The following is a 112,282-nucleotide window of genomic DNA, read 5'->3' as shown; positions in this document are numbered from 1 at the left end:
CTTCACGCAGATGGTGCAAACGGATTTACGAACGAAGGCAGGCTTGCCGGAAATCCTATCCTTCCTCGAAGCGGCGCGGATCCCTTCGGCCATCGTCACCTCATCGGATCGGACGGCCGTCGAGGCGCATCTTTCGGCCGCCGGGCTGCAAGGCCGCCGGTTCCAAACCATTATTGCCTATGGCGATTACACGGTGGGAAAACCGGATCCCGCTCCATACCTGCTGGCCGCCGAGCGGCTCAACCTGCCCATATCGGAATGCGTTGCCCTGGAAGACTCCCGAAATGGAGTTCTCTCCGCATCAGGCGCCGGAGCGATGACCATCATGGTGCCTGATCTGGTTCAGCCGGCTCCGGATATTCCTGGCCGCTGCGCTTACATCTTGGCGGATCTTCACGCCGTTCGGGATTTGATCGCCATCTCGATGGCGGGAGCCGCCGTGGAGCCGTGAGGGAACAAAACTGCAAGCCTACACAGATGCACTCCGCACGTCATGCAGTTGACAGGTCGGGACGGTTCTTTCATCTGGAGCGCCAGATCAGGAGCCTCTCACATGACCCTTAACATACGCCCCGCGACGCCTTCAGATGCGGCAACGATCCTGCGATTCGTCCGCGAATTGGCCGACTATGAAAAGGCGATCCACGAGGTCGAGGCGACCGAGGAGAGCACGCGTGCGGCGATCTTCGGCGACGGTTCGGTCACGCATGCGCTGATCTGCGAACGCGAAGGCCAAGCGATCGGCATGGCGGTCTATTTCTTCAGCTATTCGACTTGGCAGGCGAAGAACGGCCTTTATCTGGAAGATCTCTACGTAACACCGGACGCGCGCGGCTCGGGAGCCGGCAAGGCGCTGTTGCGGCGCCTGGCACAGATCGCGCTGGAAAAGAACTGCGGCCGCTTTGAATGGAGTGTGCTCGACTGGAACGAACCTTCGATCCGCGTCTATGAGGCGATCGGCGCGGAGCCGCAGAAGGAATGGATCCGCTATCGGATGGCGGGAGAGACGCTGGCGGCGTTTGCCCGCGGCTAGAATTCTCTATTTTTTCTTGGCCTCGGCGCTTGCGTCTTGACGGACTTGCACGCCGTTCGGGATTTGATCGCCATCAGCCTGGCTGACCGCGACGCGGCCCGAACGGGACATTGCCGATAATCGACATTGTCCCATCGCGGTCGGGCGGGCGCATCATCCCGCGCAGCCGATAGTCAGCGGCACCCAGCTTTCCCCCTTCAATCTCCACCCTTCCGATCCTCACCGCAATTCTGCAGTAACCCGGAAAATCCCGCCGGCCGAAGCATCCGAGCAGACGACGAAGGTGGAGCCCTCCTGCGCCATGAAGGCGACGTTGCCGCCGGCTTCGCAGGGGGTGGCGCTCCATTGCAGGATGATGTCGCCGTTATCGGGCAGTTTTTCCGGCGGGATCTTCGCCGCACTTGCCATCCATTCGGTTGCCGACGGCAGGTGGACGGGGGCGTTCAGCTGTTTCGACAGCCAGGCGGTATAGTTCTGCGCCACGGCAAGCGGCACGTCGTCGGCCGGCTGCTGCGGATTGTCGGCATAGGCCTGGGCGGCGGTCTGATCTGAGATGGCGGTGTAATATTCCGCCATTTCGGCGCGGCTGACGGCCTTCGTCTGCATGCAGAAAGACTTGTCGATCTTCACTGCGCCATTGGCAACGCCGAGCATGCCGCCGAGTTCCTTCATCGAGGAGGTCATCAGCCGGACATTCTCCAGCGAATAACTTCCGGCCGGCACGGTTTCGAAGGCAAGGGTCGGCGAAACCGGGCAGAAGCCGCGCGCCGACAGCGCCTCGAGATCGGCGAGGATCGGCTGGTAGGCAATGATCGCGAGCTTGTAGGCCTCGGCGGTGTAGCGGTCGTCGGCCTCGCCGATCTTCGGCGCGAGGGCTGCTAGCGTCGGATCGGCCGCACCGGCGCGAGTGGCGATCGAGGCGTTGAGATCGGTGACCTTCTGCTTCAGCGCGGTGGCCTCGTCCTTCGCCGCCATGACATCGGCGATGACGGCGTCGAACAGTTTGGCGGCGTCGCCATAGCCTGAGGTCGCCGCCGGCGTCTGCCATTGCTCGGCCTTGGCCTTGGCTTCGGTCATCAGCCCGCTCGCCTTGGCGACGTCGGGGCTATCGCCGGCGCCGATGCGGTTGACGGTTTCGCGTTTGGCCGCCGCGTCCTTTTCGGCTGCGGTGAGCGCGGTGAGCGCCTTGGCGACATCGTCAAACGTCGTTTTCGACTCGTCATAGGCGCCGACGGCAGCGTGCATCTGTTTGGCGGCGGCGGCCTCGGCGGCAGTCTTCATCTTGGTATCGGCCTCGGCAAAACCCGGCGCCTTGTCGCCGCCTGCGGCAGAGGCGGCAGCTTTTGCCTTCTCGGCATTCTCCTTGGAGATGGCGATCAGCGCATTGCCGAGATTGATGGCAGCCGTCTGATAGCCCGGAAGGGCCTTGTCGTAGTCTTCGTCCTTGAGCAGCGCATCGGCCGAGGTCAGCGCCGCAGAACCGGTGTCATAGGCGAGTTTCGCCTGGTCACCGGAAGGGCGCTCCGGCGCCTTGGCGGCGATCGCCTTCTGTTTGCGGCTTTCGGCCTCCTTCTTCCAGGTGTCGACATCGGCGACGAGCTTCGGATCCGGGCGCAGCAGTTTGGGGATGGTGACGACACCGACGCCGATGCAGATCAAGAGCAGCGCTCCGATCATCGAGAGCTTGGCCAGCGTCCATTTTTTCGGCTTCGGCGGTTCCGGCTGCTGCATGCCGCCGCGCGGATCCCATGACATTGGCTGGATGCCTGTGGTCACCCGGGCATATTCGCCCAGCGCATCGGCGCCTGTGCGCGGTCGCCCGGCCGGGTCGCGGCTCAGCATCCTTTCCACAAGGTTTGCCAGACCCTCGGGAAAACCGGGGGTCAGCACATCAAGGCGGGGAAAGACGTTGGACGGATCGAGATGGATGTTCTTCCAGCTCTGCTCGCGCTGGTGCTCGTCTTCCCAGACCATGACGCTGTCGAAGACGCTGGCATAGGTCTGCCGCGGCAGGAAGAGCTTGTAGGCGATCATGCCCATGGCGTAGATATCGAGCGCCGGCGAGGCGGAGAAGGTGCCGCTGGCATAGATCTCCGGCGCCCCGAATTCCGGCACATAGGGCGGTATGATATGCTCGCCGATCTTCGAGATCAGGTGCAGGTTGCCGATCCGCACCGACAGGCCGGAATAATCCTCGGAGACATAGATGCACTGGTCGGTCAGTGCATTGTGGGCGTAACCGGCGCCGTGCAGCGTCGCCAGGCCCTCGAGGATGTGGCGGCCGATCTCGACGGCGCGCTCGTAGGCCACCATCTCCGTTTCGTCGAGGTACTGGTGCAGCGTCTTCGACGGCCGCTTCTCGACGATATAGAAATTGTCGTCTTCCGGCGACGGCGGAATAAGGTCCTCGATTTCGACGAAGCGCCGCGCCGTCAGCGATTTGGCCTCGTTGATCGAGGTCCAGACGCGCTCGAAACGCGCCTTGTCCAATTTTAGCGCTATATCGGGCGTGACGATGAAGACCGCATGGTCCATCCGCTTGTCCTGGGCGGGATAGACGATGAACTCGTTTTCATAGATCGGCTCGCCGATCGTGTAGCGGGCGATCAGATCACTTCTCATGCACGTGTCCCCCTGCATTCATTCATGAAACCGAATTCTATTCACCCGCCAGAAGCGGGTCACCGATCAGGCCTGCGGCGAGCAGCAGGCCGGTCTTCGTATCGCGAAGCGCGAAGGCAAAACGGGCATCGGCGATGACGCGAACAAGTGTCGGCTCGATGCTGCGTTCCGTGATGACAGCCGTGGCTGCCGCCGCCTCCGTGCCGTTTTCGTCAACCTTGATCATGGTCTTCTGCAGGACATGGGACAAGCGGATGTTTTCCTTGGTGAAACCCGGAAAACCCGCATCCTTGGCCTTCTCGGGCGCCACGCCCATCGCATTCAGTACCGGCATCAAATCACGCCCGTCGTTCAGGGAAAAGCGGGGCAGGAAGATTTCGCCCTTGGCGGCCTCGAATTTCTCGCCCTGAAGCCAGGAAGCGAGCGCCTTCAGATCCGTGCCGCCGACACCCTTGCCGGAGCGCGCCGCCACCACGACCATGCTGTAGCTCTCGCCGGCATAGGCAAGATCGACGGCGGTGAATTTTTCATCGGAGCGAAACCTCTGCCCGTCGCTGGCAAGATGCATCATCGGCACCGAAATCGTCGAGCCATCCGGGCGCTGAAATGGGCTTGCCGGGCTCTCCTTCTCGAAGGAGGTCTTCCAGCGCGCCTTGAAGGAGAGTGCGCCGAGGCTGACGAAGCCGCCGCCGGGCGGTGCGTCGAGGATCGACGGAATGGCGCCCCGCGTGGCGTTCTTCACCCAGCCGTTGATGTTCTCGACCGATTTCGGCCCGTCGAGATCCTCGATCGAAGGTTTGACCCGGTGACCGGCGAGCATGGGAAGCGCATCGGCAACGAGCACCAGTCTGTCGTCGAAGACGATCGCAACCGCCGTCGCCAAAGGCGCATCGGCCGCGGCCGGCTTTTCCCCCGTCATGGCGGCAAGCACCTTTTCCGGTCCCTTCACTTCGCCGGCGAAGCCGAGGCTCTTGGCGATTGCCGCCTTGCCCTCATCGGAGGCGCCGAGGCTTGCGAGACCGAGGGCGGCCGCAAGGCTTGCCGGCGACACCATGATATTGGCCGCCCCTTCCTTTGCCAGGGTGCGGTCGATGAGCTCGGCGGCAAGCCCCGCCTGGGCGGCAAGCACCGCCTTGCTGTCGCCGGTCTCGCCGGCATGGACTGGGGCAAACGCCATCAGGGAAGCGGCAAGACCGGCCAGCAGAGTGGATTTCGGCATGGTTCGCTCCTCTTCAGCGGATGCGATAGAATTTGGAATCGAACGACCATTTGCCCTGGGCGCCGGTCTCGTCGTCGCCGACGATCCTGAGGCTTCGGGCGAGATCGTAGACATAGTTGAAGGCGGCGCGCTGGCCGACCAGCGGTGTCGGCACATCCGGCAGGTCGAGCACTTCGATCGGCTTGTCGCTGAGGATGGCGACGACCATACCGACGCCGGCCGGACCCTCGACCTGATATTCGAAGCCGATATAGGGATTGCGCGCATCGGGCACGACGACCGGCCGGGCCGGATCGAGCCGGTTGTCGCCGCTCTTGGCCGTCGGCTTCAGGCCCATCGAGCGCTTGTTCGGGTAGAGCTGCGTCAGCTTGCCAGCGGCGTCGATATCGACCAGGATCAGGTAACCGGACTTCTTGGTAGAGACGCGCATCGCCACCTTGTCGCCGATGCTGACGGCGGTGCCGGGCAGCATGTCGACGGCAACACCGGCCTCATTGTCGCTCTTCAGCGTATTTTCGACGGCGGCGACCGGCGTCTTCGCCTCCTCGCCGGTGATCACGTCGCGGCCTAGCGCATCCGGCAGGCCGTAGAATTGCGGGACCGGCGTGAAGCGGCAATCCTCGGCATGCGTCCGGCAATATTCGTCGGATTTGCGCCGGACATAATCGAGAAGGGCGGCATTGCTGACATTCGGCTTGTCGGCGGCGCGTGCCACGCCATCCTGCACGCCTTCGATGAAGTGGCGGGTGAAAACACCGAGCGCCGGCTTGGCCTCGCGATCGACGAGCGCCCACTGCCCTGCATTGACGGCCGACCAGACCATGGCGCTTTCGCCACCGAAGGAGAATTTCGCTTCCTTGCCTGACTTGTTCGGCGGTTCGATGGCTGCCAGTGCCGGGCCGAGGCAGCGCACGGTGCCGGAGGGTGCTGCGACCGCGCTGCGGCTGCCGGGGCCGACATGGCAGGCGTCGATCAGCAGGGTGACGCGGCGGTCCTTGAGGCTGTTCAGCCGTGCGGCGATCTCGGTTTCGCGGATCTGGTTGGTGACCGTCACCTTGCCACCCTCGCGCACCAGTTTCGCATCGGCTGCCACCAGCGTCGGGCTCGTCGTTTCCTCGGCGCCCATTTCCTCCGAGCCCTGGCCGCTGAAATAGAGGAAGACACGGCTTCCCGGCGTCGACTGGCGCACCAGCCAGTCGTCGATCTCGGCCAGGATCGCCTCGCGGGTCGCCTTGCGGTTGGTCAATGTGTGGATCTGTTCCGGGCGGTAGGCGAGCGTCTTGGCGAGGAAGACCTGCATCGCCTTCACGTCGCTGGCGGAGCCGGTCAATTTGGCCTCGCGCATCTCGTAATCGTCGATGCCTATCAGCAGCGCGCGATCGCCGGGGGAGCCTTGGATCACTGGCGTCTGGACGGTCGGGGATTGGACGTCGGGTTCGGCGTCTGCAGGCCCGGTGACGGGTTTGTCCGCGGGCATGTCGGGGCTTGGCGTTTCAGTCGTGCCGGCAGGCGCGCTATTGCCGGCGGGCGGGGTATCGCCGGCGGGCGGGGCGTCGCCGCTGGGCGGCGAGGTGATGGTGAGGTTGGCCTCTTCCTGCCCGGATTTTTGCTGCTTCGTTCCGGCGCCGGTGGTGGTTGACGCGACCTGATCGCCTTTCGCCGATCCTTCGACATCAGGCACATCGCCATCGGTCTTTGCGGCGATCCAGCCGCGGAAGGCAGCGACGCGGGTATAGACGCCGTAATGTTCGGCCTCGGCGCAGCCGGCGCCCCAGCTGACGATGCCGAGCTGGATCCAGCTTTTGTCGGGACGCTGGGCGACGAGCGGTCCGCCGCTGTCGCCCTGGCAGGCATCCTTGCCGCCTTCGGCATAACCGGCGCAGACATTGCGCTCGTCGATCGGGTTCATCCGCATCGAGCTGTCACGATAGGCGGCGCGGCAGTCCTCGCGCGGCACGATCGGCAGTTCGACTTCCTGCAGTTCGGTCGGCAGATATTTGTCATCCCACCCGTGGTCTGCCTTGGTGTAACCCCAGCCGGTGACGACGGCGGGGTGGCCCGCGGCCTCCACCGCCTCATCCGAGGCCGAGGCAAGGATCGCCGGCTTCGATTTGGCGGGCTCGGCGAGCTTGATGAGGGCAATGTCGTTGGCGAAGACCTTGCGGTCGAAATCCTCGTGGATAACAACGTCATCAACGGCAAGGCCGGGCTTGTCGGGCCCGTCGACCGCGATCACCTTGTCGATCTTCGACTTGCCCTCGACGATCAGCAGATCCCGGGCGAAGAGATCCTGCTTGCCGGAGCGGCCGCTGGTGACGCAATGGGCGGCCGTCAAGATCCAGCGCGGCGCGATCAGCGAGCCGCCGCAATGGCCGCCGAAGCGGCCGCGCTGTTCGGGGTCGGGCGCCAGGATCTTCACCTGCCAGGGCCATTCGCCTTTTCTCGCCGCCTGGCCGCCGATGACGCGCCCGCCATCCTCGCCGGCAAAATCGGTATCCTGCTGCGCAAGAGCTGGAGAGGTCAGAAGCAGCATGGCGGAGGCAATCGTGAGGACCCTGCTGATCGACGTGCTCATAGCTTGGCTCCGGCGGAGGTATAGAGGACCGTAAATCCGACGCGGGCGCCCTCGGGGAGGAATTCGCCGAGGCGCCTGGCGATATTGCCGGCGGTGCGGCGCCTGTCGTTTTGCTTCAGGAACTCCACAAGCTGCGGCATCGGGGTTTCAGAGGTGACGGCGACGAGCAGGTCGGTGCCAAACGGCGCGACGACCGAAAGATCGAGGTCGAAGGTCTGAGACATCTCGGCATCGGCCTCCTTCTCGTTGGGATAGAGGAACTGCACGGTGCCATCGCCGGTGACGTCGAAGAGCACGAGCTTGCGGCCCGATAGATCCGAAACCGTGACGCCGACGCGCTCGCCTTCGCCATGGACGGTGTCGGACGGCGTCACGCGCACGGTTTGCGGGTTTGTCTCCGACAGCCGCTTCAGCGTTTCGAGCGCGGCCATCCGGTCGACGACAAAAGGCATGTCGCCGGCGCCGACGCCGGAGGCGACGACATCGCCGCCGGCAATCGCCTCGCGATTTTCCGGATCGAAGACGAGTTCGGCATCGGCACCCTCGGTCACCTTGAATGGCGTGACAGCTGCGTCGATCCCCTGCAGAACCGGCTCGGACCCCAGGGCGGCGACGCTGATCGGCGTAGGCTCGGTGGGCAGCGGAGTGTTTGATTTCTCCGCCGCCGCCTGCGCCCCCGCCCCTTCGTAGGCATAGACGACCGCACGGTCGAGATCGGTTCCGGGCGGGCTTTCGGTAAAGATGTTCTGCCGCTGGTCGGTGAACTGATAGACCGCCTGGCGCACATATTCGAAGAGTTCGCGGCGGCTGACGGCGCCGTCGCCGTTGCGGTCCGCAGCCCCCTCGAAGGCGCGGGCGGTGGCATAACTCAGCGCGCCGCGCTTCTGCGGAATGCCGGGGATCGTGATCTCGGGCGACTTGGTGTTCTCGTCGACGGCGGCAAGGAAGGTCAGCCGTTTGAAATCGAAGCCGGTGGACAACGCATCCGCCGTCGTCGAGATCGGCGCGAGGTCATCCTCCTCGATCGTATAGGACGGCGCCTGACGCCAGGTGATCTCGGCGCCGCGCGGATCGACGTCGCGGGTCATGCCGCCGGCATGGCAGGTATCGGCGATGAAGACGACATCGGCGCCCTTGGCCTCGAGGTTGCGGATCAGCACCTTGAACTCGTCGCCGAAGATGCGCTCGCGCGATCCGGGCAGCCGGGTGTCGAAGCCGGCCAGCACATAGACCTCGTCGCGGCCGCTCGGTTTCGAGCCCTTGACGCGTTCCGGCTCGCTCGACCCGTGACCGGCAATGCCGAGCACGACGAGGTCGCCAGGCCCTGCCCGCTCCGTCACGGCCCCGATCGCTTGAAAAATGCCCTCGCGATCGGCTGCGCCATTCTTCAGGAGCGTCATGTCTTCGACGCCGACCGAGCGCAGCGACAGGGAAAGGTCCTCGGCATCGGCGACGGCGCCATGCAGCGGCGGGACATTGCGATAGAGATCGATGCCGACCAGCACCGCCCGGACCGCGCCGCGCTCGGGCGCCTCGATCGTCCTTGCCAGGCTGTCGGTGGCCGCCAGCGTGAGGAGGGCTAATGCGGCGGCCATGGAAACGGATGCGGACATGGCCAAACTCCCCTCGCCCCCGCTATTCGCGGCGCCATTCGACGCGCCGGTTCAACGCATCGACATCGTCTTCGGTGAGGTTTGCGGTTGCGGTCACGTCGACCGGCTCGGAGGCGCCGCGGCCCTCGGCATCGATCGTCGCGTCGATGCCGTGGCTCTTCAGGAAATCGGCGACGGCCTGGGCGCGGCGCTCGGACAGCTTCTGATTATAATCGTCAGCGCCGCGCCGGTCGGTATGGCCGACGAGGATGATGCGACCGGGCTTCTGCTCCTTCAGCGCTTCCAGCAGTTCCTCGGCGGCCTCGGTGCCGATCGAGGTGAAGCTCGACTTGTCGAAATCGAAGGTGATCGGCACCGGAATGGAGACCGGCACGATGCCGCGCACATTCTCGGAATAGATGCCGCCGAGCACGCCGCTGCGGTGATCCTTCTCGGCCGGCACGAAGCTGCCTTGCGGATTGTCGCTCGAAGGATTCGCGGCAAGGATGCGGGCCTGGGCGGCGCGCTGGATGAGATCGGAAATCGTTTCGGCCGGCGGCGCCTTCGGCGTGCGGGTCTCGTTCTTGATGATCTCGATCGCCTGCTGGTAATCGGCGGCGGCATCGGCGAAGCGGCGAGCGGAGAAATAGATCTCGCCGAGCGTGGCGGAAGCCTGCCACAGCACCTGCGGACTGTCGGCAGCGACAAGCAGCGGTTCGTAATCGGCGACCGGTCTGTCGGCGGCCATCATCTCCTGCGCGGCGGAAAGCCTGAGGGCTGCGACGCGGCGCTGGGCATTCACCTGGAACTGGCCGCAATCAGCGCTGACGGCGATCGCATCGGCCTCGGAAGCGGCAGCGGTGATATCCTTGGCGGCGACGGCGGTGTTCAGTTTGTCGAGAAGGGCGGTGCAAACAGGCGTATCGGCGTTGCCGACCTCGATCTCCTCGCCGGCTTGATCCGGTTCGGCCGAACGGCCAAGGTTCAGCTGCGGCATCTTGATGCTGAAGCCACCGGGCAGCTTGAATTGCGGCATCTTGATCTGCGGCATCGGCAGTTTCGGCATCTTGGTCTGAGAAGACTGGGCCGGCTGCTTGTACTGCGTCGGCTGCTTATATTGGGTCGGCCGGGTGGATGAGGTTGTGTCGGCAGGGCCGATCAGCTCCAGTTCGTCGGCGGCAAGTTCCTGGCCGGGCGCCAGATTGGTGACGATCTTGTATTTCTTCGGCGGCTGTGTGGTGGCCTGCTCGACGGGTTTCGGCGCGACTTTTTTCGGGGCAACGGGCTTCGGTTTTTCCACCACCGTTTCCGGCTTCTTGGCAACTTCCTGTTTCGTCACCGGCTTCGGAGCGGCTGCCGGTTTCGGCGCAACGGGCAGCTTTGCAGCCTGCTCGACCGGTGCGGGTTTTGCGGCAGGGGCGGCTGCGACGGGAGGAGCCGCGGGCAGACTATCGACCGTCGTCAGCATCAGCGTCTTGCTGCTGATCTTGGTGCCGAGGCTGCGGGCTTCCTCAAGGCTGCGGGACACGGCATCCATGCCGCCGTCGATCGAGCGGAACATGCCGCTGCCGCTGCCGCCGAGATCGGCGAAGATGGTCAGCGGCTTGGAGGAATAGAAGACCTTGATCTGCTCCTGGCCGACCGGACCTGAAACCTGCAGCCGGGCGCCGCTGGCCGGATCCGGCACCTGCACACGCTTGCCGGCGCCGATGAGTGCATCGGTCTGATACTTGTTCGGGAAAAGCTTCACCACCGCGCCGTTCGGCGAAACGTTCAGCACCGTGACATAGGCGTTTTCGCTCGACTGGATGAAGAGGCCGACCACTTCGCCGATGGCGTATTTGGCTTCTGCGCGATCGAAGGTGATGCTGACGGGGCCGGTCTGGGCCGGGGCTTCGGTCAGTGTGCGTTCGTTCTGCGCCTCGACGGCGGGAACCACCGAAAAGAGTGAAAGAAAGGTGGCTGCTGCTAGGATGGCTTTGCGGTTCAGCATTGGAAAACCTCCTCTTCGAACAATCTCACACTGTGTTGAAGATGAGAATAGCACTGACCGGCGAAATTGGGATGGTTTCGGCCGTCTTGCTTGAGGGAGGGTTACAAATTATTTGGAGCCTGAAAGTCTCCGGCAGGAAAAAGACGTGAGCAAGACTCGAGCTCGGCAATATCCGCCGCTTGTTATAGTCCGGTTCGACTGGCGGGAGGGCCGTTAGTTCTTGGGTTTTTGCCCGGCTGATTTCAAAATCGAGATCAGGTCGCTCATGCCCTCGGGCGAGGAATTGTAGAGCCAGAGAATATCCGGATTGTCGATCGCGAATTCCTTGCCGGGGCCGGAGCCCATGTCGCGGCCGGGCGAGGTCGCATCGGGCAGCTTGGCCTCGCCGGGCGCCAGCCCCTCGGCGCGCTCATGTTCGGCGATGATGGCGGTCGCCGCAGCAAAGGCCTTTTCGTCCTGTTGGCGCAACGCTGCCAGCGCGGGGTTGCGCGCCGCCAGCGCATCCTCGACCGGGCCGGCCTGACTAAGCTTGGGCATTTGCAGCGCCAGCAGCAGGCCGATCGACAGGGTTATGAGCCAGGATTTCGTCATCGTCGTCACATCCGTCTTATGGGCGCCATTACGCGACAAGCGCCCCGACAATAGGGAGAGGCTGGGAGGATGGCAACGGCGCTTGGCACCAATCGATTGGGAGGGTTGAAATCGACTGGCAGAGGCGCTTTCGCTCTTTGTTTTATGCATGTCGTTGCCCCGGAACCGCTGCACACTTCCGGGCGACATGCATTAGAGGATCTTCAATTGCTGCAGGCTGAGGCGCAGGTCGCGCAGCATCTCGCCGAAGATCTCCTCGATCATTCCCGTCGACCAGACGACCATGGTGCCGTAGGGCGAGCGCTTGCGCTGCATGAAGCCCGCCGTCTCGAAATCGATCAGCGTCTTGCGGCAGGTCTCGCTCGACATCACCGCGACCAGGAAACGGGCGAGATTGGACTGGTCGATCGCGCCTGATTTTTCCGCCCAGTTCTGGATCAGCCGCGGCTTGGTGTCGGCGGTGAACATCGAGGCGAGCGCCCGATCCTGCGACAGCCCCAGGCGCTGCAGCTTGGCCGGATCGCGGGTCAGCGAAACCACGTAATCATTGTGCAGATCGGCGAAGCGTTCGATATCCTCGGCCGTGTTGATGCCGAAAACCTTCATCGAATAGAGGAACTCGGCCATCAGATAGGTCGGCTCGGAGCGCAGTTGCGCCAGATGTTTGTCGTCCTTGCTGGCAGACGCCGCGCAGACGCGATCGGAAAAACCGATCCGTGCGGCGCGAACCTGCTCCAGCAGGCTGATATCAAGCGCCAGTTCGTCACCGTTCCATTCCAGCATAAGCATTTCCTGCCAGCAAATCTTCGAGACGATGATCTTGTACTATTCCAGGCGCAGATCTCCAAATCGTTTGGAAAGCAACAGCTTGCTGATGGGGCGCATCTATCTTACCATTTTGAATGGCTTGGCAGTCTTTTCGAGGGTCGAGGCAATGCGTGGTTTGGGGTCGCATATTCTGTTTGCCGCGGCACTTGCAGTCGCCTCGCCAGGTCTTGCCAAAGACACGACAATCATAGAGCTTCGCAGCGGCGACGGCGCGCGTTCGGTCGGCATCATCTCGTCCAACGAGGAAGTGGAGGCATCCGGGCCTGCGGCGATCACCGTCGGTGACAACGGCACCATCTACATTCTCGACCAGAACAACGGCCGCGTGCTCGCCGTCGACGCCGAACGTTCGCAGGCCGATCCGGAGATCCTGCCGCTGCCGGAGAATGCCACGCCGGAGGATCTCGCCGTCGTCCACAACGAACTCTACCTCTGGTCCGATGGCGTCGTGCCGCTCGAGCGCGCCACCGATGCCGACGGTCGGTCGCAGACGCTGCGCGCCGTCGATGGCGACGGCGATGCCGACGACTACACCCGCTCGGTCTTCGCCTCGATGGGCTCGGTATCGCCCGGGCCGCTGAACAGCATCATCGACGAGATCGGCCGCAGCGTGAGCCGGTCCGAGGTCCGACCACCGGTCAAGCAATATGTGCCGAGCCGCGGGCTCGGCGATATCGTCGCCGAAGTCTCGGCCGCCAACGACAAGGCTGAGATCCTGCTGCGGCGCAGCAGCTCGGAGGAGAATTTCCTGTCGCTGCAGCTGACCTCCGAAGGGCGGATCGGCACCGTCGAACTGCTCGACATCGACACAACAGGCCGGCCCTATGCGCTGGTCGAGCTAGTGCCGGCCGACCGACCCGAACGCACCGGCATGCTGGTGGTGCGGTTCACGCCGAACGGGACAATCGACCGGGTCTACGACCTGCCGATCGAACCGGGCACGGTCTTCTCCAGGCGCTTCGTGGCGATCGGCCCGCGTGGCGACGTGCTCTATTTAAGATCGCTGGAGAGCCGGGCGCAGGTGCTGCGGCTCGACGGCAGGGAGCCCGGCCGCAAGCTTGCCGTCGCCAGCCCCGCCAAGCAGCCGAATGCCGGCAAACCGGGCAAGACGCCGAAGGTGGCGATCGTGCCGAAATCGCGCAGCGACGTCATCGAGCGGGCGATCGGCTTCGAGACGCTGAATTGGCTGGTGACGCCGACGGCCTATGGCAAGGATCCCGGGCCTGGCTGCGACAACATGAACCGGCTGCGCCGCCCGACCTACCTGATCGGCAAGCGCGGCCAGACGGTCAAGGGCGTTCCCTATTGCTGGGGTTGCAAGACGCCGCTCGAGAATTTCATCGGCGGGGTGGAAAAGGGCCAGGCCGCCGGCAATGTCTGCACCAAGAGCGCGCCGCAATCCAACATCCTCGGCGTCGACTGCTCCGGCTTCGTCAGCGACGCCTGGGGCCTGAAGATGCATGTGACGACGCGCGCCATCCCCGGCATCACCAAGCGCCTCTCCGACCCCTGGTCGATGCGGCCGGGCGACGCGCTGAACAAGCCCGGCTCGCATGTGCTCTTGTTCATGCGCTTTACCGACGACCGCAAGGTGGAGGTGATGGAGGCCTCACCGAATGCCTGCAAGGGCCGCGTCTGCCGCAACACCTATTCGCTCGGCAGCCTGCTGATGCGCGGTTACCAGCCGGTGCGCTTCAGGGGGCTGGATGGCTGACGGCGGAAGCGTCATGTCACCGGTCTGCTGCATAATTCAAAGTATGACAGCGGCTGTCGGCTGTCCGGTTCGTACCCGCAAGTTGCCCCTCACCCTAACCCTCTCCCCGCTCGCGGGGAGAGGGGACGTGCCCCGCGAGAGGTTAGTGGGGAACGGAGAGGTTGCGGCATATCCCCTTCGCCCCGCGAGCGGGGAGAAGGTGCCGGCAGGCGGATGAAGGGGCCGACCTCGCCGATCTCCCTCTGGTTTAAGTCCTTTGCGGGTCTTTTCAGACGCGCGGCGCTGTCGGCGCCAGCCGCCGTTTCGCCATCGCCAAGAGCCCATGGGTGGCGACGCTCTCAGTATAGTCCCGATAGGCGGGATCCCGGCTCAGCATGCGCTCTTCGGCACGGGCGCGCATGACGTAGATAAGACTGACGATTGCCAGCATGCCGGCCCGGGCAAGCCCCTCCGTCAGGCCGCCGGCAATGAAGCTTGGAAATGCAAACAGCCACCAGGAGATGTTCTTCGAGACATAGGCCGGGTGTTTGATGAAGCGATAGGGGCCTGTTGTGATGATGCCGCGATGGGTCAGGTTGGAAAATCGCGGCCCGAAGGCGACGGTCGCCCAGACGTAGATCAGGGTGCAGAACAGCGTCGCGACGCTCCAGAGGATGAAGATGGCCGAGCCCTCCTGGATCACCGTTTCCCAGCCCGGCCCGTCGCCATAGGGCACGAAGGCATGCGAGATCGCCGGGAAGAGCGGCTCATAACAGATGAGGCAGACCAGCCAGCCGAGCGCCGTCGTCTCCGTTGCTCTGACATGCCAGCCAAAAAGCTTGAAGGTGGCAATATAGCCGCCGGCGGCAAGCACGACGTCGAGGAGAAAGACGAGCCGCATGAGACCTTCGAACCAGGCCGCGGAGAGCGGCGGATACGCCCATGCCGGCTTGTCGGCAAGATCGGTAAGAGCCGCCATGCCCCCTGAAAACATCAGCACGAGAAAGAAGCATTTGATTGCGAGCAGGCGCAACGCGAACAGCACGTCCTCGTCGCGAAAATCCTGCATCAGCACCGCGCGCCCGACCTGATGGAGATAATCGTCGGGCTCTTCGGCGATCTGATCGGTGGCTACGATGTAGAGGATGGTGGCCGCAGCAAGCGCGATGGAAATGACGATGGTCGTGTGGCCGGCCTCGATGAACCATTGGACCGCCGACGACTGTGTGAAAAACGGAAAGACCGAACAGGCGATGACGACCACGCCCAAAAGTGCAGCGAGGCCGACGAGCTTCGTTCCGATGCGCCGCCAGAAGATGGCGGGAGCCTCGTCCCGCCTCTCTCGCGATGTCCAGGCCCGACGCGCAGCCGGGGTGCCCTCGACGACGATCCAGGCCAGGAGAAGGCAGAACACGGCGAGCGCCATCGCCTTGCCGGGCTCAAGCTGCAGATAGGCCGAGAGCGCAATGCCGATGAGAACGCCGACAAGGGTCCCAGCCTGGCTGACGAGAGAGTTCCCGGTAACGGTATCCCTGTCCCGCGATATCGGCACGCGCTCGGCTTTCTCGATTACATTGCCGGCTGGACGGAAGCCGGAGAGCTTAGCCGCGCTTGCATGGCAAGCGCCATTGCGGCTTCATCCGTCGGCGGAGACGCATCCTCCGGCAGCGAAATCATCGCAATATCGAGCTTGTCATAATCGACCATATAGTAGCCCGTTCCGGTATCGATGACCGCCTCAGGTCTGATCTCCAGCAGATCCTGCGCCATGGTGCCGACGAATATCGGGCCGCCCCAGACATAGCGGAACGCGTAGACCGGTATGCCCTCAGCCGAGATGCCGAGCCGGCGGATATCGGTCTTCAGACGGCGATCGGACCACGAACCGCCGCTGGAACTCGATGAGCCGCCGCCACCAGAGCCGGAATTCCCGCTGGAACTATTCTCAGAACGGGTGAAAGCCGGTTGAGTGTTCTGCACGGCCACTTTTTTAATGGTGGGTGTGGTTTTTCTGGCCGGCGTAACGTTCCGGGCCGGAGTAACGTTCCTGGCCGGCTCTTCGCTGGTGAACAGCGTTTTCGCGCCAGGATCGAAAATGCAACTCTGCAAGATTGCGCCTGAACCTGCAAGGAAGGTCGAGCAAAGCAGAACACGGATGATGAGCTTTCTTGTCATGAAGGGCGCCCCCAGATCGCCGTCTTAGAAGAGATCGTACCTCGGATTTCGCTTGACCCATGTCGCCTTGGCGAGCTGAACGAGCCTGTCGTCGAGCGACTTGGTCTTCGGAAGCGCCTTTTGCTCTTGAGCGGTCAACTCGGCAGTGAAGGTTTTTTCCGCTTTCTTCTTTGCAGCATTCGGCAAGGCCTTGAGTGCCGCCTTCGCCTGGTTCTTCGGGTCGCCGCTGCCCGGCATGTTGACGGCGGTGGCCAGCGCGAAATAACGCGCCGCCGTTGCCAGGCTGTCAGCGTCCGCACCGTCTTCCTTCGCCAGGATCGCGCGGTCCAGCGCCCCCCAATAGTCGCCGCGTTCTGCGCCCATCTCCAGCCATTTCACCGCTTCCGCCTTGTCGGCGGCAACGCCGATGCCGTCCCGATACATGCGTCCAAGATTGGTCGGGGCATAGGGCTGACCGCCCTCCGCTGCCCGCGTGAAAAGGTCGAGCGCTTTCGGGAGATCCTCCGGAGCGCCTTTTCCGAAACGGTAGACGAGGGCAAGATTGTTCAGCGAATAGATGTCGTTGCGCTGGACGCCGGCCTCGTAGAAACGGATGCCGCGCTCCGGATCGGCCGGCACGTTGACGCCGTTCAGGAAGATATAGCCAAGTTCGTTCATCGCGTAGGTATGGCCGAGATCGGCGGCCTGCAGCATCAGGCGCAACCCCAGCTGCTGATCGGCCTTGGTGCCACGGCCGTAGTAAAGGGCCTTGCCGTAGCTGTGTAGGGCGAATGGATCGCCCTTGGCCGCACCGCCCTTGGCGATCTCGCTTGCCTTGGCTGCGTCGCGCGGGACGGAGGCACCGAATTCATAAAGGCTCGACAGCTCATAGATCGCCCGGACATGCCCGGCATCCATCGCCTTCGTGATCGTGGCAAAAGCCGTCTTCGTATCGCGATTGGCAAGCTGGGCGCGGCCGAGCTGGTAGACGAAACGCGCCACCTCAGGATAGGCCTTGACCGCCTCCGTGCAGGCCGGCAGTGCGGAGGAGGGGTCGATCTCGTTCGGCAGTTTTCCGGCGGTCACGCCCTGCAGGTCGAGGGGTGCCGCGGCCGCGGTATCGCAGGCGTCGAGCGCCGGTTTGAAGGTGATGGTGGCCGGCGCCAGGTCGTCATTGGCGGCCTGCAGCGTCAGGGCGAAAGGCTGGTTTTCGGTGCCGATCTGCGGCTCGTAGGAAAGGGTCGGAATATCGGCGGCCTCCAGCACGTGGCCAAGCCCGATCACCCGGTCACCGGCGCGCAGTGTGCCCTTGTCGGGCAGGGCCGCGACCTTGAAGGTCATTTCGGTGGCCGATGCCGGGACGGCAGGCAGGCCGGCTTCGACGGGGCCGACGCCGATCGTTGCGCTGACGTCGCGCGGCAAGGTCTTCAAATAGGCATCGGCATCGGCAAGCCGCACCTGTTTTTGCTGTTCCAGCTGGGCGAGCTTGGCGCCGGCATCCGCCGAGACGGTAATTGCCACCACGCCCTGGGTCGCCTGGCCATAGGGGTCGCTGACGGTATAGCCGATCAGGCCGACGGTTCCGGCGGCAACGCCGGATGAATCAAAGGTCAGCGCCGTCAGGGCTGCCACAGGGATCTTCGCGCCCTGCTCGACGGGTTTGCCGTCGAAGCTGAGCTTGCCGGTCTTTGGAAGCTGGTTGAGGGTGACGAGCAGTGCTGCGCCGGTCTCGTCATGCGGCGGGGCGATCGGCAGTTTGGTGGCGGTGGCACCCTCCGGCACGCTCACCTGCTGCATCGGTTCGACGCTCGGCGGCGGCGGCGCCGGAATGAAATAGAAGCTGTCGGTCAGCGACGAGTTTTCCCAGGGAACCTGCTTGCCGCCGGTCATGGCGATCACATCGCGGCGCACATCGGTCAGGACCTGGCGGATTTCCTTGTTGGGTTCGCTGGCGCGCTTGATGAAGGATTCGGAATAGGGGCTAAGCGCGCCCGTGCCATCGAGCGCCACCTGGCCCGGTTCGGTGGAGAAAGCGATCAGGCTGCCGAGATCGCTGTCGATGCGCGCCAGTCCGCGTGTGGCGCCGACCGGTTCCAGCTTTTCGGCCATCCAGAATTTCTGGGCGTTGAAGGGATTGTTGCGGCAGGCGTCGAGGAAGATCAGCTGCACCCGCGAATTCTGCTTGAGATGGTTCAGGATGAGGTCGAGCGGCATGGTCTGCGTCTCGACGTCATAGGGCGTCTCCAGTGTCGCATCGACCGGCACGATGAAATTCTGCCCGCCGACCTGGATGCCATGGCCCGAATAATAGATCAGGCCCGCCTCGGCATTGCTGGTCGAACGCAGGAAACGGCGCACCGTATCCTCAAGCCCGATACGGTCGACATTGACGCCGATCGTCACGTCGAAACCGGCAGCCCGCAGCGTGGTCGCGACCTCTTCGACGTCATTGGCGGGATTGGGCAGCGAGGGCAGCGTCTTATAGACCGAGTTGCCGATGACGAGCGCGACGCGGCGCCCGCTCTCCTCGGTAATGGCGGCATATGCCGTGCCGATCGACAGCAGCATTGCCGCGACGATCAGCAAATAAGCGCACAGTCTCCTGACGTGGTGAAACTTGGGCATGGCTCGATCGCAAACATCTATTGTCCAGGGTTCAATAAAATTTGCTGGCCTGCTGGTGCTGGCCCCCCTCCGCATTCACACGACGAAAATATTCCTCGGCGCCTCAAAAGGCAAGCTTCGCCGCCTGCAAGTGAATTGGAGCGGTTCCGTCAGATTGGAAGCCCATCATCGACAAGAAAGACTGTCGAAATCAGGAATTTAACATGCGGCCGGCGAGGTTTCCTTAACCTCGAAACGTATAGTTGCTGATCGAGGCCGGTTTCATCTCGATGGAGAAGCCCGGCAGGCTGGGCGGCATATAGGCGGCGTTCTCGATCCGGCAGGGGTCGAGGAAGTGTTCGTGCAGATGATCGACATATTCGATGACGCGGCCGTCCTTGGTGCCTGAGACCGCGACGTAATCGATCATCGACAGATGCTGTACATATTCGCAGAGGCCGACGCCGCCGGCATGCGGCCAGACCGGCAGGCCGAACTTGGCGGCGATCAGCAGCACCGAGAGAACCTCGTTCAGCCCGCCCATGCGGCAGGAATCGATCTGGACGATATCGATCGCGCCTTCGGCGATGAACTGCTTGAACATGATGCGGTTCTGGCACATTTCTCCGGTCGCGACCTTCACCGGGCCGATCGCCTGGCGGATCTTGCGGTGGCCGGCAACATCATCGGGGCTGGTGGGTTCCTCGATGAAGAAGGGCTTGGCGAAGGAGAGCGCCTTGACCCAGTCGATCGCCTGGCCGACATCCCAGACCTGGTTGGCGTCGATCATCAGGTAACGATCGGGGCCGATCACCTCGCGGGCGATCCTCAGACGCCGGATATCGTCTTCCAGGTCGCGGCCGACCTTCATCTTGATATGGTCGAAGCCGGCGTCGATCGCCTCCTGGCACAGGCGGCGCAGCTTTTCGTCGCCATAGCCGAGCCAGCCGGCCGAGGTCGTGTAGCAGGCATAGCCGTCTTTTTCGAGGATGGCGATGCGTTCGGCCTTGCCCGCTTCGGCGCGCTTCAGGATCTCGATCGCCTCGTCACGGGTGAGAACATCGGTGAGATAGCGGTAATCGACGATATCGGCGATCTCTTCCGGCGACATATCGGCAACGAGCCGCCAGACCGGCTTGCCGGCCTGTTTGGCCAGCAAATCCCAGACGGCATTGACCACCGCGCCGGTCGCCAGATGAATGGCGCCCTTGTCCGGGCCGATCCAGCGCAGCTGGCTGTCGCTGGTCAGATGCCGCCAGAACCGGCCGGGATGGGCGAGAATCTCGGCAAGATCGGCGCCGACGACGAGGTGGCGCATCACCTCGATCGCCATGCAGCAGATGTCGTTGCCACGGCCGATGGTGAAGGTCAGCCCATGGCCGGCAAGATCAGGCGCGTCCGTATCGAGAATGACATAGGCGGCCGAATAATCCGGATCGGGGTTCATCGCATCGGATCCGTCCAGGCTTTGCGACGTGGGAAAGCGGAGATCGAAGACGCGAAGATCGGTGATGCGGGTCATGGGTGTTCCTCCCGATTATCATTGTATGGGCCGATTGCGGTGGCTGGATCAGCCGGCAGGACTACCGGCTGAAATCAGATCGTCCAGCCGCCGTCGATGGCGATCGCCTGGCCCGACGTGTAGGTCGCGCCGGCGAGATAGACGGCGAGATCGGCGATCTCCTCCGGCGAGCCCAGCCGGCCCATCGGCTGGCGGGCGATGAAGGCGGCGCGCGCCGCATCGTAATCGCCCTGGGCGCGCATGCGGTCCTGCAGCGACGGGCTTTCCACCGTGCCGGGGCAGATGGCGTTGCAGCGAATGCCCTGGCCGACGTAATCGGCGGCGACGGATTTGGTCAGCCCGATCACCGCCGCCTTGGTGACGCCATAAGCGAAGCGGTTCGGCACGCCCTTGATGCTGGAGGCGACGGAGGCCATGTTGACGATGGACCCGTCCTTGCTTTCGATCATGCCCGGCAGCACGGCCCGGATGGTGCGGATCATCGCCTTGACGTTGAGGTCGAAGGCGAATTCGAGATCGGAATCCTTCATCTCGAGGATAGAGCCGGCATGAACGAAGCCGGCGCAGTTGAACAGCACGTCGACAGCGCCGATCTCGGCGACGAGGGCCGTGACCGCATCGTCTTCGAGCACGTTCAGTCTGTGGGTGGAAACGCCGGTTTCGGCGGCCAGCGTCGCCAGCGCCTCGGTGTTGATGTCGGTCGCGTGGACCTTGGCGCCGACCGCGGCAAAGGCTGTCGCCGTCGCCCGGCCGATGCCCTGGCCGGCGGCGGTGATGAGAACGGTCTTGCCGGAAAGTCTGTTTGTCATATCACGGGCCTTTTCTGGAATTGTCTATGCTGGACGACGGAATGCGGTTTGTCTTGATGAGGCTCGGGGGCGAGGCTCGGGCCTTTTCTCATTTTGCGCGCTTCGACGGTCGTCCGGCAAGATATTGTTGGTGGCTTGCCGCCCAGTCCTGGTGCCAGGAAGGCCACGCGGTTTCACCTGATATCGGGCGACGTCTTCAGTCATGATTTGTCTGTTTATAGACAAACAGACGATTGGCCAAGGGTCAAGCGTGAAGTTTTCCTTTTCCGGCTGCAGTTCTGCGTATATGCAGAATGGTATTCACAGGAGGAAGGAATGGAGACCGACGAGTCAGACCGCTACCGCGCTCCTGCCCTCGACAAGGGCCTCGATATCCTGGAACTGCTCGCCGGTGTCGATACCGGCCTCACCCAGGCCGATATCGCCAAGCGGCTCGACCGCAGCCCCAATGAATTCTACCGCATGCTCGATCGCCTGGTGCGCCGCGGTTACGTCACCCGGCTGGACGGCGATCGCTATTCGCTGACATTGAAGCTCTTCGGTCTTGCCCAGTTGCACGCGCCGGTGCGCCGGCTCGCCTCCTATGCCACGCCGCTGATGCGCGATCTCGCCCAGCGGACGCGCCAGGCCAATCACCTTGCCGTCTTCGATCGCGGTGCGGCGGTTGTCATCGCTCAACAGGAGGCGCCTGACTATTGGGGGTTCTCGATCCGCATCGGCGCCCATATCAGCCTCTTCGACACCGGTTCGGGGCATGTGCTGCTCGCCTTCCGCAGCGAGGAGGAGCGGGAGATGATGATCTCGGAACATGTGCGCAGCCGCGCCGACATCGAACTCGGGCCCGATTTCTACGACCGCCTCGAGCAGATCCGCGAGCGCGGCTACGAGATGATGGCAAGCGCCCAGACGGCGGGCGTCTACAACCTTTCCGCCCCGGTGCTCGGGCCGGACCGACGCTGCATCGCCGCCCTCACCTGCCCCTTCATCGCGCTCGTTAATGCGCCGTCCGCGCCCGATATCACCCAGACGATCATGCTGGTGCAGAAGACCGCCGCGCAGCTTTCGCTGCTCGCCGGCGCCGATGTCGGCCATTCCGGCTGACGGGTCCCCTCGGAAAAGGCCGTCGCGAAGCAGACTTGCGAATCGCATAAGTTCGTGCTTATGTGTCGACATGATCGAGAACGACATTTTCCGAGCCTTGGCCGACCCAACCCGCCGCGCGATCTTCGAGAAGCTGGCGGCGGGCGGCATGAACGCCAGCGCCTTGCGCGCGGGCATGGAGATCAGTCAACCGGCAATGTCGCAACATCTCTCGGTTTTGCGGAACGCAAAGCTCGTGAGGGAAGAACGGCAGGGGCGTTTCGTGAATTACGAAGTCGATCCGGAGGGACTGGCTCTCATCGCGCAATGGTTGGCGAAATATCGTGCCTACTGGCCTGCCCGCATCGAAGCTCTCAAGGTCTTGCTGAAGGATATGGACCAATGAACGACGGAAAGGCCACCGAGCATAAAGACGGCATCGAACTGGAATTCGATCTGGATGAACCGCCGCACAAAGTCTGGCGTGCAATCAGCATCCCCGAATTTCGGGAAAACTGGTTGCCAAAAGACGCTTTGGCCGATCCCGAACCGGCCACTGTCACACCTGGCGAGGAAGTCCGTTATAGCCTGCGCGACAACGCTCCACCTTTCCTTGAAAGCTCGGTGACGTTCACGATCGTCCCGAACGCGACCGGCGGCACCCGCCTGCGCATTATCCACGAACTGACCGACGCGAGGCTCGACCGGATGGCGAAAGCGGCCGCGAACAGCAACAGTCCGCCCGTCATGCTCGCCGCCTGACGCGGCAAGCCCCGTTAAATTCTGGAAGATTGGAGTTCGCCGATGCGCGAAGCGATGCAACTCGTCCCTATGGTCATAGAACAATCCAGCAGAGGAGAGAGATCTTTTGACATTTACTCCCGTCTTCTGCGCGAACGCATCATTTTCCTCAACGGCGAGGTTAACGACACCGTTTCCGCTCTGGTCTGCGCGCAATTGCTGTTTCTTGAGGCCGAGAATCCAAAGAAGCCGATCAATCTTTACATCAATTCGCCGGGCGGTGCCGTGACCAGCGGCCTCGCCATGTATGACACCATGCGCTTTATCCGCGCGCCGGTTCATACGCTTTGCATGGGGACAGCCCGGTCAATGGGATCGTTCCTGCTGATGGCAGGCGAGGCCGGCGAAAGAGCTGCATTGCCCAACGCCAGTATCCTCATTCACCAGCCCTCCGGTGGCTTCCAAGGGCAGGCTTCGGACATGCTGATTCACGCCGAAGAAATCCTCAAGACCAAGCAGCGCATGACGCGGCTCTATGCGGAGCATTGCGGACGCTCCTATGAAGACTTCGAGCGCGGGATGGATCGCGACCGCTTCATGACGGCGGAAGAAGCATTGGAATGGGGTCTTATCGACCGTATTCTATCGGTTCGGGAAGACACGGCCAGCCTATAAGCTGTCGCGGAAATCCAACAAAAGTTGGAATTTTTAACCGCCGGGAATTTCTATTTGAACAATCCATTCACCAGGGATAGGTTGCCGCAAAACCACTCTTGGAGGAGAGAGCGTGTTCATCGACACCCATCTGCACATCATCGATCGGTCGGCGCTGCCCTATCCCTGGCTTGCCCAGGCGCCCGCTCTCGATCGTGATTTCCTCTACGAGACCTATGCGACTGAGGCCCGGCGCTGCGGCATCACCACGGCGCTGCATATGGAGGTCGACGTCGATCCCGCCGCCATGCAGGCCGAGACCGATCACGTTGCCGACATCGCCAAAAAGGAAGGCAGTCTGCTTGCCGGCGCCATCGTCTCCTGCCGACCGGAGGAGCAAGGTTTTGCCGCCTATCTCGAGCGACAGAAGGCCGATCCTTTCGTCAAGGGGTTCCGCCGCGTGCTGCATGTCGTGCCCGACGATGTCTCCGAAGGCGCCCTGTTCCGCGAAAACATCCGGCGCATCGGCGGCAGCGGCCTGACCTTCGACCTCTGCACCTTGCCGCATCAGGCAGGCCGGGTGGCGGCCCTCGTCGATCTCGCGCCCGATGTGCAGTTCGTGCTCGACCATTGCGGCGTGCCCGATATCCGCTCGGATGCCTTTGAGCCCTGGAAGGCCGGCATATCCGAAATTGCCCGGCGGCCGAACGTCGTCTGCAAGGTCTCGGGCGTCGTTGCCTATGCGGATGCCGAGACCTGGACGGCGCAAACGCTGCGGCCCTATATCGAACATGTGATCGCAAGTTTCGGCTGGGATCGTGTCGTCTGGGGCAGCGACTGGCCGGTCTGCACGCTCGGCGGCGGCCTCTCCACCTGGGTCGCGGCGACCCATGCTATGCTTTCCGGCGTTGATGAGGCCGAGCGCTCGAAGCTGCTTTTCGCCAATGCGCAGCGTCTCTGGGCGTTCTAAAAAGCACCACCCCAAAAGAGCGCAGTGGTTATCAAAGACTTAAAGCGCATTTGCATGGACCGGGTGAGGCAACGCTCTTCGCTCATTGTTTTTATGCATATCACCCCCGGATTCGCTGCACACGCCCCGCCGACAGGCGTCAACATCACGAAAACAATGACGTGCCCGGCAAAAGTGCTACTTTGGCATGTTTTTTGCTGGTGATGTGTGGTGAGATAATGACGCAGACGCGTTGTATCGGTTTGGGACGACTTACAACCGAGCAATTGCTAGCTTTATTCATCTCGGGTAAAAGTTGTCAGGCGGAGATATGGCAAATGGCCTGATCTCCGCTGTATCAGGAGGGAAATAAATGAAAGAAGAACCGCACTCAGTAGATGTTCACGTCGGAAAGACGATCCGCATCCAGCGTCTGTTGAGGAAAGTTTCTCAGACGGAACTGGGAGATCGTGTCGGCGTAACGTTCCAGCAGATCCAGAAATACGAAAAGGGTTCCAACCGCGTTTCCGCCAGCATGCTGGTCGAAATCGCCGGCGCGCTGAAGGTCGATGTCAGGACGTTTTTCGACGACCTGTCGACCCCTGCTACGGCCAACGACAACCCTGCTCCAAGCGAGGAATTCGTTATTTCGCGCGAAGGCGTCCTTCTCAATGCGGCGTTCTTTTCGATCAAGAACGAAGCTCTTCGCAAGAAGATTCTGAAGCTCGTCCAGGCGATCGCCAACACCGAACAGTTGGACGCTGACGCGGCCGAATAAACCGGTCCTTCACGCAATCCAACGGGCCGCATGAGGGTCAATGGCGATCGATCAGAATTAGATTCTCGCTGGCATCCTTCATTGCGATCTTGGCTTTGCTGCCGAGCAGCTTCTCGAGATTGACGTCAAGCTCCCTGTCGGGATCTATGCCGTCCCAATCGATAACGACCTGCAGCAGCGCCATGTTCGTCAGGTGCATCAGATTACGCAGCTGAAGCTTTTCAGCCTCCTCCTTGGCTACCGACAGCAGCCGGAAGATCCTTGCGTATTCGCTGCCTGTACCTTCGTTGTGTTGTTCAAACATCGTTCCCGCCTTCGTTGGCCGTGAAACCCTACGATTCCATCCACTACTGCATCTTTGTGCCGCGACCGTTATTCAAGCGTTACAGCAACCGCATTGCGCGTGACTTCGGCGTGCAGGAGGTCCCAGTGCGAGGTTGCGGCAAAATGCCAGTCACGGTTGACGGGAAGGAATTTGTCCCTGCGCAGCCATTCCAATACCAGCCGCGCGTCGTTGCGCTTGCGCTCGACGCGGTTGCCGCGAATGGTGGCGAGGATGTGGTCGCGGCGCGGTTTACGGAAATGGCACTCGTCGGCCACCTTCGCATAGGTGCGCTCGGAAAAATGCAGGAAACGGCCGGCAAGCAGAAGCTTCTTGCGCTCGCCGGGTGAAATCTCGCCGCTGGCGTAAAGCGCATCGATCGTCGGCTCGAAATCGACCCAGGGCACGGAAAGCGGCAGCCAGCCAAGTTCCTGCGGCGCATGCACCAGCGCGACGGCCTCGTCGTCGAGCAGCCGCCCTGACTCATAATCCTCGAAGATCGAGCCGAGCCCGACCATGCCGAAGGGGGCGCATTCGGCTGCCCGCAACGCGCCCATGCTGGCGCCGCCGGCAACGGCGACATCGTGTTCGAGCGCGTACAGAATTTCCTTGTGCCAGACCGAAGGCAGATCGCCGAAATAGCCATCGACGAGGCCGATCGCGGTGGCGCCGTCCTCAACGGCTTTCAGAATGTCGCCGGCGGCGGCCGGCGGCCGGAAGTCGATGCAGGAAGACATCGCCCTTGCCGCGGCAAGATCGCTGCCCAGGCTCGGGCCGACGAACAGCACCTTCATGATTCGGCTCCTCTTATGGTGTTGACGGCGCGCATGCCGAGCTGGATGTACTGGCCTGAGATATCGACCTCCAGGCCGGGCACGATCACTCTGACGACGGAGACCGGCAGGGCCGGGTGCGGAAACGGCACGACCACGATCTGCTCGATGCCGGTGGCCACCAGCCGGTCGGCAATATGGCCGATGGTCTCCTGGATCGTCGCTTTGCGGTGATGACGGGGCTGGAATGGGCGCATCCGGCCGTCGCCCTCGCACAGTTCGACCACCTGCTGCATCGCCGCACTCCTGTCGAGCCGCTGATAGATGCGCGGCGAGAAATCGTCGCGGCTGCCGGCAATCGCAGTCAGCCGGCTCTGCGCCGCTTCGGTAATGGCGCGCAGCGCGGCGCGCACGGGATCGGGGTGGCAACCGCAGCCGCCGCAGACATGCGACCAGCGCGCGTCGACACGGTCGGAAAGATTGCCGGGCATGATGACGGCCAAAAAGGCGGGAATACCGATATCCGTCGTCATGTCGAGCAGCAGCAGTTTCATGCCGGCGCGGGTGATCCGGTCGGTCATGACGTCGATCACCGCATCGCCGAAGGAGGCCGGGTCGATGCGGCTTTCCTTCAGGCGCTCCGGCGATTTCAGCTGGGTCAGAGCCCAGGCGTCACGCTCCACCAGCTCGCAAAGCCCATGCAGGACCGCCTCGGACGGCGTGTTGCCGGAGGCCAGCCCATCGCTCGACTGCTCGAAGCCCGGCGGCCTCTCGCCGCGATGGTCGAGACCGACAAGCCACCAGGGTACGAAGACGCTGCTGCCGGACAGGATGTCGAGCCCGGAGCACCAGGGAATGGGACGGCTGCCGATCTCGTCGGGCGCGCAGCGTGCGACATTGTCGAGGTCGATCATGGCGGCACGCTCCGCCCGCATGCTCTCGACGGTCGCCTGCGTCAGGTCGGCGGGGGCAATTTCGGCGATCCGCGTCTCGACCGCCTCCATCGCCGCCGAGGTCATGGCGGCCTCGTTGTCGATACCCTTGCCCTGAAAGACCGAGAGCGTATGGCTGTTCGGCCTCGTTGCGAAGGCGACGGGGATGTTCAGGACGTCGAGCGCCGTCAAGAGACCGACGCGGGTGATGCCGAATTCGCGCAGATGCGGCCTGATGGCCGCGAAGGTCTGCGCCGGCGTGACGGCGCGGTCATGATAATCGCTGACGCCTGCCGATGATCGTTTGAGGTCACCGGCAAGCGTTTCAAGGTCGGTGAAAGCGGACATACCGATTTGTTCCTTAGCGGAACCTCAGCGCATGCGTCAGGCTCTCGAGCGCATTGGCGGAAACGTTGAGTTCATCCTGCTTCATGGCTGCTCTGGCAGCTGCAGAGAAGCGCAGCGACGGTGTCTGAACTGCAGTGCTTTCAGCATTCGTCTTCATGTTCCATCTCCGATTGGTTGGGCAGCGCCTTGCTGCCGTTAACCATCAGAGGGAAACATTACCTGCGTCATTTAAGCGTTACAGGCTTCGTTAAAAGGCCGCGCAATCAGGGAAGACCGGCAAGATGCAGGCCCTGTATCAGCGGTTCGGTATAGGCGGGATCGCGATCGGGGACGAAATGGCGGATGTCCTCGCTGCGGAAATCGGGGAAGTTTTCCAGCACCACCCTGGCATAATTCCTGGCCTTGGCCGTATCGCCCGCCATAGCATGCGAGGCGGCGAGCAGGCGGGCGGTTGCCTGCTTGGCCTTCACCGGTTCCAGCGCCTCGATCGCCATTTCATACTCTTCGCGCATGAAATGGATGCCGCCGAGGTTCCAGTAATAATAGTCCGGCGGCAGCGGATTGAGTTTGAAGGCCGCGCGGCTGAGCTCCAGCGCCCGATCGAAATCGCCATCATGGGAAAGCGCGTCGGCGAAATCGGCGAGGATGTCGGCATCATTGGGATTGAGATCCTGGGCCTGCTGGAAATATTCCAGGCTTTCGTCGAAGCGGCGGCGATAGAGCGCCACGAATCCGAGCTCGCGGTAGGCCCGGCCGCTGTTCGGGTCGGACTGCTGCGCCTGCCGGGCAGCGCCGTTCGCCTCATCGAGCAGTTCCTTGTCGCGCATGCCGCGGATCAGCCATTCCATACCGAGCGCGCGCGACACGCCGGCATGCGCAGCCGAGAAATGCTCATAACGATTGAGCGAGGATTTGAACCATTTGCGCGCCTGGCGCAGATGCTGCAGATCGGTCTGGGCGATCAGCCGCTTGCCTTCCAGATAGAGACGATAGGCGGATGGCGGCGCCTCGCCGATCGGCATCGCCAGTTCGTGGCGCTCGATCGTGTCGGCGAGCGAGGAAACGATCCGCCGCGTCAGATGCGCGAAGGATTCGCTGATCTTCTGCATGACCAGTGGCAACTCGATGGCCCAGATCACCTCCGATGTCGTCGTCCGCGTCAGGCGGCAGGTCGCAAAGACATCCTCGTCGCGGCCCTGGATGGTGACGTAGACCGCATAGTCGAAGCTGAGGTCGAGCGGACCGGGCACGGCGCGCGACGGATCGATCGAACGGCTGAGGATTTCCAGACTCGTATGCGCCGCGATCACCTTGAAGCCGCGCTGCTGACTGAGGCCGATGGTGACGTCTTCGAGAAGCGCCCTGCCGACGCGCTCCATCAGCGGATCGGTAAAAATGCTTTCCGGCGGCAGGATGATGATGCGCGGCTGGCCAAGCAGAGTGATCGCGAGGTTCGGCCCCGGCTGGGAATGGCCTGAAGCCGCTTGTGCCGCCGGCACCAGGTTCAGTTCGCGGGCAAGAGCGGTGGTGCTTTCCTCCGGCTCGGTGTCGAAGTCGTCCTTCAGTTGGCTTTTGCACTTCAGATAGGCCTGACGCGCCGCTGCCGGATCGTTCATCCTGACATAGGTGCGCATCAGGGCACGATAAGCGGTCTCACTGGCAGGATCGAGTTCCAGCAGGCGCCTGGCAAGCGTGACCTGCTCTTCATCAGATCTGTCGTCTGATGTTTCGACCAGCCGGGCGAGATGGGTGGAGCGCAATTCGTCGATGCGCTGGCGCTCGAAGGTCAGCCAGTCCTCGGCGCCCTGCGTCGGCGATTTGACGCCTTCGAGCAATTCGCCGTTCAGGAGGCCGCCGTCTTCGGGTGCGAGCGGCCCTTTCTGTTTCAGGATATGAACATCGACCTCCCAGCCGGCGGCAAGGCCGATATGGGTTCGGGTCGCGGTCAGCAGCGGCGGAAGGTCGGCGGGAATGCTCTGTTCGATGCGCGCCAGGAGCTGGCGCAGACTACCTGCCCGCTTTTCCGGCAGCTCCGATTGCCAGAGTTGCCGCCTGACGGTTTCGCGGTCGAGTTCGAGATCGGCTTCGGCAGCGAGCATGGCGAGAAGAAAATAAGACTTCTCCGGCAAGGGGAGTTCCTTCCCCGCCGCCAGCAATCGCGGTCTTCCGAGCAGGCACAGCCTGTTCGTCGACATTTGCCCGGATGTCCGTTGCATCTCGGTTCTCACCCCCGAAAGCCAAGGCGCGCAAACGCACCGGCGGTCAAGACATTATGTTAAAGCTATAAAGCCGCCGCGCATAGCGGCTTTGCTATAAAAAAGAAGAAATTTCATCGATTATTTGCATTTTCGCATGTCGCTCGCCGAGAAGATGCTTTGCCAACACTTCCGTCAGGATGCGGTTTGCGTACCCTGGCGGCAGGTTATTGAGCAAACGACGGCCCGGTATCACAGGCTGTCCCCGACAAAATCGCCGCCGCGCTACAGGCCAAGCGCCTTGATGCGCGCGATCGAACGCCGGGCGAAGCGGCGCCAGTCGGCCGGATTGTCATGCTCGGTGACGATATGCTCAGTCTTTGTCTGACGGAAGAGTGGTACGAGCTTTTCATAGTCGATGATGCCGTCGCCGGTCGCCACCCAACCGTCTTCCGCCGCAGTGCCTCCGGGCGCCATGTCCTTCATCTGGATGGCGATGATGCGGTCGGCGAATCTCTTGAGTTCGGCCGCCGGATCGGCGCCGGCCCGGGTGATCCAGCCGCAATCGATCTCGAACCAGGCATTGTCGCCGCCGCCGTCGAAGATATGGTCGATCGGCCGTGACCCGTCGGCCAGCGGAAAGAATTCGAAATCGTGGTTGTGCCAGGCAAGCTTGAGCCCGTGCTCTGCCGCCTGCTGCGCCCCTTCGGCCAACTGCGCGCCGAGGTTCCTCCAATAATCTGCCGCGGTGCCGCGCTCTTCCGGCGCCACATAGGGCGGGATCATGATAGTGGCGCCGATCGTCAGCGCGATGTCGATGAAACGCTGCGGCTCTTCGACCAGCCCTTTCAGCGGCATATGAAAGCAGTGGCACTTCAGCCCGGCGTCGTCGAGCGCCGTGCGGAAAGCTTTGGCATCGGCCTCATAGGCCGGAAGCCAGGGTTCGATCGCATCGTAGCCGAAAGCCTTCAGCTCGGGAAACTGGGCAAAAAGCGGCGGAAAATTGCGCGAGGAATAAAGCTGGTAGGAGATCGGATAGCGCATGTCTTTGCTCCCTTCGCGCCGGCCCGGTTCTCAGCTTCGGCCGGTGGTACTTTCCCGGATGACGAGATCCGGCTCGATCATGGTAACGCGCGGGTCGGGCAGCGCATCCTTGGCGGCGACGAGCCGCATCAGGCGCTCGACGGCAAGCTCGGTGACGATGTCGACGGCGTAGTTGACGCTCGAAATCGGCGTGGCTGCATGTTCGGCGAATTCGATATTGTCGAAGCCGATGATGGCGACATCCCTAGGCACATTGACGCCGTTCTTCTGGCACCAGCGCAAGGCGCCGATCGCCAGGGAATCATTGGCGGCAAAGACGCCGGTCGGCCGGTCGGCCACGCTCATCAGCTGGTCCATCGCCCAATAGCCCTTGATCACGGAATGGCCCTGCGGGTCGGCCGTCAGCGCCGGCTCGAAGGCAATGCCGGCTTCCGAAAGCGCCTGCAGGTAGCCTTCGCTCTTTTCCAGATTGCCGAGCGGATTGGCGCTGTCGATGATGCCGATCCTGCGATGGCCGGTGTCGATCAGATGCCGCGTCGCCTTGTAGGCGCCGCGCCTCTCATCGACGCAGACCGCGTCGATGCCGGAATCCGGATCGCCGACCAGCAGCACGATCGGATAATTCGACTGGCGGATCTTGCGGATATGATCGAGCTTGCGGTGGCTGCGGGGATAGATGAGCATGCCGTCGACCTGGCGCGAGCGGAACATTTCCAACGCCCTGATCTCTTCCTCCGCATCGTTGTTGGAGGTGGCAAAAAGCGTGCCGTAGCCCTTGTCGGCGAGCTCCAGTTCGATCGCCTGCGCCGTGCGCATCAACGTCGGATTGGTGATGTCGGTGAGGATGAGGCCGATCGTCTTCGTTTCACGGCTGACCAGCGACTTGGCGATATGGTTCGGCAGGTAGTTGAGCGCCTCGGCGATGCCGCGGATCAGCTGGCGCGTCTCCTCCGGAATGCGCGGACTGCCGCGAAGCGCCAGCGAGACCGTGTTCACGGAGAATCCGGTCTTGTCGGCAATGTCTTTGAGGCGGACGCTCGATCTGGTCATCGTGAGGGCGGCTATATGTCCTGATGCTTAATCTTCCTTCCATAACCTCCTCCGGTGGAAAGCGAAAGCTTCCACCGGGAAAGCGAAAGCTTCCACGGGGGAGAGTGGAAGGAACAGCCGCGGGACCTAGTCCGGCGGCTCTCCTTTCCAGCGCCGCGCTTCTTTTCGGACGCGCAACGGACGCTGTAACACTTTGAATTACTGCATAATTTTATCCTGAAATCGAATCCGATCTGAGGAATTATGCAGTGGCGTCATTTTCCTTCGGCCTGCAGCCGCTTGATACCCTGGTACTGCAGGCAGTCGGGATGCATCTCCATCAGCTCGATGCGGTTGCCGTCGGGATCCTCGATCCATGCCTGGCGATTGCCGTCGAGCCCCGCCTTGATCTCGGCGGTGAGCTTGATGCCGGCCGCCCGGATCCTTGTCGCCGTCGCATCCAGATCGTCGATCGTAAAGCACATGTGGTTGACGCCGTTGGCGTTCCAGCCGGGCGCCCGGTCGTTTTCGGCGCCGGGGAAGATTTCGAGATAGTGGTCGTCGGTGATGCGGAGATAGACGAGCCAGGTCGAGCCGTCGTCGTTCTTCAGGCGCAGCATCTCGGGAAAGCCAAGGCGTTCGCGGTAGAAATCGAGCGAGGCGTCGAGGTCCTTGACCTTGATGGCGACATGGCCGTAGCCGGTTATTCCAAGCATGTTTCCTCCTCACCGGCAGCGCCGGGCGCCGCCGTCAACTGTGTTTCGATCAACAGAAGCCAATTTTGAATTAACGATAATACAAAATCACAATTGAACGTCACGATCGGAATTGTCAACCGCCGGCGGATTCAATCCCAATCGGGACCCCAGTCGGGATCGATGGTACGCTGGTTGCGATCGAGCGCCTCGATGAGGGCGATCTCCTCCTGTTTCAGCCGCAGTTTGCCGGCGGCGAAATTTGAACGGATGCGTTCGGCCCGGCCCGACGTCGGAATGGCGCAATAGCCCTTGGCGAGTTCAAAGGCGATGATCACCTGCTCGACCGTCGCGCCATGATTGCCGGCGATCGCGCCGAGCACCGTATCCCCGGAAAGCGTGCCGCGGGCGATCGGCAGATAGCAGGTGACGATGATGTCGTTCCGCTGACAGTATTCAGCTAGTTTGTTGTTCTGTATCAGCGGGTTGAGCTCGAATTGATTGTTGACGATCCGCCCTTTTCCGACGATTTCTTCTGCCTGTTGCAGCAGCGCGATGGTGAAGTTGGAGACGCCGATCAGCCGCGTCAGTCCCCTCTCCTGCGCCTCGGCGATCTGCGAGAGATAGACCTTCAAGGGAATGGCGCCGTTCGGCGCCGGCCAATGGATGAGCGTCAGGTCGACTTGGTCGATGCGCATCGCTTCCAGGCTCTTTTCGAGTGACGGGATGAGCTTGCCCTCGCCGAAATTGTCGGTCGAGATCTTCGTCGTCATGAAAACCTCGCCCCGCGCAATGGCGGACCGGCGCAAGGCTTCGCCGGTTTCGAATTCGGTATCATAGGTCTGTGCGGTATCGAGATGCCGGTAGCCCGTCTCCAGTGCGCAGAGGATGGCGTCGATGCCCTCATTGCCGTTGCGGCCATAGGTGCCGAAACCCAGTTGCGGTATAAGTCGCTGATTTTCCATATGTCTTCTCCCTCGTTCCGGTCGCGTTTGGCTTGTTTGGCTGAGCTTTCTGTTCTTTCGGAGCGAAATCGGCCGAAAATCCTCGGTTGACGCATGGGCATTTTTGATCATAGTTTAACGATAATACAAGCCTGTTTATCGGGCTTGGTCCGATGTGGGAGCGTTGGGTCTGGGAGGAAGAGATGCAACTACGCTGGAGCCGGATGATGCCCCAGCTGGCTCTCGCGCCGGCTGTCGCCGTCACCTTCGTCGCATTCATCGGCGCGATCGGCTGGACGGCATGGCTTTCGCTGACCCGCAGCCGCCGCGTTCCGGAATATGAAATCGACTGGAGCGAGTGGACGCGCCAGTATGAGCGGCTCTTCAACGATGCCGGCTGGGCGATCTCCCTGCACAATCTCGTCATTCTCGGTATCGGCAGCGCACTTGCCATCGTCTTCGGCTTCGTCCTCGCCGCGATGATCGATCGCGAATGGCGCGGCGAGAGCTTCTTCCGCACGGTTTTCCTCTATCCGCTTGCCGTCTCGCTGATCGTCACCGGTGCTGCCTGGCGCTGGATCTTCAATCCGCAGCTCGGACTTCAGAATTTCCTGCATGGCCTCGGCTTCACCTCGGTCAGCTTCAACTGGCTGGCGAGCCCCGAGACTGCCATGTACGCGATCATCCTCGCCTCGATCTGGCAAAGTTCCGGCTTCTACATGGCGCTTATGCTCGCCGGCCTGAAATCGATCAACACCGAAATCTGGAGTGCCGCGCGCCTCGACGGCGTCAGCTTCTGGCGGCTCTATCTAGAGATCATCATTCCGATGATGAAGTTCACCTTCATCACCTGCGCCATACTGCTCTCGCTCGGGGTCATCAAGGCCTATGACGTGATTGTGGCGATGACCAATGGCGGGCCGGGCAATTCCACCTGGGTGCCGGCCTATTTCACCATCAACGCGCTCTCGGCAAAGAGCAATATCGGTTATGCCTCGGCCGCCGCCATCACCATGCTCGTCATCACCGCGCTGATCTTCCTGCCGCTGGTGCTGATCACCACCTGGCAGCAGCGCCGGGCGAACGGGGGTTCGCGATGACCGTGGTGACGCAGGCAGACGTGCTGGACGAGGCGACGAAGGCTTCACCCGGCCCGCGCCAGCCCTTCTTCCCCCGCAAGAGGAAACGTATTCCCGGGCGCTCCGTCGCCATATTGCTGTTCCTGACCATGTGCGCGCTGTTTTTCTGCGTGCCCCTCTACGTCGTCGTCGTCACCTCGTTCAAGACGATGGACCAGATCCGCGAAGGCGCGATCTTTTCGCTGCCGCACGTCTGGACGCTCGAAGCCTGGGACCACGCCTGGAACAAGGCCTGCTCCGGCATCAACTGCAACGGCCTCAAGGTCGGCTTCTGGAATTCGGTGCTGATCCTCTTCCCGTCGCTGATCCTGTCGATCGCGCTGTCGATCGTCACGGGTTATGCGCTGGCGCTCTGGAATGTGCGCTGGGCGAACGCCTTTCTCTTCCTGCTCTTCATCTGCGCCTTCGTGCCCTTCCAGGTCATCATGTATCCGCTGATCCGCATCACCGCGGCGATCGGCATCTACGGCACGCTCTGGGGCATCGCCGTGGTGCACGCGGTGCTGGCCATGCCGGTGCTGACGCTGATCTTTCGCAATTATTACAAGGATATTCCCCAGGAAATCATGCGGGCCGCGATCATCGATTCCGGCTCCTTCTGGCGGATCTTCATCGAGATCATCCTGCCGATGTCGGGCAATATCCTGATCGTCGTGCTGATCCTGCAGATCACCTCGATCTGGAACGACTATCTGATCGGCGTCACCTTCGGCGGGCTCGGCACCCGGCCGATGACCGTCATCCTCGCCAATCTCATCACCGTCTCCACAGGCGTGGTCGCCTATAACGACAACATGGCGGCCGCCCTGCTCACCGCCATTCCGCCCCTCGTCATCTATTTCCTCGTCGGCAAGTTCTTCGTTCAGGGGATCACCGCCGGCGCGATCAAGGGTTGACCCATGCCGCGCGTTTCCTTCGAACATATCGTCAAATCGTTCGGCGCGGTGACGATCCTCGACGATCTCAATCTCGCGGTCGAGGATGGCGATTTCCTGGTGCTGCTCGGCCCTTCCGGCTGCGGCAAGACCACGCTGCTCAATCTGCTTGCCGGCCTGCTCGAAGTCTCCGACGGCCGCATCACGATCGGCGAGCGCGACGTCACCGATCTCGATCCGAGGGATCGAGGCCTGGCCATGGTCTTCCAGTCCTATGCGCTCTATCCGACCAAGACCGTCTACGGAAACCTGAAATTCGGCCTTGCCGCCAGCCGCCTTGACCGGGCGGAGGTCGAGCGGCGCATCGCCGCTGCCGCCAGGCTGCTGCAGATCGAGCCGCTGCTTGCCCGCAAACCCGGCCAGCTCTCCGGCGGCCAGCGCCAGCGCGTGGCGATCGGCCGGGCGCTCGTCAAGCAGGCCGGCGTCATTCTCTTCGACGAGCCGCTGTCCAATCTCGATGCCAAGCTTCGCACCGAGATGCGCCTGGAGATCAAGAAGCTGCACGACACGCTGAGGCCGACTGTCGTCTATGTCACCCATGACCAGATCGAAGCGATGACCATGGCGACGAAGATCGCGGTCATGGACGGCGGCGTCATCCAGCAATTCGGTACGCCCGACGAGATCTATGGCAAGCCCGCCAATCTTTTCGTCGCCGGCTTCATCGGCGCGCCGGCGATGAATCTCCGCCCGGCGCGGCTGAAGGTGGATGGACATTGCGTCAAGGCGGGCTTCGATACGGGCGATGTCATGGATCTCGGCGACTACGCGTTTTCGCAGCCGCCGGAAAACGGCGCCGAGGTCATCATCGGCCTCAGGCCGGAGCATTTCGTCGTCGCCGATCAGCCACTCGCCCATGCAGCGGCAAGCTTCGAGCTGCCGCTCAGACATGCCGAACGCACCGGCTCCGATGCCACCGCCTATCTCGGCTTCGGCGATCAATTGCTGGCGCTGCGCGTCGATCCGGACCGCGCCGCCGACCTCAGTGCCGGCCAGACGGTGCGAGCCGACTTTCCGCGCGGCAAGACCAATGTCTTTGACGCCCGCACCGGGCGACGAATGTGAATGAGCAACCAAAGGGAGGAATGGAAATGATGAACAGGATACTTGCCGGCATCACCGCCGCCATGCTTGCGGGCGCTGCTCCCCTCGGCGCGCAAGCGACCGATCTCGTGATCTACCACACCTGGTCGGCGCCTCCCGAAGTGGCGGCGCTGAACGTGCTCAAGAAGAACCTGGAAGCCAAAGGCGACAGCTGGACCGACATCGCCATCCCGCATGACACCGGCTCCAACGTCAACCTGATGAACCTCGTTGCCGGCGGCAACCCGCCGAACCTGTTCATGGAGTCCAATCCCGGCGTCTATCGCGATCTGACGAAAGCCGGTCTCGGCCGGCCGCTGACGGATTTCTTCAAGGAGCACGGCTACCCCGACAGGTATCCGGATGCGGTGGCCCATTCGATGGTCGTCGACGATCAGGTGATGAAGGTGCCGACGGCGCTGCACATCGACGGCATGGTCTATTACAATATGGATGTCGCCAAGAAAGTCGGCATCGATCCGACGGCCTGGAAATCGCTCGACGAAATGTTTGCCGACTTCGACAAGATCAAGGCGGCCGGCGTCATTCCGCTGGCCGTCGGCGGCCAGCAATGGCAGGTGGGCTACCTCACCCACGCGCTGGCGGCGACGATCGGCGGACCGGATTTCTTCAACAGGATCTATGGCGAAAAACCGGATCCCACCGTCTTCGACACGCCTGAGTTCCGCCAGGTCTTCGACTATCTGCGCAAATTCCAGCAGGCGGCCGACGAAGGTTCGGCCAACCGCGAATGGAACCTCACCACCAACCTCGTCATCACCGGCAAGGCGCTGATGCAGATCCATGGCGACTGGATGAAGGGCGAATGGCTGGCGGCCGGCAAGACCGCCGGCAAGGATTTCGGCTGCATCCAGATCCCGGGCGCAAAAGCCGTGGCTGCCAGCGTCGACAGCTGGGGCCTGCTCGGCGGCCAGCCTGCGGATAAGGACAAGGCCGAACTCGACTTTGCGGCGATCGTCGTCGATCCGAACGTCCAGGCGGAATTCGCCAAGGCCAAGGGCTCGACGCCGGTGCGCCTCGATGCGCCGCAGGACAGTCTCGATGCCTGCTCCAAGGAAGTGCTCCGCATCGTTGCCGATCCGAAGCATCAGGTGCAAAACCCGCACGCCATCAGCGACGCCGACTGGGAGAACTCGATCTGGGACGTGGCCTTCAACTTCTGGAGCGATCCCGACATGAGCGTCGACGACGCGATCGCCAAGATCAAGGAAAACTACAAGACCATTCTCGGCTAGAGCGGTTCTGGCTCGAGGTTTCTCTGAGAGGGGCGGTCCGTTTCCGAAACGGCGGGCCGTCCCACCCCTTCGCAGAAAGGAAATTCCGATGGACAAGCGTTTGCTCGACGAAGATGCCGTCATGCAGATCTGCTTCGTGACCGACGACGTGCAGAAGTCCGCCGCCTGGTTCTCGGATCTGACAGGCAAACCGGTGCCGCCGGAAGGCAAGGCCGCCGAGCCGGATGAGGCGCAGGCTGTCTATCACGGCAAGCCCGCCGAGGTCGGCTGCCGCATCATCATGTTCAAGTTCGGCAATATCGATGTCGAGTTCCTGCAGCCCGGCCCGGAAAAGAGCGCCTGGCGTGACCTATTGGAGGAAAAAGGCCCCGGGTGTCATCACATCGCCTTTAAAACGAAGAACCTCACCAAGCGAAACCGCTATCTGGAAGACAAGGGCCACCGCCTGCTCCAGCGCGGCGAATTCGACGGCGGCCATGGGCGTTATGCCTATTACGATACGGTGCCGGATCTCGGCGTGATGATCGAACTGCTGGAATTCGACAGCGACAAGGAAGCCCAGCCGAAACAGGCCTGAAGGGTCACAGAAGCTGTGCAATCCGTTTCGGGCCCGTTACCGCCGTGGACGCGGCCTCGACGAAATCGAGCCCGATATCCAGCACCGGCGCGCTGTGCGTCAGCCAACCGACGGAAATGAGATCGACGCCGGAGGCGGCGATCGCGGCGGCCGTTGCCGGCGTGACGCGGCCGGATGCCTCGGTGATGGCCCGGCCGGCGACGATGGCGACGGCTTCGCGCAGCTGATCCGGCGTCATGTTGTCGAGCAGAACGGCGTCGACGCCGGTCGCCATCGCTTCCCGCAGCTGATCGAGCGTGTCCACTTCGACCTCGATCTTCACCATATGGCCGATGCCGGCGCGCGCCCGGCGGATCGCCTCGGTGACGCCGCCGGCGATGGCGACGTGATTGTCCTTGATCAGCACCGCGTCATAAAGGGCGAAACGGTGGTTCATGCCGCCGCCGGCCCGCACCGCATATTTCTCCAGCGCCCGCAGCCCCGGCGTCGTCTTGCGCGTGCAGGCGACGGAAGCCTTGGTGCCCCTGATGGCGGCGGCAATCCCGGCCGTCACGGTCGCAATGCCCGAGAGGTGACCGAGGAAGTTCAGCGCAGTGCGCTCGGCGCTCAGCAGGCCGCGCGACGGGCCTTCGATGGTGGCGATCACCTCGCCGGGTTTAACCGCGTCGCCGTCCTGGATATGGCGGCGCATGACGATCTCCGGATCGACGAGGGAAAAGGCGAGTTCGGCGGCATCGAGACCGGCGATCACGCCCGGCTGACGCGCAGCCATCACCACCGTCGAGCGGTGATCTCCAGGGATGACCGAAGCCGAGGTGATGTCGCCGGCAAGACCCAGATCTTCGAGAAGTGCGGCCCGCACCAGCGGTTCGACGATCAGGCGCGGAAGAGGAACGAGGCTCATCTCAGGCACTCCTTGCAAGAGCATAGGACGGGGCAAGGGCATAGGGCGGGGTCGCGCGGGCGATCTCCAGCACTTGGGAAAGGCGCATCCGGCGGCGGTTTGCATCGCCGAGCTTCAGCGGAAAATCGGTGCGGGCATGAGCGCCGCGCGATTCCATCCGCAGGCTGGCAAAGACGGCGATCGAGAGCGCGACGATGGCCGGATCGGCGGCAGGGCCGTTGCCTTCGGCAAGCGGCAGCAGTGCGGCGATCGCGCCATGAATGGCGCCGGCATTGCGCAGCACGCCGAGATGACGCGAGACGATTGGCCGGACGAGCGATGCATCGGCAGCCGCCGGCAGTCTCTCGGCGGAGATGGCGCCGGCAGCACTTGCGGGCATGCCCGACATGTCGCGTGCTACCCGCATGCCCATGACAGCCGCCTCCAGCAGCGAATTGCTGGCAAGCCGGTTGGCGCCATGCAGGCCGGTCGAGGCCGCCTCTCCGGCAACCCAGAGACCGGGAACCGAGCTGCGGCCGTTTGGATCCGTGGCAACGCCGCCCATGTGATAGTGAACGGCCGGGCGCACCGGGATGAGGTCTTTTTCCGGATCGATGCCGGCCTCGCCGCAAAGGGCGGAGATGACGGGAAAACGCGCAGCAAAGCGGCTGCCGAGAGCAGTGCGGGCATCGAGGAAGACTTTGCCGCCGCGGGCGATTTCGGCGCTGATCGCACGCGCCACCACGTCGCGCGGCGCAAGTTCGGCGCCTGATATGCGGGCCATGAAACGGTCGCCCCGTTCGTTGACGAGCAAAGCCCCCTCGCCGCGCACCGCCTCGCTGATGAGCGCCAGCGGCCTGCGGCGTGAATCGAGTGCGGTCGGATGGAACTGGACGAATTCCATATCGGCGAGATCAGCGCCGGCCCTTGCCGCAAGCGCGATCCCCTGGCCGAAATTGCCCATCGGATTGGTGGTGGCGTCGTAGAGCCCGCCAATGCCGCCGGTGGCGAGCACCAGCTTCGATGTCGGCAGGATGGCGGCCCCCTTCGCGGTCGCGCAGAGCAGGCCGGCGACCTTTTCGCCCTCCATCAGAATCCGCCGCGCCTCGAAGCCTTCGAGGACTGATATCACGGGTATTTTCATCACCGCCTCGATCAGCGCGGCGATGATCGCAGCACCCGAGCCATCGCCTTCGGCATGGACGATGCGGCGGTGGTTATGGGCCGCCTCCAGCCCGAGTGACAGTTCGCCGGCGGCATTCCGGTCGAAACGCACGCCGGCTCGCTCCAGCGCGGCAATTGCCGCTGGTGCTTCGGCGATGATGCCGGCGGCAATCATGGGATCGCAGAGCCCGTCACCGGCGGCAAGCGTATCGGCAAGATGCAGCGCCGTGCTATCGTCGGCGCCCATGCTGGCGGCGATGCCGCCCTGCGCCCAGGCGCTCGACGTTTCCGCTCCGAGGGCGGCGCGGGTGACGATGACGCAGGGTTCCGGCGCCAGCGTCAGCGCGGTCATCAATCCCGCAAGGCCGCTGCCGACGATCACCGTGCGTCCGGCAAGATGCTCGAGGACCTCGGTCATATCGCCAGCATCCTCTCGACGGCGCGGCGGGCGGCCACGGCAATTGCCGGATCGACCGTCACCTCGTGGCGGTTTTCCTCAAGGGCGGCGCGGATATTGGCCAGCGTGATCCGCTTCATATGCGGGCAGAGATTGCAGGGGCGAATGAACTCGACATCGGGATGATGCACGGCGACATTGTCGCTCATCGAGCATTCGGTGAGCAGCACGACGCGCGCCGGCTTCTGCCTGCCGACATAGTCCGACATCACGGCGGTGGAGCCAGCGAAATCGGCTTCCGCCACGACGTCGGGCGGGCATTCGGGATGGGCGAGCACGGTGACGCCGGGATGGTTTTCGCGCAGTTGGCGCACATCCTCGGCAGTGAAGAGTTCATGCACCTCGCAATGGCCATGCCAGGCGATGATCTCGACATCCGTCTCGCGGGCGACGTTGCGCGCCAGATATTCGTCGGGGATCATCAGCACCTTCGGCACGCCGAGCGATTCCACGACCTGCTTGGCATTGCCCGAGGTGCAGCAGATGTCGGAGGCGGCCTTCACCGCGGCCGAGGTGTTGACATAGGTGATGATGGGCACGCCGGGATGGGCCTGGCGCAGCAGGGCGATATCCTCGGGCGTGATCGAATCCGCCAGAGAACAGCCGGCGCCGAGATCCGGGATCAGCACGGTTTTTTCGGGGTTCAGCAGCTTGGCGGTCTCGGCCATGAAATGCACGCCGGCCAGCACGATGACATCGGCATCGACCTCGATCGCCTTGCGGGCGAGCGCCAGGCTGTCGCCGACGATGTCGGCCACGCCGTGGAAGATCTCCGGTGTCTGATAGTTATGCGCGAGAATGACGGCGTTGCGGCGGCGCTTGAGTTCAAGGATCGCGTCGACGTCATTTTCGAAGGTCATCCATTCGGCTTTGGGAATGACGCGGCTGACGCGCTCATAGAGCGAGGATGCGGAAACAGGATAATTCATGACCGGCTCCTAATTATGCTCTCTTTGAGCATATCATAGGCAATCAGATATTCTCACAATGAGTATATGTCAATTGCGGGAGAGCGGTAATTTCGTTCCGGCGAGAGCCCGTTCTTCGAGAACGGTGTGGCGGAAGCGGAAGAGCTTGGCCGGCCGGCCGCCGGTTTCGCTTTCGGTGCCGCCGGTTTCCTCGACCAGTTCCTGCTGTTCGATGAGGCGGCGGAAGTTCTGCTTGTGCAGCGTCAGCCCCGCCAAGGCCTCGATGGTGCGCTGGAGTCTCAGCAGCGTAAAACTCTCCGGCATCAGCTCGAAGACGACGGGGCGGTATTTGATCTTGGCGCGCAGCCGGGCGATGCCGGTCGCGAGAATACGGCGGTGATCGGCAAACATCGCCCGGCCGAGATTGGCCTCCGCCCCGCATCCGGCTTCCGCGACGAGGCCCGCCTCGTAAAGCAGTTCGTAGCGCTGCAGCGCCAGATCCTCGTTCCAGCCGCCACCGTCGAGGCCGAAGGTGAAATCCGCCCGGCGATGGCGATGGTCGCGCCTAGCCGGATCGGCATCGGCCCAGATCTTCAGACGCGCCATGATTTCATTGAGCACGACTGGGCGGCCCTGGCGATGGTCTTCCCAGGGGAAATATTCGTACCAGCCGTGCCATCCCGGCCGCCCGGCGCCCGACTGTTCGCTGACGAGGCCGAGATAGCTGATCGAGATCGTTCGTCCGCCTGGGATGTCGTTGTTCCGGTCGCGATCGGCGAAGGTATAGAGCTGTTCGAGATAGCCGACGGGGTGCTCGGTCTGCTCCTGCACCCATTCGCGCAGCCCCGATTGCAGCGTGCGATGCCCCATTTCGAAAGGGCCGGACGGCAGCGCATTGCCGGAGCGGATGGTCATCACACGCGGCTCGTCCCCCGTCACCGCGACGAGCACCGCAATCAATTCCGCATGCGCAAAGCCGATCGTCACAGGGGACCGAATACTCCGTTCCGAATGAATCGAACGGATAATTCCTGACACAGGCCGGGACGGAAGCCAATGGCGGCTTCGCCCTTCTCCCCAGCGCGAAGACGGTGGCGGAGGCGGTTGGGGGTGGCTCAGCGTGCCATGTTTGCCTTTCGCTTGCCGCTCAAGGCCTTCGTCGCTGGCGCTCCTCGCCTCCTCATCTGCCCTGATGATTGGCCCCAATCGTTCGAGGGGGCGGTCAATTCTGTTCCAGAGGTAGTTGCCGATGAGCTTGATATAAACCAATGGCAGCGGTTCGACCTGGGACATAAGCCCGCCGCCCTGCCTCCTATGCGTTCCGACCGCAAGCACTGCGGGGTCGATCGCGTCACGGCCGACGCCGAGCCATCGAGACGGGGCATCTGCCCCTGTTAATCCCTGTCAGCTTGCCGCATTGCGCGCGGTGACGATCCACGCCGCGCCGTTGATCATCACCGACCGCTCACCGTGGCAGTCCGCGAAGACGGCACGAACCGCAGCCGAGGCGCGGGCGCGGATATCGTCGGGCTGATCAGCGAGAGCGCGCGCCAGCGGGCCGACTTCGAGTGTCATCTTCACCGCGTCGTCGAGCGCCGCATCCCGCGTCTCCCCCTTGCCGAATGGGATAGAGGCATCGAAGGGCGCGATAGCGACATCGGTGAAGCCAGCCGCCGTTAGAATGCGCGTCACCCGCCCCTGGTCGCCAAACGAGAACGGGCCGGACGCTTCGGGATCGGGCGGCGCCGTCGGCGGGAGGATGCCCTTCATCGCGCCAATCGGCAAGCGAACCCAATCGTTCTCGGCCATGGAGCGCCAGCAGACGAAAGCGACCCGCGCGCCCGGCTTGAGCGCACGGCGCATATGAGCGAACGCCACGGTAGGATCGTCAAAGAACATCACTCCGAAGCGCGAGAACAGGATGTCGAACGCGCCCTCGGGCAACTCGGTGCTGCTGGCGTCGGCCACCTGGAACAGGACCGGCGTATCCTGTGGCGCAAGTGCGCGCGCTCTGCCGATCAGCGGTGCGGATATGTCCACGCCTAGCACATGGCCCCCGGCGCCGACGCGGGCGGCCAGATCCAGACTGGACGCCCCCGCGCCGCAGCCGACGTCCAGCACGCGTTCGCCTGTCGCGGGTGCCGCGGCTTCGATCGCGGCCTGGCCGAACACCGCCATCATGGCATCGAGCCGGGCCTGGTAAGCGACCCATCGCTCCCCGCTTTGGCCTTTCCAGTCGGCTACCTGATAGACATTTTCCTCTGCCATGCCATACCCTTGTTCTGATCCGTTCTTAATCAAGCTATCCGCCCGCCTGGTTGTTGCCACCGTGCGCGGCGATGAACATGGCGACGGCCGACCGGCAATAGGATTCGATTTCGTTATCGTCTTCTGCTCTCGCCTCATCGAAGCGTGCGATAATCAGGAGATCGGATCCTTTGATAAGCGCGGCAAATAAGCGGGCGGACTGGAGAGGATTGGGCACGTTCAGAACCGCCTTCGTGTGCAACTGACGCAGCAGGGCCTCGATTTGGGCGACGACATAGGCGGGGCCGGCTTCGTAATGGAGCTTGCTTAACGACTTTTGATTCGTCTTGTCTGCCATGATCATGGCTTCGACACTGCGCACCTCCGGGCTCAACAGCGTGCGAAGCAGGGATGATCCCACCGCCATGAGCTGATGTTCGGCCGAACCGTCGATGCCTTCAAAAAGGGCCTGTGGTGCAAACTGATGGCAGTGGGCCGCAATGGCCGCACTGAACAGCGCCTCCTTGTTCTCGAAGTGCCGATAGATGCTGAGCTTGGATATCCTCGCTCGCTGGGCGACCTTTTCCAATGTCGTCGCTTGAAAGCCCAATTCCACAAAGAGTTCGCACGCGGCGTCGGCGATCGTTTGGCCAAGCGCCTCGTTGGCGGGCCGGCCGCGCCGGGCCTGGCTGTCTTTTTCGGTCACGACAATTACGATCCTTGACAGTATCTTAATTCTTGCAATAAGATACCACGCAGTATCGGAAATTTACAAGCCAGAGATTGGATTTTACCCTGTCCTCCAAATCAAGTTTCCCGAGGGAGCCCGGCAATCTCGAATGCGGCATCGTCTGGCCGGTCAATACAGTGATGGGCGACTGTCTCGGCGATGCCGGAGCCCTGCTCGCTGCCCGTCTCGAGCGCGTATCGCTGGCCGCCATTTCGCGCCACGCCACCCCAACCCCCCATCCGCAACACGGAGCCCATCACCATGGATGACGTCATCATCATCGGCGGCAGCTTTGCCGGCCTCGCCGCCGCCCTTCAGCTCGGCCGTGCCCGCCGCAAGGTCACCGTTCTCGATACCGGCCTGCCGCGCAATCGCTTCGCCGGCCACTCGCATGGTCTGCTCGGCCACGATCACAAGCCACCGCTGGACATCCTGGCCGAGGCGCGGCAGCAGCTCGCGCGTTATCCCACGATCAGGCTCGTCAATGCCCGGGCCGACAGCGTCTCCGGCGCCATCGACGACTTCTCCATCCTCACTGGTGATGGCGAAAGCCTTGGGGCGCGCCGCCTGATCCTGAGTTACGGCGTTGCCGACCAGATGCCTGATGTTCCGGGCTTTGCCGAAAGCTGGGGCACATCCATCGTGCCCTGCCCCTATTGCGATGGCTTTGAAGTCGCCGACCAGCATTGGGGCCTCGTCTGGTCCGGCCCGCCGTCGCACAATTATGTCAGGCTGTATCACGACTGGACCGAAACCTTGACGGTCTTCGCCGATGGTCACGACATTTCACCCGATATCCGGGCCGATCTGGCGCGCCGCAACATCCCTGTCGTTGATGGCCGGATCGCCGAAATCGCCCATCACCGGGGCCATCTCACCACCGTCAATATCGAAAGCGGCGGCAATGCCGCGGTCGACATCCTGTTCGCGCATCCGCGCAACAAGCCGTCTGCAAGCCTGCATGAATCAGTGGGCCTCTCCACGGTCAATACGCCCTTCGGCATCGCCCTCAAGATCGACGAGCGCCGCGAAACCAGCACGCCAGGCATCTACGCCGCCGGCGACCTCGCCAACCCAGCCATGGCCTCGGTCACCATGGCAATATCGCAGGGCGCGACGGCGGGTATCTCCGCCCAGCAGTCGATGCTGGTTTGAGAGCAGACAATCCCTTCTCCGGGTGCTGCGGGCTATCATATTCTGGAGGTTGCGGGCAGTGGACGGACCGGGCGTTTACCTAGACCTCCGGCCGCAATCGTGTGGTTACGGAGGCACCGCGTGAGGGGTGAGCGAAAGGCAGCGATCAGATCGGCATTGCCCTCAGCTATTGCCCGTCTCACCCCTCAGTCGCTGCAGAAAAATCTCCAATTCCGCGTCGTCGATACCGACGAGATGGCGCTTTTCCGGATAGGCGCCGGTTCTGACATCCTCGGCGAACTCGGTGAAGGCCGCGATGCGTTCGCGCTGCAGCCGGTCATGTTCGGCGGCGAAGTTGCGATAGACCTTGGCGTGGCGGGGATAGTGATCGCGATTGGCGCCGAGCACGTCGTCGGCGAAGAGATATTGGGCGTCGCAGCCGCTGCCCGCCCCCATGGAGATCATCAGCATCGAGGTGTTGCTGCTGATGGCGGCAGCGACATCCCCAGGCACGACTTCGATTTCGGCGGCGAAGGCGCCGGCCTCTTCCAGCGCCTTGGTCTGCCGCCAGATCTCGGCTGCACTTGCCGCCGTCTTGCCGACGGCGCGGAAGCCGCCGGTCCAGGTCGCCTTCGAAGGGATCAGCCCGAGATGGCCGCAGACAGGGATGCCTTCGTCCCGCATGCGCCGGATCGTCTGCAGGCTTGCGGCGCAATAGACCGCATCGCCACCGGCCTTCAGCGCCGCGAAAGCCGCACGCAGATAATCCTCCGCCGAGACATGGTCGCCATATTCGAGCCCCGGAATGGCAAAGGGAGTGGGCGCGGCCTCGCGAAAGACCGGCCCGAGCAGCGAGGGCGGCACCGAGACGATATCGATGCCCGCCTTTTCGGCGGCTTCCGCCTCTTCCAGCGTGGTGACGCGCAGCATGGTGAACTGGCGCTTGCCTTTTTCCGCAAGCAGATCGGCGACGGTTGCGCGTCTATGTTTCTTCATCGTCAAATTCCTTTGAAAATATCGGGTGAAAATATCGGCCAGCTCACGCGGCCAGCAGGGATTTCAGCTTGATGTCGCTGGCTGCGAGTGCTGCCGGGTCCGGATGGGCACGCGCGGCGATCAGCATTTCGGCGAGCCTGATGTCTCGTGCTACGGCATTGCCTGGCCCGATGCCGCTTGCGGCGATCAATCGGCCGGTGGCGTCGAGATGGAAGAGAATGAAGGCGCCTGCGCCGAGATCGCGGCGATGATGCGTGACGGCTCCTTCGGCAAGGCCCGCAATCTGCAGCGTCATGTCGTATTGATCCGACCAGAACCACGGCACGAATGAAACGGCCTCGTCGAGGCCGAGCATGTTGGCCGCAGCCAATGTGCCCTGCTCCTGGGCGTTGCGCCAGGATTCGAGCCGTACCCGCCGGCCGCCATAGATCGACAGCGGAAAGGAGCAGCAGTCGCCGGCGGCAAAGACATCCGGCGCCGAGGTCTGCAGATGAATATCGACGGCAATGCCGTTTTCGATAGTAAGCCCCGCTCTTTCGGCGATCTCGACATTCGGCCAGGCACCGATGCCGACAAGGACGAGATCGGCTTCGATCGCCTCACCGCTCGACAATCTGATCTGGGCTTTGCCGTTTTCCGTAGTCAGCGCCTTGATGGAGACACCGCAGCGGATATCGACGCCCTCGGCGCGGTGGCGCTCGGTGATGAGATGGGCGATCTCCTCTGGCACGCCGCGCTTCAGCACGCGTTCCAGCCCTTCGACGACCGTGACCTCGGCGCCGAGCAGCCGCGCCGTTGCCGCAAGTTCCAGTCCGATGAAGCCGCCGCCGATGATGGCGATATGCCGTCCCGGCTTCATGACATCGCGTAGCGCCGCCGCATCGTGATGCGTCCTCAGCGCGCGAATATGCGGGTTGCCCTGCGGCGCGCCGGGGAACGACCGCGCGGCGGCACCCGTCGCAAGCAGAAGCTTGTCGTAGGAAAGCACGGTATTGTCCGAAAGCGTGACGGTCCTGGACGCGGTGTCGAGATCCCTTGCCTCGAGGCCGGTCAGCAGCCGGATGCCGTTTTCGACATATTTTTCCGCCGCGGCGATGAATTTCGGATCGCTTGCATCGGTGGAGCCGGCCTTCGAGAGCGGCGGCCGTTCATAGGGCGGAAGCGGCTCGGCGCCAACAAGTGTTATCTCGCCGGCAAAGCCCTTTTCCCGCAAGGCGAAGGCGGCGCGCGCACCGCATTCGCCCGCGCCCAGGATGACGTAATGAGCCATGATGCCGGCCTCCCTCAGAGCGAGATGAAGACGGCGCCGTCTTCGATCTTGACCGGATAGGTCTTGAGATTGACGCAGACCGGCGCACCCTTGGCTTCGCCCGTCTTGTAGTTGAAGCGGCCGTTATGTTTCGGACATTCGATGATCTCATCCATGACAAGCCCGTCGGCGAGATGGATATGTTCATGGGTACAGAGCCCGTCGGTGGCGAAGAATTCGTCATCCGGGCTGCGATAGACCGCGAAGGTGCGCCCGTCGTGATCGAAGCGGATGACATCCTCCTCGTCGATCTCGTCCTTGCCGCAAACCTCAATCCAATTTCCGCTCATCTTATCCTCCCTCGATTGTCGTTATTGCGCGGCCTGAGCCAGCTCGTTGTGGAATTCCTCGCGATAGGGCCGCGCGGTGGCCGGCAATTCGCGCTTCAGGAAATAGTCCTCGTTGCGCAGCTGGCGCAGGAAGGCCGGGATCATCTCGCGATAACCCGACAAGATCGACGGGTTCGGCGCCGGCAGGTCGTGCTTGATCATCGCATGCAACTGCGGCAGCGCGTGGTAGGGCACCATCGGAAACATGTGATGTTCGACGTGGTAGTTCATGTTCCAGTAGATGAAGCGGCTGATCGGGTTCATGTAGACCGTACGGCTGTTCAGCCGGTGGTCGATGACATTGTCGGCAAGGCCGCCATGCTGCAGCAGTCCGGTCAGCACATGGTGCCAGGCGCCGTAAAGGCGCGGCAGGCCGATCAGCATCAGCGGCAGGATCGAGCCCGTGGCGATCGCCGTGGCGATTGTCGCGACATAGATCGCCAGCCAGATGCGGGCGAAACGGATCGCCTTCGGCTGCTCCATCTCGGGAATGAAGGTTTTTTCCGCCGCGCTGACGCCGCCGAAGGCATTGCGCAGCATGTCGACGACCGCATGCCAGGCGTCGAGGATGCCGAAGAAATTGAGCACCAGCCGCAAGAGATCCGGCGGCCGCATGACGGCGATCTCGGGATCGCGGCCGACGATCACCGTGTCGGTGTGGTGGCGCGCATGGCTCCAGCGCCAGGTCACCGGATTGCGCATGATCATGAAGCAGGCAATCTGATAGACGGCATCGTTCATCCAGCGCGTCTTGAAGGCGGTGCCATGACCGCATTCGTGCCAGCGGCTGTCGGAGGCCGAGCCGTAGAGCACGCCATAGGCAAGGAAGAAGGGCAGCGCGATCCACGAGCCCCAGAAATAGATGCCAAGCCCGGCCAAGACCGCCATGCTGCCGAGCCAGATGACCGTATCGCGGATCGCCGGCGCATCGGAGCGCTGCATCAGGGCCTTCATGTCCTTGCGCGGAATGTCGGTGTGATACCATTCGGCTGCCGCCAGCCCCGTCTCGACGGCCGTGCGGCCGCTTTCGCCGAGCAGGTCGTAGTCACGTTTCTTTGTCTGGGTCGCCATTATCCGCCTCCCGTTATGCCCTTTGCCTGGGAGAATAGGTTGACTTTGGCAGGCGCTCAATGCAGGCTTGATATATTCTATCAAAAGCCATCATGAATGGCTTGCATTCATGATTGAATCCATCAGGAACGCTCATGCGCCGTCCAACCATATCCGACCTTGCCCGCGCCTCCGGCGTCAGCGTCGCCACCGTCGACCGTGTTCTCAACGCGCGCCACCGGGTGCGCGAGGAAACGGCGCGGCGGGTCTATGATGCGGCGCAGTCGATCGGCTATCACGCCGTCGGCCTGATCAAGCAGCGCGTCTTCGAGGATCTGCCGCAATACAAACTCGCCTTCCTGCTGCAGAAACCAACGCAGTCCTTCTACCAGAGCTTCGCGCGCGAGATCGAAACGGCAGCGCGGGCGCTGACGACGGCGCGAATCCAGACACAGATCGAATTTCCCTCCGCCGCGACACCGGCTGCGATCGTCGAAAAGATCAAGACGCTCGGCGCCCGCAACCAGGCCGTTGCCCTCGTCGGCCCGGATTATCCGGCGGTGACGACGGCGGTGGAGGAGCTGAAGGAGCGCGGCATTCCGGTCTTCTCGCTGCTCTCCGATCTCGCCACGGGCGTGCGCGACGCCTATGTCGGCGTCAACAACCGCAAGGTCGGGCGCACCGCCGCCTGGACGATCGCACGGACGGCGCGCCAGCCCGGCAAGGTCGCCTGTTTCGTCGGCAGCCACCGCTTTCACGGCCATGAGCTGCGGGAAATCGGATTCCGCTCCTATTTTCGCGAGAATGCGCCGGAGTTCGATGTCGTCGACACGCTGATCAATCTCGAGACTGCCGAAATCACCCATGAGGCAACGTTGACACTGCTGCAGAAACATTCCGATCTCGTCGGCCTCTATGTCTGCGGCGGCGGCATGGAGGGGGCAATCTCAGCGTTTCGCGAAGAAGGCGTCGGCGGCAAGGTCGTTCTCGTGGTCAACGAGCTGACCCCCGATAGCAAAGCCGGTCTTGCCGACGATATCGTCGCCATGGCGATCGGCACCCCCCTGCCCGCCCTCTGCAAGGAACTGATGGTGCTGATGACGAGCGCCATCGAAAACGGCGAAACGGCCGTTCCTGGTCAGCTCTTCCTGCCTTTCGATATTCATATCTCGGAGAACATCTAAACAATGATGGAATTCCATCATTTCGCTGGAAATTCTCTCAGCAATGAAAGCGGCCGCCGGCAATGACGGATGGATTGCGACGCGAATTCCGATAGAGATTCGCTGACCCATTTACGAGGACTGCTCCGCTGTGACGCGGAGATCAGGAGGAGATATCAAGCATGACTACGATCCGTTTTGCGCTCAACCACATGGCTGCGCCGTCGCTCGCCATCGACGATTTTTTTGCACTGGCCAGATCGCTCGGCATCGATGCCGTCGAGATCCGCAACGACCTTTCGGGCAATGCCATCCTTGACGGCACCAAACCCGAAACGATCAAGGACGCGGCTGCCCGCCATGGCGTAACGATCATCTCGATCAACGCCCTGCAGCGCTTCAACGAGTGGAACGCGACCAGGGCTGGCGAAGCGCAGGAACTGATCGACTATGCCAGCGCGTCGGGCGCCAAGGCGCTCGTCCTCGTGCCGAAGAACGACGGCACCGGCTGCTCCGATGGCGAACGGCAGGTCAATCTGCGCCAGTCTCTGGCCGCGCTGAAGCCGATGCTCGAGAAAGCCGGCATTATCGGTCTCGTCGAGCCGCTCGGTTTCGAGATCTGCTCGCTGCGCTCGAAGACCGAGGCGGCCGAGGCAATCAGAGAACTCGGCGCGGAATCGACCTTCAGGCTCGTCCACGACACCTTCCACCATCACCTTGCCGGCGAAGCGGCGACCTTCCCTGAGCTGGCCGGCCTCGTACACATCTCCGGCGTCAGTGATCCCTCCGTTTCCGTTGCCGATATGCGCGATTCCCATCGCGTGCTCGTGGACGGCGACGACCGGCTCGACAATGCCGGGCAGATCAGAGCGCTGCTGCAGGCTGGCTATAAGGGTCCGTTCTCTTTTGAGCCCTTTGCAGCGGAAGTTCATGCGGTCAAGGACCCGGCCGGGGCGCTTCGCACCAGCATGGATTATCTCAACGCGAGGGTTTGAATTGAAAGAGAGAGCCGGATTAGGTACGAATGTACCAACTAGGTATCTTGGTATCCTCATGGCTCTCAACATCAAAGATCCCGTTACCGAAAAGCTCGCCCGCGAGCTTGCGGAAAAGACCGGTGAAAATATTACGATGGCGACCCGGCGCGCGCTTGAGGAGCGTTTGCGGCGGGTCATCCGTCGTCCACGCAAGGAGGAACTGCTGCGCGACGTCGAGGCGATCCAGAACCGGATCCAGGCGCTGCGGATTCTCGACAATCGCAGTGCCGACGACATTCTCGGCTATAACGAGAACGGATTGCCGACCTGATGGTGATCGATACCTCCGCGATCCTTGCCGTTTTGTTCAAGGCGCCGGAGGCTGCGGAATTCCTCGATAGAATTGCCAGCGATCCGTTGCGGTTGGTGTCGGCCGCCGGGGTGTTGGAGGCTTCCATGGTTATCGAAACGCGCTATGGCGAGACGGGTGGTCATGAACTTGATTTGTTTCTCGACAGGATCGATGTCGAGATTGTCGCCATCGATGCCGAACTCGCCGAGGCAGCCCGCCATGCCTGGCGACGTTACGGCCAAGGCCGCCATCCCGCTTCCTTGAATTTCGGCGATTGTTTTTCCTATGCGCTTGCAGCCGCTCGTGACGAGCCTCTTCTTTTCAAAGGCAATGATTTTTCCAGCACGGATATCCGCCCTGTCGCCTGAACTTATTCTCTACCTCTGAACCGGCGTTGATAGGCCGGATCATAGAGTGAGCTCTCGCGAAAATCCGCGGCCGCGAGCGACGGGCCGACGAAGATGATCGCCATGCGTTCGATCGGTTCGGCCGCAACCTTTGCCTCGATATCGGCAAGCGTGCCGTGCAGGATGCGCTCGTCCGGCCAGGAGGCCTTGACGACGATCGCGACCGGGCAGTCGACGCCGTAAAGCGGGGTCAATTCCTCCACCACTTGGCTCAGCGCATGGATGGCCAGATGGATCGCCAGCGTGGCGCCCGTCGCGCCGAATTTTGCCAGCGTCTCGTCGTTCGGCATCGGTGATGCGCGGCCGGAAACGCGGGTCAGCACCAGGCTCTGCGCCACTGCCGGGATCGTCAGCTCGCGCCCAAGCGTCGAGGCGGCGGCGGCAAAGGCTGGAACACCTGGCGTCATCGTATAGTCGATGCCGTGTTTTTGCAGCCGGCGCACCTGTTCGGCCACCGCACTCCAGACGGAGAGATCGCCGGAATGCAGCCGGGCGACATCCTGGCCGGCCGCGGCAGCGCGAAGATATTCCGCCTCGATCTCGTCAAGCGACATCGGCGCCGTATCGACGATGCGTGCGCCCGGCGGGCAATATTGCAGCAGTTCGGGCGAGACGATCGAGCCGGCATAGAGACAGACCGGGCATTGGGTGATGAGATCGCGGCCGCGCACCGTGATCAGATCCGCAGCACCTGGGCCAGCGCCGATGAAATGCACCGTCATCTCGTCATCCTTTCGTCCAGCGCCACTGCGTCACCGGCATCGCCGGCCGCCAGCCGCTCATGCCGCCGACGGGCTGGGCGCGCGATATTTCGATCCGCGTGAGGGAGCCGCCGCGTTTGGCATGTTCGCCGAGCAGCGCGGCTTCCATCTCCAGCGTCACGGCATTGGCAACGAGCCGCCCTCCCCGCTTCAGCGCGGCGATCGCAGTCTCGATAACACCCGGTTCGCTGCCGCCGCCCCCGAGGAAAATCACATCCGGTTCCGGCAGGCCCTTCAGCGCGAGGGGCGCTGTCCCCTCGACAACGGCAAGATGCGGCACGCCGAAGGCGGTTGCATTGCGGGCGACCCGTGCGGCCCGCTCCGGCGATTGCTCGACAGCGATTGCCTTCAGACTGGGATCGGCGAGCATCCATTCGATGCCGATCGAGCCCGCGCCGGCGCCGATATCCCAGAGCAGTTCGCCGTGACGCGGCGCGAGCGCCGAAAGCGTCATCGCCCGGATTTCACGCTTGGTGATTTGTCCGTCATGCTCGAACAGCTCGTCCTCGATCCCTGCAGCATAAGGCAGGATGCGAGCCCCCTCCCCTGCCGCAACATCGACGGCGCAGACATTCAGAGGATCGATGTCCACGAGATCGAAATCCGCCGCCACAGCACGTCTTTGCCGCTCCCGCGCGCCGCCAAGCGCCTCGAGCACGGTAAGCTGCGACTGACCGAAGCCGGTCGCGGCAAGCAGGGCAGCCAGATCGCCTGGCCCCTTTTCGTCCGAGGTGAGCGCGAGGATGCGCCGCCCGGGATGCAGATGCGGCCGGATCAGGTCGATCGGCCGTCCATGCAGCGAGACCGTCGCGACCTCCTGCAGCGGCCAGCCAAGGCGGGAGGCAGCAAGGCTGAAGGCCGAGGACGCCGGAATGATGCGCATCTCGTCCGCCGCCACGTGGCGGGAGAGCGTTGCGCCGACGCCGTAGAGGAAGGGGTCGCCGGAGGCGAGCACGACAACAGGCGTGCCGCGCCTTTCAAGAATGGCGTCGACCGAGCGTTCGAACGGGCTCCGCCAGGAAAGCTTTTCGCCTGATATCAGCGAGGCCGCGAGTGCATGATGGCGCGCACCGCCGAAGACGGCAGGTGCTGCCGCGATCAGCCTCTTCGCCTCCTCACCCAACCCTTCTGGACCATCTTCGCCGATGCCGATAATAGTCAGCCAGCGCTGGCCGGACGCAGGAGAGATATCAGACATGGGAAGACCCCGCATCCTGATCCTGGGCGGCACCAGCGAGGCGCGCTTGTTGGCCGCGGCGCTCGCGGCGCGCGACGATTGCGATGTTATGCTGTCGCTTGCCGGACGCACCGAGAAACCGGCCGTACAGCCTGTTCCGGTCCGCATCGGCGGTTTCGGCGGCGCTGCCGCACTCGCCGATTTCCTGACGGCCGGCGGCTATCATCTGCTGATCGACGCCACGCATCCTTTTGCCGAACGGATTTCGGCCAATGCCGCTTTTGCCGCTGAGGTCACCGGTATCGCAGCGATCGCTCTGCGCCGTCCCGAATGGCAACGCGAAGCCGGCGATCGCTGGCGGGAGGTGCAGAGCATTCCGGCGGCTATCGAAGCGCTCGGCCCTTCCCCCCGCCATGTCTTCCTGGCGACGGGCCGGCAGGGCGCGCATCATGCGGAAGCCGCGCCGCAACATCACTATCTTGTCCGCAGCGTCGATCCTGTCGAGCCGCCGCTTGCGCTTGATCATGTCGATTATCTGCTTGATCGCGGTCCGTTCACGCTGGAAGGCGAATGCGATCTCCTGAGGCAGCACCACATCGACATCATCGTCGCCAAAAACAGCGGCGGTGCCGCCACCTATGCGAAGATCGAGGCAGCCCGGCTGCTCGGCATCGAGGTGTTGATGGTCGCGCGTGCGCCGGCCTCCGCGGTCACGACGGTCGACACGGTCGAAGCGGCGCTGGCAGTGATCGATCACCTGTTTCCTCCCGCCATGAACCGCGGGGTATAGACGAGGTCCAGCCTGCCCGGCCGCGCGACGACGCGTGTCTCGGCGGAGCCGATGATGATGCAGGTCGCCATATCGGCAATCGACGCGTCCGCTTGCGACAGCTGCTGTAATGCGATGCGTTCGTCCGGGCGCCCGGCGGCGCGCCCGAAAATAACCGGCGTTGTTGCCGGCAGATGGTTGCGCAACAGCTTGAAGGCATCGCCGAGTTGCCACGGCCGCGCCCGGCTGATCGGATTGTAGAGCGCGATGACGAAACCCGCTTTCGCCGCCAGCTCAAGGCGGGTTTCGATTATATTCCAAGGCTTTAGATTATCAGACAGCGATATGGCGCAGAAATCGTGACCAAGCGGGGCGCCGGCTCTTGCCGCCACGGCCAGCATTGCCGTGATGCCGGGCAGAATGGTGAGATCGACCGAGCGCCAGGCGGCCGGCCCGTTCTCGATCGCCTCGCAGACGGCGGCGGCCATGGCAAAGACGCCGGGGTCGCCGCCGGAGACGACGCAGACTTTCGCGCCGTCAGCCGCCATGGCCAGGGCTGCCCCCGCCCGGTCGAGTTCCTCGCGATTGTCCGAGGCATGGCGCAGCTGATCGTCGCGGAGTTGCAGCCTGTCGAGATAGGGTCCGTAGCCGAAGAAATCCGTTGCCTGGTCGACGACGGCCAAAGCCTCCGGCGTCATCTGCTCGGGATTGCCGGGGCCGGTGCCGATCACGAAAAGCCTGCCGCTCATCGGCTCGCCTCCCAGCCAGGCACCAGCACGAGCGAAAAATACGGCGCATCGCCATCGCTCCTGTCGGCAAGCTTTTCCATCGCCGCATTGGCCATGGTGCCGCGCTCGACATAGACGGCTTCCGCAAGCCGGCCGGCTGCCGCCAAGGCCCGGCGGATCTTCGGCAGATTGCGGCCGACCTTCATGATGACGGCGGCTTGCGTGTCGGCAAGACGACGTGTCAGCTCGGTTTCGGGCATCGTACCCGGCAGTACGGAAAGCACATCGTCACCCTGGACGATCGGCATGCCGGCCAGCGACCAGCAGCCCGACATGGCGCTGATGCCCGGGATCACTTCCGTCGGGTAGCGCTGGGAAAGTCTGACATGCAGATGCATATAGGAGCCATAGAAGAGCGGATCGCCTTCACTGAGAACGGCGACTGTCAGCCCGGCATCGAGATGGTCGGCCACCGACTTGGCGGACTGATCGTAGAATTCAGTGATCAGCCTCTGGTAGCGTTCGTCGTTCTTGTCGATCTCGGTTGTCACCGGATAATAGAGCGGCAGCAGCGTCACCCCGGATTTCAGCAGCGGTTCGACGATCGCCTTGCCGTTGCCGCCCCTGCCCTGTTTGGCGAAATAGGCGATGACGTCAGCGGCTTCGATGGCGCGCACGGCTTTGAGGGTGAGGAGCTCCGGGTCGCCGGGACCCGTCCCGACGCCGATGAGACGGCCGCTTGTGGTCATAGGCCGGGCCTCGCCAGTGCATTGATGGCGGCTGCCGTCATGGCGCTGCCGCCGAGCCGGCCGCGGACGATGGCGAAGGGGACGCCGTAGGAATTTTCCGCCAGCGCATCCTTGGATTCGGCGGCACCGACGAAGCCCACAGGCATGCCGAGGATCGCCGCGGGTTTCGGGGCGCCGTCGCGCAGGAGTTCGAGCAGATGGAAAAGGGCGGTCGGCGCATTGCCGATGGCGACAACGCTTCCGCCGAGCCGATCGAGCCAGAGATGCATGGCGGCGGCCGAGCGGGTATTGCCGGTCTCGCGTGCAAGCTCCGGTGTCGCGGGATCACGCAGCGTACAGATCACCTCGTTCAGCGCGGGCAGCCGCGCCCGGGTGACACCATGGGATACCATTTCCGCGTCGCAGAAGATCGGCGCCCCACCTTTCAGCGCATCGCGCGCCGCGCCGACGACATCGGCGGAGAACAGGAAATGCTCCGCCGCCTCGACGAGCCCGCAGGCATGGATCATGCGCACGGCGATTTCGGCTTGATCTTCGGTAAAGCGCGAAAGATCGGCCTCGGCGCGGATGATCGCAAAGGAACGCTCGTAAATCGCGTCGCCGCTGCGGATATAATCGTAGTCTGGCATTCCTATTCCTGTCGCAGCGCCTTTGAAACGCCGGTTGTGCCAAGCCGTGTAAGGCAGGCCGCGGCCGATTCGCCAGAGCCTCGGTTGTCTTCGATGGAGCGGGCGAGCCTCTCTATAGCGAAATCGATCCGACCGCCAGCGATCCGTTCGTCCGGCCGATCCGCAGCAAGCCCATTGAGGATGAGGTCATAACCCTCCGGCGAGCCCGTCAGGGTCAGCGCCGGCCGTGCATGGGCGCAGCCCTTGGCGCAGCCTGACAGATGCAGCGTCAGCGAACCGTCGAAGAGGGCAGGTGCCGCAGCGATGATGCGGCGCGCCAGAGTTCTCGTCTCGTAGAAGGCGGAGCCGCAGGCGCCGGCGCCGGCGCAGGCGGCGATATGCTCGCTGTTGTCGCCGGGTTGGGCGCTGAAGCCAAGTCTGGCCGCGGCAATCTGCATAGCCAGCACGGTATCAGCCGGAAGTCCGATCAAGAAGAAACCGCGACCCGGCGCAAGCCGGATGGCTGTCGCGCCCTGGCTCTCTGCGAGATCGAGCAGGGCGGAGAGATCGGACGTCCTCATCTGTCCGAATTCCGGCCTGACGCCGAGCAGGGTTTTGCCGTCGGCGAGCCTGTGCGGTCCGGAAAGCGGCACCCCTGCCGCGCGGGACGGAAAGAACTGAATGCCATCCATCGCCGGAAAACGCGCCCGCAGCAGCGCCGGATCGATATCGCGTGCCCGCCTGGCCTGCCCGAGATCTGCCAACAGGCTCAGAATGTCGCCGACGGCCGATATCGCCGCCTGCGCAGAACCGATCGCGACCGGCGTTGCGCTTTCACCGTCGCCATTGATCGCCACAAGCCAATCTGCGGGGGATTGCGCGACGATACGGATATCGGCGGAAAGCGCCGCCAAGCCGAAGGCTCCCCCGCCGTCGACGACGAGCGATAGTTTTGGCGCGAGCCGTGGCGAGCGAAGCTGATCGCGGAGCGTGCGGCGCAATGCCAATTCCATTGCGGCCGGATCGTTTATTTCTTCCGGATCGATGCCGTGCAGCGGCGAGATCTCGATCGCCGGCCCCTCCGGCACGACAATGCCGGCGGCATCGATATCGGCAGCGAGCGGTCCGACCGTCTCGGCGCTGAGCCCGCGGATCTGCAGATTGCCGCGTGCAGTGATTTCCAGAATGCCGTTTCCATGAACTGCGGCTAAGCGGGCAAGGCTTGCAAATTGCGGCAGCGTCAACGCGCCGCCGGCTGGCCGCAGCCGCACCAGCAGGCCGTCGCCGGTCGGCATCGGCGCTGACAGGGCGGGGCAGGCGCCGCGTGCGCGCATTTTTGCTGCCAGGTGATCGTGCAGATCCGCCTCGCCTGTCCTGTTGTTTGCCCTTGCGGCCTCAACACTCATTCTCAATCCTCTGAGCATTTCTTACATGATCGCGGCCGGGCCGGCAAAGCATGAGAGAAACGGGTCGGAACGGCTATTCCTCGAAATCGCGTCCCTTGCGCAGGAGATAGATGTCCATGATCCAGCCGTGCCGCTGCCTGGCCTCGGCCCTCAGCGTCACAATGTCGGCGGCGATATCGCCAAGCCGGCCCGATCTGACGATTTCATCCTGGGTGCCGAGATAGGCGCCCCAGAAGATCTCGGCATCGGGATCGTCGATCTTGGCAAAAGCCTGTTCGCCGTCGAGCATCACGATGGTGCTGTCGCTCCGAAGCCCGTCCTGCGCCAGCCGGCGCCCCGTGGTGATCTCGATCGGCTTGCCGACGAGGTTGATCGGGATCCTGTGGCTGGCAGCCAGGGCCTGGATGCTGGTGATGCCGGGAATGACGGTGTAATCGAAATCCAGGCCGCTTTCCCGTCGCACGCGTTCGATGATGCGGATCGTGCTGTCGTAGAGACTGGGATCGCCCCAGACGAGAAAGGCGCCGCTGCCCTCATCCGGCAGACTAGCGATCAGCTCTCCATAGATACCGGCGATCTCGCCATGCCAGGCATCGACGCTTTGCGCATAGCTCCTCTCTGCCGTCTGCCGTTGCGGCACGGCGAACTCCGAAATTCGGGCAGCTGGCCGCGTGATGTAGCGTTGGCAGATCTCGCGGCGGATATCGGCAAGCTCTTCCTTGCCGGCGCCCTTGACCGGCAGGAAGACCACGTCGGCCGCGTTCATGGCGTTGATTGCCTGTATGGTGAGGTGTTCCGGGTTGCCCGTGCCGATGCCGATGATTTGGATATGCTTCAAGCGGATGCTCCCTTTGCGTCCTGGCGGTCTTGCCGAAAAAGCCCGGTCGTCGCAAGGGCGGAGCGGGAGTCGGCCGTGCCAACCTGAAGCTCCTCCGCGACAAGCTGCTTCCGCCGCTCTCGCAGAAGACACTGCGAACGTTCTTCTACGGCGAGGCGGCGCAGAGGAGGCCTGCAACAGCCTGTGCACCTGACTTCGGTTGAGCCCAAGCAGCTCAGCGGCCTGGACGACGCTCAGGCGCTGATCACGGATCGTCTGAATAAACTTCGAGGCGATGCAATTCTTTATGCGACATGGTGGTCAAACGGGGCATCAAGATTCCGACCCCTTATGGTCTCGACCGGGCCGGAGGTCGTCATCCTTGCGCTCAACGTTGACCTTGATCAGAACGTCGAGAGACGAGACTGTCGCATCTCTAAATAGCCCCTACACGAATTAGCGGCGTAGCAAGTATTATCGAACAACCACCCCGGGACGCTGGTTTCACTGCGAGGGCGCAGTTTGCGCATCGCTGCCACGCAGCGAAATCCAGCGGAAGCTACTCCTTCACTGCACCGGTCATCGAGGAGACATAGTAGTCCACGAAGAACGAATAGAGGATGACCACGGGCAGCGAGCCGAACAGTGCACCGGCCATCAGCGCCCCCCATTCGAACACGTCGCCGCGCACCAGTTCGGTCAGGACGCCGACCGGAATGGTTTTGTTTTCCGATGACTGGATGAAGGTGAGCGCATAGATGAATTCGTTCCAGGACAGCGTGAAGGCGAAGATGCCGGCCGAAATCAGCCCGGGGACGGCCAGCGGCAGGATGATCTTGGTGAGGATCTGCCACCTGTTGGCGCCATCCACCAGTGCGCTTTCCTCCAGCTCGAAGGGGATCGAGCGGAAATAGCCCATCAGCAGCCAGGTGCAGAAGGGAATGAGGAAGGTCGGATAGGTGAAGATCAGCGCCAGCCGCGAGTCGTAGATCCCGAGCTTGAAGACGATGAAGGCAAGCGGGATGAAGAGGATCGACGGCGGCACGAGATAGGCGAGGAAGATCACCAGGCCGACCGATCGGGAGCCGGTGAAGCGGACGCGCTCGATGGCATAGGCGCCCAAGACTGAGGCCACCAGCGAGAGGAAGGTGGAGCAGACCGCCACCAGCATCGTGTTCCACAGCCAGCCCGGATAGGAGGTTTCGAGGAACAGATATTTGATATGCGCGAGCGTTGCTCCTACCACCCAGAACGGGCTGTAATTGGTATAGTCGGTCAGCTGCTCGTTCGGCTTCACCGCGGTGATCGCCATCCAGTAGAACGGGAAGAGCAGCACGAAGACGAAGATGGCCATCGGCAGGTAGAGCATCACGATCCGCCGCGGCAGGCGGTTCAGATAGCTCATGCCTTCGGCATTATCGGTCAGGGCCTGATCGGCAGTGTTGGAAGGTGTCGACATCGTTATTCTCCTAATCTTGGCTCCTAATCCTGGCCGCCCTGCTGCCATTTGCGCCGTTGCAGGCCGAAGAAGCTGAACATGATCGCGCCGAGCAGGAAGGGCACCATGGCGACTGCGATGGCCGCCCCCTCGCCGAGTTGGCCGCCGGGAATGCCGCGCTGGAACGACAGCGTCGCCATCAGATGCGTGGCGTTGACCGGCCCGCCCTTGGTCAGCACGTAGATGAGCTGGAAATCGGTAAAGGTGAAAAGCACCGAGAAGGTCATGACGACGGCGATGATCGGCGTCAGCATGGGCAGCGTCACATAGCGGAAACGCTGCCAGCTGGTGGCGCCGTCGAGCGAGGCAGCCTCCTGCAGCGATGCTGGAATGGTCTGCAGGCCGGCAAGCAGCGAGATCGCCACGAAGGGAATGCCGCGCCAGACATTGGCGACGATAACGGAGATGCGCGCATTGATCGGGTCGCCGAGGAAGTTGATCGGTCCGCTGATCAGCCCGAGCTGCATCAGCGACCAGGAGATGATCGAAAATTGGGAATCGTAGATCCACCAGAAGGCGAGCGCCGAAAGTACCGTCGGCACCACCCAGGGAAGCAGCACGATTGCCCGGAAGAAGGATTTGAACGGCAGATGCTGGTTGAGCAGCATCGCCAGCCAGAGGCCGAGCGCGAATTTCAGCACGGAGGCGACGAAGGTATAGAGAACGGTGTTGAAGACCGACAGCCAGAAGACGCTGTCGTCCATCAGGAACTGGTAATTCTCCAGTCCGATGAAGATGCCGTCGCGACCGATCCTCGTATCGGTGAAGCCGAGCCAGACGCCGAGCCCCAGCGGATAGGTCAGAAAACAGACGAGGAATACTGCCGCCGGCAGCATGAACAGGAAGCCGAGCACATTGTTGTTCTGCAGGAGCGAAGAGACCGGCCCACGTCTATCCCCCGAATTTGCCATCGACATTGCTTATCTCCCAGATCGCCTTTTGAACCCCCAGATCTTGCGGCATGCCGAAGGCCGGCATGCCGCTTGTTCGAGGTGTGGCTCAGACGCGATAGTAGCGGTTTGCCCGGCGTTCGGCTTCCTTCATCGCGTCTTCCGGCGACATCTGGCCGGTAACGGCAGCCGCATACATGTCGACCAGAACGTAGTCGGCCATGGTCGCTGCCGAGGCATAACCGAGCGGGCCGGCATAGCCGTTCGGGCGCAGCTTTTCCGAGGCGCGCGCATAGGGCGCGTGGACCGGATCGGCTGTCCAGATCGGGTTCTTGGCGAATGCCTTGAGCGGCTGGCAGCAATAGGCGCTGGAGCCCTGGATCCACGCATTCATCTGGTCGGCTTCCATCATGAACTTGATGTAGGCCTTGGCCGCTTCCGGATATTTGCTGTGCTTGAAGAGAAGCAGTGAACTCGTCTGGCAAAGTTCCACGCTTTTGCCGACAGGACCAATCGGGAAGTTCGTCGTGCGGATGTCCTTGGCGATCTCGGCGAGCTTCGGGTCGTTCTTGGCGGTGTAATAGACCGAGACGCCGTTGGCGATCAGCGAAACCTGGCCGGCGAGGAAGGCGCGGTTGTTGTTGACGTCCTGCCAGCTTTCGGTGCCGGGGATGAAGGTCGCATAGAGCTCCTTGGCATAGTTGATCGACGCCAGCGTTTCCGGGCTGTTGATCGTTACCTTGCCGCTTTCGTCGACCATCATGCCGTTATGGCTCCACAGCAGCCAATGGGCATAGTTGTTGCCGTCGCCGACTGCCTTGCCGTGCGGGAAGCCGGCCGGCGTGCCCTTTGCCTTCATCGCCTTGCAAAGCTCGAGGAAGCCTGCGGTATCATTGGGGAATTCGTTGAAACCGGCAGCCTTCACGTGGCTGTCGCGATAGACGACGGCATTGCCGATGGCCGTCAGCGGCATGGCGATGAAGGTGTCGCCGCGTGTGGCATAACCCTTCACGCCGTCGTACCAACCCTCATACTTGTTGCCGAGATAATTGCCGAGTTCGGTCAGATCGACCAGCTTGTCGGGATATTGGTGGGCGTCGTCGAACCAGCACATGATGAGGTCGGGGCCGGAGCCGACATTGGCGGCGACGGCGGCCTTCGGGCGGATGTCCTCCCAGCTTTCCTTGTCGATGCGCACCTCGACGCCGGTCGCTTCGGTGAATTTCTTGGTGTTGGCAAGCCATGCCTCCTCGTCGCCCTTGACGAACGGTGTCCAGCGCAGCAGGCGAAGGCTGGCGCCGCTTTCCGGCGTGTAAGTCGGCTCGGCCTGCGCCAGGGATGGCCGGATGCCGAGGCCGGCGGCGCCGGCGACGGCAGCCGAGGCGGCAAGAAAGTCACGTCTTCTGATCCTCATGAGATTCCTCCTCATCAAAAAAAGCGGGTACGAACTTGCCGGCACTCACCTCCCGCTTGGTGAACGCCGCTCATTGCATCCCTGAGAGGGGATGTGTGCCTGCCTGCAGGCAACGAGAGGGCTCCTCCGCCCCGCGCCGCCGCCGGCCGGCCTCAGTCGGTCAATCTCCGGCCGCTCTCGGCATCGAAGAGATGAACATGCGCGGCGTCGATCGCAACGCGCAGGGTTTCGCCCGGCCGCGCGTTGACACGTTCGCGGAAGACGCAGCTGAGGTCGCTGCCGCCGAGCTTGAGGATAAGATGCGTCTCGTAGCCGGTCGGCTCGATCACCACGATTTCACCGGGCAGGCCATTGGCATCGAGCAGGATGTATTCCGGGCGAAGCCCATAGACGAGATCGCGGCCGATGGCGTCGACTGGCGGATTGGCGACCGGCAGCGCGGTGCCGTCGGGTGCCCTGAATCGTGTCGGGTCCTCCGGATCGAGCCGGCCCTTGATCATGTTCATCGCCGGCGAGCCGATGAAGCCGCCAACGAAGAGATTGGCCGGTTTGTCGTAGAGCTCGAGCGGCGTGCCGACCTGCTCGACGACGCCGTCATGCATGACGACGATCTTGTCGGCCATGGTCATCGCTTCGATCTGGTCGTGGGTGACGTAGACCGTCGTCGTTTTCAGCCGCTGGTGCAGCTCCTTGATCTCGGCGCGCATGGCGACGCGCAGTTTGGCGTCGAGATTGGAGAGCGGTTCGTCGAACAGGAAGACTTCCGGATCGCGCACGATCGCCCGCCCCATGGCGACACGCTGGCGCTGGCCGCCGGAAAGCTGGCGCGGATAACGGTCGAGCAATTTGTCGAGACCGAGGATGCCGGCGGCGTATTTCACCCGCTTCTCGGCTTCCGCTTTCGGCGCCTTGTTCAGCATCAGCGAGAAGCCCATGTTCTGCTGCACCGTCATATGCGGATAGAGCGCATAGTTCTGGAACACCATGGCGATGTCGCGATCCTTGGGCGGCAGCGTGTTGACCACGCGCCCGCCGATCTTGATCTCGCCGCCGGAAATGTTCTCAAGTCCGGCCAGCATCCGCAGCAGGGTGGATTTGCCGCAACCCGAGGGGCCGACCAGGATCACGAACTCACCGTCGGCGATATCGATATCCACGCCTTTGATGACCGGAAATGCACCGAATGATTTCCGCACATCCGCGAATTGAACGCCTGCCATACTCTCTCCTCCCAGATATCGAGCGCTACGTGCTATGTATTCGTATTGTCGTTATGTCTTGCCGGCGGCCGTAATCTTCTCTCTCAAGTTCCTCAAGCACGGCAATCCCGCATCTGTGGGGGTGCCTGGTCAGGCCCCTCCCGCATGATCGGGCTCGCGCCGTCTCCCCAACCTCATCGGGATGCAGCCGGAGCATCTTCGGCGACGTACACCTCGATCAGCTCATCGACGCTGCTTTCGGCGGTAAATCCGAGTTGCGCCGCGCGTTGCGGCGTAAAGGATTTCGGCCACCCGGCGACGATCTCCTCAATGACCTCGTCGCGGCGCCGATCGATCAAATCCGCCGCTTCGGGGCCGGCGGCACGGCGCAGCGCATCAATCTGGTCGGCAACGGTGGCGGCAACCCCTGGCATGGTGAGCGTACGCCGGACACCGAGCGACGCTGTATCGAGCGTGGCGGCATGGATCAGGAAGTTGACGGCCGAACGCGGGCTCGCCAGCCAGTGCTTGACCGTTTCTTCGACCGGCAGAACGGCACGCTGGCCTGCGAGCGGTTCCCGCAGGATTCCGGAAAAGAAGCCCGATGCGGCGGCGTTCGGCGCGCCGGGGCGGATGACGATGGTCGGCAACCGAATTCCGATGCCATCGACGAAGCCGCGGCGCGAATAGTCGGCAAGCAGAAGCTCCGATATCGCTTTCTGGACTCCGTAGCTGGTGAGGGGCGCCAGCACGTAGTCATCGGGAATGGGATCGGGAAACGGCGCGCCATAGACCGCGATCGACGAGGAGAAGACGAAACGGGGGACATAGGCTTGGCGACTGCCTTCCCCGCGGATCGCTTCCAGCAAGGCTCGCGTGCCGTCGAGATTGACCCGATAGCCGAGGTCGAAATTGCGCTCGGCTTCGCCGGAAACGATCGCGGCGAGATGGAAAATCACATCGGCCCGACCCGCCGCAAGTGCTGCCGCTGCGTCGCTTTCGGAAATATCGGCCGCCAGCGCTTCCGCCGGCACGGAGATGTCGGCGGGCACCGGCGGAAGCGTTACATCCACAAGCGTCATGCGCGTGATTGTATCTCCGCCGAGGAAACCGCTGCGCCCCAGTGTGGCGGCGAGCTTCCGGCCGATCATTCCTCCCGCGCCGATAATGAGAATATGCATCGTGTTTCGCCTCCCTGCGAACTACGAGAAGAGTAACTTGGTCGTCGTATAAATACGGGTTTCGTGGATTGCGAAGGCCGCAGCCGCAGCATCCGGGTCCCGCGTCTCCAGGCCGGCAAGGATCATCCGGTGATCGGCGATGCTGGTGGCGATGCTACCGGGCTGCGATACGACGCGCCTTCGGTGGCTGAGAAGGTAGGAATAGAGGTCGGCGGCCATATCAGCCAGCACCGCGTTGCCGCTGGAACGGTAGATAGCGGTGTGAAATTCCCGGTCGCATATCAAGAAACGGACAGGATCGTCACAGGCGGCCTCCTGTGCTGCGATCGACTTGCGGAGATAGTCAAGCGTCGAGGGCTCCATCTTGACCGCGGCAGCCCTGACGACCTGCGCTTCGATGAGAAGTCGCGCCTCATGAACATTGTCGAGACTGTAGGCCGCAATGTCGCGATACCGCGCAGCCTGGACAGCCAATTCGCCGACATCCTCCGATGCCACCACGGTTCGGGTCCCATGGGCGACGGAGAGAATCCCATGCGTGGAAAGGATGAGGATCGCGCCACGGACGGTCTCGCGGCTGACCGACAGCGCGGAAGCCAATTCGCGCTCGCTTGGCAAGGGATCGCCCACTTTGAGGATGCCCGTCGCTATGAACGTCGCAATCTTCTGGACGACGAAGTCTTTCATCGACTTCTTCGGCGCTCCGCCGAGCGTCGCAACGTCGTCTTCGAGCATTGCTCGAACATCCATTGCTTTCCCCCTCCCCGCGCTCAGGTCTACTGGTCCGGTAAGTGGACCAGTAGACCTGAGCGGAAGAGGCTTGTCAATGCAGCACGTCATGATCGGCCGAGCATCCTCGCCTTGACGATGACCCCTTCCGCACGGTCATCCAGGCGTTATAGTATGGGGAAGCAAGAGCGAGCGTGATGACGGGACAAGATACAAGCCACCTCCTGGAACGGATGACGATCGTCGGTGATCTCGAGGCCGCCTCCTTTGTCCCCTGGATCCGGCGCCACGCCGCCAAGCTTGGGCTGTCGCACACCATCTCTCATACGAGTCCCATGCGGATCGAACTTGAGGTTGCCGGGCCGGAGGAGCTGATCGACATGATGGAGATGGGATGCTCTCTCGGGCCTATCGACGTATGGGTCGAGGGCATAGAACGCACGACGATCATCGGCGAAAGAGCCTAGTACCGACTACCGTGTATTTTGCGCCGTGCATATTATTTACTCAATGTTGCCAATGCGAAATAATTATGCAAACCTGATAAGGTTGAGCGGAATTGCCTCGATGCGGAGGCGGGACGTGCTCGGCAAGCATATGATTTTGTTTGGGAACTCTAGTCATGCCATCCGCTACGACCGGCTTTTGGACGCCAGTCGCTCTGTCCCGGGATTTGCCCGCCGGCACCGTCATGACGGCACGGACGGCAGCCGGATCGATTGCCCTGTGGCGCAGCGCTTCCGGGTGCATATCGGCATCGGCCGATCGCTGTCCGCATCGCGGCATGCGTCTGTCTCACGGCTTCGTGCGCGGCGAGGCGCTCTCCTGCATCTATCACGGCTGGAGTTATGGTCAGGCCGGAAACTGTCTCCGCATTCCGGCCCATCCAGGGCTGGCGCCACCGGAAACCATCCGCGTCGCCACCCATGACGTAGAGGAGGCGGACAACGTGATCTGGGTCGCCGTGGGCACGCCGGCTGCGAAGCCGCCGCGGCTTGAGGGCCTCATTCCCCTGCGTTCGCTGACGGCGTTGGCCGGCATTGAGGCGATTGAGGCGGCTGCTGGCGCGAAGGCAAGTCCCGAGGGTTTGCTCGAGTTCGACGTAACAACCGGGACCATCTGTCTGCTATTGTCCGCTCAAGAAGATGGACAGACGCTGATGCACGTGCTGCTGAAGGCGGACACCGGCCCCGCGGCGGGCATTGGCGCTTCGCGGGCCGCCGAGAGCCTGCGCCGCCGGGCCGAGGATCTTCAGAGGAAGGAGATCGGCCAATGACCATGCAGGCGATGACCGACGAATGGTATCCGGTCGGGCTCTTCAGCCAGCTCGACGGCGCTGGTCGCAGGACGGCACTGATGGGCGAGCCGATCGAAGTGGCGCGCGATGGCGACGGTAATGCCAAGGTGACGTGCGGCGACGGCCGTGTACTGCCGGTGCGCGTGCGTTACGGTCATGTCTGGTCCTCCCTCGGCGCGCCGAAGAAGGAACTTTTCCCGATTCCCGAGGCCGACCAGCCCGGCCGCCGCTTCGTCGATGTCGGCGTGGTGCGGGTGCGCTGCTCGCCGCTGCGTGCCGTCGAGAATTTTCTCGACATCGCCCATTTCCCCTTCGTCCACACCGACATTCTCGGCGCGGAGCCGCACACCGAGGTTCAGAACTACAAGGTCGATATCCGCGAGGAAGAAGACGAGGTCTGGGCGACGCAGGTGAAATTTTACCAGCCGCAGGCTGCCAAGTCGGCAAGCGGCGGCATCACCACGGAATATATGTACCGCGTGCCGGCACCGACCTGCTCCGTGCTTTACAAAACCTGCCCGCCGCGCCCGAGCGAATGGGATGTCATCACGCTTTTCGTGCAGCCGCTGGCCGAGGACCTCTGCGACGTCTGGCCATGGATGGCGCTCTTTGACGACGAGACCGCGATGACCGACCTCATCCACTTCCAGCAGACGATCTTTCTGCAGGACCGTTCGATCCTCGAAAATCAGATTCCGCGGCTGCTGCCGCTCGACCCCGGCATGGAAATCCCGACGCGGGCCGATCTGACATCGATCGCCTATCGGCGCTGGCTGAAGCGCCACAATTATACCTATGGCGCACAGCTGGTGGCGCAATGAAGCTCTACGACTACATTCTCTCGCCGAGCTGCTACAAGGTGCGCCTGATGGCGGCGCTGACCGGCGTGAAGCTGGAACTCCGCCCGGTCGATTTTCATCCCGGCGCCGAGCATCGCGGCCCCGAGTTGCTTGCGCTCAATCCGGCAGGCTCGATTCCGATCCTGGAGGATGGCGAGCTGATCCTGACCGAATCCTCGGCCATTCTCGTCTATCTCGCCACCAAGGCAGCACCCGAATGGCTGGGCGGCGGCAGGGCCGAGGAAGCGGCGCGGGTGCAGCAATGGCTGTCGTTCTCCGGCCGGCTGACGGCAAGCCTCGGGGCAGCGCGGCTTCACGAAATGCTGCTGCGGCCGGGCGATATCGGCGCGCTGCAGGCCCAGGGCATCGCCGCGCTTCGCGAACTTGAGGCCGGGCTTGTCGAGCAGGGCCTTCGCGGCATGCGTTTCCTCGCAGCCGACCGGCCGACAATTGCCGATATCGCCTGCTTCCCCTATGTGGCGCTGGCTCCCGATGGCGGTGTCATACTGGATTCCTATCCCGCCATCCGGCTCTGGTCCCGAGCGCTGCGCGCCCTCGACAACTTCATCGAGATGCCAGGCATTCACCGGCTGCACGAATTGAAGCCCGAACCCCAGATCGAACCGGGCGAGGCGTGATGATGGCCGGCTACCTCCTGAAGAATTGCGCGGCCGTGATCGTCGACGAGGGCAAGGGACCGGTCGTCCATCGCAGTGTCGATCTGCTGACTAGCGGCCCAGAGATCGTGGCGATCGGCGAAAATCTCGCGGCGGACGCACTGCCTGCCGGCACGACCGTTCAGGATGCTGCCGGCTGGTTCGTCTATCCAGGCCTGGTCAACACCCATCATCACTTCTTCCAGTGCTTCGTGCGCAACCGCGCCGATCTCGACTGGACGAAGCTCTCGGTGATCGAGTGGCTCGACCGCATCTACCCGATCTTTTCTCAGCTCAACGAGGAGTGTTTTTACCACTCCTCCGTCACCGCGATGGCCGAGATGATCAAGCATGGCTGCACCACGGCCTTGGATCACCAGTATAATTTCCCCCGGCATGCCGGGAAGCGGCTGATCGATCGCCAGTTCGAAGCGGCCGAGCTGCTCGGCATGCGTTTCCATGCCGGCCGCGGCGGCAACACCCTGCCGAAGTCGGAAGGCTCGACCATTCCCGACGAGATGCTGGAAACGACGGACGAATTCATCGCCGACTGCGCCCGGCTGATCGAGACCTATCACGATACCAGCCGCTTCAGCATGCGCCAGGTCGTGGTCGCGCCCTGCCAGCCGGTGAACTGCTACCGTGAGACGTTCGTGGAATCGGTGGCATTGGCGCGTGATCGCGGGGTCATGATGCACACGCATGTCGGCGAGGGCGAAAGTCCCGTCATTCAGGCGCGTCACGGCATGCGCACGGTCGACTATCTGGAAGAACTCGGCTTTGCCGGACCCGACGCCTTCTATGCCCATTGCTGGGAGTTGACCCACGACGAACTCAGGAAGATGGCGGCCAGTGGCACCGGGGTGGCGCACTGCCCGGAACCCGTCTATCTGGTCGGCGCAGAAGTCACCGATATTCCCGCCATGGCCGCTTTCGGCCTGCGCGTCGGCCTCGGCTGCGACGGTGCTGCCTCCAACGACAATTCCAACCTGATGCACTGCCTGCACTCCGCCTACATGCTGCAGTGCCTCGTCTCCTCCACCCGCACCCACCCCGTGCCGCCGCCGGTCGATTTCCTCGGCTATGGCACGTCAGGGGGTGCCAGCCTGCTCGGCCGGCGCGATATCGGCCGACTGGCGCCCGGCATGGCCGCCGACCTGTTTGCGATCGACACCCGCCGCATGGATTATGTCGGCACGCGGCACGACCCGCTGAGCCTGATTGCCCGCGTCGGCATCGGCATGGCGACCGACATAACCATGATCAATGGCCGCATCGTCTGGCAGAAGGGCGAATTCCCCGGGCTCGACGAGGCCAAGCTGGCTGCCGAAGCGGAAGCTGCCCTATCCGCCGTGAAATTCTAGAAAACCAAAAGAGGGAACTGAGACCATGACCAAACTGACCCGCAGAAACCTGATGACGGCCGCTGCCGCCACCGGCCTTGCCGGTGTGCTCGGCAGCCGCCTTGCTTTGGCCGCCGACGCGCCGCTCGGCATCACGCTCGTCGTCCCTTCGCCGATCGGCGATGTCGGCTGGGGACATGCACTGGCCGCCGGCCTCGAGCCGATCAAGGCGGCTTACGGCGACAAGGTGAAGGTCACCGTGCTTGAGAATATTGCTGAAGGCCCAGATGCCGATCGCATCATGAACAAGACCGTCGCCGATGGAAACAAGTTCCTGGTCGCGGGCTCTTTCGGCTATCAGAACGGCGCCCTGCAGATCGCCCGCCGTGATCCGAGCGTCACGGTCCTGCATGCTTCCGGCTTCCAGGTCGCTCCGAACTTCTCGCCATTCGCCGCCAAATATTTCCAGGGCACCTATCTGCTCGGCATGGCAGCGGCAGCGCTTTCCAAGACCGGCAAGCTCGGCTCCGTTTCGGCTTTTGCCATCCCCGAGCTCATCACCTCGATCAATGCCTTCACGCTCGGCGCCCAGGCGGTCAAGCCCGACATCGAAGTCTCGGTCGTCTGGGTCAACTCCTGGTTCGACCCGGCCAAGGAGCAGGAAGCCGCCAAGGCGCTGATTGCGCAGAAGTGCGACGTGATCTTCTCCAACGCCCAGGACACGCCGTCCGTCATCTCGGCCTGCGAGGAAGCCGGCGTCTATGCCTTCAACCTCAATTCTTCGATGAAGAAATATGCGCCGAAGACCTATCTCGGCTGCGTCGCGACGGATTGGTCGCCGTTCTTCAAGGCGTCGGTCGATGCCCATCTCGCCGGTACCTTCAAGGGCGCCAATGCCTTCCTCGGCGTCGCCGACAAGGTCGTCGAGGTGGTCGACTGGAATCCGGATATTCCGGCTGACGTCATGACCAAGATCAAGGAAATCGAGGCAAAGATCGCCGACGGCAGCTTCTCGCCCTTCACCGGGCCGATCGCCAAGGCCGACGGCAGCGAAGGCGTCGCATCCGGCGCGACCATGGCCGACCCCGAGATCATCGCCATGAATTGGCACGTCAAGGGCGTGTCCACGCCGCTGCCGAAATAAGTCATGACGACCCCGCTCCTGTCGCTGCGCGGCATTTCGAAGAGCTACGGCCAGATCCACGCCAACCAGGCCATCGATCTGGACGTGGCTCCGCAATCGATCCATGCGATTCTCGGAGAAAATGGCGCGGGAAAATCGACCCTGATGAAGCTGATCTACGGCGTCGAGCAACCGGATGACGGAGACGTCGTCTGGGAAGGAAAACCCTTGCGCCTCGCCTCTCCGGCGGAGGCAAGACGCAACGGTATCGGCATGGTCTTCCAGCATTTTTCGCTGTTCGAGACCCTGACCGTCCTGGAGAATATTCGGCTGGTCGTGCCGGGCCGCAAGGCTGAGCTCAAGGAACGCATCCGGACGCTTGGACGGGAGTTCGGCCTTGAAGTCGACCCGCTCGCCCATGTGCATGCGCTGTCCGTCGGCGAGCGGCAACGGGTGGAGATCATCCGAAGCCTGATGACCGATCCGAAGCTGCTGATCCTCGACGAACCCACCTCCGTCCTGCCGCCGCAACTGGTGGAGAAGCTGTTCGACACGCTGCGCCGGCTGCGCGACGGCGGCGTTTCCATCCTGTTGATCTCCCACAAGCTCGAGGAAATCCGGGCAATCTGCGACCGGGCGACCATTCTGCGCGGCGGCCGCGTGACCGGGAATGTCGACCCGCGTGAACATGATGCCCATGACCTTGCCCGCATGATGATCGGCCGCGACATGCCCGAACCCTTGTCGGCGCTGCCGCTGTCCGGCGGGGAAAAGCGGCTGGAGATCATCGGTCTGGACTATCAGCCGGACGATCCCTTTGCGGTGTCGCTCTCCGGCATCAGCCTCGAAGTGCATGCCGGTGAAATTCTGGGGATCGCCGGTATTTCGGGCAACGGCCAAAGCGAGCTTGCCGCGTTGGTCTCGGGCGAGACGGTGCTGGGGCGCGACCAGCGCGACCGGATCTACATGATGGGGATGGATGTCGGCAGGCTCGATGCCGCGGCGCGACGGACGCTTGGATTTGCCTTCGTTCCGGAGGACCGGCTCGGACGCGGCGCCGTGCCCGAAATGTCGCTTATCCTCAACAGCCTGCTGACGGCCCATCCGCTGAAGCTTTTGCGCCATGGTCTTCTCGACAAGGCGCGGGCGACGGCGTTCACCGAGGATTGTATCCGTCAGTATGATGTCCGCACACCCGGCCCGGATGCGGAAGCCGGGACGCTTTCCGGCGGCAATCTGCAGAAATTCATCGTCGGCCGGGAAATCATGCTGGCTCCCAAATTGCTGTTCGTGGCGCAGCCGACCTGGGGCGTCGATATCGGCGCCGCATCCGCCATTCGCAGCCGTCTGGTCGCATTGCGCAATCAGGGCATGGCGATCCTTGTTATTTCCGAAGAGCTGGAAGAGCTGTTCGAGCTCTGCGATTCCATCCAGGTGCTGCATCACGGCCGGCTCAGCCCGCCGCTAAAAACGCGGGACACACAGCCCGAAGAGATCGGCCGATACATGATCGGGGCACAAGCCTCACCCGAGAAAGTCCGTCTATGAGCGCTTGGTCCCCTGCTTTCGTTCCCACCCTGGTGCGCCGGGAGCGCGCCTCGCTTGCCGCGAGCCTGCTTGCGCCCGTCATGGCGCTTGTCATAGCGATCGCGCTCAACCTCGGCCTTTACATCCTGATGGGCCGTGACCCGGTCGCGGTCCTCTACGCGATGCTTTTCGAGCCCTTCCTCTCCTGGGCGTCATTTTCGGAAGTGCTCTTAAAGGCAGGCCCGCTCCTGCTGATCGCCCAGGGACTGGCGATCGGCTTTCGCGCCAAGGTCTTCAATATCGGCGCCGAAGGCCAGTTCATTCTCGGCGCGATCTTCGCCTCGGCCATTCCGGTCTGGTTTCCTCAGGCAACGGGCCAGTGGATCTGGCCGGCGATGCTGCTGCTCGGCGCCATCGGCGGCGCGCTCTGGGCCTCTCTCACCGCCTTCTGGCGCGTACGCCTCAACGCCAACGAGATCCTCGTTTCGCTGATGCTGAGCCTCGTTGCGGCGCAGCTGCTGAACTATCTGCTGCTCGGCCCCTGGAAGGATCCGAACGGCTTCAACTTCCCCCAGTCGGTGATGTTCCAGTATGATGCGATGGTCCCGACCCTGATTTCCGGGACCCGCCTCAACGTCTCTTTCCTGATTACGCTCGCTTTGTCGGTTGCCGCCTGGGTCTTCATGCAGAAGAGCTTCATCGGCTACAAGCTGCAGGTCGGCGGCTTGGCGCCGCGGGCTGCCGGCTATGCCGGCTTCAAGGAGGGTTGGGCAATCTGGCTGTCGCTGCTGATCGGTGGCTTTGCCGCCGGTCTTGCCGGTGCTGCCGAAGTCGCCGGTCCGCTCGGCCAGCTGCAGCGTTCGGTCGCGAGCGGTTATGGCTATGCGGCCATCATCGTCGCCTATCTCGGTGGCCTGCACCCGATCGGCATCGTGGTCTCGGCGCTGGTCATGGCGGTCATCTATATCGGTGGCGACAATGCCATGGTCTCGGCCGGCCTGCCGATCGCCGCCGTCCGCGTCTTCCAGGGCAGTCTGCTGCTCGCCTATCTCATCGCCGTCGCCTTCGTGCGCTACCGCTTGGAATGGCGCCGCGCCGCCCACCGGAGCCCGTCATGAACGCCATCGAGTTCATTCTTGCCGGCATGCTTGCGGCCGCGACACCGTTTCTTCTCGCAGCCCTCGGCGAACTGGTGGCCGAGCGCGCCGGCGTCCTCAACCTCGGGGTCGAGGGATTGATGGCCTTCGGCGCCGTGCTCGCCTTCATCGTCGTCTATCAGGGCGGCGGACATCTCCTGGGCTTCGTCGTCGCCGGGTTCGGCGGCGCTGTCCTTTCCCTGCTCTTCGCCTTCGTCACCCTCGGATTCCGGGCAAACCAGGTGGCGGCGGGCCTTGCCATCGGCATTCTCGGCCAGGGCCTCTCGGCACTTTTCGGCAAGACCTATGAAAGCCTCACCGTCAGAGGACTTCCGAAGCTCGCCCTTCCCGGACTTTCGGAACTGCCGGTTATCGGCGGCCTTTTCGTCCAGGACATCGTCGTGTGGATTTCCCTCGCCGCGACCCTCGCCCTCTGGGCCATATTTGCCTACACCAAGCTCGGTCTCATCGTCCGCGCTGTCGGCGAGAACCCCAAGGCCGCGCATGCCATCGGTTATCCGGTCATCTCAGTCCGCGTCCTCGCCATCGCCTTCGGCGGCGCCATGGCGGGCTTCGCCGGTGCCTATGCGTCGGTGGTCTACACACCGCTCTGGGCCGATGGAATGATCGCCGGCCGCGGCTGGATCGCCATCGCCCTTGTCGTCTTCGGGACTTGGCTCACCGGCCGTATCTTCCTCGGCGCCTGCCTCTTCGGGGCGGTCTCGCTGATGGGGCTTGCAGCCCAGGCAACCGGACTGGATGTTCCCTCGCAGCTGCTGTCGAGCCTGCCCTATCTTGTCACGATCATCGTGCTCGGCATCATCTCCGCCGACCGTCGCCTGCTGAAACTGAACGGCGTTGCTTCGCTCGGCGAACCATTCGAGCGATAAAGACGCGCGGCGCTGCTATCTGCCGGCGAAGATGGTCAGCCGCGATCGAGCTTCTTTCCGCCGCGCGCTTCGAATTGGACGAGCAGCGACTTGAGTTCGATCTCGCGAACGCGGCGTGCCGCTTCATCCGGGCTGACCCATTCGAGGATACGCTGACCCCGCTCCTTGAAATCGCCGCTGATATCAGTGACTTCAATCTGAAACATGTCGACGATACAGGGGGCCACATCGCCATTGTCGAGTTCTTTCAGATAGGTATAACGGCCGACCGGCTTCTTCTTCACCACCCCGCGCACGCCTGCCTCCTCCCACGCCTCGATTGCCGCTGCTTCGAAAGGCTTTTTCCCTTTCATCGGCCATCCTTTTGGGATGACCCAGCGTGCGCTCTCACGCGATGTGATCACCAGGATTTCGATCGCGGATCCGGCATCGCCGTAGCGAAAGCAAAGAGCGCCGTACTGTTGACGGAATGCACCGGCGAACAGCGTTTCAGGAACAGCAGCGAGCTGCCGTAGCAGTGACTGGGACTTGTCCGGTCGGGGCTTCCTGCTTTTCTTGCTCGGCGTCATAGTAGATGAATTACCGAATTTGCATGTTGCTTCAATTGCCTGAGCGTGTTTATGACAGATTTATGACAATCGGCCGCACGAGGAAGGTTCCCAGGCATGATGAGCATTTTTCGCAAGCTGATGCCACGGGAAGACAGATTCTTCGACATGTTTTCCAAGCACTCGAAGACCGTCGTTGCCGCGGCCTACGCCCTCGACCAACTCCTGAAGGGCAATGACGTCGAGAAAAACTGCGAACGTATCGTCACATTGGAAGACGAGGCCGACGACATCACGCGTGACGTTCTTCTTGCCGTTCGCCGAAGCTTCATCACGCCCTTCGACCGGGGAGACATCAAGGACCTTATCCAGTCGATGGATGATTCGATCGACATGATGCACAAGACAGTCAAGACGATCCGCTTGTTCGAGCAATCCAGCTTCGATCCGCTCATGCAGGAGATGGGCAGCGAAATCGTCAAGGCGGCAAATCTTGTCGCGGAAGCGATACCCCTGCTCGACAGATTGGGGGCCAATGCGCAGCGTCTCGCCGCCATCGCGGAGGAAGTCACCCGAGTGGAGGGACGTTCCGATGAGCTCCACGACCAGGGTTTGAAGGATCTGTTCTTGCGTCATGGCGCCAGCGGCAATGCGATGGCCTACATGATCGGCAGCGAAATCTACGGAGAGCTGGAGAAAGTCGTCGACCGCTTCGAGGATGTCGCCAACGAGATCAGCGGCATTCTCATCGAGAACGTCTGATGGATGCCTCCCTCGCTCTGCCGCTGCTGGTCGGCCTTATCGTCGTCGCTTTGTTCTTCGACTTTCTCAACGGCCTTCATGATGCGGCCAATTCCATTGCCACGATCGTCTCGACCCGCGTCCTGCGGCCGCAATATGCGGTCGCCTGGGCGGCGTTCTTCAATTTCATCGCTTTCCTGTTCTTCGGCTTGCATGTCGCCGAGACGCTGGGGACCGGCATCATCGATCCCGCGATCGTCTCGCCCCAACTGATCTTCGCCGCGCTCATGGGCGCCATCATCTGGAATATCCTCACCTGGATTTTCGGGATTCCATCGAGTTCGTCGCATGCGCTTGTCGGTGGGCTGGTGGGGGCCGGTCTGGCAAAGGTGGGCTTCAGCTCGATCGTCTGGAATGGTCTCCTAAAGACGGTCGGCGCCATTTTCCTTTCACCAGCCATCGGCTTCCTGCTTGCGCTGGTGCTGGTACTCGCCGTCTCCTGGTTGTTCGTCCGGCAGACGCCATTTGCGGTGGATCGGACCTTTCGCATCATGCAGTTCGTGTCCGCTTCGCTCTATTCGCTCGGCCACGGCGGAAACGATGCGCAGAAGACGATGGGCATCATCGCGGTGCTCCTGTTCAGTCAGGGATATCTCGGCCCGACATTCTACGTGCCGTTCTGGGTGGTCATTACCTGCCAGTCGGCAATGGCTCTCGGTACGCTGTTTGGCGGATGGCGGATCGTTCATACCATGGGGTCGAAGATCACCCGGCTCAACCCCATGCAAGGTTTCTGCGCGGAGACGGGCGGAGCGCTGACGCTGTTCGGAGCGACGTGGCTCGGCATTCCCGTTTCGACGACGCATACCATCACCGGAGCAATCGTTGGAGTGGGCGCGGCTCGCCGTGTTTCCGCCGTGCGCTGGGGATTGGCCGGCAACATCGTGATAGCCTGGATCGTCACGATGCCGGCGGCGGCAGCAATATCCGCAGCGTTCTACGGACTTGTATCTTTGCTGCACTGAATGAGGTGAGAGCGAAGGCAATCGCCACGCATTACCCCTCTCCTGTTGAGCTTTGCCGCTGGAAAGACATCCATCCGGCCAGCTGCATCGCGGCTTTAATGTTGCGTGCACTGCACAAATAGAGCGCTTCCATGGCTGTGACTATCGTGGCAATCGCACAAAACGGAAGCAGAAAACGATAGCGCCCAAGAAATAGGCAATCGTTAATTCTTGGCATTTCTCCTTTTGCTTCATGCTGTTACCAACTCCTCTCGAAATTGGCACGCTGCTTGCACGTTCTTAGATGCACCGGTCAACGGCGACCGGGGCGGATAGGCGCGGCATAAGCGCCTGCATTAGACACCGACGTCGCAAGGTCTTTGCAATCCGGGATCTCTCATCCCTTGGACGCAATTTCCGGCGGCGTTTTTTTGTGTCCAAATTCAGCCAGCAGAGGGAACCTGCGCATGACAAAAAATTCGACGACTGGGATTTCGACAACCGGCATGACCCGCCGCGGCATGCTCAAGACGACTGCAGCGGCTGCCCTCATCGGCGCCGTCAAGACTGCCTTTCCATCGGGCGCCTTCGCAGCCGGAGCAGGGCCCGAGGTGAAAGGTGTCAAGCTCGGCTTTATCGCGCTCACCGATTCCGCACCGCTGATCATCGCCAAGGAAAAGGGCTTTTTCGACAAGCATGGCCTTCCGGAAGCGGATGTGGCCAAACAGGCGTCCTGGGGTGCGACCCGCGATAATCTCGTGCTGGGCGGCGCGGCCAATGGCATCGACGGCGCCCATATTCTCTCGCCGCTCCCCTATCTCATGCACACCGGCAAGGTGACGCAGAACAATAAGCCGGTGCCGATGGCAATCCTCGCCCGGCTCAACCTCGACAGCCAGGGCATTTCCGTCGCCAAGGAATATGCCGAAACCGGCGTGCAGCTCGATGCCTCTAAGCTGAAGGCCGCCTTCGAGAAAAAGAAGACGGAAGGCAAGGAGATCAAGGCCGCGATGACCTTCCCGGGCGGCACCCATGACCTCTGGATCCGTTACTGGCTCGCCGCCGGCGGCATCGATCCGAACAAGGACGTTTCGACCATCGTCGTGCCGCCGCCGCAGATGGTTGCCAATATGAAGGTTGGCAACATGGACGTCTTCTGTGTGGGCGAACCGTGGAACGAGCAGCTCGTCAATCAGGGCATCGGCTTCACCGCCGCCACCACCGGCGAGCTCTGGAAGGGCCATCCCGAAAAAGCGCTCGGGCTGCGCGCCGACTGGATCGAAAAGAATCCCAATGCTGCCAAGGCGCTGCTGATGGCTGTCATGGAAGCTCAGCAATGGTGCGAAAGCATGGACAACAAGGCGGAGATGGCCGACATTCTCGGCAAGCGCCAGTGGTTCAACGTTCCGACCAAGGACGTGCTCGGCCGCCTCAAGGGCGATATCAATTATGGCAACGGCCGCGAGGTCAAGGCCACCGACCTCTACATGAAGTTCTGGAAGGACGGTGCCTCCTACCCGTTCAAGAGCCACGATACCTGGTTCATGACGGAAAACATCCGCTGGGGAAATCTGCCGGCGAGCACCGACGTCAAGGCGCTGGTCAACCAGGTGAATCGCGAAGACATCTGGCGCGAGGCCGCCAAGGATCTCGGCGTCGCGGCGGCCGATATTCCCGCATCGTCGTCTCGCGGCAAGGAGACTTTCTTCGACGGCAAGGTCTTCGACCCTGAAAATCCCTCCGCCTATCTCGACAGCCTTTCGATCAAGGCCGTCGCCTGACCCGCTCCGGCGCGCGATCGGCGCGCCGGCCTTTCATTCGTATGAGGAGCGCGTCGATGTCCGCCCTGGCAAATAAACAAAATCCCTCCACGGTCGCCTCTGCCAAGCCGGCGGCAAAGGTTCTGCCATTTTCCGGCAAGCATGGATCGCGGATCGATTTTCGTCGAGCGGCGCTGACCGCACTTCGCAATGTCGTTCCGCCGGCCGTGGTGCTGGCGCTCATCCTGCTCGTCTGGCAGGTGCTCTGTTCATCGACGGATGCGTCCTTGCCCTCGCCGCATCAGGTCTGGCAGGAGAGCTACGACCTGATCGCCTATCCGTTCTTCAACTACGGCTCCCAGGATATCGGGCTTGGCTGGCGCGTGCTCGTTTCGCTGCAGCGCGTCGTGTATGGCTTTGGCCTTGCCGCAGTCGCCGGCGTCATCATCGGGGCGATCATCGGTCAGTCGATCTGGGCGATGCGCGGCCTCGATCCGATCTTCCAGGTGCTGCGCACGGTCCCGCCGCTCGCCTGGCTGCCGCTGTCGCTGGCAGCCTTCCAGGATTCCAATCCTTCGGCAATCTTCGTGATCTTCATCACGTCGATCTGGCCTGTCATCATCAACACCGCCGTCGGCGTCCGCAATATCCCGCAGGACTACCGCAACGTCGCCGAAGTGCTGCGCCTCAACCAGTTCGAGTTTTTCTGGAAGATCATGCTGCCTTCGGCAGCGCCCTATATCTTCACCGGCCTCAGGATCGGCGTCGGCCTCTCTTGGCTCGCCATCGTCGCGGCCGAAATGCTGACGGGCGGCGTCGGCATCGGCTTCTTCATCTGGGACGCATGGAACTCGTCGCGCCTTCCGGACATCATCGTCGCGCTCGCCTATATCGGCATCGTCGGCTTCGCCCTTGACAAGCTGGTGGCTGCGCTCGGCAAACTCGTCACCCGCGGCGCCATGGCCAACTGAGGAACGCACCTATGAACGCCTATCTCAAACTCGACCATATCGACAAACATTTCGATCGGGGCGGCGTGCGCGCCGAGGTGCTGAAGGACATCAACCTGACGATTTCCGAGGGTGAATTCGTCTCGATCATCGGCCATTCCGGCTGCGGCAAGTCTACCCTGCTCAACCTGATTGCCGGCCTGACTCCGGTATCCGCAGGCGCCGTGCTGCTTGAAAACCGCGAGGTCAACGAACCGGGTCCGGAACGCGCCGTCGTCTTCCAGAACCATTCGCTGCTGCCCTGGCTGACGGTCTACGAGAACGTCAATCTCGCCGTCACCAAGGTCTTCAGCCGAACAAAGACCAAGGCCGAGCGGCACGACTGGGTCATGGCCAACCTCGACCTCGTGCAGATGGCGCATGCCAGGGATAAGCGGCCTTCGGAAATATCAGGGGGCATGAAACAGCGCGTCGGCATTGCCCGCGCGCTGTCAATGGAGCCGAAGATCCTGTTGCTGGACGAGCCTTTCGGCGCGCTCGACGCGCTGACCCGCGCCCATCTTCAGGACGCGGTGATGGAAATCCACGCCCGGCTTGGCAATACGATGGTGATGATCACCCATGACGTCGACGAAGCGGTATTGTTGTCCGATCGCATCGTCATGATGACCAATGGCCCGGCGGCCCGGATCGGTGAAGTGCTCGATGTGACCATGTCTCGTCCGCGCCATCGCATCGAACTCGCCTCCGACCGGACATATCTCAAATGCCGCGAGGCCGTGCTGAAGTTCCTCTACGAACGCCACCGTTTCGTCGAAGCCGCGGAGTAGACGCCGCGAAACAACTGGAGCGTTTGGTTGTCGGAGCCCTTTGTCTTGTAGCGGGGGCGGCGCTTGATTTCGGGCGCCGCGTCCTCTCTACTCCCCGGCCGTTGCAAATACCGCGCTGGCATCGCTGACAATTTCCACATGGGAATAGGCCGCCTGCCCCGCGGCCGCGGCGTCCGCGCGCATGATCGCGGTCACGATCCGGCCGTGCTCCTCATAGGATTTTGCCAAGCGCCCCGGCAAACGGAACTGTGCCCGTCGAAAAGGTGCCAGCCGCGCCCTGGTCTGCGTCACCATCTCGAAGACATGATCATTATGCGCACCTCGATAAAGCCGGGTGTGGAATTCGGTATTGTGAGCCGAATATTCCTCTTCGGCGCCGGCATGCACCAGCCTCACCGATGCCCGATGCTCCAACTCCAGCGCGCGCCGCTCATCGACCGTCATGCGCTCGGCCGACAGCCTGGCGCAGATTGCTTCAAGCTCCGCCATCGCCTCGAACATCGAATGCAGATAGGCCTCGGTGACATTGGTCACGAGGGCACTGCGGTTTGGCTCGCGGACGACCAATCCCATGGCGCCCAGCTCACGCAAGGCCTCGCGTACCGGCGTGCGCGAAACCTCGAAACGAACCGCGAGCGACACCTCGTCCAACTTCGCGCCCGGCAGGATTTCACCTGTGACGATCATGTCGGAAATCGCCCGCACCATCTGTTCGACGGTGGTTCCGGTGCGGATCACTTCTCTGCGCCTAGTCTGCTTCACAATACGAATCTGCTCACATCAACACTCTGCATACAGATGCCGTCCGAGACTCGATAAGTCAAATTGAGCAGGGAAGATATTGTTAAATTTTCGCTTTCTGATGAATAAGAGAGCTTGGCCTGCGCGAAGTATCAGCAATCACGCAGTCACGATGACCAAGAAATACCTGTTGATTACTTTTTGCGCAAGAAATCGATCAATCTGCATGCACTTTTCGGAGTGTGCATTTTGCAGAAACAAATAAATTATAAAAAACAATAGATTGATTTCTGGCACGCACATTGCATGCACTTTTCTGTACCCGTTCGAAACCGGCCCAGCGCCGCAAGGAGCATTCCGATGACCAAACTCCTTTCCATGAACCGCCGCAATTTCCTTCAGGCTTCCGCCGCCGGTGCGCTCGCCGGCGCCATGCCGGGCCTGATCGGCTCGCCAGCCGCAGCCCAGACCGCGCTGACCGTCGGCTTCATCTATGTCGGCCCCAAAGACGACTACGGCTACAACCAGGCGCATGCGGAAGGTGCCGCCGTGGTCAAGGCGCTGCCGGGCGTGACGCTGGTCGAAGAAGAGAATGTGCCGGAAACCGTCGATGTCCAGAAGACCATGGAGTCGATGATCAATCTCGACGGTGCGACCCTGCTCTTTCCGACCTCCTTCGGCTATTTCGATCCCCACATGCTGGCCATGGCCGCCAAATATCCCGATATCCAGTTCCGCCATTGCGGCGGCCTCTGGCAGGAAGGCAAGAACCCCGCCAATACCGGCTCCTATTTCGGCTATATCTTCCAGGGCCAGTATCTGAACGGCATCGCCGCCGGTCATGCGACGAAAAGCAAAAAGATCGGCTTCGTCGCCGCTAAGCCGATCCCGCAAGTTCTGCAGAACATCAACGCCTTCCTGCTTGGCGCGCGCACGGTCGATCCCGCTATCACCTGCCAGGTGATCTTCACCGGTGAATGGTCGCTCGCCGTCAAGGAAGCCGAAGCCACCAATGCGCTGGTCGATCAGGGCGCCGACGTCATCACCTGCCACGTCGACAGCCCCAAAGTGGTCGTCGAGACGGCGGCCGGCCGCGGCGCCTTCGTCTGCGGCTATCACGCCAATCAGAGCCCACTTGCTCCCGAAAAATACCTCACCGGCGCCGAATGGGCCTGGGGCAACGTCTACAGCGATTTCGTCAAGAAGGCGCAGGCCGGCGAAAAGCTCGGCAACTTCGTGCGCGGCGGCCTGAAGGACGGCTTCGTGAAGATGAGCGCGCTTGGCCCCGCCGTGTCGGCGGAGGGCCGCAAGGCTTTCGAAGCCACGCAGGCGGAGATGATGAAGGGCGGCTTCTCGGTCTTCAAGGGCCCGTTGAAGGACAATAAGGGCGACACCGTCGTGGCTGCCGACAAGAGCTACGCCGAAGATGCGATCGAGCTCGAGAGCATGAATTACCTGGTTGAGGGCGTCGTCGGGTCCACGGCGTAAACCGCGAAGGGAGAAGCGCCATGACCATCGAGGCCAATGATCCCGCACTCGCCATCGCGGAAAAACCGGCTTCGCTGCGCCCCGTCCTCGAATGGATCGCGCGGCGAGCCGAACCTGTCGTCATCGGCCTTGCGGCCATACTGATCGGTCTTGCGCTCTTCTCCCTCTTCATCCTGGCGGTCGGCAAGTCGCCGGTCACCCTCTTCCAACTGATGTATACCGGCGGCTTCGGCAGCTGGTTTTCGGTGCAGAACAGCTTAAGCCGCGCCGCACCCCTTCTCCTGACGGCGCTCTGCGTCGCCCTGCCCGCCCGTCTCGGCCTCGTCATCATCGGCGGGGAAGGAGCGGTCGTGCTGGGCGGCGTTGCGGCCGCAGCCATGGCTCTGCCGCTTGCCGGCACCGCGCCTGTCTTCCTCACCCTCATTCTGATGGCGATCGCCGCCATGTTGGTCGGCGGCATCTGGATCGGCCTTGCCGGTTTCCTGCGCCACTACCGCGGCGTCAACGAAACCATCTCGTCGCTGCTGCTATCCTATATCGCCATTGCCCTGATGAACCAGTTCGTCGAAGGGATGCTCCGCGATCCTGCAAGCCTCAACAAGCCGTCGACCAGGCCGTTGCCGGCGGACTATATGCTCGGCAAGATTCCCGGCATGGACGTGCATTGGGGTCTCGTCATCGGCATCCTCGCCTGCATTGTGTCCTGGATCGTGATCGAGGCGACGAGCTACGGTTTTGCCGCCCGCATCGCCGGCGGCAACGTGCGCGCCGCCCAGATCCAGGGACTTCCTGTGGGCAAACTGATCGCGGGATTTACCGCACTTGCCGGCAGCTTTGCCGGTCTGGCGGGCATGATTGAAGTGGCGGCGGTGCAGGGAAGCGCCAACGCCTCGCTTGCCGCCGGCTACGGTTATACCGGCATCCTCGTCGCCTTCCTCGCCAGGCACAATCCGCTGGCGATCATTCCGGTCGCGATCCTGCTCGGCGGCATCGACGCCTCGGGCGGCCTCATCCAGCGGCGCATGGGCCTGCCGGATGCGACGGTTCTGGTGCTGCAGGGGACGCTCTTCATCGTCATTCTCTTCTGCGAGACCTTCTACGGCCGCTTCAAGATCTTCAATCCCGACCTCTGGAAAAGGAGCCTCTGATGGAAGAGACAGGCATCGGCATCTGGGGCGTGCCGCTGGCGATCTTCGCAGGCGCCATCCGCGTGTCCACACCATTCATTTTCGTCAGCCTCGGCGAGACGATCACCGAGCGCTCCGGCCGCATCAATCTCGGCCTGGAAGGCACGCTGGTCTTCGGCGCCATGACGGCCTATGCGGTGGCCGTCATCACCGGCTCGCCGACCCTCGGCGTGCTCGCCGCCATGGCGGCGGGCGCAGTCTTCGGCCTCATCCACGGCTGGATCTGCAAATTCCCGAAGGTCAACGACATCGCCATCGGCATCGCGATGATGCAGTTCGGTCTCGGCATGGCGTTTTTCCTCGGCAAATCCTTCATCCAGCCGGTGGCGCCGAAACTGCCCTCGATTGCGCTCGGCGGCTGGTCGAGCACTCCGCAGATCCAGGCGGCACTCAATATCAACGTGCTGTTCTTCATCGGCGCAGCGCTGGCTCTCTTCCTGTTCTGGGCCTTCAAGAACACTCGCATCGGCCTGATCCTGCGCGTTGTCGGCGACAGCACCGACGCGGCCCGAGCCATGGGCATCGACCCGGACCGGGTTCGCCTGCTGGCGACCGCCGCTGGCGGCTCGCTGGCGGCGATCGGCGGCGCCTATCTGTCGCTCTACTATCCGGGCTCGTGGAACGAAGGCATCTCGTCGGGTCAGGGCCTGATGGCCGTGGCGCTCGTGATCTTTGCCCGCTGGAACCCGATCGGCTGCTTTCTCGCTGCCCTGCTTTTCGGCGGCGCCGGCGCGCTCGGCCCGGCGCTGCAATCGGTCGGCGTCACGCAAGGCTACTACCTCTTCTACGCGGCACCTTACGTGCTTACCCTCATCATCCTGATCGCCACGTCCTCGCCCACCCGCTCGCTCGCCGGTGCGCCGGGTGCGCTGTCGCTTACGAAATAACGGAGCTTGCCGATGAACGGACTTGGCGGCCTCAACAAATCCGAACACGGTGTGGGTATCGGCCTGGTACAACTCCAGCTGCCGGTGACGGTCACCAAAGCGGATCTGGCAAAACAGACGCAGGTGATCGTCGATCTGGTGGCCAAAGCGCGGCGCAACCAGCCGGGCATGGACCTCGTCGTCTTTCCCGAATATGCGCTGCACGGCCTCTCCATGGACATCAATCCGGAGATCATGTGCACGCTCGACGGGCCGGAGGTCGCGGCCTTCAGGAAGGCTTGCAGGGACAATGCGATCTGGGGCTGCTTCTCGATCATGGAGCTGAACCCTGGCGGCATGCCCTACAATTCCGGCATCGTCATCGACGATCAAGGCGAGTTGAAGCTCTATTACCGCAAGATGCATCCCTGGATCCCCGTCGAGCCCTGGGAGCCCGGCGATCTTGGCATCCCTGTCATCGAAGGCCCGCGAGGCGCCAGGCTCGCACTGATCATCTGCCATGACGGCATGTTCCCGGAGATGGCGCGCGAATGCGCCTATAAGGGCGCCGAAATCATGATCCGCACAGCCGGCTACACGGCGCCGATCCGCGAGGCCTGGCGCTTCACCAACCAGGCCAATGCCTTCTGCAACCTGATGATCACCGCCAATGTCTGTATGTGCGGCTCGGACGGCACGTTCGATTCCATGGGTGAAGGCATGATCTGCAATTTCGACGGCACGATCATCGCCCACGGCACCTCCGGCCGCGTCAACGAGATCATCACCGCCGAGGTGCGTCCTGACCTGGTGCGCGAGGCCCGGCTCGGCTGGGGCGTGGAGAACAATATCTACCAGTTCGGCCATCGCGGTTATGTCGCCGTCGCCGGCGGCGCGCAGGATGCGCCCTACACCTACATGCACGACCTCGTCGCCGGCAAATACCGCCTGCCATGGGAAGACGAGATAAAGGTCAAGGACGGCACGTCCTGCGGATTTGACAAGCCGATGCGCCGCTACGGCGAACCCCTCAAACCTGCCGCGGAATAGGAGAGAGAATGATGGACGCGATGGTCGAAACCGAAGGGCATTTTATCGACGCCGATCCGTATCCGTGGCCCTATAACGGCGCTCTAAGGCCTGATAACACCGCCCTTATCATCATCGACATGCAGACGGATTTCTGCGGCAAGGGCGGCTATGTCGACCATATGGGCTACGACCTGTCGCTGGTGCAGGCGCCGATCGAACCGATCAAACGCGTGCTTGCCGCTATGCGGGCCAAGGGCTACCACATTATCCACACCCGCGAGGGCCATCGTCCCGACCTCGCCGATCTGCCGGCCAACAAACGCTGGCGCTCGCAGCGGATCGGCGCCGGTATCGGCGATCCCGGCCCCTGCGGCCGCATCCTGACGCGGGGCGAACCCGGCTGGGACATCATCCCCGAACTCTACCCGGTCGAAGGCGAGACGATCATCGACAAGCCCGGCAAGGGTTCGTTCTGCGCCACCGACCTCGAACTCATCCTCAACCGGAAGCGCATCGAGAACATCATCCTCACCGGCATCACCACCGATGTCTGCGTCTCGACGACGATGCGCGAGGCGAACGACCGCGGCTACGAATGCCTGCTGCTGGAGGACTGCTGCGGCGCGACCGACTACGGAAACCACCTCGCCGCCATCAAGATGGTGAAGATGCAGGGCGGCGTCTTCGGCGCCGTCTCCAATTCCGAAACCTTTGTGAGCCAGCTGCCATGAGCACCGTTCGCGACACGCCCCTCCCCAAGGCCGGCAAGGCGGTCGGTATCGATACGCTCGGGATGACCATGCGCTTCGGTTCGTTCACCGCGCTCGACAACGTCTCGATGGCCGTTCCGGCCGGCTCTTTCCACGCCCTTCTCGGCGAAAACGGCGCCGGCAAGTCGACACTGGTCAAATGCATCATGGGTTTCTATCACGCGACCTCAGGTTCGCTGTCGGTCGACGGCCGCGAGGTGGCGGTCGCCTCCCCCAAGGATGCCGCAGCCTATGGGCTCGGCATGGTCTACCAGCATTTCACCCTGGTTCCCTCTCTGACTGGCGCGGAAAACCTGGTCATCAGCCGCACCGAAGTCCCCGCGGTGATCAACTGGGCCAAGGAGCGCAAGGACCTGGCGGGTTTCATGGAGCGCATGCCGTTCAAGATCCCGCTCGACAGGCCGGTAAGTGAACTTGCCGCCGGCGAAAAACAGAAGCTCGAAATCGTCAAGCAGCTCTATCTCGGCCGCTCCTTCCTCGTGCTCGACGAGCCGACTTCGGTGCTGACGCCGGCCGAAGCCGACGAGATGCTCGGCATCGTGCGCGGAATGACCGAGCGCGGCGAACTCACCGTGCTGATGATTTCCCACAAGTTCCACGAGGTGACGAAGTTCGCCGATGCCGTCTCGATCCTGCGGCGCGGCAAGCTGGTCGGCACCGGCAAGGTCGGCGAACTCTCCACCGCCGAGATGGCGGCGATGATGATCGGCGACGTCAAGCTCGCCGAGCTCGACAGCCGCCTGCCGGTGGCCGAAGCGGCAAGACCGGTGCTGACCGTCAGCCAGGTGAAGGCCCCCGATCGCTCCGGCCTGAAGACGATCGAGATCGACGCGCTGACGGTCCGCTCCGGCGAGATCGTTGGCATTGCCGGCATATCGGGCAACGGCCAGAAGGAGCTGACGGAGATTCTCGCCGGCCAGCGCCCGACCGATACCGGTGAGGTCATGGTCAATGGCGAGGCTTACGGCGCCACCCGTGACGAGACCCGCAAGAACAAGGTGCGTTTCATCCCCGAAGAGCCGTTGCAGAATGCCTGCGCGCCCAAGATGAGCGTGAGCGAGAACCTTGCGTTTCGCACCTTCGACTTGAAGCCGGACGGCAAGGACGCGATCTGGCTGAACAGGGGCGGCATGAAGAAGCGCGCCTCGGCGCTGATCTCCGATTTCAAGGTCAAGACCGCCTCTTCCTCCTCGCCGATCGCAGCGCTTTCGGGCGGCAACGTGCAGCGGGCGGTGCTCGCCCGCGAACTGACCGGCGATGTCGATCTGCTGATCGTCTCGAACCCCTGTTTCGGTCTGGATTTCTCGGCCGTTGCCGAAATCCGCGCCCGCATCATGAAGGCACGCAATTTGGGTGCCGCCGTGCTGCTGCTGTCCGAAGACCTCGACGAACTGCTCGAGATGTCCGACCGCATCATGGTCATTTCGGAAGGCAAGCTGGTTTACGAAACACCGGCACGCTCGGCCGATATCGGCGTGATCGGCGCCCACATGGCGGGACATCATTGATGGTGAAGATCAAGGCCGAACCTTTTGCCTTTCCGGTGAAGCACGACGAGCTCGCCCTCATCGTCATCGACATGCAGCGCGATTTCGCCGAGCCCGGCGGTTTCGGTGCAAGCCTCGGCAACGATGTCAGCCGCATCACCAGGATCGTTCCCGATGTCAAACGCCTCATCCAGGGCTTCCGCAATGCCGGCCTGCCTGTGATCCATACGATGGAGTGCCATCGGCCGGACCTTTCCGACCTGCCGCCGGCCAAACGCGACCGCGGCAATCCTGCGCTCAGGATCGGCGACGAAGGCCCGATGGGCCGCATCCTGATCTCGGGCGAGCCCGGCACGGCAATCCTGCCGGAACTCGCGCCCGTGAAGGGCGAAGTCGTCATCGAAAAACCCGGTAAGGGCGCCTTTTACGCCACCGAACTCGGCACCGTGCTGCAGCAGAAGGGTATCAAACAACTCGTCTTTGCCGGCGTTACCACCGAAGTCTGCGTGCAGACGACGATGCGTGAAGCAAACGACCGCGGTTATGAGTGCCTGCTCGCCGAGGAGGCGACGGAAAGCTATTTCCCGGAATTCAAAGCCGCAGCCATCGCCATGATCCGCGCTCAGGGCGCGATCGTCGGCTGGACCGCCCATGTCGACGACATACTGGAAAGCATTATCCATGCCTGACACGACCCGCGAACTGCTGACCTCGGGCGGCTGGAAGGCGCTGGAATTCGGCCCTTTTCGCGACGCGGTCACCATTCACTGGATCCGGCCCTTCGAGGGCGATCAGCCGGGCGTGGCGCTGTTGAAATATGAGCCTGGCGCCTCCGTTCCCCGTCATCGTCACGAGGGGCTCGAGACCATCCTGGTGCTCGATGGCGTTCAATCCGACGAGACGGGCGATTACTCCAGCGGCAGTTATATCGTCAATGCGCCGGGCAGCGAACACTCGGTCTGGAGTGACCCCGGCTGTGTCGTTCTCATCCAGTGGGACCGGCCCGTGAAGATACTCGAAGACGATATTGCCTGAACCCGACGTCGGAATTGGAGGTCTTTCCGACGATCAGGAAGGACATGAACGTCAGAGCAGCATCGAGGCTCCGCGATCGATATAGGTGTCCAGGAACTGTTCGAGCCGGGGGTTTCTCGGCCGTTTGAAGACGTCCTGCGGCGGGCCGGTGAACAGCACCTTGCCGTGATCGAGAAAGACGATCTGCTGGCCGACCGTCGCGGCAAATCCGATCTCGTGGGAAACGACGACCATCGTCATGCCCTCGGCGGCGAGATCGCGCATGACGTTCAGCACTTCGCCGGTCAGCTCGGGATCGAGCGATGAGGTCGGCTCGTCAAACAGCATGATCTTCGGGTTGAGGGCGAGTGCCCGGGCGATGGCGACGCGTTGCTGCTGACCTCCGGAAAGCTGCGACGGATAGTGCCCTGCCCTGGCCTCGAGGCCGACCTTGACGAGCTGGGCCATGGCCCGCTCCTCTGCATCCCTACGGCTCATCTTGTGAACGGTCTTCAGCGCTTCGCTGACATTGCCGAGCGCCGTCATATGCGGCCAGAGATTGAACTGCTGAAAAACCATCCCGATCTGCGATCGTATCCGCCGGTTCGCCGCCGCCGGCACCCGCTCACGGACGCCTTTGGCGTTTTCCGTAAAGCCAAGCACCTCGCCATTGATGGCGATCGTCCCCTTCGTCGATTCCTCGAGAAAGGCCATGCAGCGCAGCAACGTACTCTTGCCGGAGCCGGACGGGCCGATGACGCAGGAAACCTGTCCCTGCACGATATCGAGGTCGATGCCGTGCAACACGGTGGAACCGCCGAACGTCTTGACGAGATTTTTGACTGCGATCGCAGGAACGCTCATATGTTGAAAAACCTGAATCTGGAGAGTTTCGTTTCGGCGAGATGACCGAGCCAGCCGGTGATTTCGACGAGCGCCCAATAGAATAGGGCAAGCACGAAGAGCGCCTCGACGAAGGCATATTGCTGCGAGCCGATCGCACTCAGCGTCGCCGTCAATTCCGGCACGGTGATGATGGACAGCACGGCCGTCTCCTTCATGAGGATGATCGTCATGTTGATCGAAGGCGGCAGCACCAGCATGGTCATCTCCGGCAGCAATATGCGCCGGATGATCTGCCCTTGTGTCAGGCCGACGCACAGGCCGGCCTCGATATGTCCCTTCGGGACGGCGGCAAAACCCGAGCGGAAGATCTCGCTGAAATAAGCCGCGCCGTAGATGGAAAGGCCGATGATGCCGGCCGGGATCGGATCGAGTGACAAGCCGACGAAGGGCCCGCCGTAGTAGACGAGGAATATCTGGATGAGGAAGGGCGTGCCGCGCAGCACCGCAATGACAATGCCGAACGCCTTGTCCGGGATGACGCCGCCAAAACGTCTGGCAACGGCGATAAGGAAGCCGAGCGCAGCAGCGACTGGCGTGGTGACGATCCAGATGAGGAGGGTAAGCCATGCACCGCTGACGATATCGGGCAGGTTGTTGAAAATCACATTGATGTCGAAGGTCATCGCGGCACTCCCGGCAGGGAGCGTTCGATCAGGCCGCCCGCAAGGGCGACGATCCAATTGATGACGAAATAGATCAGCCCTGCGGACGCGAAAATCTCGAGCGGCAGGAAGGTGCTGCCGGCAAGGTCCTGGGCCATGCGCGTCAGCTCGATGACCCCGACGACCGAGACCAGCGACGACGCCTTCAGGATAAGGATCGCTTCGTTGACGAGCGCCGGGAAAGTCAGGCGCAGGGCGATCGGGGCCTTGATCCGGCGGAAGATCTGAACGGGAGTCATGCCGACCATTTCGGCAGACTCGACAAGACCCATGGGAACGCTGGCAAAACCGCCACGCAGATTTTCAGCCTGATAGGCTGCCGTACACAGCGAAAGACCAACGACGGCCGCAACGATACTCGGCACGTTGAGGCCAATCGCCGGCAGCAGGTTATAGATCAGCAGCAGTTGCACCAGCAGCGGCACGCCACGAAAAAAACTGATGAAAATTTGCGCCGGCAGGACGAAGAGCTGCTGTCGCGACAGCAGCATGGCGGAAATAACGATCGCGATCGCAAAGCCGATCAGGATAGAAACCACGCTGATCGTTACCGTGTAGATCGACGCTTGCAGAAGCAGTTCGAAAAGTTTGATGGACATGGGCGGTGTTTGCCTGGCGCTGCGGCCGTGAGCTCTGATGCCACGGCAGATTGCGCCCCGACCATTGGCGGGGCGCGTTCGTTCACCGGTGGCTCATCAGAATGCCGGATCCTTGACAGCATCAGGCGTATCGAAAGACGCACCAAACCACTTCTTCTGCAGCTCCGCCATGCGTCCATCTGCCTTGATCTTGAGCATCGCGGCATCGATCGCATCCATCAGGGGCGCATGATCGGCATCCTTGAGGCCGATAAAGCCGAAATAAGACTTCTTGCCGAATGGCGGCAGAACGACTTCGAACGTGCCCTTTCGCTGGCTGGCGACGAAGGCGATATTCGGTAGCGAATTGGCAACGCCGGCAATACGGCCGGCGGCGAGATCGGCGTAGGATTCGGTAAAGGCGGGATATTCACGCACGTCAACTTTGGTCGGCAGGGTGGCGGAGAACTCCTTCAACTGGTCGAGCTGAGCGGTTGCCTTGCCGACACCGATCGTCTTGCCGGCAATATCCTCCGGCTTGCTGATCGTCGTATCGCCAGCCTTCTTCAAAATGGCAATCGTCGCTTCGGCGATCGGCGGCGTGAAGCGATAGCGCTCCAAGCGCTTCTTGGTAATTGTTGCAGGACCTGCGACGACATCGAATTTGCCGGCCTCGAGCGCGGGGAAGACACCGTCCCAGGGAAGGGCGACCCACTCGATCTTGACGCCGAGTTCCTTGCCGATCTCGGCAAAGAGGTCGACGTTCAAGCCCGTATGTTCCCCGGCATCGATATAATCGAACGGGGCAAAAGCTGTTTCGGTGCCAACCTTGAGGGTGCCGGCTGCCTTGACGGCCGCAAGCGTGTCGGCTGCGTGGGCGGAAACGGCTGCTCCGATGAGGAACGCAGCGCCGACCAGACCCTTCAGCAGTGAATTTGCCTTCATGATCATCTCTCCAGTTTTCATTCCCCCGGTGGAGGAGTTTTGGTTCTCGACTTCGATTTCCTCTGCGCGGATTTCTATGCTCCGCTTTTGACTATACAAATAGATATAGGCGGGCCTAGAGTGTCAATGTAAAAGACGAGGAACGCAAAATTTGTGCCGGGCGGCAGCGATCTGCACCGGCGCGACCCGACCGTTCCGGAACTTATGATCGTTGACGCCGGATGAGGTGCGGACTTGGTATCGATTTACCAGCGTATTTTTACGGATATCGAGACGAAGATCATCAGCGGCATTTGGCGGCCGGGTGACTGCATTCCCGTCGAGCGCGAACTCGTGGCGCAATATCAATGCTCGCGCATGACGGTCAGCAAGGCGCTGTCGGCGCTGGCCGAGCGCGGCATGATCGTCAGAAGGCGCAAGACCGGTTCGTTCGTCGCCTCCCCCCAGATCGACCGCACGGTGATGGATATCCAGGATATCAGCACCGAGGCGGAACTGGCCGGGCACGAACACCACTTCGAAATCCTCGCCCGCAAGATCGAGCGCCTCGGAGAGGTGGAAGCGCAGCAGCTGTCGGAAGCTGCCGATGCAGAAGTCCTCAGGCTTCAATGCCTGCATATCGTCGACGGCAGACCGAATGCCATCGAGCGGCGCATCATCATGCTTGATGCCGTCCCGCGGGCGAGAGAAGAAAGCTTTGCCTCGACTCCCCCCGGCAAATGGCTGCTGCAGGAGGTTCCCTGGTCCAAGGCCAAACATGTCATTCGTGCCGTTTCGGCCGATAGTGCGACCGCCCGAATCCTGCAGACAGAGAAAGGCGAGGCCTGCCTTAGCCTCGTCCGCCAGACCTGGCAGAATGGCCGCACGGTGACTTATGTCGAGTTTGTCCATCCAGGCGACCGGTTCCAGTTTGCGGGGACCTTTCATCCGATGGCAAATTGAGTGGCGCAAATCACGAGAGGCTCTGCAAGTGACCGATGAGCGCTTCAAGACGATCCCGCTGAAGAGTTTGCAAGCCTTCGAGGCCGTGGGGCGCTGCGGCGGCGTGACGGCTGCGGCACTGGAGCTCAAGGTTTCGCCAGGGGCCATCAGCCAGCAGATTCGCAAGATCGAGAGCTTTCTGGGAGTTTCACTTCTGGAGCGCAGCGGACGAACCGTCGAGTTGACCGCCTGGGGCCGGCTCTATCATCAGGAGATATCGAAGGGGTTCGAGCAATTTGCGCGCGCCGAACAACTGCTGGAAAAGGCGCGCAATGAGACGGCACTGGTCCTCAGTGCGCTGTCCTCTGTCGTCAACAAATGGATCGGCAGGCGCATCTTCGACTGGCAGGCCCTTCATCCCGACGTGCAGGTGAGAATCATCGGACGCGACAAAGAGCCCCGGATCGGCTTCGATGATGTCGATTTCCGCGTGAGCTATGGGTCGGACGTGCTGCAGCACGAACATTATACCGAACTGTTTCGGGATTGGGTCGTGCCGGCCTGCTCGCCGGCGCTGATGCAGGATCGCGCGCATGCGGCTCGCGATCTCTTCGAACAGCCCTTGCTGCATGTCGAGTGGGAACGACACTTCACTCCCTATCCCAGCTGGGCGGAGTTTGCCGCCAAGGCCGGCATTTCCTTCGATGCGTCGACATCAGGCCTCTCTTTCACCCTGTCGAGCAGTGCGATTGACGCGGCCGTCAACAAACGCGGCGTCGTGCTGGCGCAAATGTCGATGATATCAGATGAGCTCGCGGCGCAAACGCTCGTCATTCCGGTCGACATACGCATTGCACTGCGTGAAAGCTATTTCCTCGCCTGGGATCGTGCGGCGTTGCAGAAGCCCCATGGGCGCGAATTCCGCGATTGGCTCATCGCTATTTCCCGTCAGCAGGCCGTGGCATCGGCACCCAAGCCAATGCTTTAGAAAAACTAAAATGGAACCCAGCTGGGCGATATTGATGAAAATTTGCGCTGGGCGATAATTCGCTCAGTCGCCCTGCGTTGGCGGCATGACCCGACAAAGCAGGAGAGCTCAATGGCGCGCACCGACAAGATGAAACTCGGGACTTTCGTCTATACCTTCGGCTTTCATCCTGCCTCCTGGCTGCATCCGGCAAGCGACGTCAAGGGCGCCAACGACTTCGCCCATCTGCTCGATGTCGCCAAACGATCCCAAGCGGCGAAATTCGATTTCATGTTCATGGCGGATTCCCCCGCCGCTGCCGTCGGCGACGCCAATGCGCTTGCCCGCATTCCGACCAAGATGAACCGTTTCGAACCCCTCTCGCTGCTTTCGGCTCTGGCGGTCACCACCAGCGATCTCGGTCTCGTGGCGACCGTCTCGACCAGTTACTACGAGCCATACAATGTCGCGCGTCTGTTCGCCTCGATCGACCATCTGAGCCAGGGCCGCGTCTGCTGGAACGTCGTCACGTCAGATCACGACGAAACCGGCTACAACTTCAACCGCGAGGGGCTCGACCCGCATGCTCTACGCTATGAGCGCGGCAACGAATTCGTCGATGTCGTGTTCGGTCTTTGGGACAGCTTCGAGGAAGGCGCACTGCTTCTCGACCGTGAAAACGGTGTCTATTATGACAAGGACAAGCACCATACGCTCAATCACAAAGGTAAGCACTTCCAGGTTCGCGGCCCCCTCAACATCGCGCGAACGCCCCAGGGCCGCCCCGTCATCGCCCAGGCGGGCGGTTCGGAACCCGGAATAGACATGGCGGCGCGAACCGCCGAGATCGTCTTCAGCCTCGCATCGAATATCGAGCGTAACCGGGCCTTCTACGAAAACGTCAAGCGCCGGATGCCGGCCTATGGACGCGATCCGGACGATCTGAAAATCATGCCGGGCATCGTGATCAATGTCGGTGAAACCGAGGCCGAGGCAAAGGCCAAGGTCGATTATCTGATCGACAAGATGCATCCGGATGTCGGCCGATTGATGCTCTCCGAATTCCTGGAAGCGGACCTGCACGACGTCGCTCTCGACAAGCCCTTCCCTATGGATCGGCTGCCGGCGGCGCCGAAGGGGTCACGCGCTCTGTTCGACGAGCTGGTCGATTTCGTGAAAGGCGGCCACACCGTCGGCGAACTCATCCGGCACTATGCCGAGAAACATACTGGAAATGGCATCACGGGCACGCCGTCCCAGATTGCCGACTTCATGGAGGAATGGTTCGAGACGCGCGCCGCCGACGGCTTCATCCTGATGTTTCCGACCTTGCCGTCGAGTCTCGACGACTTCGTGCGGCTGGTCCTGCCCGAGCTTCGCCGCCGCGGGCTGTTCCGCGAGGAATACGAGGGCAAGACCTTGCGTGAAAACCTCGGTCTTTCAATGCCTGTAAACCGCTTTGCCAAAACGAAAGAGTCAGCCCGATGAGTGCCGAGGCTTTGATCAGCGAGGCGGACTTCAAGCTTTCGATGCGTCATCTGGCAGGGGCGGTCAGCGTGATTACGGTCGGCGACGGGCAAGACCGCACCGGCTTCACCGCAACCTCGGTGTCCTCGCTTTCGGCGGCGTTGCCTTCCGTCATCGTCAGTGTCAACCGCGCGTCTTCCTCATGGCCGGCGCTGCAGCGGTACGGCTGCTTCTGTGTCAACGTGCTCGCCGCCGACCAGCAGCAGGTGGCCCAATCCTTTGCCGGTCTCGACGGGCGAAAAGGCGCCGAACGTTACGGCGACGCGGGATGGTATCGCCTCAAGACGGGTGCCGCCGCCCTTGAAAATGCCCTGACGGTCCTGGACTGCAAGCTCGAAACCGCATTCCACTACAATTCTCATGCGATTTTGGTCGGACATGTCTGCGCTATCGAAATCCGGCAGGACATGGGACCCCTGCTTTACTGGCGCGGTGGCTATCATCAACTTCCGGCGGAGGCCGATCGCAGCGGTCTAGCGAAGGCGCTCGGATAATAATCCGATCGAGGCCACATCCGCGTTGGCGAAGGCAAGTCTGAGGTAGCGCTCCTGTCCCTCCCCGAAATAGGCGCCGGGCAAACAAACTATGCCGGCTTCCCTGGCGAGCTTTTCGGCAACCTCTGAAGACGATCGATCGGCGTGGGGATGGCGGACAAAGGCAAAATAGGCGCCGATCGCTCCGATCTTCCAATCCGGCAGCCCGGAAAAGACCTGCCTCAACGCATCGGCCCGGCGGGCGATCTCCAGCCGATTGCCGGCCCGCCAATCGGCAAGCGCCGGGAGGGCCAATGCAACGGCGATCTGAGCCGAGCGCGGCGCGCAGATCTGCATATTGTCCATGACCTTGGCGATCTCGGCGATGAGCTTGGGGCCTGCCGTGATCGCACCCAGTCTATGACCGGGAATGCAGAAGGATTTCGAAAAACTGTAGAGAAGAACGAGCGTGTCCTCCCAGTCCGGCTCGGACAGCAAAGAGTGCGGCCGCCCATAATCCTCGCCAAGGAAATCGCGATAGGTTTCATCGAGGATCAGCCAGGCGCCATATTTCCGGCAGAGGACGAAAAGCTCGTGCAGCAGGCTTGGCGGATACACCGCTCCGGTGGGATTGTTGGGTGTTACGACGGCAAGCATCTTCGCGCCGGCCGCAAGTGCAGCCTCGGCCGAACGCGGATCGGGAAGGAACCCGCCGGCGGCGGCGCAATCGACCAATCGACGCCCGATGCCCAGCATCGACAGCGTTGTGTCGTGATTGAAATAAAAGGGATTGGTGAGCGCCACCGTATCGCCGGCGCCCGCAAGCGCGATCGCCGCACACATGAAGGCCTGATTGCAGCCGGCGGTGATATGGATATTGCCGGCGGAAAGCTCGGCGCCGTAAAGCTCGGCAAGGTGAGCCGCATAGGTCTTGCGCAACAGAGGTTCGCCCTCGATCGGCCCGTATCCGGTCATCGCCTGTTGACCGGCCGCCTCGGCCAGAAGACGAAGCATTTCCGGATGCGCGGGATAGCCGGGGACGGCTTGCGACAGATCGATGAGCGGTCCTTTTTCGCCCTTGTATTCGCGGCTCCAGGCGACGACCGAAGGAATAGGCGGGGCAGAGAGGCGGGCAACGAGGGAATTGGGTTTTGCAGCGATCATGTCGATTTCTCTTTGATACCGATTGCTACAACGATACCAATTGCTTTCTCAACCTCTTTGTCTGACGAGACGGACCTGAAGCGGAGACGCAAGCGCATGGTGTGGGACAAAACGCGGCTGGAACAACTGCGGGCAGAATTTGCGGACGCCAATGGCGGCGAGATCTTCGACGAGAAGTTTCGGAAAGTGGCGGAGAAGATCATCTCCAAGAACGGCACGAGACTGGCGCCCTATGCCGGAATACCGACTTTCCTCAGCGCGCCTTACATGCAGGTTGCGGCCGAGGATCCGGACTTCGGCAATCTCCAGGTTGCGATCACCGGCATCCCCATGGATCTTGGCGTCACCAATCGTCCAGGCTCGCGCTTCGGACCGAGAGCGCTTCGCGCTATCGAAAGGATCGGCCCCTACAATCACGTTCTCGCCACGGCGCCGGTCTTCGATCTTCGGGTCGCCGACATTGGCGACGTGCCGTTCCAGAGCCGTTACCGGCTGGAGCTCAGCCACGACGACATCGAAAAACGCGTCGGCCAGATCGTCGATGCCGGCGTTGCCCCGCTTTCCGTCGGAGGCGATCATTCCATCAGCCAACCGATTTTGAAGGCCATCGGTCGGCAGCAACCGGTCGGCCTCATTCACATCGATGCCCATTGCGACACAAGCGGCGCCTTCGATCAGACGAAGTTTCATCACGGCGGACCGTTCCGCAATGCGGTGCTGGACGGCGTGCTCGATCCGACAAGGACGATCCAGATCGGCATCCGGGGTTCGGCGGAATATTTGTGGGAATTCTCCTATGCGTCGGGAATGACGGTGATCCACGCAGAAGACATCAGCGGAATGGGGATTGCCGCTGTCATTGCCAAGGCAAAATCCATCGTCGGCGATGGCCCGACTTATCTTTCTTTCGACGTCGACAGCCTTGATCCGAGCTTTGCGCCCGGCACGGGCACGCCCGAGGTCGGTGGATTGACCACGCGTGAAGTCCTGGAACTGATACGCGGGCTGAAAGGGATCAACCTGGTGGGTGGGGACGTCGTCGAAGTCGCCCCGCAATATGACGCAACGACCAACACGGCCCACGCCGCAGCACAGGTGCTCTTCGAAATTCTGAGCCTCATGGTGTTTAGTCCGTCGATCGGCAAACGCTAAGGCCGACCTCTCGGTCAACTCTGGCAATTGGACGGATGGGCCACCGCGGCACCTTTTCGCGACATGCTTAGTGAAGCGTGCCGCTGATCACCATTTTTGACACGAACGCGGATAGCAGCTGGCTGTCAAAATGACCTGGCGAATTCATCATGATGTTGATCGCCTCAGCTTGTGAGAAAGCGCGCTTATACGGCCTGATTGTCGTCAGGGCTTCATACACGTCGCAGATGGCCGCGAGCCGGGCTACGTATGGGATATTCTTTCCCGCGAGCCGACTAGGATAGCCGGAGCCGTCGAATTTCTCGTGGTGATGGCGGCAAATGTCGAGCACCTGCTTGGGCACATCGGCGACATGAGAAACCAGCTCATATCCCCGCTGAGGATGCCCGCGAACGAGACTCATTTCCTCAGCCGTCAGCTTGCCGGGTTTCGTTAAAATTTCGTCGGGGAGCGCCATTTTTCCAAGATCATGAACCAGGCCGCCAAGTCCCAGTACCCGTACCTCCTCTTCACCATGACCGAGGCCGCGCCCGAGAGTGATCATCAACGCGCTAACCGCCAGCGAGTGGAGGAACGTCAACTCATCCTTGTCCTTCAGCCTCGCGATTGCGATGAGTGCACCGGCGTTGTCGAGGGCTGCAGACATGATCCTCTCCACAGCAGAGCTTGCCGCATCACTGGCAAAAGTGGCTTTGATCCTGGCGTCAGCCAGCATGTGGCGAATTTGCGGTCTCGTATCCTCTACGCATTGTCTCGCCTGCTTGATTTCCCGCGCCGAAAACACGGCGCGGAGCTGGGCGTCAAACGCAACCCGATCGATTTCCTGTGGCCCACCTGGTTCGACATCCGAGCCTTTTCTGACGTCAATGACGACAGTCATCAGGCGACGTGCCATCAAGCTCTCAACCTGACCGGCCGATGAGATCAGGAACGGTTTGAACCGGCGTGTCGTATCTTCTCCATGAATTTCAACATCCTCGACATACATTCCCACCCGCAATTGACTCACATGTATTCTTTTTCGCATTTCTAATCCGATTCAGAATGACCTTGGTATCAGCGTAGTGTCGGGTATCGGATGGTCCTGGCGCGGAAATCCCGCCATCCGGGGTCAAGAGGGGCTGAAGGCTCTCGCAGAGGTGTTATTGTTGCTGAGCCGCTGTCCATGCTCCCTACCAAACCGACTTTCAGATCAGGTTACGAGGTTGATTAGATTTTGATCGAATGGACGCCGGAAGCCGAGCTTCGCGTATGAAAGGTTTTCTCCACCATTCTGACTCCTTTTCGAAAGCAGTGAGATTGACCTGATGTCACGTCATTCTCTAAAGACTGTGAACATACAATCCTAAGTCGTACCCTTGAGAGCGCCGGAGCGTGAGCCGCATAATTTTCGAGAGTAAGAAATCAGCTTATCGGATATGGTTCGGAATGCGTTGCAATGTCCCCATCTGGCCGTCGCCGCACAATGGAATTTGGCGTAAGAGATGATCGGTGGCGATAAATATGTTGGCTCCGTAGGAAAAGCATCGCTCGCGATCATCGCGCTGATGTTTCTGTCGCTGATCACCCTCTTGTCGCTCTGGCTGGTATCCAGCTACGAGACAACTGTGCGCCGTGGCGACGAGCGTGTCAGCGCCGCTTCCAAAATCGTTGCAGCCAACGCGAACTGGTTGAATTCCCTTGCTCGTGAGACCCTGCACCGGATCGATGATACTCTGGGGCCGAGCACATCTTTGCCCGGCCCGGATCGCCTGCGCGATCTTGCCGCTGCCGTCAACGACCTCCCGCCTCTGGCGACTGCCTATGTCATCGGGGCCGACGGAAAAACGCTCTTCTCGAATGATCGCGATATCAAGCCGATCGACGTTAGAGACCGCGACTACTTCGTCCGGCTGAGAAACGGTGCCGACGAATATACATCTTCGCTGATCATCAGCCGCCTTAGCCAGCGGCAGATATTCGTCTTCAGCCGCAGGCTAGAACGAAACGGCGTGTTCGCCGGCGTCGCCGTGATTGCCTTCGACGCGAGCATTCTAAGGCCAATATGGGACGCAGTCGCGTTAGGCGAGAACTCGATCGTCAGCCTCATCAGACGCGACGGGCAACTTATCGCCCGATACCCGGAACCCGACGGACCGGTCGATATGCGAAACCACAAGCTGTTTACCGACTATATGAGGAAGGCGACATCAGGCACCTACCGCTCCGTGTCGCCAGTCGACCATGAGGATCGCTTGGTCGCATACCGGATCCTCGAACGCACCCCTTTTGTGGCCATTGCGTCGGCAGACATCCATGTAATCATGCAGCCCTTCTGGGAGGATGCCAAAATTGCGGCTTCGTTGATCGCCTTCGCCCTCATCGGAGCTTTGGCAGCCGCTTTGTGGATCCAGAATCTCATCAAGGTCGACACATTGCACACCAGGCAGCTTGCGGATGCGTTGCGGTCAAATGAAACGCTCATGCGGGAGATACATCACCGAGTGAAGAACAACCTGCAGACGGTGATGGCCCTGTTGCGCTTACAGGGTTTTGAGCAGGAAGCCGTTCAAAAACTAAATCAGCGCATTTCTGCGATGTCCGCCGTTCACGAGCAGATGTACGGCTTCGACCAGTTTAGCGGGATATCCGCGCGCGAATTCATTCCATCCTTCGTCAAGACGCTGGTCGACGTCCATGGTCGCGCCGTGTCCGTCGCCTTTGAAATCGACGACATCGTCATTGCTGCTGACAAGGCAACGCCGTTTGCCCTCCTGCTCAACGAGTTGATTGCCAACAGCATGAAATACGCGTTCGAGGGCCGAGAATCCGGAAATATTCGCGTCATGCTGCACGCGACAGAGGGAGAGCAATCCAGGCTGACCGTCGCAGATAACGGGATCGGATTCGACGGTCGATCGGACGAACCCGGAATGGGGACAAGGCTGATTAAAGCCTTTGTAAATCAACTGCATGGCGAGGCGGAATACTACCGCGAGGACGGGACGCAGTTTACGGCGACACTCAAGCTCACTGATTGAGCGAGCATCAACTCGATGCCTGCGTCCCTGCGCATGCAGGCCTTCTATGCCTGCTGCATCGGGGAACACTTTTCGTCGCGCTTGGGCGACCCATCTTCCAGAATGCACTGCCGCTGGTGCGCGATTTCCTCGACCGCAGCTTGTCAGATGTCACCGGGAGAAAGACATGACGAATGTTCCAAGCATAGCTCGCATCTGGCGCGCCCGCACGAAGCCGGAATTCGCTGACGAATATGAAGCCTACAACCGGGCAGTGGGAATTCCTCCCCTGTTAAAGACAGCGCTTGGCGTTCAACTGCTGCGCGAAGACCGTGAGGATGAGACGTGGTTCACGACAATTTCGTATTGGGCCGACATGGAATCGATGACCGCGTTTACGAAAGGCGATCCACAGCAGGTTCACCATTTGGAACGGGACGCAGAACTACTGTGCGAACTTCCCGAGCGTATCCAGATACACAAGATAGTGGTTCCGCCTAGGCTGCGTTGAGAAGACCCGCCCTTCGCATATCTCCGTGACGTCTCTGCTCATATGGAAAGATCATACGCATGACGTCGCCAAGAAATCCAAAACGTTTTGGCTTGACTCCCAAAACGTTTTGGAGAATCTTTTTCTCACTTCGGGAGGAAGACCTTGGCCAATCTCAAACAACTCGCGCAATCGCTGGGACTGTCGATCACCACTGTGTCGCGTGCGCTTGACGGTTATGCCGATGTGTCGGCGGCCACGCGCGAGCGGGTTCGCGAGGCTGCCGACAAGGTTGGTTACCGGCCGAATGCTTCGGCCCGCCGTCTGCGCAGGCAGCGCGCCGAACTGGTCGCCGTCACGCTGCCGAGCGATCCCGGCCATATCGGCCCTCCGCATTTCCTCGATATGTTGTCGGGCTGCGCCGAACATCTTGCTGCTGCCGGCCTCAATCTGGTGATTGCGCCGGTGCCGCGCGGCGAGAGCGAACTCGATATCTGCCGCCGCTTCGTCGATGGCCGGCGCGTCGACGCCATGCTTCTCGTCCGCACCAAGCGGAGGGACGAGCGCGTCGAATTCCTGCAGTCGCGCGGTATTCCCTTCGTTACCAACGGCCGCACCGAAAGCCTGCTGCCGCATCCGTTTATCGACGGTGACGGCTTTGCCGGTTTTCGGGCCGCGACGCTGCGTTTTCATGCCACCGGCCACCGCCGTATCGGCCATATCGCCGGCCCGCAGGAATATTATTTCGCACATGACCGCTGCTGCGGCTGGCGGGCGGCGATGGAGGAATGCGGCCTAGCCACCGACCTCTGCGCCGAAGGTGCGCCGTTGGAACAGGGCGGTTATCTCGCGGCGCTCGAACTACTGCGCCAGCCGTCGCGTCCGACCGCGCTCGTCTGCGCCACCGACGAAATGGCGATCGGGGCGCTGAGGGCACTGCGCGAGGTCGATGGCGGCAATCAGATCAGCATCGTCGGCCATGATGACCTGCCGATGGGCGCCTTTACCAGTCCTCCGCTCTCGACCATGCGCATGACCGGCGAAAATCTCGGCGCGAGCTTCGCCTCGCTGCTGTTGCGCGCCATTGCCGGGGAACCCGCCGAAGAACTCCAGGAGCTTCACGCGATCGAATTCGTCGATCGCGACAGCCATCGCCGTCCCCTGAAGGCGGCATAGACAGCAGTGCATCTCAAACAAAAACAATGAAGGAGGAGAAGATGAAACATATCATGTCATTTGGAATTCTGGCTTCCACCGTGCTGGCCTTCGCCTCGCCGGTGCTTGCCCAGACGGTGTTCGTGTCCACCCAGCTTCGCCCGATCGAGGAGGCGACGGTTGTGCGCGAGGAACTCCTGAAGGACGTCGGCGCGGTTGATTACGTGGTCGAAGAGCCGCCGCAGTTTGCTGTCCGCATGGAAGCCGAGCGCCAGGCCGGCAAGCGCACCGTCAGCCTCGTCGGCGCGCTGCATGGCGAGCTTTCGCCGCTCGCCGACAAGGACACGCTCGAACCGCTCGACGATCTCGCCACGAAGCTGGCAGCGAGCGGCATGCCGCAGTCGCTGCTCGATCTCGGCAAGCTCGGCAAGTCCACCCAGCAGTACATTCCGTGGATGCAGGCGACCTATGTGATGGCCGCCAAAAAGGAGGCGCTGCAATACCTGCCTGATGGCGCCGACGTAAACGCGCTGAACTATGACCAGTTGATCGCGTGGGGCAAGAATATGCAGGAGGCGACCGGCCAGCCGCAGATCGGCTTCCCGGCCGGCCCGAAGGGGCTGATGGCGCGGTACTTCCAGGGCTATTTCTATCCATCCTTCACAGGGGGTGTCGTGCGCACCTTCCAAAGTGCGGACGCCGCGGCCGGCTGGGAGAAGCTGAAGGCGCTATGGACCTATGTGACACCGAACTCGACCAGCTACGACTTCATGCAGGAGCCGCTGGCTGCCGGCGAAGTCATGGTCGCCTGGGACCATATCGCCCGACTGAAGAATGCCATTTCCGCCGCACCGGATGATTATGTGGTCTTCCCCGCTCCCGCGGGTCCCAAGGGCCGCGGCTACATGCCAGTCGTTGCTGGTCTCGCCATTCCGAAGGGCGCGCCTGACAAGGCCGGCGCAGAAAAAATCATCGAGCACCTTTCCATGCCGGAGACGCAGTTGCTGACCGCCTCCAAGGTCGGCTTCTTCCCGACCCTCAGCGTCAAGCTGCCGCCGGATCTCGATGCCGGCGTCGCGCTGCTCGCCGGGGCGGTCACGGCCACCCAGGCTTCCAAGGACGCGGTCATCTCGCTGCTGCCGGTCGGCCTCGGCGACAAGGGCGGCGAATTCAACAAGGTCTACATGGACAGTTTTCAGCGCATCGTGCTGCAGAACGAGCCCGTCGCAGACGTGCTGAAGGCCCAGGGCGCCACGATGGCCAAGCTGATGACCGACACAAAGGCTGCCTGCTGGGCTCCCGATGCCAAGAGCGACGGCCCCTGCCCGGTCGAATAAATCCGCCCGCGACGCGTCCGGGCGAAATGCCCGGGCGCTCTTTCAACCCTCTGCTCGTCGAGGCGGAAGCCGATGACCAATAGCCGACCTTGGATCCCCTATCTGCTGATCCTGCCATCCGTCGCCTTTCTGGCGCTGCTGTTCGTCATGCCGCTGGTGCAGACGATCTGGCTGGCGGTTTCGGACAATGGCGCGCCGTCGCTGGCGAATGCCGAGCGCATGGTCACCGACATCAATTTCACCCGCTCCGTGAAGAACACCTTCCTGCTGACGATCGCGGTCGTGCCGGTGCAGATCGCCATTGCGCTTGCCATGGGCACGATGGTCGCCAAAGTCGGCCGCGGCCGCGAGACGATCCTCTGGATCTGGACAATCCCGCTCGGCATTTCCGATCTCGCCGCCGGTCTCGTCTGGCTGTCGATCCTGCAGAATACCGGCTATCTGAATTCGCTGCTCTTCGGCCTCGGCATCATCGGCAGGCAGGCAAGCTGGCTTTCCTACCAGACGCCGGTCGCGCTCTTCATCGCCATTGCGGTTGCCGAAATCTGGCGCGGCACGGCCATCGTCATGGTCATCATCGTCGCCGGCCTGAACCAGGTGCCGAAGGAATTCAAAGAAGCCGCCGAAATCTTCGGGGCTGGTCCGTGGACGCGCTTCTGGCGCATCACCCTGCCGCTGATCCGCCCCGCCCTGCAATCGGCGCTGATCCTGCGCACCGTGCTCGCCTTCGAGGTCTTCGCGGTGGTCTATGCGCTCGGCGGGCGCAATTTCCCGGTCCTCGTCGGTGAGGCCTACAACTGGCAGAACCAGAACCAGAACTACAGCGTCGCTGCCGCCTATGCGGTGCTGATCATGATCATCTCGCTCGCCGCCACGCTCATCTATCTGAAGGCCTTGAAGGTCGATCCGGAGCGCCTGCCATGACCACGGACACCATCAGCGCGGCCGCAGACACACCCAAAGCCGCCGGCTTCATCTCTTCACAACGCTGGCTGCTCTGGAGCGGCATTGCCGCACTCTGCGCCTGGGTGCTGGTGCCGATCTATCTGGTGGCGCTCGGCGCACTCGGCGGTCGCCAGGGCGTCTATGTCTGGCCGAAGACCGGCCTTCCCACCGGTCTATCCCTCGAGCCCTTTTTTCTCTTCCTGAAGACCGAAGGCGTCGTCCAGTCCTTTCTCAACTCGCTTGGTGCGGCCGGCATCACGGTGGCGCTTTCGATCCTGCTCGGCGCGCCGGCCGGTTACGCACTCGCCCGCTACGATTTCCGCGGCAAGGACAGTTACCGCCTTCTGGTGCTGCTGACCCGCGCCTTCCCGCTGGCAATCCTGGCGCTGCCGCTGACCGTCTCCTTCATCCGGCTCGGCCTTTACGATACGATCGTCGGCGTCGGCCTCATCCATACGGTCCTGGCGCTTCCGTTCGCCGCGCTCGTCACCCAGGGCATTTTCCTCGGCGTGCCCAGAGAGTTGGAAGAAGCCGCCTGGGTGTTCGGCTGCACCCGCATCCAGGCCTTCTTCAAGGTGGTCGCGCCCCTGGCTTTGCCCGGCATCGTCGCGACAGCGGTCTTTGCCTTCGTCATCTCGTGGAACGAGGTCTTTGCCGCGTCGGTGCTGACGGTGCGCAACCGCACGCTGACCGCCTACCTGCTGACGGTGCTCTCGGAAAGCCCGATGCACTACCGCTTTGCCGGCGGCCTGATGCTCATCCTTCCCTCGGTTGTCTTCATCTTCGCGGTCAGGCGTTACCTCTTCGCGATCTGGGGCATTTCCTCCAAATAACGGGACCATCGACATGGCCAATATTGTCATCGACCGCATCCGCAAAAGCTTCGGAGCCTTCCAGGCGCTGAAAGAGGTCTCGCTGACGATCAACGACGGCGAATTCGTCTCGCTGCTCGGTCCGTCCGGCTGCGGCAAGACCACGCTGCTGCGCATCATCGCCGGCCTCGAGACCGCAACATCAGGCGATGTCCGTATCGGCGACAAGTCGGTGATCGGTCTACCGCCTAAGGATCGCGGCCTGGCGATGGTCTTCCAGAACTACGCCGTCTTTCCGCATATGACGGTCTATGAGAACGTCGCCTTCGGGCTGCGGATGCAGAAGGCCGACGACACCAGGGTGAAGGCGCAGGTCGAAAAGGCCGCCGGCCTGTTGCATATCGAGCAATATCTCGACCGCTACCCGAACAAGCTTTCCGGCGGCCAGCGCCAGCGCGTCGCGGTCGCTCGTGCCCTTGCCGTCGAACCGAAGGTTCTCCTGATGGACGAGCCGCTTTCGAACCTCGATGCGCTGCTCCGCCTCGAAATGCGCACGGAACTCAAGACCGTGCTGCAATCGGCGGGGACCACGACGATCTACGTCACCCACGACCAGACGGAAGCCATGGGCCTTTCCGACCGCATCGCCGTCATGCATGGCGGCGTGGTCGAACAGGTCGGCCATCCGGTCGAGATCTACAATCACCCGGCAACACGTTTTGTCGGCGGTTTTATCGGCAATCCGCCGATGAACTTCATCAAGGTGCCGGTTTCGAACGGCCAGGTGGCGGCAGGGTCCGAGCAGTTTGCAGCGCCTGGGGAATCCGGCAATGAAGTCATCCTTGGCCTGCGTGGCGAGGCCGTCGAACTCGCGCCGTTGCCGCAGGGTCTCGAAATGAGAGTGCGCGTTGCCGAGCCGATGGGCTCGCATCTGCTTCTGACCGGTTCGATCCACGATCAGCCGGTCCGCGTCATCCTGCCGGCCTCGGAAACCGTGAAGAGCGGCGAGACGATTGGCCTGAAGCTCGACCAGAAGCGCATCACCTGGCTTTCGCCCGAAAGCGGCAAGTCGTTTCCGGCCGTCTTGGCCTGAGAATACCGGAGTTCCCGAAATGAACATGCATGTCGACCAAGCCAAGCGCATCCTCGCCGCCAACGATCGCGGCGGCTATACGGTGCCGACCGACCGGCTCTACCCTTTCCAGTGGAACTGGGATTCCGCCTTCGTCGCCATGGGCTTCGCGCTCTACGACACCGACCGCGCCTATCGCGAGCTGGAGCGGCTGGTCGAGGGCCAGTGGGCGGACGGGATGATCCCGCATATCGTCTTCCACGCCCCAAGCGAAACCTATTTTCCTGGACCGGATGTCTGGCGCACGAAGCACACGATCGCGACCTCCGGCATAACCCAGCCGCCGGTCTTCGCGATCGCACTGCGCAAGCTGCATGAAGCCGCCGGCAAGGGTGCCGAAGCCCGTACCCTGCCACTTTACGAAGCGGCGCTGAAATGGCACCGCTGGTGGTATTCCGCCCGCGATCCCGATGGCACCGGCTTGGTCGCGCTGCTGCATCCCTGGGAAAGCGGCAGCGACAATTCTCCCGCCTGGGACATCGCGCTCGCTCGTGTACCCACCACCACCGATACCCCTGTCGTGCGCAAGGATACCGGCCATGTCGATGCCGACATGCGTCCGCGTGACGAGGATTACCGCCGCTTCATTCATCTGGTCGATACCTATGCCGCCTGCGGCTGGGATCCGGCGAAACAATGGGAAAAGGCGTCCTTCAAGGTCGCCGAGATCCAGACGACCGCTATCCTGCTCAAGGCCGGCGAAGACCTCGAGCACCTTGCCCGGCTGTTCGACCGGACCGAGGACGCGATCGAGATCGCTGCCTTCAACAACCGCACTCGCAAGGCGATCATGGCCCAATGGCGGCCGGACCTCGCGCGCTTCGTCTCGCAAGACTTGATCTCGGGAGAAGATGTCGAAGCGGCGACGCAAGCCGGTTTCATCCCCCTCCTCTCACTGGATCTCGACAAGCAGATTGCCGACGCGCTGGTTGCGGAAATGAAGGCCTGGTCGAAGGATCTCAAGGTCGCCTTTCCGACGACGAAGCCGGGCATCGCCAGCTGGGAGCCGAAGCGTTACTGGCGCGGTCCCGCCTGGGCAATCATCAACTGGCTTCTGATCGACGGACTGAAGCGCAACGGCCACACGGCTGTCGCCGAAAAGCTGCGGCGATCCACGATCACAGCGATCGAAACGGAAGGTTTTGCAGAATATTTCGACCCGGTCACCGGCCAAGGCTGCGGTGGCCTCGGCTTTTCCTGGACGGCTGCCGCCTATCTGTGGCTTGAGCGACGCGTCGGCGTTACCTGAGCATCGATCTCGATCAATCCGGCTGCCATGGCTGCATGGTCAGCACGTTTCCGCCAAGCTTGGCGAAGGCGCGTTGGCGACAGGAGAAGACGAGGATCTGCTGGTCGCGCGATTGGCGGTGCAGCGCATCGAACATCCGCTCGATCCGGTCGTCGTCGGAATAAACAAGCGCATCGTCGAGGATGACAGGCGCCGGCCGGCCGTCGCGGGCAAGCAGCCGGGCGAATGCAAGGCGGGTCAGCACCGAGAGCTGCTCCCGCATGCCGCCGCTCAACCGATCGACATCCTCGTCCTGGCCGTTGCGGCGCACGATCTGCGGTAGCAGCGTGTCGCCGTCGAAGGTGATCGAGATATCGTCGAACAGCAGGCCGAGCAGCGGGGCGAGTTCGTTCATGACCGGCTTGAGATAGAGGTCGCGCGCCGCCGCCCGCGTCGCCGTCAGCGCCTTGCGCAGGCGATCGAGCACCCCGACCTCCGTCTCGAAACGCTTCACCTGTTCGCGCGCCGCTGCAAGCAAATCCCGGCTTTCCAACCAGTTTTCTTCCACCGCGCTGTCCGAGCGGGTGCGGATCTGACCGCCGAGATCGGCAAGCTCCTCGCGAAGCCTGGCAATTTCGCGTCCTGCGGCGTCGGCAACCGAGCGCGCCCGGGCAAGGGCGGCCTCTGCGCCTGCGAGGTCCCGCGCTGTCCGGCGCAAAGGTCCGGCCCGGAGCTCGACCGCATCGAACTGCTCTTTGGCGCTGGACAATTTTACGGCAAGGTCCTGTTGCACTGCATTTCGGCCGGCTTCGGGACCGATGATCGCCTCGATGGCCTCGAGTTCCTGACCAAGCCTGGCGTGCTCTGTCTGCGCGCGCAATATCGCCTCGCCGGCCTCGGTGCGCATCACCGATGCCTCCCGCGCCCGGTTCCGCGCCAGTTCGATGCGCCGCGTCGCATCCGCGAGACGGGCGCGCACCTCTTCCGGGTCGGCGTCGAGTTCGATCGGACCCTGGCTGAGTTCGGCAAATCGGGCGGCGTCGAGGTGAAGGGCGTCGATGCCCTTCGGGGCGAGATCGGCGAGCCGCTGGCGCGCCCGCACCAGCTCCTCGTGTTTGCTCCGCGCGGCAATGTCGCGCTGCCGCGCCGCGAGCAGACTGTCGACACCGAGCTTGGCAAGCAATGTTTGGCGGGCGGATTGCGCGGTCTCCAGCGCTCCGTCCTGCTCAACCTGCCGGCTGGAATGAATGGTCAGGGTGCCGACGCCTGCTATGTCGAGCCTCGCCATTCCGGCAAAGCTTTTATCCTCGCCCCCAGGCAAAGGCTGGTGGTCCATGCTCACCGATCCGGAGGCGTCTCTCAGGTAGTCGATCCGGAGCGTGGGAAGGTCGACTTCGGCGGCTGCGCGCAGGCCAACGATCTTGAGATCCAGCGCTTCGAGCCGTTCGATCCCATCGGCTGGAATGGCGAGCAAGGCATGCGCCGCCTCCCCGTCCTCGATCTGCTGCCGCGCTGCTTCCGCCTGTTCGAGACGCAGACGAACCTCGGCCAGACGCTCGGCGGCGTGGCGCGAACGCAGCGCCGCCTCCAGCCGCGCGAGTAATTCGCGGTTGACCCGCTCGTCTTCTTCGGCCGCCTGCACCTCCGCCGTTGCGGCCTCGCTTTCAACTAGCGATGCCGTGCGTCGCTCGGCTGCACTGGAAAGCTCGTTCTCCGCCAAGGCGAAACGCCGCGCGAGTTCGCCGCTGCGGTTCAATGCGGCCTGGAAGCGCTCATGTGCCTGCTGCGCCTCCTCGCGGCGGCTGGCGGCCAAGGCAGCCTCGGCATCGAGCGCCTTGAGTTCCCTCTCGTGCAGCTTGGCGGCTTCAAGCACCGCCTCGGCATTGGCAATCGCCGCCTTCCGGCCGGCCTCCTCGTCCGGATTTTCCAGCTCGTTCAGTCTCGCCTGCACTGAGCGGCGGCGGTCGAGCGCGCCGTGCAGCATCTCCACCTCCTTGGCCAGCCGCGCCTCCTCCTCCTGCAGCCGGTCACGCTCCTCGAGAGCGGCGGCAAAGCGGCCTCCGGTCTTCGGCCGGAGCGTCGCGGTGACCAGGCGATTGAGTTCTTCCTCACAGGCTTCAAGCACCGCCGACATGCGCCGTCCGCCGGTCAGCGCCTCCACTTCGCCCTGCACCGACGACAGCAGGCTTTCGCGGACCCGCTTGTCGTTCTCTTCCTCGCTCTTGCTGCGATTTTCGATGCCGGTGACACCCTGGCGCACCCAGAGCAGACCTGCCGGACCCGACGTTCCGCCGGAAATGAGATCGCCGATGAAAGCCTCGGCTTCGTCGGCTTGGGCGACGAGCCGACCGCTGCCGAGATCGGTGACGCTGGCGCGCCGTCCGCCATAGAATTGCTTGGTCAGGCGGTAGCGGCCGGCGTCGATCGTGATATCGGCCTCGACGATCGGATTGCCGCCGCTATAGGGACGCAGCATCTGCACGTTCTTTGGCGTGCCGCTGTGCGGCTGGAAAAACAGTGCATGCAGCGCCTCGAAACAGGTTGATTTGCCATGTTCGTTGGCGGCGCTCAGCACATTGACGCCGTCGGTGATTCCTTCGACTGATATGCCGCGGCCGGCAAAGCGTTTGACATTGTGGAGGCGAAGGGCGGTCAGTTTCATCGATCGATCGCCTCGCAATAAGAAAACAGCCGGATCAATGCTTGACGCGCCACGGTCCTGTCGTCGCCGGAACGGGCCTCGTCGAGGCTTTCGGCAAGCAGCAAGTCCGCAGCATCGCGCAGCGCACCGGCTCGGTCGATAGTCTCGAGATCATCGCTCTCGCAATCGGTCCCTAGGAGGTCGGTATCGATCTCCAGATGTGCAAATTCCGGCGCGACCTGCTCCAGCAGGCTGATCATTGCCGTCCGCCCGTTCAA

At 62.3% G+C, this 112,282-nt stretch carries 110 protein-coding genes and 1 pseudogene (2 of these 111 only partly in view); 56 read left to right on the top strand and 55 right to left on the bottom strand.

The window, feature by feature from the left end; translation table 11 throughout:
* On the top strand, positions 1–451 hold the 3' portion of the coding sequence (locus tag FHT75_RS19480) for an HAD family hydrolase (protein WP_183845178.1). The gene continues 242 nt to the left of window position 1, outside the view; 451 of the gene's 693 nt are visible here — the last part of the coding sequence; its start codon lies off the left edge, out of view; its stop codon occupies positions 449–451.
* Positions 452–553: 102 nt separating this feature from the next.
* On the top strand, positions 554–1,033 hold the full coding sequence (locus FHT75_RS19475) for a GNAT family N-acetyltransferase (protein WP_029868333.1): 480 nt from the start codon (positions 554–556) through the stop codon (positions 1,031–1,033).
* 219 nt (positions 1,034–1,252) lie between these two features.
* On the opposite strand, the gene FHT75_RS19470 is transcribed toward FHT75_RS19475, so the two are convergent.
* The 7 genes from FHT75_RS19470 to FHT75_RS19440 form a co-directional block, all read right to left on the bottom strand.
* Positions 1,253–3,655, bottom strand: a complete 2,403-nt coding sequence (locus FHT75_RS19470; protein ID WP_183845167.1) for a protein kinase domain-containing protein — start codon at positions 3,653–3,655, stop codon at positions 1,253–1,255.
* Between the two features lie 37 nt (positions 3,656–3,692).
* Entirely contained in the window at positions 3,693–4,874 is a 1,182-nt protein-coding gene (locus FHT75_RS19465) for a serpin family protein (RefSeq protein WP_047614524.1), read from the bottom strand.
* 13 nt (positions 4,875–4,887) lie between these two features.
* Complete coding sequence (locus tag FHT75_RS19460; protein ID WP_183845166.1) at positions 4,888–7,449, bottom strand: trypsin-like serine protease; 2,562 nt, start codon at positions 7,447–7,449, stop codon at positions 4,888–4,890.
* Positions 7,446–9,062 (bottom strand): caspase family protein, encoded by a 1,617-nt coding sequence (locus tag FHT75_RS19455; protein WP_047611907.1) that lies wholly within the window; start codon positions 9,060–9,062, stop codon positions 7,446–7,448. The genes FHT75_RS19460 and FHT75_RS19455 overlap by 4 nt, the downstream gene beginning before the upstream one ends.
* A gap of 22 nt (positions 9,063–9,084) precedes the next feature.
* The gene (locus tag FHT75_RS19450) at positions 9,085–11,034 is read right to left on the bottom strand and encodes a DUF4384 domain-containing protein (protein ID WP_183845165.1); all 1,950 of its coding nucleotides are present in this window, start codon (positions 11,032–11,034) and stop codon (positions 9,085–9,087) included.
* A gap of 213 nt (positions 11,035–11,247) precedes the next feature.
* Positions 11,248–11,625 (bottom strand): hypothetical protein, encoded by a 378-nt coding sequence (locus FHT75_RS19445; RefSeq protein WP_183845164.1) that lies wholly within the window; start codon positions 11,623–11,625, stop codon positions 11,248–11,250.
* 192 nt (positions 11,626–11,817) lie between these two features.
* Complete coding sequence (locus FHT75_RS19440; RefSeq protein WP_047613358.1) at positions 11,818–12,408, bottom strand: hypothetical protein; 591 nt, start codon at positions 12,406–12,408, stop codon at positions 11,818–11,820.
* A 151-nt stretch (positions 12,409–12,559) separates the two neighbouring features.
* Between FHT75_RS19440 and FHT75_RS19435 the strand changes: the two genes are divergently transcribed.
* Positions 12,560–14,167 carry a hypothetical protein gene (locus tag FHT75_RS19435; RefSeq protein ID WP_183845163.1) on the top strand — a complete coding sequence of 536 codons (1,608 nt, stop codon included), beginning with the start codon at positions 12,560–12,562 and terminating at the stop codon, positions 14,165–14,167.
* Positions 14,168–14,435: 268 nt separating this feature from the next.
* Here the strand turns inward: FHT75_RS19435 and FHT75_RS19430 are convergent, their stop codons facing one another.
* The 5 genes from FHT75_RS19430 to FHT75_RS19410 form a co-directional block, all read right to left on the bottom strand.
* Entirely contained in the window at positions 14,436–15,698 is a 1,263-nt protein-coding gene (locus FHT75_RS19430; RefSeq protein ID WP_183845162.1) for a methyltransferase family protein, read from the bottom strand.
* 17 nt (positions 15,699–15,715) lie between these two features.
* Entirely contained in the window at positions 15,716–16,126 is a 411-nt protein-coding gene (locus tag FHT75_RS35920; RefSeq protein ID WP_312865381.1) for a tail fiber domain-containing protein, read from the bottom strand.
* A gap of 219 nt (positions 16,127–16,345) precedes the next feature.
* Positions 16,346–18,925 (bottom strand): caspase family protein, encoded by a 2,580-nt coding sequence (locus tag FHT75_RS19420; RefSeq protein ID WP_183845160.1) that lies wholly within the window; start codon positions 18,923–18,925, stop codon positions 16,346–16,348.
* Positions 18,926–19,148: 223 nt separating this feature from the next.
* Positions 19,149–20,426, bottom strand: coding sequence for an L-fuconate dehydratase (locus FHT75_RS19415; RefSeq protein ID WP_183845159.1), 1,278 nt, complete (start codon positions 20,424–20,426; stop codon positions 19,149–19,151).
* Between the two features lie 74 nt (positions 20,427–20,500).
* Positions 20,501–21,235: an SDR family oxidoreductase gene (locus FHT75_RS19410; RefSeq protein WP_183845158.1), complete on the bottom strand. Its 735-nt coding sequence runs from the start codon at positions 21,233–21,235 to the stop codon at positions 20,501–20,503.
* 315 nt (positions 21,236–21,550) lie between these two features.
* Here FHT75_RS19410 and FHT75_RS19405 point away from each other — a divergent pair, with 315 nt between their 5' ends.
* From FHT75_RS19405 to FHT75_RS19380, 6 genes are all read left to right on the top strand, one after another.
* Positions 21,551–22,336: an IclR family transcriptional regulator gene (locus FHT75_RS19405; RefSeq protein ID WP_097542612.1), complete on the top strand. Its 786-nt coding sequence runs from the start codon at positions 21,551–21,553 to the stop codon at positions 22,334–22,336.
* A gap of 70 nt (positions 22,337–22,406) precedes the next feature.
* Positions 22,407–22,721 (top strand): ArsR/SmtB family transcription factor, encoded by a 315-nt coding sequence (locus FHT75_RS19400; RefSeq protein ID WP_097630172.1) that lies wholly within the window; start codon positions 22,407–22,409, stop codon positions 22,719–22,721.
* Positions 22,718–23,077, top strand: a complete 360-nt coding sequence (locus FHT75_RS19395) for an SRPBCC domain-containing protein (RefSeq protein ID WP_183845157.1) — start codon at positions 22,718–22,720, stop codon at positions 23,075–23,077. Before FHT75_RS19400 ends, FHT75_RS19395 begins: the two co-directional genes overlap by 4 nt.
* A 42-nt stretch (positions 23,078–23,119) precedes the next feature.
* On the top strand, positions 23,120–23,731 hold the full coding sequence (locus FHT75_RS19390) for an ATP-dependent Clp protease proteolytic subunit (protein WP_183845156.1): 612 nt from the start codon (positions 23,120–23,122) through the stop codon (positions 23,729–23,731).
* Between the two features lie 112 nt (positions 23,732–23,843).
* A complete protein-coding gene (locus tag FHT75_RS19385) occupies positions 23,844–24,680 on the top strand; it encodes an amidohydrolase family protein (protein WP_183845155.1) in 837 nt (278 codons plus the stop codon).
* A gap of 352 nt (positions 24,681–25,032) precedes the next feature.
* Positions 25,033–25,437, top strand: coding sequence for a helix-turn-helix domain-containing protein (locus FHT75_RS19380; RefSeq protein WP_028759063.1), 405 nt, complete (start codon positions 25,033–25,035; stop codon positions 25,435–25,437).
* 37 nt (positions 25,438–25,474) lie between these two features.
* Here the strand turns inward: FHT75_RS19380 and FHT75_RS19375 are convergent, their stop codons facing one another.
* The 9 genes from FHT75_RS19375 to FHT75_RS19335 form a co-directional block, all read right to left on the bottom strand.
* Positions 25,475–25,741 carry a hypothetical protein gene (locus tag FHT75_RS19375; protein WP_183845154.1) on the bottom strand — a complete coding sequence of 89 codons (267 nt, stop codon included), beginning with the start codon at positions 25,739–25,741 and terminating at the stop codon, positions 25,475–25,477.
* Between the two features lie 68 nt (positions 25,742–25,809).
* A complete protein-coding gene (locus tag FHT75_RS19370) occupies positions 25,810–26,553 on the bottom strand; it encodes a TfuA-like protein (protein ID WP_183845153.1) in 744 nt (247 codons plus the stop codon).
* Positions 26,550–27,812 carry a YcaO-like family protein gene (locus FHT75_RS19365; RefSeq protein WP_047611935.1) on the bottom strand — a complete coding sequence of 421 codons (1,263 nt, stop codon included), beginning with the start codon at positions 27,810–27,812 and terminating at the stop codon, positions 26,550–26,552. The genes FHT75_RS19370 and FHT75_RS19365 overlap by 4 nt, the downstream gene beginning before the upstream one ends.
* A gap of 13 nt (positions 27,813–27,825) precedes the next feature.
* Positions 27,826–27,969, bottom strand: coding sequence for a hypothetical protein (locus FHT75_RS19360; protein WP_164735880.1), 144 nt, complete (start codon positions 27,967–27,969; stop codon positions 27,826–27,828).
* 106 nt (positions 27,970–28,075) lie between these two features.
* Positions 28,076–30,028: a BTAD domain-containing putative transcriptional regulator gene (locus FHT75_RS19355; protein WP_183845152.1), complete on the bottom strand. Its 1,953-nt coding sequence runs from the start codon at positions 30,026–30,028 to the stop codon at positions 28,076–28,078.
* A 264-nt stretch (positions 30,029–30,292) separates the two neighbouring features.
* On the bottom strand, positions 30,293–31,051 hold the full coding sequence (locus FHT75_RS19350; protein WP_183845151.1) for a sugar phosphate isomerase/epimerase family protein: 759 nt from the start codon (positions 31,049–31,051) through the stop codon (positions 30,293–30,295).
* 30 nt (positions 31,052–31,081) lie between these two features.
* Positions 31,082–32,101 (bottom strand): LacI family DNA-binding transcriptional regulator, encoded by a 1,020-nt coding sequence (locus tag FHT75_RS19345; protein ID WP_047611947.1) that lies wholly within the window; start codon positions 32,099–32,101, stop codon positions 31,082–31,084.
* Between the two features lie 254 nt (positions 32,102–32,355).
* Positions 32,356–32,796, bottom strand: a complete 441-nt coding sequence (locus tag FHT75_RS19340; RefSeq protein ID WP_047611949.1) for a VOC family protein — start codon at positions 32,794–32,796, stop codon at positions 32,356–32,358.
* A 131-nt stretch (positions 32,797–32,927) separates the two neighbouring features.
* Positions 32,928–33,740, bottom strand: a complete 813-nt coding sequence (locus FHT75_RS19335) for an aldo/keto reductase (RefSeq protein WP_047611951.1) — start codon at positions 33,738–33,740, stop codon at positions 32,928–32,930.
* Positions 33,741–33,922: 182 nt separating this feature from the next.
* Between FHT75_RS19335 and FHT75_RS19330 the strand changes: the two genes are divergently transcribed.
* The 5 genes from FHT75_RS19330 to FHT75_RS19310 all read left to right on the top strand — a co-directional run bounded on the left by FHT75_RS19330 (position 33,923) and on the right by FHT75_RS19310 (position 38,709).
* Positions 33,923–34,819, top strand: a complete 897-nt coding sequence (locus FHT75_RS19330; protein WP_049816520.1) for a carbohydrate ABC transporter permease — start codon at positions 33,923–33,925, stop codon at positions 34,817–34,819.
* Positions 34,816–35,754: a carbohydrate ABC transporter permease gene (locus FHT75_RS19325; RefSeq protein WP_183845150.1), complete on the top strand. Its 939-nt coding sequence runs from the start codon at positions 34,816–34,818 to the stop codon at positions 35,752–35,754. Before FHT75_RS19330 ends, FHT75_RS19325 begins: the two co-directional genes overlap by 4 nt.
* Positions 35,755–35,757: 3 nt before the next feature.
* Positions 35,758–36,858 (top strand): ABC transporter ATP-binding protein, encoded by a 1,101-nt coding sequence (locus tag FHT75_RS19320; protein WP_183845149.1) that lies wholly within the window; start codon positions 35,758–35,760, stop codon positions 36,856–36,858.
* 26 nt (positions 36,859–36,884) lie between these two features.
* Positions 36,885–38,132, top strand: coding sequence for an ABC transporter substrate-binding protein (locus tag FHT75_RS19315; protein ID WP_183845148.1), 1,248 nt, complete (start codon positions 36,885–36,887; stop codon positions 38,130–38,132).
* An 88-nt stretch (positions 38,133–38,220) separates the two neighbouring features.
* Entirely contained in the window at positions 38,221–38,709 is a 489-nt protein-coding gene (locus FHT75_RS19310; RefSeq protein WP_183845147.1) for a VOC family protein, read from the top strand.
* Between the two features lie 4 nt (positions 38,710–38,713).
* On the opposite strand, the gene nadC is transcribed toward FHT75_RS19310, so the two are convergent.
* The 6 genes from nadC to FHT75_RS19280 all read right to left on the bottom strand — a co-directional run bounded on the left by nadC (position 38,714) and on the right by FHT75_RS19280 (position 45,080).
* On the bottom strand, positions 38,714–39,637 hold the full coding sequence (gene nadC / locus FHT75_RS19305; protein ID WP_183845146.1) for a carboxylating nicotinate-nucleotide diphosphorylase: 924 nt from the start codon (positions 39,635–39,637) through the stop codon (positions 38,714–38,716).
* On the bottom strand, positions 39,615–41,174 hold the full coding sequence (locus FHT75_RS19300) for an L-aspartate oxidase (RefSeq protein ID WP_183845145.1): 1,560 nt from the start codon (positions 41,172–41,174) through the stop codon (positions 39,615–39,617). The genes nadC and FHT75_RS19300 overlap by 23 nt, the downstream gene beginning before the upstream one ends.
* Entirely contained in the window at positions 41,171–42,142 is a 972-nt protein-coding gene (gene nadA / locus FHT75_RS19295; protein ID WP_097542597.1) for a quinolinate synthase NadA, read from the bottom strand. Before nadA ends, FHT75_RS19300 begins: the two co-directional genes overlap by 4 nt.
* 69 nt (positions 42,143–42,211) lie before the next feature.
* Positions 42,212–43,108, bottom strand: coding sequence for an NrtR DNA-binding winged helix domain-containing protein (locus tag FHT75_RS19290; RefSeq protein ID WP_312865380.1), 897 nt, complete (start codon positions 43,106–43,108; stop codon positions 42,212–42,214).
* Between the two features lie 417 nt (positions 43,109–43,525).
* The gene (locus tag FHT75_RS19285) at positions 43,526–44,389 is read right to left on the bottom strand and encodes a class I SAM-dependent methyltransferase (protein WP_047611966.1); all 864 of its coding nucleotides are present in this window, start codon (positions 44,387–44,389) and stop codon (positions 43,526–43,528) included.
* Positions 44,390–44,423: 34 nt separating this feature from the next.
* Positions 44,424–45,080, bottom strand: coding sequence for a TetR/AcrR family transcriptional regulator (locus FHT75_RS19280; protein ID WP_183845177.1), 657 nt, complete (start codon positions 45,078–45,080; stop codon positions 44,424–44,426).
* Positions 45,081–45,151: 71 nt separating this feature from the next.
* Between FHT75_RS19280 and FHT75_RS19275 the strand changes: the two genes are divergently transcribed.
* Both FHT75_RS19275 and FHT75_RS19270 read left to right on the top strand, forming a co-directional pair.
* A complete protein-coding gene (locus FHT75_RS19275; protein ID WP_183845143.1) occupies positions 45,152–45,367 on the top strand; it encodes a hypothetical protein in 216 nt (71 codons plus the stop codon).
* Positions 45,360–46,253, top strand: coding sequence for an NAD(P)/FAD-dependent oxidoreductase (locus tag FHT75_RS19270; protein ID WP_047611972.1), 894 nt, complete (start codon positions 45,360–45,362; stop codon positions 46,251–46,253). The genes FHT75_RS19275 and FHT75_RS19270 overlap by 8 nt, the downstream gene beginning before the upstream one ends.
* A 162-nt stretch (positions 46,254–46,415) precedes the next feature.
* Here the strand turns inward: FHT75_RS19270 and FHT75_RS19265 are convergent, their stop codons facing one another.
* The 4 genes from FHT75_RS19265 to FHT75_RS19250 are packed head-to-tail and all read right to left on the bottom strand — an operon-like array spanning position 46,416 to position 49,937.
* Positions 46,416–47,228, bottom strand: coding sequence for a 3-methyl-2-oxobutanoate hydroxymethyltransferase (locus tag FHT75_RS19265; RefSeq protein ID WP_047611974.1), 813 nt, complete (start codon positions 47,226–47,228; stop codon positions 46,416–46,418).
* Positions 47,229–47,271: 43 nt separating this feature from the next.
* Positions 47,272–48,498, bottom strand: a complete 1,227-nt coding sequence (locus FHT75_RS19260; protein WP_183845142.1) for an NAD(P)/FAD-dependent oxidoreductase — start codon at positions 48,496–48,498, stop codon at positions 47,272–47,274.
* A 14-nt stretch (positions 48,499–48,512) separates the two neighbouring features.
* Complete coding sequence (locus FHT75_RS19255) at positions 48,513–48,827, bottom strand: MocE family 2Fe-2S type ferredoxin (protein WP_047611977.1); 315 nt, start codon at positions 48,825–48,827, stop codon at positions 48,513–48,515.
* Positions 48,828–48,848: 21 nt separating this feature from the next.
* Positions 48,849–49,937 (bottom strand): fatty acid desaturase family protein, encoded by a 1,089-nt coding sequence (locus FHT75_RS19250; RefSeq protein ID WP_183845141.1) that lies wholly within the window; start codon positions 49,935–49,937, stop codon positions 48,849–48,851.
* 134 nt (positions 49,938–50,071) lie between these two features.
* On the opposite strand from FHT75_RS19250, the gene FHT75_RS19245 reads away from it, so the two are divergent.
* From FHT75_RS19245 to FHT75_RS19230, 4 genes are all read left to right on the top strand, one after another.
* On the top strand, positions 50,072–51,100 hold the full coding sequence (locus tag FHT75_RS19245; protein WP_183845140.1) for a LacI family DNA-binding transcriptional regulator: 1,029 nt from the start codon (positions 50,072–50,074) through the stop codon (positions 51,098–51,100).
* Between the two features lie 161 nt (positions 51,101–51,261).
* On the top strand, positions 51,262–52,074 hold the full coding sequence (locus FHT75_RS19240) for a TIM barrel protein (RefSeq protein WP_183845139.1): 813 nt from the start codon (positions 51,262–51,264) through the stop codon (positions 52,072–52,074).
* A 58-nt stretch (positions 52,075–52,132) separates the two neighbouring features.
* Complete coding sequence (locus FHT75_RS19235; protein WP_183845138.1) at positions 52,133–52,387, top strand: type II toxin-antitoxin system VapB family antitoxin; 255 nt, start codon at positions 52,133–52,135, stop codon at positions 52,385–52,387.
* A complete protein-coding gene (locus tag FHT75_RS19230; protein WP_183845137.1) occupies positions 52,387–52,776 on the top strand; it encodes a type II toxin-antitoxin system VapC family toxin in 390 nt (129 codons plus the stop codon). The genes FHT75_RS19235 and FHT75_RS19230 overlap by 1 nt, the downstream gene beginning before the upstream one ends.
* 2 nt (positions 52,777–52,778) lie before the next feature.
* On the opposite strand, the gene cobM is transcribed toward FHT75_RS19230, so the two are convergent.
* Positions 52,779–53,537: a precorrin-4 C(11)-methyltransferase gene (cobM, locus tag FHT75_RS19225; RefSeq protein ID WP_183845136.1), complete on the bottom strand. Its 759-nt coding sequence runs from the start codon at positions 53,535–53,537 to the stop codon at positions 52,779–52,781.
* A gap of 4 nt (positions 53,538–53,541) precedes the next feature.
* Complete coding sequence (gene cbiE / locus FHT75_RS19220) at positions 53,542–54,774, bottom strand: precorrin-6y C5,15-methyltransferase (decarboxylating) subunit CbiE (protein ID WP_183845135.1); 1,233 nt, start codon at positions 54,772–54,774, stop codon at positions 53,542–53,544.
* Between cbiE and FHT75_RS19215 the strand changes: the two genes are divergently transcribed.
* Complete coding sequence (locus FHT75_RS19215; RefSeq protein ID WP_097622420.1) at positions 54,773–55,543, top strand: cobalt-precorrin-6A reductase; 771 nt, start codon at positions 54,773–54,775, stop codon at positions 55,541–55,543. The genes cbiE and FHT75_RS19215 overlap by 2 nt on opposite strands.
* On the opposite strand, the gene FHT75_RS19210 is transcribed toward FHT75_RS19215, so the two are convergent.
* From FHT75_RS19210 to FHT75_RS19155, 12 genes and pseudogenes are all read right to left on the bottom strand, one after another.
* The gene (locus tag FHT75_RS19210; protein ID WP_047611991.1) at positions 55,507–56,271 is read right to left on the bottom strand and encodes a precorrin-3B C(17)-methyltransferase; all 765 of its coding nucleotides are present in this window, start codon (positions 56,269–56,271) and stop codon (positions 55,507–55,509) included. The genes FHT75_RS19215 and FHT75_RS19210 overlap by 37 nt on opposite strands.
* Positions 56,268–56,999 carry a precorrin-2 C(20)-methyltransferase gene (locus FHT75_RS19205; RefSeq protein WP_097622421.1) on the bottom strand — a complete coding sequence of 244 codons (732 nt, stop codon included), beginning with the start codon at positions 56,997–56,999 and terminating at the stop codon, positions 56,268–56,270. Before FHT75_RS19205 ends, FHT75_RS19210 begins: the two co-directional genes overlap by 4 nt.
* Positions 56,996–57,628, bottom strand: coding sequence for a precorrin-8X methylmutase (locus tag FHT75_RS19200; RefSeq protein WP_025570630.1), 633 nt, complete (start codon positions 57,626–57,628; stop codon positions 56,996–56,998). The genes FHT75_RS19205 and FHT75_RS19200 overlap by 4 nt, the downstream gene beginning before the upstream one ends.
* A 2-nt stretch (positions 57,629–57,630) precedes the next feature.
* Positions 57,631–59,013 carry a precorrin-3B synthase gene (cobG, locus tag FHT75_RS19195; protein WP_183845134.1) on the bottom strand — a complete coding sequence of 461 codons (1,383 nt, stop codon included), beginning with the start codon at positions 59,011–59,013 and terminating at the stop codon, positions 57,631–57,633.
* Between the two features lie 73 nt (positions 59,014–59,086).
* Complete coding sequence (gene cobF, locus FHT75_RS19190; RefSeq protein WP_025570626.1) at positions 59,087–59,851, bottom strand: precorrin-6A synthase (deacetylating); 765 nt, start codon at positions 59,849–59,851, stop codon at positions 59,087–59,089.
* Positions 59,852–60,019: 168 nt separating this feature from the next.
* Positions 60,020–60,164 (bottom strand): annotated as a pseudogene (locus FHT75_RS19185) (helix-turn-helix domain-containing protein); the annotation flags it as partial.
* Between the two features lie 225 nt (positions 60,165–60,389).
* Complete coding sequence (locus tag FHT75_RS19180) at positions 60,390–61,289, bottom strand: carbohydrate ABC transporter permease (RefSeq protein WP_025570624.1); 900 nt, start codon at positions 61,287–61,289, stop codon at positions 60,390–60,392.
* 23 nt (positions 61,290–61,312) lie between these two features.
* Complete coding sequence (locus FHT75_RS19175; RefSeq protein WP_028758286.1) at positions 61,313–62,245, bottom strand: carbohydrate ABC transporter permease; 933 nt, start codon at positions 62,243–62,245, stop codon at positions 61,313–61,315.
* A gap of 82 nt (positions 62,246–62,327) precedes the next feature.
* Complete coding sequence (locus tag FHT75_RS19170; protein ID WP_025570636.1) at positions 62,328–63,632, bottom strand: ABC transporter substrate-binding protein; 1,305 nt, start codon at positions 63,630–63,632, stop codon at positions 62,328–62,330.
* A gap of 152 nt (positions 63,633–63,784) precedes the next feature.
* Positions 63,785–64,852, bottom strand: a complete 1,068-nt coding sequence (locus tag FHT75_RS19165) for an ABC transporter ATP-binding protein (protein ID WP_047611999.1) — start codon at positions 64,850–64,852, stop codon at positions 63,785–63,787.
* 173 nt (positions 64,853–65,025) lie between these two features.
* Complete coding sequence (gene denD / locus FHT75_RS19160) at positions 65,026–66,012, bottom strand: D-erythronate dehydrogenase (protein WP_047612001.1); 987 nt, start codon at positions 66,010–66,012, stop codon at positions 65,026–65,028.
* A gap of 21 nt (positions 66,013–66,033) precedes the next feature.
* Positions 66,034–66,762, bottom strand: coding sequence for a FadR/GntR family transcriptional regulator (locus FHT75_RS19155; RefSeq protein ID WP_025554837.1), 729 nt, complete (start codon positions 66,760–66,762; stop codon positions 66,034–66,036).
* A 176-nt stretch (positions 66,763–66,938) separates the two neighbouring features.
* Between FHT75_RS19155 and FHT75_RS19150 the strand changes: the two genes are divergently transcribed.
* The 9 genes from FHT75_RS19150 (at position 66,939) to FHT75_RS19110 (ending at position 75,552) form a co-directional block, all read left to right on the top strand.
* Positions 66,939–67,208: an acylphosphatase gene (locus FHT75_RS19150; RefSeq protein ID WP_047612016.1), complete on the top strand. Its 270-nt coding sequence runs from the start codon at positions 66,939–66,941 to the stop codon at positions 67,206–67,208.
* A 155-nt stretch (positions 67,209–67,363) separates the two neighbouring features.
* The gene (locus FHT75_RS19145) at positions 67,364–68,017 is read left to right on the top strand and encodes a Rieske 2Fe-2S domain-containing protein (RefSeq protein ID WP_127429856.1); all 654 of its coding nucleotides are present in this window, start codon (positions 67,364–67,366) and stop codon (positions 68,015–68,017) included.
* Positions 68,014–68,859 carry an aromatic ring-hydroxylating oxygenase subunit alpha gene (locus FHT75_RS19140; RefSeq protein ID WP_127429857.1) on the top strand — a complete coding sequence of 282 codons (846 nt, stop codon included), beginning with the start codon at positions 68,014–68,016 and terminating at the stop codon, positions 68,857–68,859. Before FHT75_RS19145 ends, FHT75_RS19140 begins: the two co-directional genes overlap by 4 nt.
* A complete protein-coding gene (locus FHT75_RS19135) occupies positions 68,856–69,515 on the top strand; it encodes a glutathione S-transferase family protein (protein WP_183845133.1) in 660 nt (219 codons plus the stop codon). Before FHT75_RS19140 ends, FHT75_RS19135 begins: the two co-directional genes overlap by 4 nt.
* A gap of 2 nt (positions 69,516–69,517) precedes the next feature.
* Entirely contained in the window at positions 69,518–70,897 is a 1,380-nt protein-coding gene (locus tag FHT75_RS19130) for an amidohydrolase (protein ID WP_047613367.1), read from the top strand.
* A gap of 25 nt (positions 70,898–70,922) precedes the next feature.
* On the top strand, positions 70,923–72,020 hold the full coding sequence (locus tag FHT75_RS19125) for a BMP family ABC transporter substrate-binding protein (RefSeq protein WP_025554779.1): 1,098 nt from the start codon (positions 70,923–70,925) through the stop codon (positions 72,018–72,020).
* 3 nt (positions 72,021–72,023) lie between these two features.
* On the top strand, positions 72,024–73,547 hold the full coding sequence (locus FHT75_RS19120; RefSeq protein ID WP_183845132.1) for an ABC transporter ATP-binding protein: 1,524 nt from the start codon (positions 72,024–72,026) through the stop codon (positions 73,545–73,547).
* Positions 73,544–74,644: an ABC transporter permease gene (locus FHT75_RS19115; RefSeq protein ID WP_025554756.1), complete on the top strand. Its 1,101-nt coding sequence runs from the start codon at positions 73,544–73,546 to the stop codon at positions 74,642–74,644. The genes FHT75_RS19120 and FHT75_RS19115 overlap by 4 nt, the downstream gene beginning before the upstream one ends.
* Positions 74,641–75,552 (top strand): ABC transporter permease, encoded by a 912-nt coding sequence (locus tag FHT75_RS19110; protein ID WP_025554754.1) that lies wholly within the window; start codon positions 74,641–74,643, stop codon positions 75,550–75,552. The genes FHT75_RS19115 and FHT75_RS19110 overlap by 4 nt, the downstream gene beginning before the upstream one ends.
* Before the next feature lie 35 nt (positions 75,553–75,587).
* On the opposite strand, the gene FHT75_RS19105 is transcribed toward FHT75_RS19110, so the two are convergent.
* Positions 75,588–76,121 carry an NUDIX hydrolase gene (locus FHT75_RS19105; RefSeq protein WP_025554752.1) on the bottom strand — a complete coding sequence of 178 codons (534 nt, stop codon included), beginning with the start codon at positions 76,119–76,121 and terminating at the stop codon, positions 75,588–75,590.
* Between the two features lie 96 nt (positions 76,122–76,217).
* Here FHT75_RS19105 and FHT75_RS19100 point away from each other — a divergent pair, with 96 nt between their 5' ends.
* The 5 genes from FHT75_RS19100 (at position 76,218) to FHT75_RS19080 (ending at position 81,385) form a co-directional block, all read left to right on the top strand.
* Positions 76,218–76,862: a DUF47 domain-containing protein gene (locus FHT75_RS19100; protein WP_025570521.1), complete on the top strand. Its 645-nt coding sequence runs from the start codon at positions 76,218–76,220 to the stop codon at positions 76,860–76,862.
* Positions 76,862–77,866, top strand: coding sequence for an inorganic phosphate transporter (locus FHT75_RS19095; RefSeq protein WP_025570519.1), 1,005 nt, complete (start codon positions 76,862–76,864; stop codon positions 77,864–77,866). Before FHT75_RS19100 ends, FHT75_RS19095 begins: the two co-directional genes overlap by 1 nt.
* 446 nt (positions 77,867–78,312) lie before the next feature.
* The gene (locus tag FHT75_RS19090) at positions 78,313–79,626 is read left to right on the top strand and encodes a CmpA/NrtA family ABC transporter substrate-binding protein (RefSeq protein WP_127429861.1); all 1,314 of its coding nucleotides are present in this window, start codon (positions 78,313–78,315) and stop codon (positions 79,624–79,626) included.
* Between the two features lie 56 nt (positions 79,627–79,682).
* A complete protein-coding gene (gene ntrB / locus FHT75_RS19085; RefSeq protein WP_025570515.1) occupies positions 79,683–80,576 on the top strand; it encodes a nitrate ABC transporter permease in 894 nt (297 codons plus the stop codon).
* Positions 80,577–80,587: 11 nt separating this feature from the next.
* Positions 80,588–81,385 (top strand): ABC transporter ATP-binding protein, encoded by a 798-nt coding sequence (locus tag FHT75_RS19080; RefSeq protein ID WP_025570514.1) that lies wholly within the window; start codon positions 80,588–80,590, stop codon positions 81,383–81,385.
* An 87-nt stretch (positions 81,386–81,472) separates the two neighbouring features.
* On the opposite strand, the gene FHT75_RS19075 is transcribed toward FHT75_RS19080, so the two are convergent.
* A complete protein-coding gene (locus tag FHT75_RS19075; protein WP_025570068.1) occupies positions 81,473–82,147 on the bottom strand; it encodes a GntR family transcriptional regulator in 675 nt (224 codons plus the stop codon).
* Positions 82,148–82,486: 339 nt separating this feature from the next.
* Here FHT75_RS19075 and FHT75_RS19070 point away from each other — a divergent pair, with 339 nt between their 5' ends.
* The 8 genes from FHT75_RS19070 to FHT75_RS19035 are packed head-to-tail and all read left to right on the top strand — an operon-like array spanning position 82,487 to position 89,991.
* The gene (locus tag FHT75_RS19070; RefSeq protein ID WP_025570118.1) at positions 82,487–83,614 is read left to right on the top strand and encodes a BMP family ABC transporter substrate-binding protein; all 1,128 of its coding nucleotides are present in this window, start codon (positions 82,487–82,489) and stop codon (positions 83,612–83,614) included.
* A 20-nt stretch (positions 83,615–83,634) separates the two neighbouring features.
* Positions 83,635–84,762 (top strand): ABC transporter permease, encoded by a 1,128-nt coding sequence (locus FHT75_RS19065; RefSeq protein ID WP_097622433.1) that lies wholly within the window; start codon positions 83,635–83,637, stop codon positions 84,760–84,762.
* Positions 84,762–85,688 (top strand): ABC transporter permease, encoded by a 927-nt coding sequence (locus FHT75_RS19060; protein WP_025570114.1) that lies wholly within the window; start codon positions 84,762–84,764, stop codon positions 85,686–85,688. Before FHT75_RS19065 ends, FHT75_RS19060 begins: the two co-directional genes overlap by 1 nt.
* A 12-nt stretch (positions 85,689–85,700) precedes the next feature.
* Positions 85,701–86,717: a formamidase gene (locus FHT75_RS19055; RefSeq protein WP_097622434.1), complete on the top strand. Its 1,017-nt coding sequence runs from the start codon at positions 85,701–85,703 to the stop codon at positions 86,715–86,717.
* A gap of 11 nt (positions 86,718–86,728) precedes the next feature.
* The gene (locus FHT75_RS19050) at positions 86,729–87,430 is read left to right on the top strand and encodes a cysteine hydrolase family protein (protein WP_025570110.1); all 702 of its coding nucleotides are present in this window, start codon (positions 86,729–86,731) and stop codon (positions 87,428–87,430) included.
* Positions 87,427–88,977 carry an ABC transporter ATP-binding protein gene (locus tag FHT75_RS19045; RefSeq protein ID WP_097622435.1) on the top strand — a complete coding sequence of 517 codons (1,551 nt, stop codon included), beginning with the start codon at positions 87,427–87,429 and terminating at the stop codon, positions 88,975–88,977. The genes FHT75_RS19050 and FHT75_RS19045 overlap by 4 nt, the downstream gene beginning before the upstream one ends.
* Complete coding sequence (locus tag FHT75_RS19040; RefSeq protein WP_025570106.1) at positions 88,977–89,645, top strand: cysteine hydrolase family protein; 669 nt, start codon at positions 88,977–88,979, stop codon at positions 89,643–89,645. Before FHT75_RS19045 ends, FHT75_RS19040 begins: the two co-directional genes overlap by 1 nt.
* The gene (locus tag FHT75_RS19035; RefSeq protein WP_097596054.1) at positions 89,638–89,991 is read left to right on the top strand and encodes a cupin domain-containing protein; all 354 of its coding nucleotides are present in this window, start codon (positions 89,638–89,640) and stop codon (positions 89,989–89,991) included. Before FHT75_RS19040 ends, FHT75_RS19035 begins: the two co-directional genes overlap by 8 nt.
* Before the next feature lie 51 nt (positions 89,992–90,042).
* On the opposite strand, the gene FHT75_RS19030 is transcribed toward FHT75_RS19035, so the two are convergent.
* From FHT75_RS19030 to FHT75_RS19015, 4 genes are all read right to left on the bottom strand, one after another.
* Complete coding sequence (locus tag FHT75_RS19030; protein ID WP_025570103.1) at positions 90,043–90,834, bottom strand: amino acid ABC transporter ATP-binding protein; 792 nt, start codon at positions 90,832–90,834, stop codon at positions 90,043–90,045.
* On the bottom strand, positions 90,831–91,499 hold the full coding sequence (locus tag FHT75_RS19025; RefSeq protein WP_025570102.1) for an amino acid ABC transporter permease: 669 nt from the start codon (positions 91,497–91,499) through the stop codon (positions 90,831–90,833). Before FHT75_RS19025 ends, FHT75_RS19030 begins: the two co-directional genes overlap by 4 nt.
* Positions 91,496–92,137 carry an amino acid ABC transporter permease gene (locus FHT75_RS19020; RefSeq protein ID WP_025570101.1) on the bottom strand — a complete coding sequence of 214 codons (642 nt, stop codon included), beginning with the start codon at positions 92,135–92,137 and terminating at the stop codon, positions 91,496–91,498. The genes FHT75_RS19025 and FHT75_RS19020 overlap by 4 nt, the downstream gene beginning before the upstream one ends.
* Positions 92,138–92,233: 96 nt before the next feature.
* A complete protein-coding gene (locus tag FHT75_RS19015; protein ID WP_025570099.1) occupies positions 92,234–93,061 on the bottom strand; it encodes a transporter substrate-binding domain-containing protein in 828 nt (275 codons plus the stop codon).
* A gap of 234 nt (positions 93,062–93,295) precedes the next feature.
* On the opposite strand from FHT75_RS19015, the gene FHT75_RS19010 reads away from it, so the two are divergent.
* The 4 genes from FHT75_RS19010 to FHT75_RS18995 all read left to right on the top strand — a co-directional run bounded on the left by FHT75_RS19010 (position 93,296) and on the right by FHT75_RS18995 (position 96,970).
* Positions 93,296–94,003 (top strand): UTRA domain-containing protein, encoded by a 708-nt coding sequence (locus tag FHT75_RS19010; RefSeq protein ID WP_097622437.1) that lies wholly within the window; start codon positions 93,296–93,298, stop codon positions 94,001–94,003.
* A 28-nt stretch (positions 94,004–94,031) separates the two neighbouring features.
* Positions 94,032–94,970 (top strand): LysR family transcriptional regulator, encoded by a 939-nt coding sequence (locus tag FHT75_RS19005; protein WP_127429862.1) that lies wholly within the window; start codon positions 94,032–94,034, stop codon positions 94,968–94,970.
* Between the two features lie 111 nt (positions 94,971–95,081).
* The gene (locus tag FHT75_RS19000) at positions 95,082–96,437 is read left to right on the top strand and encodes an LLM class flavin-dependent oxidoreductase (RefSeq protein WP_097622439.1); all 1,356 of its coding nucleotides are present in this window, start codon (positions 95,082–95,084) and stop codon (positions 96,435–96,437) included.
* The gene (locus FHT75_RS18995) at positions 96,434–96,970 is read left to right on the top strand and encodes a flavin reductase family protein (RefSeq protein ID WP_047614579.1); all 537 of its coding nucleotides are present in this window, start codon (positions 96,434–96,436) and stop codon (positions 96,968–96,970) included. Before FHT75_RS19000 ends, FHT75_RS18995 begins: the two co-directional genes overlap by 4 nt.
* Here FHT75_RS18995 and FHT75_RS18990 read toward each other — a convergent pair.
* Positions 96,950–98,113 carry an aminotransferase gene (locus FHT75_RS18990; protein ID WP_097622440.1) on the bottom strand — a complete coding sequence of 388 codons (1,164 nt, stop codon included), beginning with the start codon at positions 98,111–98,113 and terminating at the stop codon, positions 96,950–96,952. The genes FHT75_RS18995 and FHT75_RS18990 overlap by 21 nt on opposite strands.
* A gap of 96 nt (positions 98,114–98,209) precedes the next feature.
* On the opposite strand from FHT75_RS18990, the gene speB reads away from it, so the two are divergent.
* The gene (speB, locus tag FHT75_RS18985; protein WP_097622441.1) at positions 98,210–99,265 is read left to right on the top strand and encodes an agmatinase; all 1,056 of its coding nucleotides are present in this window, start codon (positions 98,210–98,212) and stop codon (positions 99,263–99,265) included.
* Positions 99,266–99,332: 67 nt separating this feature from the next.
* Here the strand turns inward: speB and FHT75_RS18980 are convergent, their stop codons facing one another.
* Positions 99,333–100,292: an HD-GYP domain-containing protein gene (locus FHT75_RS18980; RefSeq protein ID WP_047614585.1), complete on the bottom strand. Its 960-nt coding sequence runs from the start codon at positions 100,290–100,292 to the stop codon at positions 99,333–99,335.
* A 457-nt stretch (positions 100,293–100,749) separates the two neighbouring features.
* On the opposite strand from FHT75_RS18980, the gene FHT75_RS18975 reads away from it, so the two are divergent.
* From FHT75_RS18975 to FHT75_RS18940, 8 genes are all read left to right on the top strand, one after another.
* Positions 100,750–102,285 carry a sensor histidine kinase gene (locus tag FHT75_RS18975; RefSeq protein WP_097596057.1) on the top strand — a complete coding sequence of 512 codons (1,536 nt, stop codon included), beginning with the start codon at positions 100,750–100,752 and terminating at the stop codon, positions 102,283–102,285.
* A 166-nt stretch (positions 102,286–102,451) separates the two neighbouring features.
* Positions 102,452–102,775: an antibiotic biosynthesis monooxygenase family protein gene (locus tag FHT75_RS18970; RefSeq protein ID WP_097622442.1), complete on the top strand. Its 324-nt coding sequence runs from the start codon at positions 102,452–102,454 to the stop codon at positions 102,773–102,775.
* A 144-nt stretch (positions 102,776–102,919) separates the two neighbouring features.
* Positions 102,920–103,930, top strand: a complete 1,011-nt coding sequence (locus tag FHT75_RS18965) for a LacI family DNA-binding transcriptional regulator (RefSeq protein ID WP_097622443.1) — start codon at positions 102,920–102,922, stop codon at positions 103,928–103,930.
* A 41-nt stretch (positions 103,931–103,971) separates the two neighbouring features.
* Positions 103,972–105,246: an ABC transporter substrate-binding protein gene (locus FHT75_RS18960; protein ID WP_097596073.1), complete on the top strand. Its 1,275-nt coding sequence runs from the start codon at positions 103,972–103,974 to the stop codon at positions 105,244–105,246.
* A gap of 72 nt (positions 105,247–105,318) precedes the next feature.
* Positions 105,319–106,170, top strand: coding sequence for a carbohydrate ABC transporter permease (locus FHT75_RS18955; protein WP_047614591.1), 852 nt, complete (start codon positions 105,319–105,321; stop codon positions 106,168–106,170).
* The gene (locus FHT75_RS18950; RefSeq protein ID WP_127429864.1) at positions 106,167–107,024 is read left to right on the top strand and encodes a carbohydrate ABC transporter permease; all 858 of its coding nucleotides are present in this window, start codon (positions 106,167–106,169) and stop codon (positions 107,022–107,024) included. The genes FHT75_RS18955 and FHT75_RS18950 overlap by 4 nt, the downstream gene beginning before the upstream one ends.
* 13 nt (positions 107,025–107,037) lie before the next feature.
* Positions 107,038–108,096 (top strand): ABC transporter ATP-binding protein, encoded by a 1,059-nt coding sequence (locus FHT75_RS18945; protein WP_047612080.1) that lies wholly within the window; start codon positions 107,038–107,040, stop codon positions 108,094–108,096.
* A 19-nt stretch (positions 108,097–108,115) separates the two neighbouring features.
* A complete protein-coding gene (locus tag FHT75_RS18940; RefSeq protein ID WP_047614594.1) occupies positions 108,116–109,384 on the top strand; it encodes an MGH1-like glycoside hydrolase domain-containing protein in 1,269 nt (422 codons plus the stop codon).
* A gap of 13 nt (positions 109,385–109,397) precedes the next feature.
* On the opposite strand, the gene FHT75_RS18935 is transcribed toward FHT75_RS18940, so the two are convergent.
* Both FHT75_RS18935 and FHT75_RS18930 read right to left on the bottom strand, forming a co-directional pair.
* On the bottom strand, positions 109,398–112,025 hold the full coding sequence (locus FHT75_RS18935; RefSeq protein ID WP_047614596.1) for an AAA family ATPase: 2,628 nt from the start codon (positions 112,023–112,025) through the stop codon (positions 109,398–109,400).
* Positions 112,022–112,282, bottom strand: partial view of an exonuclease SbcCD subunit D gene (locus tag FHT75_RS18930; protein WP_047612086.1) — the 3' end only. Its footprint extends 864 nt past the window's final position; the window shows 261 of its 1,125 coding nt (coding positions 865–1,125); the start codon falls outside the window, past its right edge — the gene reads right to left on this strand; the stop codon is at positions 112,022–112,024. Before FHT75_RS18930 ends, FHT75_RS18935 begins: the two co-directional genes overlap by 4 nt.

This window comes from Rhizobium sp. BK112 (assembly GCF_014193215.1).
GTDB classification, from domain to species: domain Bacteria; phylum Pseudomonadota; class Alphaproteobacteria; order Rhizobiales; family Rhizobiaceae; genus Rhizobium; species Rhizobium anhuiense.
This window is presented reverse-complemented; position numbering and strand designations above follow the sequence as displayed.

Coding starts and splice junctions, on each gene's coding strand:
- FHT75_RS19475 (WP_029868333.1), top strand. CDS start 554: ATGACCCTTAACATACGCCCCGCGACGCCTTCAGATGCGGCAACGATC.
- FHT75_RS19470 (WP_183845167.1), bottom strand. CDS start 3,655: ATGAGAAGTGATCTGATCGCCCGCTACACGATCGGCGAGCCGATCTAT.
- FHT75_RS19465 (WP_047614524.1), bottom strand. CDS start 4,874: ATGCCGAAATCCACTCTGCTGGCCGGTCTTGCCGCTTCCCTGATGGCG.
- FHT75_RS19460 (WP_183845166.1), bottom strand. CDS start 7,449: ATGAGCACGTCGATCAGCAGGGTCCTCACGATTGCCTCCGCCATGCTG.
- FHT75_RS19455 (WP_047611907.1), bottom strand. CDS start 9,062: ATGTCCGCATCCGTTTCCATGGCCGCCGCATTAGCCCTCCTCACGCTG.
- FHT75_RS19450 (WP_183845165.1), bottom strand. CDS start 11,034: ATGCTGAACCGCAAAGCCATCCTAGCAGCAGCCACCTTTCTTTCACTC.
- FHT75_RS19445 (WP_183845164.1), bottom strand. CDS start 11,625: ATGACGAAATCCTGGCTCATAACCCTGTCGATCGGCCTGCTGCTGGCG.
- FHT75_RS19440 (WP_047613358.1), bottom strand. CDS start 12,408: ATGCTGGAATGGAACGGTGACGAACTGGCGCTTGATATCAGCCTGCTG.
- FHT75_RS19435 (WP_183845163.1), top strand. CDS start 12,560: ATGCGTGGTTTGGGGTCGCATATTCTGTTTGCCGCGGCACTTGCAGTC.
- FHT75_RS19420 (WP_183845160.1), bottom strand. CDS start 18,925: ATGCCCAAGTTTCACCACGTCAGGAGACTGTGCGCTTATTTGCTGATC.
- FHT75_RS19415 (WP_183845159.1), bottom strand. CDS start 20,426: ATGACCCGCATCACCGATCTTCGCGTCTTCGATCTCCGCTTTCCCACG.
- FHT75_RS19410 (WP_183845158.1), bottom strand. CDS start 21,235: ATGACAAACAGACTTTCCGGCAAGACCGTTCTCATCACCGCCGCCGGC.
- FHT75_RS19405 (WP_097542612.1), top strand. CDS start 21,551: ATGGAGACCGACGAGTCAGACCGCTACCGCGCTCCTGCCCTCGACAAG.
- FHT75_RS19400 (WP_097630172.1), top strand. CDS start 22,407: ATGATCGAGAACGACATTTTCCGAGCCTTGGCCGACCCAACCCGCCGC.
- FHT75_RS19395 (WP_183845157.1), top strand. CDS start 22,718: ATGAACGACGGAAAGGCCACCGAGCATAAAGACGGCATCGAACTGGAA.
- FHT75_RS19390 (WP_183845156.1), top strand. CDS start 23,120: ATGCGCGAAGCGATGCAACTCGTCCCTATGGTCATAGAACAATCCAGC.
- FHT75_RS19380 (WP_028759063.1), top strand. CDS start 25,033: ATGAAAGAAGAACCGCACTCAGTAGATGTTCACGTCGGAAAGACGATC.
- FHT75_RS19375 (WP_183845154.1), bottom strand. CDS start 25,741: ATGTTTGAACAACACAACGAAGGTACAGGCAGCGAATACGCAAGGATC.
- FHT75_RS19370 (WP_183845153.1), bottom strand. CDS start 26,553: ATGAAGGTGCTGTTCGTCGGCCCGAGCCTGGGCAGCGATCTTGCCGCG.
- FHT75_RS19365 (WP_047611935.1), bottom strand. CDS start 27,812: ATGTCCGCTTTCACCGACCTTGAAACGCTTGCCGGTGACCTCAAACGA.
- FHT75_RS19360 (WP_164735880.1), bottom strand. CDS start 27,969: ATGAAGACGAATGCTGAAAGCACTGCAGTTCAGACACCGTCGCTGCGC.
- FHT75_RS19355 (WP_183845152.1), bottom strand. CDS start 30,028: ATGCAACGGACATCCGGGCAAATGTCGACGAACAGGCTGTGCCTGCTC.
- FHT75_RS19350 (WP_183845151.1), bottom strand. CDS start 31,051: ATGCGCTATCCGATCTCCTACCAGCTTTATTCCTCGCGCAATTTTCCG.
- FHT75_RS19345 (WP_047611947.1), bottom strand. CDS start 32,101: ATGACCAGATCGAGCGTCCGCCTCAAAGACATTGCCGACAAGACCGGA.
- FHT75_RS19340 (WP_047611949.1), bottom strand. CDS start 32,796: ATGCTTGGAATAACCGGCTACGGCCATGTCGCCATCAAGGTCAAGGAC.
- FHT75_RS19335 (WP_047611951.1), bottom strand. CDS start 33,740: ATGGAAAATCAGCGACTTATACCGCAACTGGGTTTCGGCACCTATGGC.
- FHT75_RS19330 (WP_049816520.1), top strand. CDS start 33,923: ATGCAACTACGCTGGAGCCGGATGATGCCCCAGCTGGCTCTCGCGCCG.
- FHT75_RS19325 (WP_183845150.1), top strand. CDS start 34,816: ATGACCGTGGTGACGCAGGCAGACGTGCTGGACGAGGCGACGAAGGCT.
- FHT75_RS19320 (WP_183845149.1), top strand. CDS start 35,758: ATGCCGCGCGTTTCCTTCGAACATATCGTCAAATCGTTCGGCGCGGTG.
- FHT75_RS19315 (WP_183845148.1), top strand. CDS start 36,885: ATGATGAACAGGATACTTGCCGGCATCACCGCCGCCATGCTTGCGGGC.
- FHT75_RS19310 (WP_183845147.1), top strand. CDS start 38,221: ATGGACAAGCGTTTGCTCGACGAAGATGCCGTCATGCAGATCTGCTTC.
- nadC (WP_183845146.1), bottom strand. CDS start 39,637: ATGCTCTTGCAAGGAGTGCCTGAGATGAGCCTCGTTCCTCTTCCGCGC.
- FHT75_RS19300 (WP_183845145.1), bottom strand. CDS start 41,174: ATGACCGAGGTCCTCGAGCATCTTGCCGGACGCACGGTGATCGTCGGC.
- nadA (WP_097542597.1), bottom strand. CDS start 42,142: ATGAATTATCCTGTTTCCGCATCCTCGCTCTATGAGCGCGTCAGCCGC.
- FHT75_RS19285 (WP_047611966.1), bottom strand. CDS start 44,389: ATGGCAGAGGAAAATGTCTATCAGGTAGCCGACTGGAAAGGCCAAAGC.
- FHT75_RS19270 (WP_047611972.1), top strand. CDS start 45,360: ATGGATGACGTCATCATCATCGGCGGCAGCTTTGCCGGCCTCGCCGCC.
- FHT75_RS19265 (WP_047611974.1), bottom strand. CDS start 47,228: ATGAAGAAACATAGACGCGCAACCGTCGCCGATCTGCTTGCGGAAAAA.
- FHT75_RS19260 (WP_183845142.1), bottom strand. CDS start 48,498: ATGGCTCATTACGTCATCCTGGGCGCGGGCGAATGCGGTGCGCGCGCC.
- FHT75_RS19255 (WP_047611977.1), bottom strand. CDS start 48,827: ATGAGCGGAAATTGGATTGAGGTTTGCGGCAAGGACGAGATCGACGAG.
- FHT75_RS19250 (WP_183845141.1), bottom strand. CDS start 49,937: ATGGCGACCCAGACAAAGAAACGTGACTACGACCTGCTCGGCGAAAGC.
- FHT75_RS19245 (WP_183845140.1), top strand. CDS start 50,072: ATGCGCCGTCCAACCATATCCGACCTTGCCCGCGCCTCCGGCGTCAGC.
- FHT75_RS19240 (WP_183845139.1), top strand. CDS start 51,262: ATGACTACGATCCGTTTTGCGCTCAACCACATGGCTGCGCCGTCGCTC.
- FHT75_RS19235 (WP_183845138.1), top strand. CDS start 52,133: ATGGCTCTCAACATCAAAGATCCCGTTACCGAAAAGCTCGCCCGCGAG.
- FHT75_RS19230 (WP_183845137.1), top strand. CDS start 52,387: ATGGTGATCGATACCTCCGCGATCCTTGCCGTTTTGTTCAAGGCGCCG.
- cobM (WP_183845136.1), bottom strand. CDS start 53,537: ATGACGGTGCATTTCATCGGCGCTGGCCCAGGTGCTGCGGATCTGATC.
- FHT75_RS19215 (WP_097622420.1), top strand. CDS start 54,773: ATGGGAAGACCCCGCATCCTGATCCTGGGCGGCACCAGCGAGGCGCGC.
- cbiE (WP_183845135.1), bottom strand. CDS start 54,774: ATGTCTGATATCTCTCCTGCGTCCGGCCAGCGCTGGCTGACTATTATC.
- FHT75_RS19210 (WP_047611991.1), bottom strand. CDS start 56,271: ATGAGCGGCAGGCTTTTCGTGATCGGCACCGGCCCCGGCAATCCCGAG.
- FHT75_RS19205 (WP_097622421.1), bottom strand. CDS start 56,999: ATGACCACAAGCGGCCGTCTCATCGGCGTCGGGACGGGTCCCGGCGAC.
- FHT75_RS19200 (WP_025570630.1), bottom strand. CDS start 57,628: ATGCCAGACTACGATTATATCCGCAGCGGCGACGCGATTTACGAGCGT.
- cobG (WP_183845134.1), bottom strand. CDS start 59,013: ATGAGTGTTGAGGCCGCAAGGGCAAACAACAGGACAGGCGAGGCGGAT.
- FHT75_RS19180 (WP_025570624.1), bottom strand. CDS start 61,289: ATGTCGACACCTTCCAACACTGCCGATCAGGCCCTGACCGATAATGCC.
- FHT75_RS19175 (WP_028758286.1), bottom strand. CDS start 62,245: ATGTCGATGGCAAATTCGGGGGATAGACGTGGGCCGGTCTCTTCGCTC.
- FHT75_RS19170 (WP_025570636.1), bottom strand. CDS start 63,632: ATGAGGATCAGAAGACGTGACTTTCTTGCCGCCTCGGCTGCCGTCGCC.
- FHT75_RS19165 (WP_047611999.1), bottom strand. CDS start 64,852: ATGGCAGGCGTTCAATTCGCGGATGTGCGGAAATCATTCGGTGCATTT.
- denD (WP_047612001.1), bottom strand. CDS start 66,012: ATGCATATTCTCATTATCGGCGCGGGAGGAATGATCGGCCGGAAGCTC.
- FHT75_RS19155 (WP_025554837.1), bottom strand. CDS start 66,762: ATGGATGTTCGAGCAATGCTCGAAGACGACGTTGCGACGCTCGGCGGA.
- FHT75_RS19150 (WP_047612016.1), top strand. CDS start 66,939: ATGACGGGACAAGATACAAGCCACCTCCTGGAACGGATGACGATCGTC.
- FHT75_RS19145 (WP_127429856.1), top strand. CDS start 67,364: ATGCCATCCGCTACGACCGGCTTTTGGACGCCAGTCGCTCTGTCCCGG.
- FHT75_RS19140 (WP_127429857.1), top strand. CDS start 68,014: ATGACCATGCAGGCGATGACCGACGAATGGTATCCGGTCGGGCTCTTC.
- FHT75_RS19135 (WP_183845133.1), top strand. CDS start 68,856: ATGAAGCTCTACGACTACATTCTCTCGCCGAGCTGCTACAAGGTGCGC.
- FHT75_RS19130 (WP_047613367.1), top strand. CDS start 69,518: ATGGCCGGCTACCTCCTGAAGAATTGCGCGGCCGTGATCGTCGACGAG.
- FHT75_RS19125 (WP_025554779.1), top strand. CDS start 70,923: ATGACCAAACTGACCCGCAGAAACCTGATGACGGCCGCTGCCGCCACC.
- FHT75_RS19120 (WP_183845132.1), top strand. CDS start 72,024: ATGACGACCCCGCTCCTGTCGCTGCGCGGCATTTCGAAGAGCTACGGC.
- FHT75_RS19115 (WP_025554756.1), top strand. CDS start 73,544: ATGAGCGCTTGGTCCCCTGCTTTCGTTCCCACCCTGGTGCGCCGGGAG.
- FHT75_RS19110 (WP_025554754.1), top strand. CDS start 74,641: ATGAACGCCATCGAGTTCATTCTTGCCGGCATGCTTGCGGCCGCGACA.
- FHT75_RS19105 (WP_025554752.1), bottom strand. CDS start 76,121: ATGACGCCGAGCAAGAAAAGCAGGAAGCCCCGACCGGACAAGTCCCAG.
- FHT75_RS19100 (WP_025570521.1), top strand. CDS start 76,218: ATGATGAGCATTTTTCGCAAGCTGATGCCACGGGAAGACAGATTCTTC.
- FHT75_RS19095 (WP_025570519.1), top strand. CDS start 76,862: ATGGATGCCTCCCTCGCTCTGCCGCTGCTGGTCGGCCTTATCGTCGTC.
- FHT75_RS19090 (WP_127429861.1), top strand. CDS start 78,313: ATGACAAAAAATTCGACGACTGGGATTTCGACAACCGGCATGACCCGC.
- ntrB (WP_025570515.1), top strand. CDS start 79,683: ATGTCCGCCCTGGCAAATAAACAAAATCCCTCCACGGTCGCCTCTGCC.
- FHT75_RS19080 (WP_025570514.1), top strand. CDS start 80,588: ATGAACGCCTATCTCAAACTCGACCATATCGACAAACATTTCGATCGG.
- FHT75_RS19070 (WP_025570118.1), top strand. CDS start 82,487: ATGACCAAACTCCTTTCCATGAACCGCCGCAATTTCCTTCAGGCTTCC.
- FHT75_RS19065 (WP_097622433.1), top strand. CDS start 83,635: ATGACCATCGAGGCCAATGATCCCGCACTCGCCATCGCGGAAAAACCG.
- FHT75_RS19060 (WP_025570114.1), top strand. CDS start 84,762: ATGGAAGAGACAGGCATCGGCATCTGGGGCGTGCCGCTGGCGATCTTC.
- FHT75_RS19055 (WP_097622434.1), top strand. CDS start 85,701: ATGAACGGACTTGGCGGCCTCAACAAATCCGAACACGGTGTGGGTATC.
- FHT75_RS19050 (WP_025570110.1), top strand. CDS start 86,729: ATGGACGCGATGGTCGAAACCGAAGGGCATTTTATCGACGCCGATCCG.
- FHT75_RS19045 (WP_097622435.1), top strand. CDS start 87,427: ATGAGCACCGTTCGCGACACGCCCCTCCCCAAGGCCGGCAAGGCGGTC.
- FHT75_RS19040 (WP_025570106.1), top strand. CDS start 88,977: ATGGTGAAGATCAAGGCCGAACCTTTTGCCTTTCCGGTGAAGCACGAC.
- FHT75_RS19035 (WP_097596054.1), top strand. CDS start 89,638: ATGCCTGACACGACCCGCGAACTGCTGACCTCGGGCGGCTGGAAGGCG.
- FHT75_RS19030 (WP_025570103.1), bottom strand. CDS start 90,834: ATGAGCGTTCCTGCGATCGCAGTCAAAAATCTCGTCAAGACGTTCGGC.
- FHT75_RS19025 (WP_025570102.1), bottom strand. CDS start 91,499: ATGACCTTCGACATCAATGTGATTTTCAACAACCTGCCCGATATCGTC.
- FHT75_RS19020 (WP_025570101.1), bottom strand. CDS start 92,137: ATGTCCATCAAACTTTTCGAACTGCTTCTGCAAGCGTCGATCTACACG.
- FHT75_RS19015 (WP_025570099.1), bottom strand. CDS start 93,061: ATGAAGGCAAATTCACTGCTGAAGGGTCTGGTCGGCGCTGCGTTCCTC.
- FHT75_RS19000 (WP_097622439.1), top strand. CDS start 95,082: ATGGCGCGCACCGACAAGATGAAACTCGGGACTTTCGTCTATACCTTC.
- FHT75_RS18995 (WP_047614579.1), top strand. CDS start 96,434: ATGAGTGCCGAGGCTTTGATCAGCGAGGCGGACTTCAAGCTTTCGATG.
- FHT75_RS18990 (WP_097622440.1), bottom strand. CDS start 98,113: ATGATCGCTGCAAAACCCAATTCCCTCGTTGCCCGCCTCTCTGCCCCG.
- speB (WP_097622441.1), top strand. CDS start 98,210: ATGGTGTGGGACAAAACGCGGCTGGAACAACTGCGGGCAGAATTTGCG.
- FHT75_RS18980 (WP_047614585.1), bottom strand. CDS start 100,292: ATGCGAAAAAGAATACATGTGAGTCAATTGCGGGTGGGAATGTATGTC.
- FHT75_RS18975 (WP_097596057.1), top strand. CDS start 100,750: ATGATCGGTGGCGATAAATATGTTGGCTCCGTAGGAAAAGCATCGCTC.
- FHT75_RS18970 (WP_097622442.1), top strand. CDS start 102,452: ATGACGAATGTTCCAAGCATAGCTCGCATCTGGCGCGCCCGCACGAAG.
- FHT75_RS18960 (WP_097596073.1), top strand. CDS start 103,972: ATGAAACATATCATGTCATTTGGAATTCTGGCTTCCACCGTGCTGGCC.
- FHT75_RS18955 (WP_047614591.1), top strand. CDS start 105,319: ATGACCAATAGCCGACCTTGGATCCCCTATCTGCTGATCCTGCCATCC.
- FHT75_RS18950 (WP_127429864.1), top strand. CDS start 106,167: ATGACCACGGACACCATCAGCGCGGCCGCAGACACACCCAAAGCCGCC.
- FHT75_RS18945 (WP_047612080.1), top strand. CDS start 107,038: ATGGCCAATATTGTCATCGACCGCATCCGCAAAAGCTTCGGAGCCTTC.
- FHT75_RS18940 (WP_047614594.1), top strand. CDS start 108,116: ATGAACATGCATGTCGACCAAGCCAAGCGCATCCTCGCCGCCAACGAT.
- FHT75_RS18935 (WP_047614596.1), bottom strand. CDS start 112,025: ATGAAACTGACCGCCCTTCGCCTCCACAATGTCAAACGCTTTGCCGGC.